Annotated in this window: 107 protein-coding genes, 2 tRNA genes and 1 pseudogene (1 of these 110 running past the window's edge); 35 read left to right on the top strand and 75 right to left on the bottom strand. The window is 53.6% G+C overall.

Annotation, left to right across the window (positions count from 1 at the left end):
* Together scpA and malZ are read right to left on the bottom strand one after the other, a co-directional pair.
* Positions 1–914, bottom strand: partial view of a methylmalonyl-CoA mutase gene (gene scpA / locus CHU32_RS07340; protein ID WP_103674863.1) — the start only. Its footprint begins 1,231 nt before the window's first position; 914 of the gene's 2,145 nt are visible here — the first part of the coding sequence; the start codon lies at positions 912–914; its stop codon lies beyond the left edge, outside the window.
* A gap of 206 nt (positions 915–1,120) precedes the next feature.
* Positions 1,121–2,938 carry a maltodextrin glucosidase gene (gene malZ / locus CHU32_RS07335; protein WP_103674862.1) on the bottom strand — a complete coding sequence of 606 codons (1,818 nt, stop codon included), beginning with the start codon at positions 2,936–2,938 and terminating at the stop codon, positions 1,121–1,123.
* A 193-nt stretch (positions 2,939–3,131) separates the two neighbouring features.
* On the opposite strand from malZ, the gene CHU32_RS07330 reads away from it, so the two are divergent.
* Entirely contained in the window at positions 3,132–4,070 is a 939-nt protein-coding gene (locus CHU32_RS07330) for a 2-hydroxyacid dehydrogenase (RefSeq protein WP_103674861.1), read from the top strand.
* Between the two features lie 107 nt (positions 4,071–4,177).
* Here CHU32_RS07330 and proY read toward each other — a convergent pair whose 3' ends face one another.
* The 4 genes from proY to phoB all read right to left on the bottom strand — a co-directional run bounded on the left by proY (position 4,178) and on the right by phoB (position 9,346).
* A complete protein-coding gene (proY, locus tag CHU32_RS07325) occupies positions 4,178–5,533 on the bottom strand; it encodes a proline-specific permease ProY (protein WP_103675051.1) in 1,356 nt (451 codons plus the stop codon).
* A gap of 82 nt (positions 5,534–5,615) precedes the next feature.
* Positions 5,616–6,935: a branched-chain amino acid transporter carrier protein BrnQ gene (gene brnQ / locus CHU32_RS07320; RefSeq protein WP_103674860.1), complete on the bottom strand. Its 1,320-nt coding sequence runs from the start codon at positions 6,933–6,935 to the stop codon at positions 5,616–5,618.
* A gap of 410 nt (positions 6,936–7,345) precedes the next feature.
* Positions 7,346–8,635, bottom strand: a complete 1,290-nt coding sequence (phoR, locus tag CHU32_RS07315) for a phosphate regulon sensor histidine kinase PhoR (RefSeq protein WP_103674859.1) — start codon at positions 8,633–8,635, stop codon at positions 7,346–7,348.
* A gap of 21 nt (positions 8,636–8,656) precedes the next feature.
* Positions 8,657–9,346 (bottom strand): phosphate response regulator transcription factor PhoB, encoded by a 690-nt coding sequence (phoB, locus tag CHU32_RS07310; RefSeq protein WP_103674858.1) that lies wholly within the window; start codon positions 9,344–9,346, stop codon positions 8,657–8,659.
* Positions 9,347–9,523: 177 nt separating this feature from the next.
* Here phoB and sbcD point away from each other — a divergent pair, with 177 nt between their 5' ends.
* Together sbcD and sbcC are read left to right on the top strand one after the other, a co-directional pair.
* Complete coding sequence (sbcD, locus tag CHU32_RS07300) at positions 9,524–10,726, top strand: exonuclease subunit SbcD (protein ID WP_103674856.1); 1,203 nt, start codon at positions 9,524–9,526, stop codon at positions 10,724–10,726.
* Entirely contained in the window at positions 10,723–13,866 is a 3,144-nt protein-coding gene (sbcC, locus tag CHU32_RS07295) for an exonuclease subunit SbcC (protein WP_103674855.1), read from the top strand. Before sbcD ends, sbcC begins: the two co-directional genes overlap by 4 nt.
* A 359-nt stretch (positions 13,867–14,225) precedes the next feature.
* Here sbcC and mak read toward each other — a convergent pair whose 3' ends face one another.
* Positions 14,226–15,134 (bottom strand): fructokinase, encoded by a 909-nt coding sequence (gene mak / locus CHU32_RS07290; RefSeq protein ID WP_103674854.1) that lies wholly within the window; start codon positions 15,132–15,134, stop codon positions 14,226–14,228.
* Between the two features lie 125 nt (positions 15,135–15,259).
* Between mak and rdgC the strand changes: the two genes are divergently transcribed.
* The gene (gene rdgC / locus CHU32_RS07285; protein WP_103675050.1) at positions 15,260–16,171 is read left to right on the top strand and encodes a recombination-associated protein RdgC; all 912 of its coding nucleotides are present in this window, start codon (positions 15,260–15,262) and stop codon (positions 16,169–16,171) included.
* A gap of 34 nt (positions 16,172–16,205) precedes the next feature.
* On the opposite strand, the gene ppnP is transcribed toward rdgC, so the two are convergent.
* The 5 genes from ppnP to CHU32_RS07260 all read right to left on the bottom strand — a co-directional run bounded on the left by ppnP (position 16,206) and on the right by CHU32_RS07260 (position 18,902).
* The gene (ppnP, locus tag CHU32_RS07280; protein WP_103674853.1) at positions 16,206–16,490 is read right to left on the bottom strand and encodes a pyrimidine/purine nucleoside phosphorylase; all 285 of its coding nucleotides are present in this window, start codon (positions 16,488–16,490) and stop codon (positions 16,206–16,208) included.
* Between the two features lie 75 nt (positions 16,491–16,565).
* Positions 16,566–17,243: an AroM family protein gene (locus CHU32_RS07275; protein ID WP_103674852.1), complete on the bottom strand. Its 678-nt coding sequence runs from the start codon at positions 17,241–17,243 to the stop codon at positions 16,566–16,568.
* Between the two features lie 252 nt (positions 17,244–17,495).
* A complete protein-coding gene (locus tag CHU32_RS07270) occupies positions 17,496–17,687 on the bottom strand; it encodes a YaiA family protein (RefSeq protein ID WP_103674851.1) in 192 nt (63 codons plus the stop codon).
* 28 nt (positions 17,688–17,715) lie between these two features.
* Positions 17,716–18,258 (bottom strand): shikimate kinase AroL, encoded by a 543-nt coding sequence (gene aroL, locus CHU32_RS07265; protein WP_103674850.1) that lies wholly within the window; start codon positions 18,256–18,258, stop codon positions 17,716–17,718.
* Between the two features lie 194 nt (positions 18,259–18,452).
* Positions 18,453–18,902, bottom strand: a complete 450-nt coding sequence (locus tag CHU32_RS07260) for a YaiI/YqxD family protein (protein ID WP_103674849.1) — start codon at positions 18,900–18,902, stop codon at positions 18,453–18,455.
* Between the two features lie 120 nt (positions 18,903–19,022).
* Between CHU32_RS07260 and proC the strand changes: the two genes are divergently transcribed.
* Complete coding sequence (gene proC, locus CHU32_RS07255) at positions 19,023–19,832, top strand: pyrroline-5-carboxylate reductase (protein ID WP_103674848.1); 810 nt, start codon at positions 19,023–19,025, stop codon at positions 19,830–19,832.
* A gap of 37 nt (positions 19,833–19,869) precedes the next feature.
* Here the strand turns inward: proC and psiF are convergent, their stop codons facing one another.
* From psiF to CHU32_RS07235, 4 genes are all read right to left on the bottom strand, one after another.
* Positions 19,870–20,187: a phosphate starvation-inducible protein PsiF gene (gene psiF, locus CHU32_RS07250; RefSeq protein ID WP_103674847.1), complete on the bottom strand. Its 318-nt coding sequence runs from the start codon at positions 20,185–20,187 to the stop codon at positions 19,870–19,872.
* A 221-nt stretch (positions 20,188–20,408) separates the two neighbouring features.
* Positions 20,409–20,669 carry an anti-adapter protein IraP gene (iraP, locus tag CHU32_RS07245; protein WP_103674846.1) on the bottom strand — a complete coding sequence of 87 codons (261 nt, stop codon included), beginning with the start codon at positions 20,667–20,669 and terminating at the stop codon, positions 20,409–20,411.
* A gap of 212 nt (positions 20,670–20,881) precedes the next feature.
* Positions 20,882–22,087: a multidrug efflux MFS transporter gene (locus CHU32_RS07240; RefSeq protein WP_103674845.1), complete on the bottom strand. Its 1,206-nt coding sequence runs from the start codon at positions 22,085–22,087 to the stop codon at positions 20,882–20,884.
* Between the two features lie 105 nt (positions 22,088–22,192).
* Positions 22,193–22,876 (bottom strand): extensin-like domain-containing protein, encoded by a 684-nt coding sequence (locus CHU32_RS07235; protein ID WP_103674844.1) that lies wholly within the window; start codon positions 22,874–22,876, stop codon positions 22,193–22,195.
* 97 nt (positions 22,877–22,973) lie between these two features.
* Between CHU32_RS07235 and ddlA the strand changes: the two genes are divergently transcribed.
* Entirely contained in the window at positions 22,974–24,068 is a 1,095-nt protein-coding gene (ddlA, locus tag CHU32_RS07230) for a D-alanine--D-alanine ligase (RefSeq protein ID WP_103674843.1), read from the top strand.
* Positions 24,069–24,123: 55 nt separating this feature from the next.
* On the opposite strand, the gene CHU32_RS07225 is transcribed toward ddlA, so the two are convergent.
* On the bottom strand, positions 24,124–24,342 hold the full coding sequence (locus CHU32_RS07225) for a DUF2754 domain-containing protein (RefSeq protein WP_103674842.1): 219 nt from the start codon (positions 24,340–24,342) through the stop codon (positions 24,124–24,126).
* A 250-nt stretch (positions 24,343–24,592) separates the two neighbouring features.
* Between CHU32_RS07225 and CHU32_RS07220 the strand changes: the two genes are divergently transcribed.
* Positions 24,593–24,895, top strand: a complete 303-nt coding sequence (locus CHU32_RS07220; protein WP_103674841.1) for a DUF2755 family protein — start codon at positions 24,593–24,595, stop codon at positions 24,893–24,895.
* On the opposite strand, the gene CHU32_RS07215 is transcribed toward CHU32_RS07220, so the two are convergent.
* Both CHU32_RS07215 and sbmA read right to left on the bottom strand, forming a co-directional pair.
* Positions 24,892–25,989: a DUF1615 domain-containing protein gene (locus CHU32_RS07215; protein ID WP_103674840.1), complete on the bottom strand. Its 1,098-nt coding sequence runs from the start codon at positions 25,987–25,989 to the stop codon at positions 24,892–24,894. The two genes, CHU32_RS07220 and CHU32_RS07215, sit on opposite strands and share 4 nt — an antisense overlap.
* Before the next feature lie 19 nt (positions 25,990–26,008).
* The gene (gene sbmA / locus CHU32_RS07210) at positions 26,009–27,229 is read right to left on the bottom strand and encodes a peptide antibiotic transporter SbmA (protein WP_103674839.1); all 1,221 of its coding nucleotides are present in this window, start codon (positions 27,227–27,229) and stop codon (positions 26,009–26,011) included.
* Positions 27,230–27,551: 322 nt separating this feature from the next.
* On the opposite strand from sbmA, the gene ampH reads away from it, so the two are divergent.
* Complete coding sequence (ampH, locus tag CHU32_RS07205) at positions 27,552–28,709, top strand: D-alanyl-D-alanine-carboxypeptidase/endopeptidase AmpH (RefSeq protein WP_103674838.1); 1,158 nt, start codon at positions 27,552–27,554, stop codon at positions 28,707–28,709.
* A 3-nt stretch (positions 28,710–28,712) separates the two neighbouring features.
* Here the strand turns inward: ampH and CHU32_RS07200 are convergent, their stop codons facing one another.
* Together CHU32_RS07200 and CHU32_RS07195 are read right to left on the bottom strand one after the other, a co-directional pair.
* Positions 28,713–29,339 (bottom strand): helix-turn-helix domain-containing protein, encoded by a 627-nt coding sequence (locus CHU32_RS07200; protein ID WP_103675049.1) that lies wholly within the window; start codon positions 29,337–29,339, stop codon positions 28,713–28,715.
* Between the two features lie 94 nt (positions 29,340–29,433).
* Positions 29,434–32,451, bottom strand: coding sequence for an autotransporter outer membrane beta-barrel domain-containing protein (locus CHU32_RS07195; protein ID WP_103674837.1), 3,018 nt, complete (start codon positions 32,449–32,451; stop codon positions 29,434–29,436).
* A 572-nt stretch (positions 32,452–33,023) separates the two neighbouring features.
* Here CHU32_RS07195 and hemB point away from each other — a divergent pair.
* Positions 33,024–33,995, top strand: a complete 972-nt coding sequence (gene hemB / locus CHU32_RS07190) for a porphobilinogen synthase (RefSeq protein WP_103674836.1) — start codon at positions 33,024–33,026, stop codon at positions 33,993–33,995.
* A 224-nt stretch (positions 33,996–34,219) separates the two neighbouring features.
* On the opposite strand, the gene CHU32_RS07185 is transcribed toward hemB, so the two are convergent.
* From CHU32_RS07185 to CHU32_RS07175, 3 genes are read right to left on the bottom strand one after another with little or no spacing between them, the layout of a single operon-like run.
* Positions 34,220–35,032, bottom strand: a complete 813-nt coding sequence (locus CHU32_RS07185; protein WP_103674835.1) for a MetQ/NlpA family ABC transporter substrate-binding protein — start codon at positions 35,030–35,032, stop codon at positions 34,220–34,222.
* A gap of 20 nt (positions 35,033–35,052) precedes the next feature.
* Entirely contained in the window at positions 35,053–35,721 is a 669-nt protein-coding gene (locus tag CHU32_RS07180) for a methionine ABC transporter permease (protein ID WP_103674834.1), read from the bottom strand.
* Complete coding sequence (locus CHU32_RS07175) at positions 35,714–36,736, bottom strand: methionine ABC transporter ATP-binding protein (RefSeq protein WP_103674833.1); 1,023 nt, start codon at positions 36,734–36,736, stop codon at positions 35,714–35,716. The genes CHU32_RS07180 and CHU32_RS07175 overlap by 8 nt, the downstream gene beginning before the upstream one ends.
* A gap of 427 nt (positions 36,737–37,163) precedes the next feature.
* Here CHU32_RS07175 and CHU32_RS07170 point away from each other — a divergent pair, with 427 nt between their 5' ends.
* From CHU32_RS07170 to CHU32_RS07135, 8 genes are all read left to right on the top strand, one after another.
* The gene (locus CHU32_RS07170; protein WP_103674832.1) at positions 37,164–38,531 is read left to right on the top strand and encodes a pyridoxal-phosphate dependent enzyme; all 1,368 of its coding nucleotides are present in this window, start codon (positions 37,164–37,166) and stop codon (positions 38,529–38,531) included.
* Positions 38,532–38,543: 12 nt separating this feature from the next.
* On the top strand, positions 38,544–39,689 hold the full coding sequence (locus CHU32_RS07165; RefSeq protein WP_103674831.1) for a trans-sulfuration enzyme family protein: 1,146 nt from the start codon (positions 38,544–38,546) through the stop codon (positions 39,687–39,689).
* A 145-nt stretch (positions 39,690–39,834) separates the two neighbouring features.
* On the top strand, positions 39,835–40,653 hold the full coding sequence (locus CHU32_RS07160; protein ID WP_103674830.1) for an ABC transporter substrate-binding protein: 819 nt from the start codon (positions 39,835–39,837) through the stop codon (positions 40,651–40,653).
* A 1-nt stretch (position 40,654) separates the two neighbouring features.
* Positions 40,655–41,473, top strand: coding sequence for an amino acid ABC transporter ATP-binding protein (locus tag CHU32_RS07155; protein WP_103674829.1), 819 nt, complete (start codon positions 40,655–40,657; stop codon positions 41,471–41,473).
* Positions 41,470–42,222, top strand: a complete 753-nt coding sequence (locus tag CHU32_RS07150) for an amino acid ABC transporter permease (protein WP_103674828.1) — start codon at positions 41,470–41,472, stop codon at positions 42,220–42,222. Before CHU32_RS07155 ends, CHU32_RS07150 begins: the two co-directional genes overlap by 4 nt.
* On the top strand, positions 42,222–42,926 hold the full coding sequence (locus CHU32_RS07145) for an amino acid ABC transporter permease (RefSeq protein ID WP_103674827.1): 705 nt from the start codon (positions 42,222–42,224) through the stop codon (positions 42,924–42,926). Before CHU32_RS07150 ends, CHU32_RS07145 begins: the two co-directional genes overlap by 1 nt.
* A gap of 87 nt (positions 42,927–43,013) precedes the next feature.
* Complete coding sequence (locus CHU32_RS07140; RefSeq protein ID WP_103674826.1) at positions 43,014–43,262, top strand: glycine zipper domain-containing protein; 249 nt, start codon at positions 43,014–43,016, stop codon at positions 43,260–43,262.
* Positions 43,263–43,459: 197 nt separating this feature from the next.
* Complete coding sequence (locus CHU32_RS07135) at positions 43,460–44,752, top strand: glycoside hydrolase family 28 protein (protein ID WP_103674825.1); 1,293 nt, start codon at positions 43,460–43,462, stop codon at positions 44,750–44,752.
* Between the two features lie 31 nt (positions 44,753–44,783).
* Here the strand turns inward: CHU32_RS07135 and zinT are convergent, their stop codons facing one another.
* The gene (gene zinT, locus CHU32_RS07130) at positions 44,784–45,434 is read right to left on the bottom strand and encodes a metal-binding protein ZinT (RefSeq protein ID WP_103674824.1); all 651 of its coding nucleotides are present in this window, start codon (positions 45,432–45,434) and stop codon (positions 44,784–44,786) included.
* Between the two features lie 342 nt (positions 45,435–45,776).
* On the opposite strand from zinT, the gene CHU32_RS07125 reads away from it, so the two are divergent.
* Genes CHU32_RS07125 through CHU32_RS07105 form a run of 5 tightly spaced genes read left to right on the top strand, consistent with a single transcriptional unit; the run spans position 45,777 to position 50,595 of the window.
* Positions 45,777–47,018, top strand: a complete 1,242-nt coding sequence (locus tag CHU32_RS07125; protein ID WP_103675048.1) for an MFS transporter — start codon at positions 45,777–45,779, stop codon at positions 47,016–47,018.
* A gap of 17 nt (positions 47,019–47,035) precedes the next feature.
* Complete coding sequence (locus CHU32_RS07120; protein ID WP_103750817.1) at positions 47,036–48,199, top strand: mandelate racemase/muconate lactonizing enzyme family protein; 1,164 nt, start codon at positions 47,036–47,038, stop codon at positions 48,197–48,199.
* Positions 48,193–49,089: a dihydrodipicolinate synthase family protein gene (locus CHU32_RS07115; RefSeq protein WP_103674822.1), complete on the top strand. Its 897-nt coding sequence runs from the start codon at positions 48,193–48,195 to the stop codon at positions 49,087–49,089. The genes CHU32_RS07120 and CHU32_RS07115 overlap by 7 nt, the downstream gene beginning before the upstream one ends.
* A complete protein-coding gene (locus CHU32_RS07110; RefSeq protein WP_103674821.1) occupies positions 49,086–49,979 on the top strand; it encodes a 2-dehydro-3-deoxygalactonokinase in 894 nt (297 codons plus the stop codon). Before CHU32_RS07115 ends, CHU32_RS07110 begins: the two co-directional genes overlap by 4 nt.
* Positions 49,969–50,595: a beta/alpha barrel domain-containing protein gene (locus CHU32_RS07105; protein ID WP_103674820.1), complete on the top strand. Its 627-nt coding sequence runs from the start codon at positions 49,969–49,971 to the stop codon at positions 50,593–50,595. Before CHU32_RS07110 ends, CHU32_RS07105 begins: the two co-directional genes overlap by 11 nt.
* Here CHU32_RS07105 and CHU32_RS07100 read toward each other — a convergent pair.
* A complete protein-coding gene (locus CHU32_RS07100) occupies positions 50,542–51,234 on the bottom strand; it encodes a helix-turn-helix domain-containing protein (RefSeq protein WP_103674819.1) in 693 nt (230 codons plus the stop codon). The two genes, CHU32_RS07105 and CHU32_RS07100, sit on opposite strands and share 54 nt — an antisense overlap.
* A gap of 156 nt (positions 51,235–51,390) precedes the next feature.
* Here CHU32_RS07100 and CHU32_RS07095 point away from each other — a divergent pair, with 156 nt between their 5' ends.
* On the top strand, positions 51,391–51,939 hold the full coding sequence (locus CHU32_RS07095; protein WP_103674818.1) for a sterol desaturase family protein: 549 nt from the start codon (positions 51,391–51,393) through the stop codon (positions 51,937–51,939).
* Here CHU32_RS07095 and crtB read toward each other — a convergent pair.
* The 11 genes from crtB to CHU32_RS07040 form a co-directional block, all read right to left on the bottom strand.
* A complete protein-coding gene (crtB, locus tag CHU32_RS07090; RefSeq protein ID WP_103674817.1) occupies positions 51,875–52,807 on the bottom strand; it encodes a 15-cis-phytoene synthase CrtB in 933 nt (310 codons plus the stop codon). The genes CHU32_RS07095 and crtB overlap by 65 nt on opposite strands.
* Complete coding sequence (locus CHU32_RS07085; RefSeq protein ID WP_103750816.1) at positions 52,804–54,282, bottom strand: phytoene desaturase; 1,479 nt, start codon at positions 54,280–54,282, stop codon at positions 52,804–52,806. Before CHU32_RS07085 ends, crtB begins: the two co-directional genes overlap by 4 nt.
* Entirely contained in the window at positions 54,275–55,450 is a 1,176-nt protein-coding gene (gene crtY / locus CHU32_RS07080; protein WP_103674815.1) for a lycopene beta-cyclase CrtY, read from the bottom strand. The genes CHU32_RS07085 and crtY overlap by 8 nt, the downstream gene beginning before the upstream one ends.
* Positions 55,429–56,718, bottom strand: a complete 1,290-nt coding sequence (locus tag CHU32_RS07075) for a glycosyltransferase (protein ID WP_103674814.1) — start codon at positions 56,716–56,718, stop codon at positions 55,429–55,431. The genes crtY and CHU32_RS07075 overlap by 22 nt, the downstream gene beginning before the upstream one ends.
* Positions 56,718–57,743 (bottom strand): type 2 isopentenyl-diphosphate Delta-isomerase, encoded by a 1,026-nt coding sequence (gene fni / locus CHU32_RS07070; protein ID WP_103674813.1) that lies wholly within the window; start codon positions 57,741–57,743, stop codon positions 56,718–56,720. The genes CHU32_RS07075 and fni overlap by 1 nt, the downstream gene beginning before the upstream one ends.
* Positions 57,743–58,654 (bottom strand): polyprenyl synthetase family protein, encoded by a 912-nt coding sequence (locus CHU32_RS07065; RefSeq protein WP_103674812.1) that lies wholly within the window; start codon positions 58,652–58,654, stop codon positions 57,743–57,745. Before CHU32_RS07065 ends, fni begins: the two co-directional genes overlap by 1 nt.
* Positions 58,655–59,041: 387 nt before the next feature.
* Entirely contained in the window at positions 59,042–60,205 is a 1,164-nt protein-coding gene (locus CHU32_RS07060; protein ID WP_103674811.1) for an alpha-hydroxy acid oxidase, read from the bottom strand.
* Positions 60,206–60,266: 61 nt separating this feature from the next.
* Positions 60,267–61,517, bottom strand: a complete 1,251-nt coding sequence (locus CHU32_RS07055; protein WP_103674810.1) for a flavin-containing monooxygenase — start codon at positions 61,515–61,517, stop codon at positions 60,267–60,269.
* A 98-nt stretch (positions 61,518–61,615) separates the two neighbouring features.
* Entirely contained in the window at positions 61,616–62,434 is an 819-nt protein-coding gene (locus CHU32_RS07050; protein WP_103674809.1) for an ABC transporter permease, read from the bottom strand.
* Between the two features lies 1 nt (position 62,435).
* Positions 62,436–63,290: an ABC transporter permease gene (locus CHU32_RS07045; protein WP_103674808.1), complete on the bottom strand. Its 855-nt coding sequence runs from the start codon at positions 63,288–63,290 to the stop codon at positions 62,436–62,438.
* A 65-nt stretch (positions 63,291–63,355) separates the two neighbouring features.
* Complete coding sequence (locus CHU32_RS07040; protein ID WP_103674807.1) at positions 63,356–64,387, bottom strand: polyamine ABC transporter substrate-binding protein; 1,032 nt, start codon at positions 64,385–64,387, stop codon at positions 63,356–63,358.
* Between the two features lie 342 nt (positions 64,388–64,729).
* Here CHU32_RS07040 and CHU32_RS07035 point away from each other — a divergent pair, with 342 nt between their 5' ends.
* Positions 64,730–65,692, top strand: a complete 963-nt coding sequence (locus CHU32_RS07035) for a LysR substrate-binding domain-containing protein (RefSeq protein ID WP_103674806.1) — start codon at positions 64,730–64,732, stop codon at positions 65,690–65,692.
* Between the two features lie 12 nt (positions 65,693–65,704).
* Here CHU32_RS07035 and CHU32_RS07030 read toward each other — a convergent pair whose 3' ends face one another.
* From CHU32_RS07030 to CHU32_RS06990, 9 genes are all read right to left on the bottom strand, one after another.
* A complete protein-coding gene (locus CHU32_RS07030; RefSeq protein WP_245880192.1) occupies positions 65,705–66,634 on the bottom strand; it encodes a 2-hydroxyacid dehydrogenase in 930 nt (309 codons plus the stop codon).
* Positions 66,631–67,080, bottom strand: coding sequence for a type II 3-dehydroquinate dehydratase (locus CHU32_RS07025; protein ID WP_103674805.1), 450 nt, complete (start codon positions 67,078–67,080; stop codon positions 66,631–66,633). Before CHU32_RS07025 ends, CHU32_RS07030 begins: the two co-directional genes overlap by 4 nt.
* A gap of 12 nt (positions 67,081–67,092) precedes the next feature.
* Positions 67,093–67,707, bottom strand: a complete 615-nt coding sequence (locus CHU32_RS07020) for a glutathione S-transferase (RefSeq protein WP_103674804.1) — start codon at positions 67,705–67,707, stop codon at positions 67,093–67,095.
* Positions 67,704–68,699, bottom strand: coding sequence for an NAD(P)H-quinone oxidoreductase (locus tag CHU32_RS07015; RefSeq protein ID WP_103674803.1), 996 nt, complete (start codon positions 68,697–68,699; stop codon positions 67,704–67,706). The genes CHU32_RS07020 and CHU32_RS07015 overlap by 4 nt, the downstream gene beginning before the upstream one ends.
* 6 nt (positions 68,700–68,705) lie before the next feature.
* A complete protein-coding gene (locus tag CHU32_RS07010) occupies positions 68,706–69,854 on the bottom strand; it encodes an ABC transporter ATP-binding protein (RefSeq protein WP_103674802.1) in 1,149 nt (382 codons plus the stop codon).
* Between the two features lie 180 nt (positions 69,855–70,034).
* Complete coding sequence (argE, locus tag CHU32_RS07005; RefSeq protein WP_245880191.1) at positions 70,035–71,216, bottom strand: acetylornithine deacetylase; 1,182 nt, start codon at positions 71,214–71,216, stop codon at positions 70,035–70,037.
* On the bottom strand, positions 71,209–71,883 hold the full coding sequence (locus CHU32_RS07000; RefSeq protein WP_103674801.1) for a DUF1028 domain-containing protein: 675 nt from the start codon (positions 71,881–71,883) through the stop codon (positions 71,209–71,211). The genes argE and CHU32_RS07000 overlap by 8 nt, the downstream gene beginning before the upstream one ends.
* 3 nt (positions 71,884–71,886) lie before the next feature.
* A complete protein-coding gene (locus CHU32_RS06995; protein WP_103674800.1) occupies positions 71,887–72,321 on the bottom strand; it encodes a RidA family protein in 435 nt (144 codons plus the stop codon).
* A gap of 252 nt (positions 72,322–72,573) precedes the next feature.
* Complete coding sequence (locus CHU32_RS06990) at positions 72,574–73,494, bottom strand: LysR family transcriptional regulator (protein WP_103674799.1); 921 nt, start codon at positions 73,492–73,494, stop codon at positions 72,574–72,576.
* Positions 73,495–73,649: 155 nt separating this feature from the next.
* Here CHU32_RS06990 and CHU32_RS06985 point away from each other — a divergent pair, with 155 nt between their 5' ends.
* Complete coding sequence (locus CHU32_RS06985; protein ID WP_218113705.1) at positions 73,650–75,161, top strand: sulfatase-like hydrolase/transferase; 1,512 nt, start codon at positions 73,650–73,652, stop codon at positions 75,159–75,161.
* Positions 75,162–75,183: 22 nt separating this feature from the next.
* Positions 75,184–76,527, top strand: coding sequence for an MFS transporter (locus CHU32_RS06980; RefSeq protein ID WP_218113704.1), 1,344 nt, complete (start codon positions 75,184–75,186; stop codon positions 76,525–76,527).
* A 102-nt stretch (positions 76,528–76,629) separates the two neighbouring features.
* On the opposite strand, the gene CHU32_RS06975 is transcribed toward CHU32_RS06980, so the two are convergent.
* The 3 genes from CHU32_RS06975 to proB form a co-directional block, all read right to left on the bottom strand.
* Positions 76,630–76,705: transfer RNA gene (locus CHU32_RS06975), tRNA-Thr, on the bottom strand.
* 117 nt (positions 76,706–76,822) lie between these two features.
* A complete protein-coding gene (gene proA, locus CHU32_RS06970) occupies positions 76,823–78,073 on the bottom strand; it encodes a glutamate-5-semialdehyde dehydrogenase (protein ID WP_103674797.1) in 1,251 nt (416 codons plus the stop codon).
* A gap of 10 nt (positions 78,074–78,083) precedes the next feature.
* Entirely contained in the window at positions 78,084–79,187 is a 1,104-nt protein-coding gene (gene proB / locus CHU32_RS06965) for a glutamate 5-kinase (RefSeq protein WP_103674796.1), read from the bottom strand.
* A 290-nt stretch (positions 79,188–79,477) separates the two neighbouring features.
* Between proB and phoE the strand changes: the two genes are divergently transcribed.
* Positions 79,478–80,545 (top strand): phosphoporin PhoE, encoded by a 1,068-nt coding sequence (gene phoE / locus CHU32_RS06960; protein WP_103675044.1) that lies wholly within the window; start codon positions 79,478–79,480, stop codon positions 80,543–80,545.
* A 71-nt stretch (positions 80,546–80,616) separates the two neighbouring features.
* Here phoE and crl read toward each other — a convergent pair whose 3' ends face one another.
* The 3 genes from crl to gpt form a co-directional block, all read right to left on the bottom strand.
* Positions 80,617–81,009 carry a sigma factor-binding protein Crl gene (gene crl, locus CHU32_RS06955; protein WP_103674795.1) on the bottom strand — a complete coding sequence of 131 codons (393 nt, stop codon included), beginning with the start codon at positions 81,007–81,009 and terminating at the stop codon, positions 80,617–80,619.
* Positions 81,010–81,066: 57 nt separating this feature from the next.
* Entirely contained in the window at positions 81,067–82,311 is a 1,245-nt protein-coding gene (frsA, locus tag CHU32_RS06950) for an esterase FrsA (RefSeq protein ID WP_103674794.1), read from the bottom strand.
* Between the two features lie 100 nt (positions 82,312–82,411).
* Positions 82,412–82,870, bottom strand: a complete 459-nt coding sequence (gene gpt, locus CHU32_RS06945) for a xanthine phosphoribosyltransferase (RefSeq protein WP_103674793.1) — start codon at positions 82,868–82,870, stop codon at positions 82,412–82,414.
* 256 nt (positions 82,871–83,126) lie between these two features.
* Between gpt and pepD the strand changes: the two genes are divergently transcribed.
* A complete protein-coding gene (gene pepD / locus CHU32_RS06940) occupies positions 83,127–84,584 on the top strand; it encodes a cytosol nonspecific dipeptidase (protein ID WP_103674792.1) in 1,458 nt (485 codons plus the stop codon).
* A gap of 50 nt (positions 84,585–84,634) precedes the next feature.
* Here pepD and CHU32_RS06935 read toward each other — a convergent pair whose 3' ends face one another.
* The 4 genes from CHU32_RS06935 to dinB all read right to left on the bottom strand — a co-directional run bounded on the left by CHU32_RS06935 (position 84,635) and on the right by dinB (position 88,267).
* Complete coding sequence (locus CHU32_RS06935) at positions 84,635–85,156, bottom strand: metal-dependent hydrolase (protein WP_103674791.1); 522 nt, start codon at positions 85,154–85,156, stop codon at positions 84,635–84,637.
* 92 nt (positions 85,157–85,248) lie between these two features.
* Entirely contained in the window at positions 85,249–85,860 is a 612-nt protein-coding gene (prfH, locus tag CHU32_RS06930) for a peptide chain release factor H (RefSeq protein ID WP_103674790.1), read from the bottom strand.
* Complete coding sequence (locus tag CHU32_RS06925) at positions 85,857–86,996, bottom strand: RNA ligase RtcB family protein (protein WP_103674789.1); 1,140 nt, start codon at positions 86,994–86,996, stop codon at positions 85,857–85,859. Before CHU32_RS06925 ends, prfH begins: the two co-directional genes overlap by 4 nt.
* Before the next feature lie 215 nt (positions 86,997–87,211).
* The gene (gene dinB, locus CHU32_RS06920; RefSeq protein ID WP_103674788.1) at positions 87,212–88,267 is read right to left on the bottom strand and encodes a DNA polymerase IV; all 1,056 of its coding nucleotides are present in this window, start codon (positions 88,265–88,267) and stop codon (positions 87,212–87,214) included.
* Positions 88,268–88,538: 271 nt separating this feature from the next.
* Between dinB and dpaA the strand changes: the two genes are divergently transcribed.
* Positions 88,539–89,270 carry a peptidoglycan meso-diaminopimelic acid protein amidase gene (gene dpaA / locus CHU32_RS06915; RefSeq protein ID WP_103674787.1) on the top strand — a complete coding sequence of 244 codons (732 nt, stop codon included), beginning with the start codon at positions 88,539–88,541 and terminating at the stop codon, positions 89,268–89,270.
* Here the strand turns inward: dpaA and CHU32_RS06910 are convergent.
* Positions 89,241–90,008, bottom strand: a complete 768-nt coding sequence (locus CHU32_RS06910; RefSeq protein WP_103674786.1) for a class II glutamine amidotransferase — start codon at positions 90,006–90,008, stop codon at positions 89,241–89,243. The two genes, dpaA and CHU32_RS06910, sit on opposite strands and share 30 nt — an antisense overlap.
* Before the next feature lie 38 nt (positions 90,009–90,046).
* Complete coding sequence (lpcA, locus tag CHU32_RS06905) at positions 90,047–90,628, bottom strand: D-sedoheptulose 7-phosphate isomerase (RefSeq protein WP_103674785.1); 582 nt, start codon at positions 90,626–90,628, stop codon at positions 90,047–90,049.
* A gap of 239 nt (positions 90,629–90,867) precedes the next feature.
* On the opposite strand from lpcA, the gene fadE reads away from it, so the two are divergent.
* Together fadE and CHU32_RS06895 are read left to right on the top strand one after the other, a co-directional pair.
* The gene (gene fadE / locus CHU32_RS06900; protein ID WP_103674784.1) at positions 90,868–93,315 is read left to right on the top strand and encodes an acyl-CoA dehydrogenase FadE; all 2,448 of its coding nucleotides are present in this window, start codon (positions 90,868–90,870) and stop codon (positions 93,313–93,315) included.
* Positions 93,316–93,408: 93 nt separating this feature from the next.
* Entirely contained in the window at positions 93,409–94,179 is a 771-nt protein-coding gene (locus CHU32_RS06895; protein ID WP_103674783.1) for an amidohydrolase, read from the top strand.
* A 120-nt stretch (positions 94,180–94,299) separates the two neighbouring features.
* Here the strand turns inward: CHU32_RS06895 and CHU32_RS06890 are convergent, their stop codons facing one another.
* From CHU32_RS06890 to dnaQ, 9 genes are all read right to left on the bottom strand, one after another.
* Positions 94,300–95,901 (bottom strand): gamma-glutamyltransferase family protein, encoded by a 1,602-nt coding sequence (locus CHU32_RS06890; protein WP_103674782.1) that lies wholly within the window; start codon positions 95,899–95,901, stop codon positions 94,300–94,302.
* A 9-nt stretch (positions 95,902–95,910) separates the two neighbouring features.
* Entirely contained in the window at positions 95,911–96,786 is an 876-nt protein-coding gene (locus CHU32_RS06885) for an ABC transporter permease (protein WP_103674781.1), read from the bottom strand.
* Positions 96,787–96,788: 2 nt separating this feature from the next.
* Complete coding sequence (locus CHU32_RS06880; RefSeq protein WP_103674780.1) at positions 96,789–97,730, bottom strand: ABC transporter permease; 942 nt, start codon at positions 97,728–97,730, stop codon at positions 96,789–96,791.
* 18 nt (positions 97,731–97,748) lie between these two features.
* Positions 97,749–99,263: an ABC transporter substrate-binding protein gene (locus CHU32_RS06875; RefSeq protein ID WP_176691626.1), complete on the bottom strand. Its 1,515-nt coding sequence runs from the start codon at positions 99,261–99,263 to the stop codon at positions 97,749–97,751.
* A gap of 2 nt (positions 99,264–99,265) precedes the next feature.
* A complete protein-coding gene (locus CHU32_RS06870) occupies positions 99,266–100,348 on the bottom strand; it encodes an ABC transporter ATP-binding protein (protein WP_103674779.1) in 1,083 nt (360 codons plus the stop codon).
* Positions 100,345–101,358, bottom strand: a complete 1,014-nt coding sequence (locus CHU32_RS06865; protein ID WP_103674778.1) for an ABC transporter ATP-binding protein — start codon at positions 101,356–101,358, stop codon at positions 100,345–100,347. The genes CHU32_RS06870 and CHU32_RS06865 overlap by 4 nt, the downstream gene beginning before the upstream one ends.
* Positions 101,355–102,074: a FadR/GntR family transcriptional regulator gene (locus tag CHU32_RS06860; RefSeq protein WP_103674777.1), complete on the bottom strand. Its 720-nt coding sequence runs from the start codon at positions 102,072–102,074 to the stop codon at positions 101,355–101,357. Before CHU32_RS06860 ends, CHU32_RS06865 begins: the two co-directional genes overlap by 4 nt.
* A gap of 375 nt (positions 102,075–102,449) precedes the next feature.
* A tRNA-Asp gene (locus CHU32_RS06855) sits at positions 102,450–102,526 on the bottom strand.
* Between the two features lie 130 nt (positions 102,527–102,656).
* Entirely contained in the window at positions 102,657–103,385 is a 729-nt protein-coding gene (gene dnaQ / locus CHU32_RS06850; RefSeq protein WP_103750815.1) for a DNA polymerase III subunit epsilon, read from the bottom strand.
* On the opposite strand from dnaQ, the pseudogene rnhA reads away from it, so the two are divergent.
* Positions 103,339–103,906, top strand: a pseudogene (rnhA, locus tag CHU32_RS06845) (ribonuclease HI). The gene dnaQ and the pseudogene rnhA sit on opposite strands and share 47 nt — an antisense overlap.
* A 2-nt stretch (positions 103,907–103,908) precedes the next feature.
* Here the strand turns inward: rnhA and CHU32_RS06840 are convergent.
* Positions 103,909–104,625, bottom strand: coding sequence for a class I SAM-dependent methyltransferase (locus tag CHU32_RS06840; protein WP_103674774.1), 717 nt, complete (start codon positions 104,623–104,625; stop codon positions 103,909–103,911).
* 32 nt (positions 104,626–104,657) lie between these two features.
* Here CHU32_RS06840 and gloB point away from each other — a divergent pair, with 32 nt between their 5' ends.
* Entirely contained in the window at positions 104,658–105,413 is a 756-nt protein-coding gene (gene gloB, locus CHU32_RS06835) for a hydroxyacylglutathione hydrolase (protein WP_103674773.1), read from the top strand.
* Positions 105,414–105,483: 70 nt separating this feature from the next.
* Positions 105,484–106,851: a murein transglycosylase D gene (gene mltD, locus CHU32_RS06830; RefSeq protein WP_103674772.1), complete on the top strand. Its 1,368-nt coding sequence runs from the start codon at positions 105,484–105,486 to the stop codon at positions 106,849–106,851.
* Between the two features lie 45 nt (positions 106,852–106,896).
* Here the strand turns inward: mltD and CHU32_RS06825 are convergent, their stop codons facing one another.
* Positions 106,897–107,667 (bottom strand): class I SAM-dependent methyltransferase, encoded by a 771-nt coding sequence (locus CHU32_RS06825; protein WP_103675042.1) that lies wholly within the window; start codon positions 107,665–107,667, stop codon positions 106,897–106,899.
* A gap of 74 nt (positions 107,668–107,741) precedes the next feature.
* Positions 107,742–108,542, bottom strand: coding sequence for an endonuclease/exonuclease/phosphatase family protein (locus CHU32_RS06820; protein WP_103675041.1), 801 nt, complete (start codon positions 108,540–108,542; stop codon positions 107,742–107,744).
* A gap of 230 nt (positions 108,543–108,772) precedes the next feature.
* On the opposite strand from CHU32_RS06820, the gene yafC reads away from it, so the two are divergent.
* Positions 108,773–109,657, top strand: a complete 885-nt coding sequence (gene yafC, locus CHU32_RS06815; RefSeq protein ID WP_103674771.1) for a DNA-binding transcriptional regulator YafC — start codon at positions 108,773–108,775, stop codon at positions 109,655–109,657.
* Positions 109,658–109,911: 254 nt separating this feature from the next.
* On the opposite strand, the gene CHU32_RS06810 is transcribed toward yafC, so the two are convergent.
* From CHU32_RS06810 to CHU32_RS06790, 5 genes are all read right to left on the bottom strand, one after another.
* Positions 109,912–110,529: a hypothetical protein gene (locus CHU32_RS06810; protein ID WP_176691625.1), complete on the bottom strand. Its 618-nt coding sequence runs from the start codon at positions 110,527–110,529 to the stop codon at positions 109,912–109,914.
* 557 nt (positions 110,530–111,086) lie between these two features.
* On the bottom strand, positions 111,087–113,273 hold the full coding sequence (locus CHU32_RS06805; RefSeq protein ID WP_103674770.1) for a T6SS phospholipase effector Tle1-like catalytic domain-containing protein: 2,187 nt from the start codon (positions 113,271–113,273) through the stop codon (positions 111,087–111,089).
* Complete coding sequence (tli1a, locus tag CHU32_RS06800; protein ID WP_103674769.1) at positions 113,258–113,767, bottom strand: Tli1a family immunity protein; 510 nt, start codon at positions 113,765–113,767, stop codon at positions 113,258–113,260. Before tli1a ends, CHU32_RS06805 begins: the two co-directional genes overlap by 16 nt.
* 339 nt (positions 113,768–114,106) lie before the next feature.
* A complete protein-coding gene (gene tla1, locus CHU32_RS06795) occupies positions 114,107–114,862 on the bottom strand; it encodes a toxin Tle1 chaperone Tla1 (RefSeq protein WP_103675040.1) in 756 nt (251 codons plus the stop codon).
* 10 nt (positions 114,863–114,872) lie between these two features.
* Positions 114,873–115,343 (bottom strand): hypothetical protein (locus CHU32_RS06790; RefSeq protein ID WP_103750814.1); only part of this gene is annotated, 471 nt, incomplete at its 5' end.

The raw sequence follows: 115,343 nt of genomic DNA, 5'->3' as shown, positions 1-115,343 counted from the left end.
CCAAAGCCGCTTACTGCTTCGCTCCACAGATAACGCGCGGCGCGCAGCATCGCGACATTCATAAACAGATCCATGCCGATGCCGAAGAAGAACGACAGCCGCGGGGCGAAGTCATCAATTTTCAGTCCGGCAGACAGTGCAGCCTTGATGTACTCAATGCCGTCGGCCAGCGTAAATGCCACCTGCTGTACGCAGTTAGCACCCGCTTCGCCCATGTGATAGCCGCTGATGCTGATGGTATTAAAGCGCGGCATATTGCCTGAACACCACGCGATGATGTCGGCAATAATGCGCATGGAAGGCTTCGGCGGGTAAATGTAGGTATTGCGGCACAGGTACTCTTTCAGAATATCATTCTGAATCGTCCCGGTAAGCTGTTCCGGCGTCACCCCCTGTTCTTCGGCGGCAACGATATAAAATGCCATCACCGGCAGCACCGCGCCGTTCATGGTCATCGAAACCGACATCTTATCCAGCGGGATCTGATCGAAGAGCACCTTCATATCTTCAACGGTATCGATCGCCACGCCCGCTTTGCCGACGTCGCCGGCCACGCGTGGGTTATCGGAATCGTAGCCACGGTGGGTGGCGAGATCGAAGGCAACAGACAACCCTTTTTGCCCGGCGGCGAGGTTGCGGCGGTAAAAGGCGTTAGACTCTTTGGCGGTAGAGAAACCGGCGTACTGGCGGATGGTCCACGGCTGCGCGGTATACATGGTGGCGCGCGGCCCGCGTACATAAGGCGGCAGGCCGGGAAGCGTACCGGTCACTTCCAGATTCTCGAGATCGGCTTCGGTATACAGCGGCTTGATATTGATCCCTTCCGCCGTCTGTCTTTCCAGCGACTCAACGGTTTTTTCCCGTCGGCTGAGTTCCTTGTTGGCAAGTTTTTGCCACTCCTGCAAGTCTGACATTTTTTGCTCCGTATTACGCAATTAAAAGGGATATTGCCGATACGGTGAGCTTTTTAGCGAACCTTGTCGCCAGCAAAAAATAGCCAATCATGCGTCGTTTTTTGCCGCCTGAAATGTCTTGATTTGTGATGTATTTCAAAGACATTATCAACTGATAGGGTGACCGGATAACGCGCGACCGCTACCCGGCAAGGTGATAAAACGCGTTAGTTCCCCATCCACACCGACGCAGAAACCGCAGGCAGCGTCAGTACCTCTTTCTCAAACGTCCCTTTCCCCTCTTTCAGGTGCCATGCTTTAACGTGGAGTAACGGCGGATCACCGACCACCACTTCACAGGACTCGCCCCGGTTAATCGCCACCAGCACACGCTGCTGCTTTAGCACACGAACAAATACCACCACATTATCTTCGGCATAAATCACCTGACAGCCGCCGTGACGCAGTGCCTGGCTGCGATGACGTAGTTTTGCCATCCGCTGATAAAGCGCCAGCAGTTCAGTGTCCTGTTGACGTTTATCCCACGGGAACGGCTTGCGGCAGAAAGGATCGTTCGCGCCGTCCAGCCCGACTTCATCGCCGTAATAAATACACGGCACGCCAGGCCAGGTAAACAGCCAGACCACCGCCAGCGGCAGGCGCGCCACATCCTTACCTAATAATGTCTTAAAGCGCGACGTATCGTGGCTATCAAGCTGGTTAAACATCCGCAATTGCTGCTGGTGGGAAAGCGACGCCCGGTAATTATCCATCCAGGCGACACAGGTGCGGGCGTCAATATTTTGTGGATCGTACGAGAGATCGGTATTCGCCAGAAATGCCCACAGTGGTTTGGTAAAGCCCATGTAGTTCATCGCCGCGTCTTCAGCATCCATTTGCAGCCACTGACGGGCATCGGCAAAGTGCTCGCCGAAGACATACGCGTCAGGACGCGCTGCTTTCGCCGCCCGGGTAATACCGGAAACGTGATGCAGATTATTACGTGCGCCACCGTTCTCACCGAGCATATGCACCACATCCAGCCGCCAGCCATCCATATGCCATGGTGCTTTCAGCCAGTGGCGCACGATACTGTCTTCACCCGCGTAAATTTCATCAACCAGCGTCTGTGACTGAAAATCCAGTTTCGGCAGGCTGGCGTAACCTAACCAGTCCAGCGCATGCCCGTCCGCAGAAAAGCTGTACCAGTCGCGCCAGGGAGACTCAGGATTATGGCAGGCTCCACCAGTACCCCGGTTATGGCGATCAAACCAGGCATGCGAATCGCCGCTATGATTAAATACGCCATCAAGGATCAACCGCATCCCCTGTTCCAGCGTATTCTGCCGCAAACGCAGCAGCGCGCCGTTGCCGCCGAACTGCGGATCGACCTGGCGATAATCTTCGGTATCGTATTTATGCACGCTGGGCGCGGAAAAGATCGGGTTCAGATACAGCGCGGTGACGCCCAGCGTTTTCAGGTATGGCAACTTGTCGCTGATACCATCAAGATCGCCGCCGTAAAAGGTTGATCCTCCCGCTTCTGCGGTAACCGGCTCATCCCATTCACGCAGCACAATCTCCCGCCCGGCGGCATGATGATAATAGACATTATCCTGATGGATCGGTTGGCGTTTCCCGCGCGCAAAGCGATCGGGAAAAATCTGGTAAAAGACCTGATCCGCCACCCAGTCCGGGCCGTTATCCGGCAAATCCAGGGCAAAACGTTCCAGCTTCGCTGGCGGAAAACGGCTGAACCCCTGTGGCGTGAACCACAGTTGCCGATCCTCCCACAGCAGCTTAAAGCTGTAGCGGCGGCGCGGTTGCCCCTCATTCAGATTGATATCCGCGCGCCAGGCTACTACTCCCGGCTGGGGAGCACGAGCAGAACGACGCATGGAGAGGGAAATTTCTTCGTTATCCAGCTCGGTACGCAGTACAACGCGGGCGGGTAAGTTTTCGCCGCGCAGCCACAGCGTCACCGTGAGCCGATCCTGTCGCTGCGCGATAAACGGCGCAACGGGAAGATGCCAGGCAGTTAACATCGTTAGTCCTCTTTGCATAAAAACACGTCACCATGACACAGGGAGCGCGGCCTCCCCTCCTCTTTTCATTTTTTTTCCGGGGAGGACGACGGGGGCGCAGAATTTACCGGCGCAAATTCGTGCCGATGCACGACGTTTCAGAATAAGACAATTTTTATACTGGGGACTACCGTGGAGCATAAAAGGATACGCCATGAGCAGTAAACCCGAGATTCTGGTGGTTTCTGAAATCCCTCAGCCGATGATCGACACACTTGAATGCCATTTTGCCGTGCATAAATTCTGGCTTCAGGAGGGCGACGCATTCCTGAATGCGCACGGCGGCCGCATTCGCGGGGCGCTGGTTCGGGCAGCGAAGGGAATTAGCACAGCGTTGGTCAATAAGCTCCCTGCGCTGGAAGCCGTCAGCAGCTTTGGCGTCGGTCTCGATGCGCTCAACCTGCCGTTGCTGCGCGAGCGCCATATTCACGTGAGTAATACACCAGATGTGCTGAATGAATGCGTCGCCGATACCGCTCTGGCGCTGATGCTGGCCGTGACGCGTAAGATTTGCCTCGCTGACCGCTTTGCGCGTGCCGGAAAATGGCAGCTGGAGGCGTTTCCCGGCGCGTGGAAAATGAGCGGCAAACGCTGCGGAATTGTCGGGATGGGGAGTATCGGGCATGAGGTTGCAAAGCGTGCGACGGCGTTCAATATGCCGATTCATTACTTTAGCCGACGCAAGAACGGTCAGGCCGACTGGCAGCATCATGACGCGTTAATTGAGCTGGCGAAGGCGGTGGATTTTCTGGTACTGACGTTGCCTGGCGGCGAAGCCACACAGCATATTATCAACCGTGAGGTGTTAGAGGCGCTGGGGCCGGAAGGGATTGTGATTAATATTGCGCGCGGTAGCGTGCTGGACACGGACGCACTGGTAACGTTGCTGCAAGAAGGTAAACTGCGCGGTGCCGGACTGGACGTTTTCGAGCAGGAGCCGCAGATCCCCGCTGCGCTGTGCGCCCTCGATAACGTGGTGTTACTGCCGCATATCGGCAGCAATACCGCCGAAACCCGCCAGGCGATGGCCGATTTGACCATCACTAATCTGGTGCATTATTTCCAGCATGGCAGCATGATCACGCCAGCGTAAAGACTGCGGCGTTACGCGATGTAATGCCGGGCGGCGGCTGCGCCTTGCCCGGCCTACAAAGCGTCACCGCGTCTGGCAGGTTTACGGATGGCTAAAACAGCAAGCCATCACGCTTTCGCGCGGCGTTTAAACATCCAGCCAATCAGTAGCAGTACTATCCAGCCGAAGCCGACGTACAGCGAAATACGGGTATCCGGATGATAGCCGATCAGTGCGATAATAAAGACGAGGAAAATCAGGCCGATAATCGTTGTGACCACCCCACCAGGCACTTTAAACTTCAGTGCTTTTATCTCTTGCGGCGACAGGCGACGACGGAAGGCGACCTGCGACAGCAGGATCATAATCCACACCCATACCGTCGCGAACGTCGCCAGCGAGGCAATCACCAGGAAGACGTTCTCCGGAATGATGTAGTTAAGATAGACCGCCAGCAGCAGCGCAAACGTCATTACCACCACCGTCACCCACGGAATACCGCGCCGTGAGGTTTTGGCGAAGAACTTCGGTGCGCTACCCTGCTCCGCCATGCCGTGCAGCATACGGCCAACGCCGAATACATCGCTGTTAATCGCGGAGAGCGACGCGGTCAGCACGACAAAGTTCAGGATGCTGGCCGCAAAGGTGATGCCCAGATGCTGAAACGTCAGCACAAAGGGGCTGCCGTTGGTGCCGACCAGGTTCCACGGATAAATAGACATGATGACAAACAGCGTGCCGACGTAAAACACCAGAATACGCATCGGCACGGAGTTGATCGCCCGGGGAATGGATTTTTCCGGGTCTTTCGCTTCACCGGCAGTGATCCCGATGATTTCAATACCACCGTAGGCGAACATCACCATCTGCAATGACATGACCATCCCCAGCCAGCCGTTGCTGAAGAAGCCGCCGTTGCTCCACAAATTATGGATGCCGGTCGGCTGGCCGCCGTTGCCGATGCCCCAGATAATGATGCCCACGCCTGCGACGATCATGATGATAATTGTGGCAACTTTAAAGAAGGAGAACCAGAACTCCAGCTCGCCAAATACCTTTACGCTCATCAGGTTGATTGCACAGATGATCATCACCACGCTCAGCACCCAAATCCAGTGCGGCACGTGCGGGAACCAGACCCCCATATAAATGCCGAATGCCGTAACGTCAGCAATGGCGACGATGAGGATTTCGAAACAGTAGGTCCAGCCGGTGATATAGCCCGCCAGCGGGCCGAGGTTATCCTGAGCATAGCGTGAAAATGAACTGGCAGACGGGTTATGAACCGACATCTCCCCCAACGCACGCATAATGATATACGCGGCGACGCCGCCAATAATATAAGCCAGCAGAACGCTGGGACCGGCCATTTTTATAGCATCTGCCGAGCCATAAAAAAGGCCGGTGCCAATTGCCGACCCGAGTGCCATAAAGCGAATGTGACGGGTGCTCAGGCCCCGCTTCAGCTTGTTAGTACTTTCCATCGTTTCAAATGCCATTCAACACAAAAAAATAAAAAACCACGAAGCCCTGAGCTTCGTGGTTAAACGAACCGCCGCGCAGTGATTAATGCGCGCTGGAAGTTACCTGACGTCCAACAATGCGATCGTAGATAACGGCCAGAACAATCATTACTGCCGTTGGCATCAGCCAGGCCAGCCCCTGCTCGGACAGCGGTAAACGCCCGGTCCAGTCAGGAAGGATATGGCTCAGCGCTGAGGCTTTAATGCCGTCAAGGATACCAAAAATCAGGCTGATAAACATGGCGGGCGCAATCACGCGCGACGAATTATGCCACCATGAGCGGGTAAAGCTTAACACAACGAGTGCGATACACGGCGGATAGATGGCGGTTAATACCGGCACCGAGATTTGAATCAGCTGGCTCAGCCCCAGGTTGGAGACCGCCATAGAGAAACCGCCGAGGATAAAGACCAGCGTGCGATATGAGAGCGGCAGATATTGCGCAAAGAATTCCGCACACGCACAGGTCAGGCCCACCGCGGTTACCAGGCAGGCGAGGAAAATCAGCGCCGCCAGCATTAAGCTACCCGCCCCGCCGAAGGTGTGCTGAACATACGCATGCAGGATAGCGGCACCGTTGGCAGACTGATCGACCAGCGTCGCGCTGTCAGACCCCAGACGGAACAGCGCCAGATACAGTAGCGTCAGGCCAATACCGGCCATCAGCCCCGCCCAGACAGTGTAGCGGGTCAACAGGCGTGCTTCGGTCACACCGCGAGAACGGGCGGCATTGACAATAACAATCCCGAAAACCATCGCTCCCAGGGTATCCATCGTCAAATAACCATTCACGAAACCATTAGAGAACGAAGCCGTCTGGTAAGCCTCAATCGCATGGCTAATCGGACCGGCCGGCCAGACCAGCGCCGCGACGGAAAGCACAGTCAGGGCGATAATTTTCATCGGCGCGAGAAAGTTACCTACCGTATCCAGCAGTTTGCCGGGATAGAGCGAAACGACAATCACCAGTGCAAAATAGACGAGGCTGTAAATTAACGTCGGCATCGCGCCGTCACCGGTGAGCGGGGCAATCCCGACCTCAAAGGACACGGTCGCAGTACGTGGGGTGGCAAACAGCGGGCCGACCGCCAGATAACACACCGTCGCCAGTAGCACGCCCGCCGTTTTACCCATCGGGGTACTGAGACTGTCAATGCCACCGCCAACTTTCGCCAGCGCCACTACCGTCAGCACAGGCAGGCCAACCGCCGTGATCAAAAAGCCAATCGCCGCCGTCCAGACATGTTCGCCGGCCTGTAAACCGACCATTGGTGGAAAAATGATATTGCCTGCGCCGACAAACAGCGCAAAGGTCATAAAGCCCAGAGCCATAATGTCGCGAGATTTTAACTGATGGGTCATAAATATTTACTGCCTGTGGATGTGGTGTTGTAAATGAATTGTTGCTTTCCATGCGGAACGATAAAGCAGCAATTGCATATCTTTCCAGCGGGATATGCTCCCCAACTGACGTGATGAAGTATAGTTTTTCGATTTATCACGCAAAGGCAGTGAGTCTGACAGCCTCTGGGGCGCAATTTAAACGCTTATAACGTTTTAAAGCAAGGTGGGATCGTAAAACCAGATGATTATACTAATTCATAAAAGACAGGCAGCATGACGAACTATATATAAGAAAAACACATGGCCGATCATTCGAACAAAAAAGCAGCAGGCACGAGGATGTGGTGCTCGTTTCGCTGGAGTGCAAAGTAAACAAACCAGCTTGCGCTGGTCTGTGGAAAGTTACGCTTACGGGTACGGTTAAGGTGTTAATTTCTGGCAATGAATCTTTCCGGAAGTAGAAAGCTAAACCGGGTGCCCTCTCCCGGCTTGCTCTCTATATTCAGCCGGCTGTCGTGATGATTCAGCGCGTGTTTCACGATGGCCAGCCCCAGGCCACTCCCTCCGGTCTGCCGGGATCGCGCCTTATCGACACGATAAAAACGCTCTGTCAGACGCGGAATGTGCTCGGCTGCGATCCCCGGACCGTCATCTTCAATGGTAAATAGCGCACCATGCGCAGCCCGCTGCCAGCTTACCGTAATGGTGGTGCCAGCCGGGGTATGGCTTACCGCGTTGTACACAAGGTTGGAAATAGCGCTGCGTAACTGTTCTTCATTACCCAACACTTTCAGCGCATCATCTACGGTAAAATGCAGCGTATGCCGATCGTGGCTGAGGGTTTGCGCCTCCCGCTCCACCACCCGTAACATCATTGGCACATCAATTTTTTCGTTAAGCGCCAGCGCGGGTGCCGCCTCTATTTTTGAAAGCGTAAGTAACTGTTTGACCAGCGATTCCATACGCTGCGTTTGCTCACGCATGGTATGCAGCGCTTTCTCACGCGGTGCACCCTCCAGCGTCTGCTCCTGCATCATCTCCAGATAACCCTGCAACACGGTTAACGGCGTGCGCAGTTCATGGCTGACGTTGGCAAAGAAATTGCGTCTCGCGCCCTCCAGCTGGTGCATTTGAGTAGTATCGCGCGCCACCATCAGGCGCTGATTCTCACTGTAAGGCATGACGCGAAATTCAAGATGACGGCCATTATTCAGAACCAGATTCAGCGGCCTGCTGAAATCACGATTCTTCAGATAGAGGGTAAATTCAGGGTAGCGCAGCAGGTTTAGAATGTTTTGTCCGTTATCGTCCGGCCAGCGCAGTCCCAGCACCTGCTGGGCCAGGCCGTTACACCAGAATATGGTGCCCTCTTCCGTGGTCAGTACCACCGCATCCGGCAAAGACTCTGCTCCGCTGCGAAAGCGTTTGATCAGATTGCCCAGCTCACGCCGACGCTTTTTATTACGCAACTGCATTTGATGCAGTCCATAAAGCAGCGGCTCCCAGCTCCCGTGTCCTGGCGGCGGGGTCATGCTGCGATCCACCCACAACCACCAGGAAAGCCGCAGTAAATTAAGGAAATGCCAGATCAGTAACCCGGTTACCGCCACCAGTAAAAACCACGGCAGATAGCCAAATATTGCCCCCAAAATCAGCGCGGGCAAACAGCAGATAATCAGTTCAAAAACCAGCCTTTTCCATGACAGACGTTCCAGCACGCGTCACACTCCTGTCAGATATCAGAAACGGGTCGAGAATCGATAACCCGTGCCGCGAACGGTTTGCACCATGCGATCGTGTCCGCTCTGCTCCAGTGCTTTGCGCAGGCGGCGGATATGTACATCCACCGTTCTGTCCTCAACGTAGACGTTAGTTCCCCAGACATGGTTTAGCAGTTGCTCGCGACTATAGACACGTTCCGGATGGGTCATAAAAAAGTGCAGCAGCTTAAATTCCGTCGGCCCCATATCCAGTGGACTTTCGCCGGTCATGACGCGATGCGACGAAGGATCGAGGCTCAATCCCTGCATCTCAATGACCTCATCAACCGCCATCGGCGAGATACGGCGCATCACCGCTTTAATACGCGCTACCAGTTCCTTCGGCGAGAACGGTTTGGTGATGTAATCATCCGCGCCGGTTTCAAGCCCACGAACGCGATCTTCTTCTTCGCCACGGGCGGTCAGCATGACCACCGGAATTTCGCGGGTTAATGCTTCACGTTTAATATGTTTAATAAACTGAATGCCGGAACCGCCGGGAAGCATCCAGTCCAGCAGAATCAGGTCAGGCCAGGGTTCGTTGAGCTGATTCACCGCACTGTCATAATCTTCCGCTTCTACAGGCTGAAAGCCGTTTTGTTCGAGAACAAAGCACACCATTTCACGGATTGGAGCTTCATCTTCCACGACCAGAATACGTCTCGCCATTTTTTACCCTGTTTATCATCATTATGGATAGCGACGTCATTATGCGTCAGATTTATGACAGATTTATGAAAAAGATAATCGTGTGACGATCGCGTAAACACGATGTGACAGCGTAGCTTCGCCCTGCCTGCTTCAGAGGGTATAATCCGCTTTACGCTTTTTTGCCACGGAACCGACATGCGCATCATTCATACCTCAGACTGGCATCTCGGCCAGAATTTCTACAGTAAAAGCCGTGCCGCCGAGCATAACGCTTTTCTTGACTGGCTTCTGGACACCGCCCAGACGCAGAAGGTCGATGTTATTATCGTGGCAGGCGACATTTTTGATACCGGCTCACCGCCAAGCTACGCCCGCGAATTATATTACCGCTTTGTGGTCGATTTACAGCAGACTGGCTGCCATCTGGTGGTACTGGCTGGCAACCATGATTCGGTCGCCACCCTCAACGAATCACGCGAGATTCTGGCTTTTCTGAATACGACCGTTATTGCCAGCGCGGGCAGCGCCCCCCATCTTTTGCTGCAGCGTGACGGTACACCGGGAGCGGTATTTTGCCCGGTGCCATTCCTGCGCCCGCGCGATATGGTGCTTAGCCAGGCCGGACAATCCGGTAGCCAGAAACAACAGCGCCTGCTGACTGCCATTACCGACTATTATCAACAACAGTATCAGATGGCCTGCGAACTGCGCGGCGACGAGCCGCTGCCGATTATTGCCAGCGGGCACCTGACCACCGTCGGGGCCAGTAAAAGCGATGCCGTACGCGACATCTATATCGGTACGCTGGATGCCTTCCCGGCGCAAAACTTCCCGCCTGCGGATTACATCGCGCTGGGCCATATTCACCGGGCGCAAAAAATTAACGGCAGCGAACATATCCGCTATTGCGGCTCGCCTGTTGCCCTTAGTTTTGATGAAACGGGTAAAAAGAAAAGCATCAATTTAGTCACGTTTGAGAACGGAAAACTTGCTGAGGTAACACCGCTTGAGGTCCCTGTCACGCAACCACTGGCGGTGATCAAAGGGGATTTTGCCAGCATCAGTGAACACGTGATGCAGTGGCGTGATGCGCCAGCGACGCCAAAAGTGTGGCTGGACATTGAAATCACCAGTGGTGAATACCTGCATGACATTCAGCGCCGCATTCAGGCCCTGACCGAAGATTTGCCGGTGGAGGTGCTTTTAGTCCGACGCAGCCGCGAGCACCGGCAGCGGGTGCTGGAAGGCGAGGTCCGTGAAACACTAAATGAGCTTAGCGTCGAAGACGTATTCGAACGCCGGCTGGCTCAGGAAGATTTCGACGAGACGCAGCAAAAACGGCTATTTACTCTTTTCGGTCAAACGCTGGAAACCCTGTCCGGGGAGGATAACGCATGAAAATTATCAGCCTGCGCCTGAAAAACCTCAACTCCCTGAAAGGCGAATGGAAAATCGACTTCACAGCAGAACCTTTCGCCAGTAACGGACTGTTTGCCATCACCGGGCCTACCGGCGCGGGTAAAACGACCTTGCTGGATGCGATCTGCCTGGCGCTGTATCACGAAACGCCGCGCCTCAGCACCCTGTCACAATCACAGAATGATTTAATGACCCGCGATACCGCCGACTGTCTGGCCGAAGTCGAGTTTGAGGTTAAAGGCGAAGCATACCGCGCTTTCTGGAGCCAGAACCGCGCGCGTAATCAGCCGGATGGTAATCTTCAGGCTCCGCGTGTCGAACTGGCTCGCTGTGTCGACGGCAAGATCCTCGCCGATAAAGTGAAAGATAAGCTGGAACTGACCGCCGCCCTGACCGGGCTGGACTACGGGCGGTTTACCCGCTCAATGCTACTTTCTCAGGGGCAGTTTGCCGCCTTTTTGAATGCAAAACCGAAAGAACGTGCTGAACTGCTGGAAGAACTTACCGGCACGGAGATCTACGGCCACATCTCAGCGATGGTATTTGAAAAGCACAAAGTCGCCCGCAGCGAACTGGATACCTTGCAGGCCCAGGCGGCAGGCGTTTCCCTGCTGAGTGCGGAGCAGTTACAGCAACTTGAACAAGGTTTGCAGGTACTTACTGACCAGGAGCAACAGCATTTACGCCTGCAAACGCAGACGCAACATCATCTTAACTGGCAAGTTCGCGAGCAGGAACTGGAGGCGGAATATCAGCGTTCGCAAACCGCACTCGCCCAGGCGCAGCAGGCGCTGACGCAGGCACAACCCCAACTGGCGGCACTGATGCTGGCCCAGCCGGCTGAGCAACTGCGTCCGCTGTGGAACCGCTGTCAGGATACGATAAGCGCAGTCGAGCAAACGCAGCGACAGACACAGGAAGTAAATACTCGCTTACAAAACGCGTTAACCCGACGCGACCAGCTGCGCGCCAGCGCTGAGCATCAGCATACCGCCCTGCTAACCACGCAGAAAACGTTGACCGACTGGCTTCAGGAGCACGAACGTTACGGAGTATGGAATAACGAACTGGCGGGCTGGCGACATGCCTTTACCCAGCAAACCCGCGATAACGCCCAACTGCGACAAAGGGAGCAGCAGCTGGGCGTCTATCAGCGCGAACTGGCGGCGCTTGCGACCGTCACTATCGCCCTGACGCCAACTGAAGTCGGTGAGGCGCTGGTACGCCACTCACAGCAGCGCCCGCATCGCCAACGGCTGAGCGCATTGCATATCCGGCTCGCGGACTTACGCCAGCGTGTGCATCAACTTCGCGGGGCGGTTCAGGCGACGCAGACAGAACAAACCGCGCTAAATGAAACCATTGTTCGTCTGCGCCTGCGCTATAAAGAGAAAAATCAGCAGTACCTGGATGTACAGACGATCTGTCAGCAGGAAGTGCGCATAAAAGACCTGGAAAGCCATCGGGTGCTATTGCAATCCGGGCAACCCTGCCCACTCTGCGGCTCCACTACGCATCCTGCGGTCGAACAATACCGCACTCTCGAACCCAGCATTAATCAGGCGCGGCGCGATGCGCTGGAAAAAGAAGTCAGAGCAATGGCCGATGAGGGAGGTAAACTTCGCGGCCAGGCAGAGGCACTGCAACGTCAGCACCAGCGCGACGAAAACGAGCTCCAGACGCTGACCCGGGAGGAGCAAGCGCTTACCCGTGAATGGCAGACGATTGGCCAGGCACTGCACATCACCCTACAACCCCAGGATGATATTTCCCCCTGGCAGGATGAGCAGGATCGCTATGAAGAACAGCTTCATCTGCTCAGCCAGCGACAGCGTCTGGAGAGACAGATTGCAGAGCTGAACCAGCTGATCGAAGAGTTCCGGCAACAACTTTTCGATCAGCGTGCCACCCTGACTAAGGCCCTGCAGGCGTTGACGCTCGTCTGGCCTGAGGAAGGTGAAGAAGCCGCCTGGCTGGCGGCCCGCGAAGAAGAAGCCGGAGCATGGCAAATGCGCCAGGCAGAGCTGGCGTCACTTCAGGACGCTCTGGCGCAACTCGTTCCTTTACTGGACACATTACCTGCAACAGCAACGTCAGAAGTCGTCACGCCGGTATCGCTGGAGGGCTGGCGCAGTACTCACGATGACTGCGTAAAACTGGAGAGCCAGTGGCAGACGCTGCAACAGCAGGAGAAGCTTGAGACATCGCGCTGGCAGGAGGCCCAGGCGCAATTTGATGCGGCGCTCAGCGCCAGCCAGTTTGCCGATCGTCAGGCGTTTCTGGCCGCCTTACTTGATGAACCTGCGCGTCGCCGGCTGGAATCCCTGAAGCAAACTCTGGAAAGCCAGTTACAGCAAAGCCAGACCCTGGCTGAACAAGCGCAGCAACAGCGCAAACTACATCAACAGCAGAGACCGCAGGATCTCTCATCTGAGCAAAGTAGCGAACAAACACGCCAGGCGCTGGAACAGCTCCACCAGCGGCTGCGCGAGTTGGGATCGCGTCAGGGTGAAATTCGCCAGCAGTTAAAACAGGATGCAGATAACCGTCAGCACCAGCAGGCACTGATGCAAAAGATGGCGCAGGCGGCACGTGAAGTGGATGACTGGAGTTTGCTTAATGGCCTGATAGGCTCGCGCGAAGGGGATAAATTCCGTAAATTCGCGCAAGGGCTTACGCTTGATAACCTTGTCTGGCTGGCCAATAAACAGCTTAACCGTCTTCATGGCCGTTATCTGCTCAAACGCAAGGTCAGCGAGGCGCTGGAGCTGGAGGTGGTTGATACCTGGCAGGCGGATGCAGTACGCGACACACGTACCCTTTCCGGCGGTGAAAGCTTTCTGGTCAGCCTCGCGCTGGCACTGGCATTATCAGACCTGGTGAGTCATAAGACGCGCATTGATTCTCTCTTTCTCGATGAAGGATTCGGCACGCTGGACAGTGAAACGCTGGATGCCGCGCTGGACGCACTGGATGCCTTAAATGCGACCGGCAAAACCATTGGCGTTATCAGCCACGTCGAGGCAATGAAAGAACGGATACCGGTGCAGATTAAAGTAAAAAAAGTCAACGGACTGGGGTATAGCAAGCTCGATAAACGCTTCGCCGTAGAGCAATAATGATTAGCGTCACGCCGGGTGCGGGGCGTTGATACGGCAGATTACACCTGCCCGGCGGCGCTGGCGCTTGCACGGGCCTACGGGGTGGTAAGACGCGGGTTATCGTGGCGAACTTTTGCCCGGCGGCGCTGGCGCTTGCATGGGACTGCGGGATGGTAAGACGCGGGTTATCGTGGAGAACTTTTGCCCGGCGGCGCTGGCGCTTGCACGGGCCGACGGGATGGTAAGACGCGGGTTATTGTGATGAACGTCTGCCCGGCGGCGCTGGGGGACGGGGTGGACACGACGCTGTGGGTAGGCCGGGTAAGCGCAGCGCCACCCGGCATCACAGGCAGAGAGCAAAACGATTCCCGCGGCGGTTAACCCTGCGGCCAAAGCCAGGCGGCACCACGCACGCCGCTGGAATCGCCGTGTGCGGCCTTGCGGACGGGCGTTTCACACTCACCACCAAATACCCAATTTTTAATCAGTTGCGGTACCGTTTTATACAGCCTGTCGACATTGCTCATCCCGCCACCCAGCACGATAACGTCCGGATCGAGAACGTTGATAACGTGACTCAGCGATTTTGCCAGCCGTAATTCATAACGACCGAGTGCCAGCTCTGCCAGCGGGTCCTGTTCATCCACGAGGCGCATGATCTCATTGCCTTTTAACGAGCGGCCGCTTAAGCGCTGGTAATCGGTGGCAAAGCCGGTACCGGAAATAAAGGTTTCAATACAGCCCTGTTTTCCGCAATAACAGGGAACCTCAGCCCGGTAGCGCAATTCGTCGTCGTCCATCCATGGCAGAGGATTATGCCCCCACTCGCCAGCTGTACCGTTGCCACCGATATGGGCACGCCCATTTAACGCAACACCCGCCCCGCAGCCGGTCCCGACAATCACTGCAAAGACGGTTTGCGCCCCGGCTGCCGCCCCGTCCACCGCTTCGGAAACGGCCAGGCAGTTAGCATCATTGGCAATCCGCACATCGCGCTCAAGCCGCGCGCTCAGATCTTTATCAAAGGGCTGCCCATTAAGCCAGGTGGAGTTGGCGTTTTTCACCACCCGACTAAAGGGCGAAATCGAGCCTGGAATGCCGATGCCCACGCTACCCTGCTCGCCGGTATTTTTCTCTGCCAGCGCCACCAGCGTTGCAATAGTTTCTATCGTCTGTGCGTAATCATTGGCAGGGGTCGGCAGACGATGACGGTACAGCTGCTGGCCGTCATCACCCAGCGCGATTACCTCGGTTTTGGTTCCCCCTAAATCAATCCCTATCCGCATACTTTTATCCTCAATAAGTTTCAATACCGAAAGCGTAAAACCACCGGTCCGGATTAGCAATGCAACTCAGACGACAATTCGTTATCATGCCGGCTGGGTTTAACGATAACGCCGTGGAAATTATCATGCTGTGGTTCAAAAATTTAATGGTTTACCGTCTTAGCCGCGACATTTCGCTACGCGTCGAAGAGATGGAAAAGCAACTAGCCGAACTGGCTTTTACCCCTTGCGGGAGCCAGGATATGGCCAAAACCGGCTGGGTGCCGCCGATGAGTTCACAGAGCGATGCATTTACCCACGAAGCAAACGGTCAGATCATTATCTGCGCGCGCAAAGAAGAGAAGATCCTGCCGTCGCCGGTGATCAAACAGGCGCTGGAAGCCAAAATCTTGAAGCTAGAAGCTGATCAGGGCCGCAAGCTGAAAAAAACGGAAAAAGACTCCCTGAAGGATGAAGTCCTGCATTCATTGCTGCCGCGTGCATTCAGCCGTTTTAACCAGACGATGATGTGGATCGACACCGTTAATGAGCTGATCATGGTGGACTGCGCCAGTGCAAAAAAAGCAGAAGATACGCTGGCGCTGCTGCGTAAAAGCCTTGGCTCGTTGCCAGTCGTCCCGCTGACGCTGGAAAATCCGATCGAGCTGACGCTGACCGAATGGGTCCGCTCCGGCACCGTGGCACAGGGTTTTCAACTGCTGGATGAAGCCGAGCTGAAAGCGATGCTGGAAGATGGCGGCGTGATCCGGGCCAAAAAACAGGATTTGGTGAGTGATGAGATTGCCGTGCATATCGAAGCAGGCAAAGTGGTCACTAAACTGGCACTCGACTGGCAACAGCGGATTCAGTTTATGATCTGTGATGACGGCTCGCTCAAACGACTGAAATTTGCTGATGAGCTGCGCGATCAGAATGATGACATAGAACGTGAGAACGTCGCTCAGCGCTTTGACGCTGACTTTACGCTGATGACCGGCGAACTGGCCGCGCTGATAAAAAATCTCGTGGAAGGGTTAGGCGGCGAAGCCCAGCGTTAATCGCATCTCCCCCCGCAATAAGGGGGAGTCTGCATTACAGGTAACGACACAGGTAGGATGTCGGTTCTGCCACCTGTAAATGAAATTCGCTGTGTCCAGGCACGTTAAACAATTGCCCGGCAGTGTAGACTTTCCATTGCGTTTCACCGGGCAGAAGCACGTTTAATGCGCCGCTTACTACCGTCATCTCTTCCGGCTCAGCAGTACCAAACGTATATTCTCCTTCGGCCATCACGCCGACGCTGGCCCGGCCCGTACTGCTGCTGGTAAAACCAATAGATTTCACTTTCCCGGAAAAGTATTCGTTACTCTTGAGCATAGCCACCCCTTTTAAGCGATTGATGATGAACCACTATAGGGGGCAAACTTCGCTTCTGTCACGCAAATTTAACATTCACACCAACAGTTCTGATGCCAGTCGGGCAATCAAAACATTGGAAAGGAGCACCGGTACGTCCAGCGCTTTTTGCAGGAGATCGCGGTGGTGTTGATAAAATCCCAGGCAGTCGAGCATTAAAACATCTGCTCCACGCTCAATAAGTTCACGTCCCGCCGCGACCAGCTCTTCCTCAGAGGAATAGAGCGGATGTGCCAGCGCATACAAGGGCGGGTTTTCCAGCACCTGCCATTTTATTTTTTGCGCGGCAATCAGCTCTTCCATCGGTACAATAACGCCAACCTGATGTCCGTCCACAATAGAGGCGACCAGCGGCGGGATAATCCGCAGCGGCTCTAACAGGATTGTATTTTGCGCTTTCATACCGATAATTTGTGCGGTACTCATCAGGATGATGACATCATAGCCCTGCGTATCGAGGACATCGATGACCGCCTGGAGATCGCGCTCAACCTTCGAACGCGACACTTCAGCGGGTTGCAGATCGCTGAGCATGGTCAGGAGTACGTCGTCTCCCGGCTCAACGGCATAATCTTCCATAACATCTTCACGCGACATTTTGCCCAGCAGGCTGATATGGGTGATTTGGTCTTCCCTGATATGTTCGGTCAGGAGCGGCAATACTTCACGAATGGGAACTACGCCAATCGTTAACATCGCCAGAGTCGCACTCATGTCTTTCACCTTATTCACTACCTTTACTACAAACCTATACAGCCCTGCTGCACGCGTAATGCGATGGATAAACGCTCAACGACGAAGCCGCAGATGAGCGTTTAAAGTGCATGTAAGTTCCAGAATAATTCTGGAATATACCAATAAATTTGATACTAATCTTTTGTTAACATTTTCAACAGGTGAAAAATGTGATTCCTGATGGGTTAATCGCGCTTTAGGAATATATTCAGGCTTCGCCGTCTACCTGATTCAGGTTTTATCCGGGTCTTCATAGCGCCGTTTGGCGTCCAGCGCTTCCTGTTCAGTATTGTGCTCACTGATCAAGGCATCTGGTTCAGGATGATCGGCCCGCAGTTGATACCAGGTCACTTTCGGATGATCGGCCCCTTTTTCAACCGCGACGATGCGGGCTTTACGCGGATAGGGTGGGTTCGTTGGCATAGATATTCCTCATTATTCGTCAGCAGAACTATGAGTATAGACGTAGCGCGCCCGATGCGGGCTGGCTTAGCGCCGCCTGGACGTCGGCAATGATGCGCTCAAGAGGTTGCGCGGCATCGACGATATAATGTGCGGTCTCACAGTACAGAGGCTCGCGTTCCGCCAGCACTTCACGGATCTCTTCTTCAGGGGGTTTAGCCGTTAATGCCGGCCGCTGTCCCGCTTGCGGGAAAGCATCAAGACGCGCGGCAAGTACTCCGGCGGGTGCGCGTAGATAGATGACCAGCCCCGCCTCACGCATGAAACGACGATTGGCTTCTGCCAGCACCATGCCGCCGCCCGTAGCGACGACTGTTGAAGTAGCCGACACCGCTTGCAGCGCCTGCGTTTCACGCGCACGGAATCCCTCCCACCCCTCTTTCGCCACAATCTCTGCGACGTTCATTTGCGCCCGTTCCTGAAGCCAGTGATCGGTATCAACAAAATGCCAGTTTTGCTCTTGTGCCAACGCCTGACCAACGGTGGTTTTACCGCAGCCGCGTGGGCCAATGAAGAAAACGGGTTGCGTCATAAAATGGAATTCTCCCGGATACTGCGAGGCAATGAAAAGTTGCATTAAAGAACAACATACTATCAAACTAGTACGAAAAAATATGTAAATTTTTAGTTACAATGTGTGCCTGCTCCGCAGAGAACGGTGGGGCGCGTGTGACTGATGGTAGCAAAGGTGTAAAGATATTATTGCACACTTATTGCCTCTTACTGTTATTTTGTTCTCTGAAGCAGCCATTTATCCAGCTCAGCGGCAAAATGCTGGCGATCGCGTTGGGACAGACTATCGGGCCCGCCGGTTTGAATACCACTGGCGCGCAGGGTGTCCATAAAATCACGCATCGTCAATCGTTCACGGATCGTCGCCTCCGTGTAACGCTCACCGCGCGGGTTTAATGCTGCCGCGCCTTTTGCCAGAACTTCAGCGGCCAGAGGAATATCAGCGGTGATCACTAAATCGCCCGTCGCACAAAGGCGAACAATTTCGTTATCTGCTACATCAAAACCACTTTCGACACGCAGGGTACGAATGACGCGGGAGGGTGGCGTACGCAGCGTCTGGTTGGCTACCAACGTGAGCGTGGTCTGCGTGCGTTCGGCGGCACGAAACAAGATTTCTTTTATCACTTTCGGACAAGCGTCCGCATCAACCCAAATGGCCATTCTCACTCCTGATTGCTTTCTTGTCATGGCAACCTGCAGACAACGCGCAGGAAGCTTTAGCCCTGAAGAATAATCCGCGTTAAGCTTATCGCCCAGATAAATTACACGCGGAGAAAGGTGATGGAAAAAAAAATTGGATTTATCGGCTGCGGGAATATGGGTAAAGCGATCCTCGGAGGTCTTATCGCCAGCGGCCAGGTACAGCCAGAAAAAGTGTGGGTCTATACCCCCTCGCCGGATAAAGTCGCCGCACTGCACGAGGAGTACGGTGTTAACGGTGCAAAAAGCGCTCAGGAAGTCGCACAGGCTACGGATATCGTTTTCAGTGCGGTAAAACCTGCCATCACGGTTAAAACGCTTAATGATATCGCTTCCAGCTTTAATAAAGATTCAGTTGTGATTTCCATCGCTGCAGGCGTGACGCTGGCACAACTGGCTGGCGCGTTGGGCCACGATCGCAAAATTATTCGCGCCATGCCAAATACGCCGTCACTGGTTAATGCCGGGATGACCTCGCTGACGGCAAATGCCCTGGTCAGCGACGCAGAAATCCAGGAAGCACTGGCGATTTTCCGCAGCTTCGGTGAAGCTGAAGTCGTTGCCGAATCCATTATTCATCCGGTGGTCGGGGTGAGCGGCTCGGCCCCGGCCTATGTATTTATGTTTATCGAGGCAATGGCTGATGCGGCGGTCCAGGGGGGAATGCCGCGCGCGCAGGCGTACAAATTTGCTGCCCAGGCGGTGATGGGATCGGCAAAAATGGTGCTGGAAACCGGTAAGCATCCTGGTGAACTGAAAGATATGGTGTGCTCGCCAGGCGGGACCACCATTGAAGCGGTGCGTGTGCTGGAAGAGCGCGGTTTCCGCGCAGCCGTGATCGAAGCGATGGTAAGTTGTATGGCCAAATCAGAACAGCTTAGCCGCGCCTGATACATTGCAGGTGAGGCCTCTGCCTCACCTGTTAACTTCACGCCTGTTTTTTCAGGCAGCCACTCATAAACTTGCTGCGATCTTCACCCTTCAGCGACTGCTGCGTGGCCTGAGAGCTGCAATCACGCATTTTAAGTTGCTGTGGCGTTAGCCCTTTTTCATCTTTTGCGTTTGCGCTTTTCAGGCACTCGCGCATAAAACTTTTACGCTCGTCGCCTTTCAGCGTTTTCGCCGTCGCCTGTTGATTACAGGTTGCCATCCGCTGTTGTTGAGGCGTTAGCGTCTTTTCCGCTGCGCCTACCGTTGAAAGGATAACCATGCCAAAGACCAGGGTAACCAGAAATATTATTTTCATTATGTCGTCCTTCAGTAAGATACTCACCCTAAGTCTGGTCGGTGGTGCTAAAAAAACCAGCCGGCAATGCAAATTTTGTTGTCGGGACATGTGTTCAGGAAAAAGAAGACGTTAACAGTGGGATGCCCACTGATATTGTTTGCGGATAACATAAATAAAAAAAGGGTATAACGCTGAAATGACAAAACGATGACAGCGTCATCGTTTTGTCTATATCCGGATTACGACCTGGGATGCCTTAACAGCTTTTTTATATAAGCCCTCAAAAGCTCGCTGTCGCCGTCGGGAACCGGTGAATCAGGGCTGGCACCGTCCATTGCCGCCTCAATACTCTGGATAAGTTTTTGTTGATCGTCTTGCGCCATATGGCGGACCAGCGAAGTAACAACAATTTCCAGCGCTTCAATCTGCGCCACCAATTCCTTTGACTCTTCTTCCTTTTCCCCCAGTTTGACCAGCAATTCCGCAATAAGATTTTTCATAACGCGACATCCTTAAGAATCCGGTTAAACCTGCCATTACGCAGTGCTAATAAATACATGAGAATGCAGGTTATTTCAAGCCAGCAACCGCACTTTGCGCAGCCTGCTGGAATACCTCACAGCCCCGATAAAAAGCACTATCCACATTTTATTATTCAACTTTTTATTCTTAGGTTTAATTAACAATGCAGTATATTTAAGCCACATTAAAATTAAACGCGTGCTTCTCTCTGACGGCTACGGCGCAGCATTACGAGCAGTTGCCAGAGATTAATCAATACCACAATTGCTGTGGCAATAAACACCCAACGGAATCCGGCGATAGCGGATACAGAAGCCCCCATTAACGGCCCAGCCACATTTCCCAGGTACATAAACGACTGGTTATAGCCAAAAATACGCCCGGTGACCTGATCGCTGCAATATTTTAACAGCAGTGTTTGCACTGCTGGCAGCATTGCGCCATCGGCAAAACCGAGCATAAATCGCAGAACCCCCAGTTGAAATGGCGAGGTAACAAACGACATCGCAAAAAACATCACTACTGCACAGCCTAACGTGGCAATCAGGATGCGGGCGGTGCCAATACGATCGCCAAGCTTGCCCAGTCTGGGCGCGGAGACCAGGGCAGACACGCCGGGCACTGCGGCGATCATGCCGCTGAGAAAGGCAATATTATTGCTATCAGGACTCATGGATTTAATAAACAGCGCCAGAATTGGCCCGATGGAGCCATTGCAGAGCTGAATCACCATGGTCGTGACAAAGAGGCTTATCACCAGTCCCGGATAAGGCAGCGTGGCAAAGACCGCTTTCCCGCTTAACCTGTCGGCTTTATTAACCGTTGGCCTGACACCTTCTTTAATCAGAAAAAGCGTCACCAGAAAACTCACGGTAAGCAAGACGGCAGTAATAAAGAAAACCGCACGCAGGCCGACGTGATCCGCCAGAAAACCGCCGAGTAGCGGCCCGCCAATCACCCCACTGATTTGCGCCGTTGACAGCGTACTCAATGCCCAGCCGCTGCGTTCACGCGGTACCTGAGACGCGACCAGCGCCATGGCATTAGGAATATAACCGGACGTCAGGCCCATTACCGCGCGCAGAAAAAAAAGCTGCCAGACATTCGTGGCAAAGGCCTGCAGTAAAATGGCAATGGCCATTCCCAGCGATGCGCGCAGCAGCATCAGTTTGCGTCCTTTACGGTCGGCAAGACTTCCCCACATAGGTGAGACAATGGCTGACACCAGAAAAGTGACGCTGAAGGTCAAACCAGACCATAATGAGAGTGCCTCGTGCGAGGTGACGCCTAACTGTGAGACATAAAGCGGCAGGAAGGGCAAAATTTGACTGATTGCCAGCCCGGTAAAAAAACAGCCGAACCAGACAGAAATAAGATTAACCTTCCAGGATTCCATAAGCGTATATCGTAATTAAGTTTTTACTCACCAACCGATAGTTTAACAATAATGTCTGTTGTGGTCGGAGCCAGAGGTGCGTTTTGCTAAAGTTTATGCGCCTGCTCAACGGCATAAACCATAGCCACGCATACCCAGATGAAAATGATTGGCATGGGCGGCATTATATTCTGGTCCCAAACCGTTGCCATAATAAAGACAGCTGCTGGAAAGAAGAGCACGTAAAAAAGGTTGTGTTTGCGCATTGGGCCAGCCTTTCAATACCGTTACCCTTTTACCATTCGCAAATCGGAAGCCACTTACATCCAGCGCCTCTGCGGTAGCATGCTCACTCAGACGGGCGTTTTCGCGATGATAAATATTACGACAGGCATAACTGCCAAAATGATCGATCTGCCGTAGCGGGCTACCGATAAGCTGCTGCGCAAGCGGCTTCGCCTGCTGTTCGACAAACAGTGCACTGCTCAGCGCCAGCGGGCAACTGGCGAGAAAACTGCTGCTTAACTTGATATCGCCAAAATCGCGCACTCTGACAACGTTATATAATGGGCAAGTACCGGCGCTGTCCGCGACGGCCTGGCTACTAATTAGCCGGCGCGCATTCGCCTGCGCTAACAATGACCGGCACGCCTCGTCAGTAAGACGCCGCAATTTAAACTGCGTGATACGCCCAGGCGGGTCAGTAAGCTGAAGAGGGGCAAAGGGATTATACCACGAGGGCAAAGAGTGGTATCCCCACCAGGCACCAGCGGCAAGTAATGCAAAAATGAGCAAGCCTTTTCCTTTCACTGCACCTCCTTTGTCGATTTACATAAGATTATGGCAGAAGGCACCATTTTGACGTGATATGTTATGGTTTTCAGGTTTACCAGGGATCAGCGTTAAGATGGCTAAGTTACGGGTAGGTATCGTTTTTGGTGGCAAATCGGCAGAGCATGAAGTCTCATTGCAATCGGCGAAGAATATCGTTGAAGCGATTGATAAATCGCGCTTTGAGGTGGTGCTTTTGGGAATTGATAAGCAAGGCGGCTGGCATATCAACGATGAGAACCACTACCTGCTTAACGCTCACGATCCGGCACATATTGCGCTGGCTCCCTCCCCGACTACCCTTGCGCATATTCCCGGTAAACTGACGGAACAATTTATTGATGCCGGCAATGGGCAGGTATCCCCCCGCATTGACGTGATCTTCCCGATTGTGCACGGCACGCTGGGAGAAGATGGCTCATTGCAGGGTTTGCTGCGTATAGCCAATTTGCCTTTTGTCGGCTCAGACGTACTGAGTTCAGCCGCCTGTATGGATAAAGACATTACTAAGCGCCTGTTGCGTGATGCCGGGCTTGCCGTTGCGCCGTTTGTCACCTTAACCCGGGGCAATCGTCATACTATGACCTTTGCCGACATTGAAGCTCGCTTTGGATTGCCGCTGTTTGTGAAGCCCGCAAATCAGGGATCGTCGGTTGGCGTCAGCAAAGTGGTTAATGAAGAACAATATCAGCAGGCTGTGGCGCTGGCATTTGAGTTCGATCATAAAGTCATTGTCGAACAAGGCATTAACGGGCGCGAAATCGAATGTGCCATTCTGGGAAATGATTATCCCGAGGCCAGTACCTGCGGTGAAATCGTACTTAATAGCGAGTTTTACGCGTACGATACCAAATATATTGACGATGCCGGCGCGCAGGTTGTGGTTCCTGCGGCCATAGATGCCACAGTGAATGACCACATCCGCGCCGTCGCCGTGCAGGCATATCAAACGCTGGGATGTAGCGGCATGGCTCGGGTGGATGTTTTCCTGACGCAGGACAATAAGGTGGTTATTAACGAAATCAACACCCTGCCTGGCTTTACCAATATCAGTATGTATCCCAAATTATGGCAGGCGAGCGGCGTCGGCTATTCTGCGCTGATCACCCGCCTGATTGAACTGGCGCTGGAGCGTCATCGCGCCAGTAGCCAGTTAAAAACGACAATGTGACATACGGGCAGACATCAGCCTTATTGATACTTCAGCCCGGTACGCCGACCCAGGCTCACTCTTGTTTTTCCGCCGCCTCTTCCTGCGGGCGGCGGCGAATAATCAATCCGGCGAGCCAAAAGCTTATCACCCAGGTGACCAGGCCAACGGCATAAGATTGCCAGCCCTTTGCCTCAAATCCCAGCAGACCCACCACACCATTCAAAATAAAGATCAGGCCAATCGCAAACGCGTAATAGTGCCAGTCACGACGGATTTTTACAGGCAGCTTCATGACAACTCCGACAGAAGAAAAACGCATCCTCGCATATTTTCATTCGGGCGTCTGTGGTGGATGCGGAAATTCTGAAAAGCGACATAGGTTAAATTTAAGTTACCAATTTGTGACATAACACTAACTTATGAAACCAGGAGAATTCCAGCGCTGAATTTACCATGAATCTGATATTGACAACGGCAATGACCTGTCAAACTAAGCATCAGTACGGGCATGAAGTCTGAAAGAATAGGTCCGGGAGGTTAGTATGACAGAATTCACCTTTTCCAAACCCATGTTGCGTGGGAAAAAGAAAGATCGGTCCACTCCAGGGAATATTGCTTACGCGCTTTTCGTATTGCTTTGCTTTTGGGTGGGCGCACAAATCCTTAATCTTGTTGTGCATGCACCGGGAGTTTATGAGCAACTAATGCAAATACAGGATACCGGACGGCCGCATGTCGAAATGGGCCTGGCGGTAGGTACTCTTTTTGGGCTGGTACCTTTCCTTGTAGGGTGCATGATTCTGGGCGTTGTGGCGCTGTTGTTGCGGTGGCGTCATTATGTTTAATTTTGCGCCATACATTTAGCCCGTCGATCGTCAACGCGTTTCGCGAACCAGGCTGTCGTGAGATTGCGCGTGATCTTCGGGCTTTCCAGTTGAATGCCAGGTAACAACGCCTTCGGCAAGGTTTTCCCGCTTTTTCTTTCCGCCAGTTTAAATACGTCACTATAAAGATCGGTTTTCTCGAACGAGAGTGAATCCCCTTGTTCCAGCTGACTGCGGATTTCGCTATCACTCATCTTAAGTTGCCCCGCCAGTTTTCTTACCGCCAGCTCCGTTGTTCCCGCTTCACGGCTGTTGTAACGGATCAAATCTCCGTCAAGCGCCAGCTTCACCCCACTGGCTTTGCTGACTGCATTCTGGAACGCGGCGTTACGGCTGGCGTACCAGCCAGCATTAAAGTCGGCGAAACGGTAAAGTGGCCCGGAATAACTGGCGGGATAATTTAACAGGTGATATGTGCCAAACCACAAGCCACCACGCAGGGTAAAGACCTCCTGACGCACGGTGCCTTCCATTTTCCATGGATAACCACGCGTATGTTGCTGGGCAAAGGCAATACTGACCTGCATAGGCCCGCCGGTATGCACAGGATTGAACGAGCCAAAAAGCTGCTGGCCAAGCGGTACGGTATCGATTAAATCATCGAAGATAGCGCTGAGCTGCTTTTCGGTCTTAACCGCATCCAGTCTATCGCTGTAGCTCTTGCCGTTAGGGGATTTTATCTTCAGTGCGGTATGCACCAATAACGCCGGGATATGCACTTTCGCCGCCCGACGTTCGATCTCTTGCCAGGCTATTTTATTCAGGCCAGGCACGGCAGGATCGGCCTGATAATTTGATTCCTGCTGCGCCACGGCCAGCACCGAGCAGACATTTTCCTCCGTCGGGGCCAGTTTTTGGCTTTCAAACGTACGGGCAATGATTTGTGCCCATTCGTCACGATTCTTTACACTGGCCGGCATTTTCTTGCGCACCAGGCTCTCGACATCAATGGCCTTCTCGCCTTTTTTCAGCGGCGTTTTTTCTGTGCTACAGCCAGCCAGAATCAGTGCAGCCAGGAGGGTTATCGCAGCAGAGCGGGAGTAAGGTGCGGTCATGATTCAGGCTTCCCTGTGGTTAAAAATAGGTATTAACAGCCTCCCCCACTGCTGGTTGATCCAGTTCGCGTTCAAAGCTGCGCAGGCGCTTATAAATCGACATTAGCTCTACCAGAGTAGGCCATGACGTGATGAGATACTGAAAGGATTCACGTACCTGACCAAAGACATCCAGGATCTGACGCATCAGACCCAGCGTTACTGTACCGGTAACGATGGACGGAAACAGCAGGAACAAACCGAAAACATTGTCCACCTGCAGATACAAAATGCGTGCAATGTTGAAATACATATAGTGAAAATAGAGACGAAAGTAGTTTTGCCGCACCGCGGTGAACAACTCACGAAGCGTTGGCGGCGTGGCGCGTGTCGGGTCGTCTTCACCATATACCAGCTCTTTACGATAGGCGGCCTCTACACGCTGGTTTTTAAACTCAAGCCCCGGCAGTTTAATCCCTACTACCGCCAGCAGAACGGTACCTAAAAGCGCCCACGCAATGCCCGCGATCACCAGTCCATAGTGCAGATGTCCAATTACCGGCAGTTCAGGCACGTGTGCTGACAATGTCACGAGTACGGGTAAAAACGCAATTAATGTCACGATGGCATTTAAAAAACTAACGCCCATATCTTCAAGCGTGGATGAAAAACGCATCGTATCCTCCTGTACACGCTGAGCCGCACCTTCAATATGTCTCAGTTGCGGCCAGTGGTGCGTATAGTATTCGTTCATCGCTGTACGCCAGCGGAAGACATAGTGGCTAATAAAGAAATTGTTCAGTACGCCAATCACTACCGCGATAAGGGCGATGCCAAGAAAGGTCAGAATGCCGTGATAGAACTGTTCGATATTGACCGAATTCGGCTTGCTCAGCGCTTTCTGGATCAGATCGTAAAAAGGCCCGTACCAGGCATTAACGGCTACACCTACCTCGACTAAAAACCAGGTGACGAAGATAATCAGCGCCGTTCCCCAAATAGACCAGCGCTGCCAGCGATGCGGGCTGTAATACCGCCAGAACAGGGCAAAAAGCCCGACGCAGAGAGCATAGAAGGCATAAAATACCAGATAGCCGGGAGACCAGAATCGCGCGGCGCTAATCGGTGCATCGCCGGAGGCAGAAAAGAAACGCAGCAGCCAGGCCCCGCCTGCGGTTTGCCAGAAAAGCACGGCAGCCAGTGCCCAAAAAAATGCCGAGAGAAAAAACGGCCCCGGTTTTGGGAAAAAAGATTTGAACATGTATGCTCCCGAATGGATCTTTCGAGCGTGGTTCAAGGGATATGAATCACGGTAAAAACGGCGGCTCAGCGGCCGCAGAATGAGACCTGAAGCGTAAGGCTTAGTTCTCTGACGAATCGTGAGGAATTGTATCGACGGGTTACAACTGACATGCGCGCCTGACTGGCGTTTTTGCCGCAGGCACGGCTCTCTTTATAAAAAAATGCGCTATTTTTCTGCGGGTCATTTTTTTCCTTTCCCGGTCCGTCCGAAAGAGGCTTTGCAACGGCGAATTAAGTAGTATAAATAGGCATAGTTTTTAATTTATTGATGGATCTTCTCGTTGAAACGTTGCCTTTTCCTGTTAGCCGCGCTGTATGCGGCCACGTTGCCGGTCGCCCATGCCGCGCAGACCTCTCCTGATCCTGTTTTTGCCTCCGATATTGTCGACCGTTACGCTAATCATATTTTCTATGGCAGCGGCGCAACGGGAATGGCGCTGGTGGTGATTGATGGCAATCAGCGGGTGTTTCGCAGTTTTGGTGAAACGCGTCCGGGCAACAATGTCCGCCCACAGCTGGACTCCGTGATCCGTATCGCCTCACTGAGCAAGCTGATGACCAGTGAGATGCTGGTCAAGCTGCTCGATCAGGGGGTAGTGAAACTCAACGATCCACTCAGTAAATATGCGCCGCCGGGTGCCAGGGTGCCTGGCTATAAGGGCACCCCGATAACGCTGGTTAATCTGGCGACGCATACCAGCGCACTGCCCCGTGAGCAGCCTGGCGGCGCGGCACATCGTCCGGTATTTGTCTGGCCCACCCGGGAACAGCGCTGGAGCTGGCTTTCCACCGCCACGCTAAAAACGGCACCCGGCTCACAGGCATCCTACTCTAACCTGGGGTTTGATTTGCTGGCCGACGCGCTGGCAAATGCCGCGGGAAAACCTTACGCACAGCTTTTTGAACAGCAGATCACCCGCCCACTTGGCATGAAAGACACGACTTTCACTCCGTCGCCGGACCAGTGTAAGCGTCTGATGGTGGCGGAGAAAGGTGCCAGCCCGTGTAATAACACTCTGGCGGCGATTGGCAGTGGTGGCGTCTATTCAACGCCCGACGATATGATGCGCTGGATGCAACAGTTCCTCTCATCCGATTTTTATACCCGTAATAGTCAGGCAGACAGAATGCAGACGCTGATTTATCAGCGCAGCCAGCTTACGCGGGTGACGGGTATGGATGTGCCGGGCAAAGCCGATGCACTGGGGCTGGGTTGGGTATATATGGCCCCCAAAGACGGCAGACCGGGGATTATCCAGAAAACAGGTGGCGGTGGCGGATTCATCACCTATATGGCAATGATCCCTCAGCATAATATTGGTGCGTTTGTGGTCGTTACTCGCTCACCGCTGACCCGGTTTGTGAATATGAGCGATGGCATAAACGATCTGATAAGCGAGCTGAGCGGTAACAAGCCGCTAATTGTGCCCGCTTCTTAACCGTTAATAGTCATAAGGCAGGCGGTTAACATTGACCAGTTTGCCTTTATGCATTTGTATGTAGCTTCCGCGACGCAGGGCTGAAAGTACCTCAGCAATGACGGAGCGGGAGACGCGGGTACGTCGTTGGATGTAGTTGATGACCCCTATCCGCGAGCGCAAAGTCTCATCCCATTGCGCCATGGTTAACAGTGTCGAGCGGATCTGGTTATAGTTACTGGTGCCGACAAGGTGCATATCGCGCTTTTCCAGCATCCGGTGTTGCCAGGTGAGCCAGTAAAAGGCTTCTCGCCATATCCCTTCTTTTTCCAGAATCGAGAGCGTTTCTGATGCAGGCAAGTAATAGCCGCTGCATTCGCTTTCCGCTTGCAGGACATAATCACTGGCGTTTTCGATCGCGTCAGCCGACAGGCCAACAATGAAAGGTGCGCTGGCAAAGCCCAGCAAAATATCGTTGTATTTACGGCTTAACGAAATAATTCCCCTTTGAAAAACAATCGTATAGTTGTGTGTTTGCTCGTCAGAAAAAGGAAATGGTTCACCTTCGTGACATGTGAAACGAGTGCCGTGTAAAGACAGGTGTTTATCAAGCACACTAAATTCGTTAAGCGGTTTACATGGGGTTGTCATTTCTAAGCCTTCCTTGCGAAAAATGCCCGTCATATCCATGACAGGCATTGAGACAAAAGTTAAAACAGGGGAGTTGCCTCCCCTTACTTCGGGATTACCAGGTGTATTTAACACCAGCGCTTGCTGCCCAATCCTGGTCAACATCGCCGCCGCCAACATAGGTAACACCGGTGTTAGCACTGAAGTTTTTGGTGAAGCTGAACTGGCTGCCCACACCAACACGTACCGCAGAACCTTTAACGCCGTTATCAATGTTATCACCATTGAAGTCGGAATCGTTATCAGAGTCGTCGTATACGTAAGCCAGTTTGAAGTACGGCGTCATCGCCTGGTCACCGTAGTTGAAGGTATAACCGGCATCCACACCCGCTTCATAACGCAGGCTGTCGTAATCCTGACCACCGACGTTAGCGTCGTTGCTCAGACGATAGCTGTCACCAGACTGGAACAGGCCATTGATGCTAGCGTACGGAGTTACGTAACCAGCGTCGTTAACTTTCCAGTCATAACCCAGTTTCAGGCCAAAGCCCCATGCATCAGCAGTGGTGTTACCATCAACATACGCACCGTTGCTCATGTTAGCAGTCAGGTCGTTGTCGAAACGGCTGTAGCTCAGGTTGCCATCAACAAAGATGTCGTTTGCGAAGCGAGCTGAAGAGTAGATGTAGGCAGACTGGCTGTCCTGATCTACCTGACCCGTACGGTCGCTCATATCGCCTTTAGCAAGGGCAGCTGCCGCACCAACGATCCACTTAGCGTTGTTACCATCAATTTTGGTATCAATACCGACCATGATGCCGTTAACGTCTTGATCGTAGTTGATCGTGTCGTTGTCAGCACTGAAGCTACCACCGAAGTAGCTCACCCATGCGCCACCGTTGTCGTCAAAGCCATGACGAGCGCTGGTCAGACGGGTAGACAGAGTATCCTGTTGCAGGTTCCAGATGTTGGTGTTTGCAGAAGGAATGCTCAGAGCCATGTTCGCATAGTCGGTCAGTTCCATCTGCTGCAGAACAACGGTGTTGCCCTGTTGCTGTGCCTGATAGGTGTAAGCACCCAGGTCAGCTTTGTTAGCAGCGCTGAAGGTAGCATTGGTGTTGATATCATCAACATAGATGATTTCTTTACCTTTGTAGTCAGCGATAGAGCCAGCACCGGTGGCGTCGTCGATACGAACTTTGTAGTTACCGGTTGCGGCTACAACGTTGTCGTTAGCATCGCTATAAACGTCATCGGTACCATCAACTTCATCTGCATAATCTGTTGTCAGATTACCGTTACCATTTACCGTCAGGTGGCCATCGGAGTTCATCGCGATAGTACCGTAACCGTAGTTAGCCTGAGTTTTATCGTTAGTACGATTGTTGACCAAGTCAGCGTTCAGCACATAGTCATTGCTATGGATGTTGAATACACCTGAGTTAACATAATCACTGCTATGAGCAACGTCGCCACTGGTCAGATTCAGAGTGTCAGTATCAAAGACGCTTGAAGCGCCGGTATTGCTTGTCTGAACATCCAGTACGCCACCGTTGGTTACGGTGATATGGTTGGCATACAGAGCTTCCTGATTTCCACTCCATGAAGCAGAAACTTCATCAGACAGTGTTACAGTACTATAAGAATCAATGGTCAGGTTATCCGTGCTTACGGCACCACCTTCACTGATATTCATTGCAGAACCGTCTTTCAGTACAATGCTATCAGAGGTCAGTGTAGAAGTATCTGCAACATTGACCTGAGAACCGCTGTTGATTGCCAAGGTATCAATCAGCGAATCTTTGGTGGTGTCCCACTCTGAACCGTTGTTCAGCACAACGTCAAAGATACCACTCTGGAAGGTTTCAGCGTTGTTGATACGACCCCATGCATCACGATTATAATCATATTCTGCATCAGGGTCTAAACTGTTGGGAGCAACATCAACGATGTTATTAGATGTTAACTCCTTAGTATTAGCGTATGCCGCACCTACCCATTTGCTATGGTTCAGCGTCAAGGTTAGATGATCAACGTTCTGGTCATCATCAGCCCAGCCACCATTGGTCCAGGTATCCGTAGTGCCGTCTACTAAATGTTTTTCAGGGTAGAAATTATTATTCCAGGTACTCTGGAAGTAAACGTCACCCAGCAATTCGGAATTGGTGAATGTTGCAGTGTTTACCATGCGATAATCAGAAGCGCTACTATCGATGAATGATAATGCAATATCATTCGGATTATGATTATCGCCACTATAATCACTTGGCTCATCAGAATTACCAAAATGATATTCTGCGCTGCCATTTTCATCCCATGATACTGAACCAGAAGTCACAGTGGAATCAACAACATTAATGTTATTATCCCAGGAATGAGATTCAGTTGTATAGGCGTCGTTAGTAGTATTGCCCTGAGCCAGACTAATGCCAGCAATATGAGAATTATTTGAAACATTGATGTTGCTTTCTACATCAAGGTTCACTGCAAGGCCAATACCAACTCCGCCATTCTCAAACAATTCTGCATACTGGTAACCTTCACCAGCTGTGGTATAGAATGTTTCATATTTTGTTTTTGTGACATCACCGTCTTGATAGGTATCAGTGAAGTACAACCCTTCATAATCATCATCAACGATAGAGTTAGAAATGTTCAAAGTGAACACATCGCCATCATGCCAGTTCTGATCAATTACTCTATTAGTGTTGTCGGTATTGTACTCGGAATACTGATAAACCCAAGAACCATCACTGCTAGTCCCCATAGGTAACATTGAAGTGATTGAGCCATGAATCACTGAATTAGCGATATTCAGCTCATTGGCATTACCATTTGTACCATCAGTATAATCGTGGTTCAGGTAATAGGTAGAGATTGTGCCGTTAACGGTATCACCGTTAAAGTTCTGATCAAAATCGCCACTCGCATTGTTGTAATAAACAAAGCCATCATAGGTAACATAGTTACCATCAGAACCCATGGCATCCATATTGGACCAGTCAAGCTCGGTCGTAGGATTATCGTGATACCCCCAGGTATCATAAGTCGCCGCATTTGCCTGAGAAGCGATCGCCAAAGTGCAGGCCAATGCTAATTGAGATACTACCAGTTTCTTTTTCCAGGTTTGCATTTGTCATCCCTCCTCAGGGACGTAATCTAGTTGGTCCATCAATTATTAATGCAATCAAAATCAGTAATGTTACATTGCAGCCCGAATTATGCGGTTTTAGCGGTAGAAGGTTCAATTAATCTTTGCCAAAAGTCCGAAAACAGACATTTAATATTTTAAAATCATTAAATAACCCTTTAAGATTTTCTAAAGTCATTAATAAAATACTTTAAAAACAATAACTTGAACAACGTTATAATTAAGCCGTTAATCATAATCGACATAAATAAATGATTGCTATTCATAAACCAAATAATAGGAAAGCGACTATTGATCACGCCAAAGAGAGAGATTTCTCATTGCCACTGGTGGTATCAAAACTCCGGGAAATCGCTCCTGCACTGTCATCAAATTATTTATATAAAAATATCATCTAAATAGGAATCAACATTCACCATAAATATGTAAAAAGGTTTTTACTGCTATATTTATGTCTGATAACCCCCCTTTTGCAGTTAATCGCAACTTTAGTAAAACACAATAGTGATAATTCAGGTACAATAACATTATATTTCACAAACATCAGGCATATCATGACCGATTTAATCACTCGCCCCCGTCGCCTGCGCAAGTCTCCGGCGTTGCGCGCCATGTTTGAAGAGACAACACTAAGTTTGAACGACCTGGTGTTGCCGATCTTTGTTGAAGAAGAACTTGATGAGTACAAAGCCATTGAGGCGATGCCGGGCGTGATGCGCATTCCCGAGAAACACCTGGCACGCGAAATTGAACGTATCGCTAATGCGGGTATTCGCTCGGTAATGACCTTTGGGATTTCCCACCACACCGACGCGACCGGCAGTGATGCCTGGAAAGAAGATGGGCTGGTGGCACGCATGTCGCGCATCTGCAAACAGGCAGTGCCGGAAATGATTGTGATGTCTGACACCTGTTTTTGCGAATATACCTCGCACGGTCACTGCGGCGTACTTTGCGAGCACGGCGTGGATAACGACGCCACCCTTGCTAATCTTGGCAAGCAGGCGGTGGTAGCAGCTGCTGCAGGTGCAGACTTTATTGCCCCGTCCGCGGCAATGGACGGCCAGGTTCAGGCCATTCGTCAGGCGCTGGATGCCGCCGGGTTCTTTGATACCGCGATCATGTCCTATTCCACCAAATTCGCGTCTTCTTTTTATGGCCCGTTCCGTGAAGCCGCCGGAACCGCATTGAAAGGCGACCGTAAAACTTACCAGATGAATCCGATGAACCGTCGGGAGGCGATTCGCGAGTCGCTGCTCGACGAATCTCAGGGCGCAGATTGTCTGATGGTTAAACCCGCAGGGGCCTATCTGGATATTTTGCGCGATATCCGCGAGCGCACCGATTTACCTCTGGGTGCTTATCAGGTCAGCGGCGAATACGCGATGATTAAGTTTGCGGCGCAGGCGGGTGCCATCGACGAGCAGAAAGTAGTGCTGGAAAGTCTGGGGGCGATCAAACGAGCCGGTGCGGATTTGATTTTCAGCTATTTCGCGCTGGATTTGGCAGAAAAGAAAATATTGTAACGCCGGAGTGCCTTGCCTGGCGGCGCTTCGCTTGCACAGGCCTACAGCTGGTGGACGGAAAAGGGATAAGTCACGCCGGTGGGTGACCTTGCCTGGCGGCGCTTCGCTTGCACAAGCCTACAGCAGGCGGGCGGAAAAGGAATAAGTCATGCAGGTGGGAAGCGTTGCCTTACGTGAACGCTGATAAACCGCCATCCGCTTTTACAGCGGATGGCGTCGCGCAATCAGTTATTAACCGGGATCACCGCACCTTTATATTTGGTACGTATCCAGTCCTGAATCTCTTTTGAGTGCAGTACCTTCACCAACTCAACGATATCTTTTTTCTTCTCGTCGCCGCGGTGTACGGTAATGATGTTGGCATACGGGTTGTTCTCACCGCTTTCTACTGCAATAGGATCGTGAACCGGGTCCAGACCGGCGTCGATGGCGTAGTTAGCGTTAATCACTACCGCATCGCCTTCGTCATTGTTATACATCTGCGGCAGCAGCGCGGCTTCTACGTTCGGCTGGAACTGCAATTTTTTCGGGTTTTCTACGATGTCGCTGATGCGCGCGTTAACTTTATCCACGCCCGGCTTCAGTTTGATCACACCTTCTTTTTCGAAAATAGACAGAATACGCCCTTCTTCAGACACTGCATCACGCATGATGACTTTTGCGCCCTGCGGCAGGTCTTTCAGCGATTTGTATTTTTTAGAGTAGATACCGATAGGCTCAATGTGGATCGCGCCAGCGCTGACGAAATCAAACGTCTTATCACCCGCATGGTCTTTCAGCACGCTATTCAGATAAGGAATGTGCTGGAAGTAGTTAGCATCAATGTCGCCGCTGGCCAGCGCAGTGTTTGGCAGAATGTAGTCCTGGAACGGTTTGATTTCCAGATCGATACCCTCTTTCGCGAGGATCGGTTTAGCCTGCTCCAGAATTTCTGCATGCGGCACGTTGGATGCGCCGACGGTGAGGATATCCGCCCAGGAGGCGAAACTCATGGCACTTAAGGTTGCTGCGGCGATCAGTGTCAGTGTTTTTGTCATGATGTTGGTTTCCGTAATTATTAGCGTTTGTCTAACAGAGAGGTAATAACGTCGCCGCAGAACTGGATGATGAAGACGACGATCAAAATAGTCACCGTCGCCACCAGCGTGACGTCGCTATGGTTGCGCTGGAATCCTTCCAGATAAGCAAGATTCCCTAATCCGCCTGCGCCAATCACGCCTGCCATCGCGCTGTAGCTGACCAGCGCAATCAGTGTCACCGTAATGCCTGACACCAGTGCAGGAGAGGACTCCGGCAGTAAAACCCGAAAAATCAACGTGCTCAGTCGCGCGCCCATTGAGCGGGTAGCTTCAATAACGCCTTTATCCACTTCCCGCAGGGCTATCTCGACCAGCCGCGCGTAAAACGGAGCCGCGCCCACAATCAGTGCCGGCAGCGCCGCATTGGCACCGAGAATGGTGCCCACGATCGTTTTGGTAAACGGGATCAGCAGAACGATTAAGATAATGAACGGAATGGAGCGGAACACGTTCACGATAATGGAAATCACGCTATACAGAATCCGGTTCTGAAACAGCCCGCCGCGGGCGGTCAGAAACAGTGCCAGCCCAAGAATAATCCCCAACACAAAGGTCGCGATCCCGGAGAGCGCCGTCATATACAGCGTTTCCTGGGTTGCCGCCCACAGTTGTTCCCATTTCAGATGGGGTAACAGTTGATCAAGCATGTTTAATCACCTCGCATTCAATACCGCCGTTGCGCAAATCCGCGAGGATATTGTTCAGTTGACCCTGGTTTGCAATAACGTGAAGCCATAATTGCCCAAAAACGCCGTGGGCGGTCTGCGACATTTTGCCGTGCAGAATATTAAACGGCAGGCCATAGCGCAGCGTCAGTTCGCCAACGACCGGCTGATGGGTGTTTAAGCCAGTAAAAGTGAGTTTGATCACTGCGCCGTCCAGATCGCGGGTCAAATCCGGGTTAAAGGCTTCCTCTTCTTTATACTGGCTTACCTGACGCACAAACTGGCGGGTGATCGGCTGTTGCGGGCGGGTAAAGACGTCCAGCACTTCGCCCTCTTCCACCACTTTGCCGTTTTCCATCACCGCCACGCGGTCACAAATTTTTCTGACCACATGCATTTCGTGGGTGATCAGCACAATGGTCAGCTTAAAACGGCGGTTAATATCCAGCAGCAGATCGAGGATCTGGTCGGTGGTCTGCGGGTCCAGCGCCGACGTGGCTTCATCACACAGCAGCACATCCGGGCTATTGGCCAGCGCACGGGCGATGCCGACACGCTGCTTTTGCCCGCCGCTGAGCTGAGAAGGATAAGCCTCTTCCCGGCCAGTAAGCCCGACCAGTTCGATCAGTTCCGCAACGCGGGCTCGAATTTGCGCTTTAGGTGCACCAGCAATTTGCATCGAAAAAGCAATGTTTTCCCGCACGGTGCGCGACCACAGCAAATTAAAGTGCTGGAACACCATGCTGATCTTCAGGCGCGCCTGACGCAAAGCCTCGCCTTTCGCTGAGGAGATCTCATGACCATTAATGGTCACACTCCCCGAAGTGGGTTTTTCCAGCCCGTTGAGCAGGCGGATTAGCGTACTTTTCCCCGCGCCACTGTAACCAATAATGCCGTAAATCTGCCCTTGTTCGATGGTTAAATCCACGCTGTCCACAGCGACGACGGGCGTCTTACCGTGATCAAAAATCTTCGAAATATTCCTGAGTAAAATCATCTTATAAGGTTACCCGATGCTTCTTATCTGTTGCGTAGTTGTGATGCGAACGGCAGTTTAGCAGTATGGACGTCCATATGATAGTAATCAGTGTAAATTATGTTTTAAACAAACTGATTGATATTAGTTATAACAAAAAACGCTATAGCACGATTTCTACGGCTCCGCTGGCTAAGAGAGAATTCGGCAAAGCATATGCGCGTCCTGAATAACATCTGCGTAGACGAAGAAACGGATGCTGCTGCGAAGCGCATTCTTCCGTTGTGGTTAGCCATCCATCCGTAAACACTCCCACACGGCTTTGCTTCCTGATGGCTAAAGCGTTGTTTATATTACTTTTGTGCATAAAACACAGAGAATAATTCTTTAGCCGAGGTTTTTGACGCATCTACTATTCCGCCATGTTCATAGTCTCTGGTGGAATACAATGACCGTTTTTCATTCTGTCACCGATTTAATCGGTAATACGCCCCTACTCCAGCTACATAAGCTGGATAGCGGACCATGCGAACTGTTTCTAAAGCTGGAAAATCAGAACCCCGGCGGCTCCATTAAAGATCGCGTGGCGTTGTCGATGGTTGCCGAAGCGGAGAGAAAAGGCCTACTTAAACCCGGCGGCACCATTATCGAAGCGACCGCAGGCAACACCGGCCTCGGTCTGGCACTGATTGCTGCGCAGAAAGGTTATTCGCTGGTACTGGTGGTCCCGGACAAAATGAGCCGCGAAAAAATCTTTCATCTGCGCGCGCTGGGCGCACAGGTTTTGCTCACCCGTTCTGATGTCGGTAAAGGGCACCCGGCCTATTACCAGGATTACGCCCGCCAGCTGGCGGATGATACTCCTGGCGCGTTTTATATCGATCAGTTTAACAATGCTGCCAATCCGCTGGCCCATGCCACCACTACCGCGCCGGAACTGTATGATCAGCTTGACGGGCGTATTGACGCCATCGTAGTCGGCGTGGGTTCCGGTGGTACCCTCGGCGGGCTTCAGGCGTGGTTCGCCGAACATTCTCCGCACACGGAATTTGTGCTGGCTGACCCGGCCGGGTCTATTCTTGCCGATCAGGTAGAAAATGGTCGTTATAAGGACGCTGGCTCCTGGCTGGTCGAAGGCATTGGTGAGGATTTTATTCCCCCACTCTCTCATCTGGAGGGAGTTAAGCAGGCGTGGCGGGTAACCGATGGCGAAGCGTTTACCACTGTTCGCGACTTACTCAAAATAGAGGGCGTACTGGCCGGCTCCTCTACCGGTACGCTGCTGACCGCTGCGCTGCGCTATTGTCAGTCTCAAGCTACGCCAAAGCGCGTTGTAACTTTTGCCTGTGATAGCGGCAATAAATATCTCTCCAAAATGTTCAATGACGACTGGATGCGCCAGCAGGGGCTCCTCTCTCGTCCACAGGTAGGCGATCTTAGCGATTTTATCGCCCTGCGCCACGATGAAGGTGCCACCGTCACCGCCACGCCGGACGATACGCTGGCTACCGTTCTTGCCCGTATGCGTCTGTACGATATCTCCCAGCTTCCGGTACTGGATAACAACGCGGTGGTCGGAATTATTGATGAATGGGATTTAATCAGTCATGTCGAAGGCGACAGAAAGCGTTTTGCCCTGCCAGTGCAGGAAGCAATGACCCGCGAGGTTGAAATCATCGATCGCCATGCGCCGGAAAGTGCCCTGAAGTCTATTTTCGATCGCGGTCTGGTCGCAATTGTTGTCGATAACCATCGTTTTATGGGTCTGGTGACCCGTAGCGATGTCTTAACTACCTGGCGTAATCGCCTGTCGTAATAGGGATCTGATATGAAAAACCTTGCCACACTGAGTGTTCACAGCGGCGCATTTAATGACCAGCATGGTGCGGTCATGCCGCCGATTTATGCCACTTCAACCTTTGCTCAGCCTGCGCCCGGGCAGCATACCGGCTACGAATACTCGCGCAGCGGCAACCCAACCCGCGACGCGCTGGAGGCTTCTATTGCCGAGCTGGAAGGCGGTAGCCGCGGCTATGCCTTTGCCTCCGGGCTGGCGGGTATCGCGACCGTACTCGAACTGCTTGATAAAGAGAGTCACATTGTGGCGGTGGACGATGTCTACGGCGGCACATATCGCCTGATCGAAAACGTGCGCCGCCGCAGCGCAGGATTGCAGGTAAGCTGGGTGAAACCAGACGATCTGCAGGCGATCGAAGCCGCGATCCGCCCGGAAACCCGAATGATCTGGGTGGAAACGCCGACCAATCCCCTGCTGAAACTGGCCGATCTGGAAGCGATTGCCGCCATCGCCAAACGCCATCATCTGATTAGCGTGGCGGACAATACTTTTGCCTCACCGATTCTACAACGTCCGCTGGAGCAGGGTTTTGATATCGTGGTCCATTCTGCAACCAAATATCTCAACGGCCATTCCGATGTGGTCGCCGGACTGGTAGTGGTTGGCGATAATCCTGAACTGGCCAAACAGCTCGGCTACCTGCAAAACGCCATCGGCGGCGTGCTCGATCCGTTCAGTAGCTTCCTGACGCTGCGTGGCATCCGCACGCTGGCGCTGCGTATTGAGCGTCATAGCAGCAATGCGCTAACGCTGGCCCGCTGGCTTGAGCAGCAGCCCCAGATTGAAAAAGTCTGGTATCCGGGTCTGGAATCGCATCCGCATTTCGCACTGGCACGCAGGCAGATGTCACAGGCAGGTGGGATGATCTCCATTGTGGTGAAAGGCGATGAACAGCTCGCGGCAGCCATTATCAAGAAACTTAAGCTTTTTACTCTGGCCGAAAGCCTGGGCGGTGTGGAAAGCCTGGTCAGCCAGCCTTTCAGTATGACCCATGCCTCAATCCCCCTTGAGCAACGGCTGGCTAACGGCATTACGCCGCAACTGATTCGCCTGTCTGTAGGTATTGAAGACCCGCAGGATTTGATCGCCGATCTGCGCCAGGCGCTGACGCAATAAATCACTCATTCAATTTACCTGTTGATAACAACGCTTTTACTTATAGTTTTTCTGATATAGATAAGAACTTTTTCTTCTTTGTCGGCGGTGAAACATTGTGGGAGCGTAGCGCTACAAAACAAAAACAGGGCAGGCAGAGGAATCTATGGCACATCAACTACACACATTTAAAACACTGGCGCTGACCATCGGGCTGCTGACACTGGGCACAGCCGCGCATGCCGATCAACTGGCAGATATCAAAGCCGCAGGCGTGGTCAAAGTGGCCACCTTTGACGCAAATCCACCATTTGGTTCAGTGGACCCGAAAAGCCATGAGATCGTAGGCTATGACGTGGACTTTGCCAAAGCGCTGGCAAAATCGCTTGGCGTGAAGCTTGAACTGGTGGCGACCAACCCGGCGAACCGGATTCCGTTGCTGCAATCCGGCAAAGCGGATTTGATTGTCGCCGATATCACGATTACCCCGGAACGCGCGCAGGTGGTGGATTTCTCGACGCCGTACTTTGTCACCGGACAGCAATTCCTGGTCCCGGCAACATCGCCGGATAAACTGGACGAGTACAGCCGCGCACGTATCGGCGCAGTAAAAGGCACTACCGGCGAACAAGCGCTGCACCAGCGTTACCCGCAGGCTCGCGTGCTGGCGTATGACGACATTCCGCTGGCGCTGACCGCCCTGCGTAATGGCAACGTTCAGGCAATTACTCAGGACAGTACCATCCTTGCGGGCCTGCTGGCCGAAGCACCAGACAAAGCGAAGTTTAAGATCCTGCCGGATCTGCTGAGTAAAGAAGAGATCGGCGTAGGGGTGAAAAAAGGCGAAACGGCGCTGCTGAAAGCGGTGAACGATGAGCTGGTCAATCTGGAGAAAAACGGCGAGGCCGCCAAAATTTACGACACCTGGTTTGGTCCTTCCACCAAAACGCCACAGCCACGTTCTTTTACTATCGAAGCAAAGTAATATGTTGTCAGGTTTACGTTCCCAATCCGCAGCCGGGTCTGCGGATTTTTCGCGTCTGGAAAATGCCAGCGTTGAATTTCGCGATGTGGTGAAAGCCTTTGGCGATCATCGCGTATTAAACGGTATTAATTTAACGATCAATCCCGGCGAAGTGGTGGCGATCCTCGGCCCTTCCGGCTCCGGGAAATCCACGCTGATCCGTCTGATCAATCAGCTCGAGTCATTAAGCGGCGGCGATATTCTGATCGACAACAAATCCACGCGTCAGCTACAGGGGCGCGCGCTGCGCCAGCTTCGCAGCCGGGTAGGGTTTGTGTTCCAGCAATTTAATCTGTATGCCCATCTTAACGCGGTACAGAACATCACCCTGGCGCTGGAGGCGGTCCACGGCTGGAAGAAAGCCGAGGCCAGCACGCGCGCGCTGGAACTGCTGCATCAGGTCGGACTGGCGGATAAAGCGCAGCATATGCCCTCACAGCTTTCCGGTGGCCAGCAACAGCGCGTGGCCATCGCCCGCGCCCTCGCCTCTTCGCCACAAATTATTCTGTTTGATGAACCGACATCAGCGCTGGACCCGGAGATGATAGGCGAAGTGCTGTACGTCATGAAAAGCCTCGCGCACAGTGGCATTACCATGATTGTCGTCACCCATGAAATGCAGTTTGCCAGGGAGATTGCCGACCGGGTCGTGTTTATTGATGGCGGTGAAATTTGTGAGGTCGCCCCACCCGCAGAATTCTTTACCCGGCCACGCCATCCTCGCGCGCGGCGCTTCCTGCAAAAAGTGCTCGATCCGCTGCATCAGGAGCGCCCGGAGTGACTCAACTACTGGACTGGCAGGGGGTACTGACCGGGCAGCCTCTGCAGTGGATCATTTCCGGTTTTCTTACCACGTTATGGGTGACGGTGGCTGGCATCCTGCTGGCGACATTATTAGCGATTCTTTTTCTGGCCCTGCGGCTGGCGGGTGGACGCATTGGTCGCGCACTGGTGGCTGCGTGGGTTTCGTTGTTTCGTAATACGCCACTGCTGGTGCAACTCTTGTTCTGGTATTTCGCCGCCTGGAATCTGTTGCCGCTGGCGTTTCGCGACGTCATCAATGCCGATCATCGCTGGTCAATTCTGCCGGGCGACGTCTGGTGGCTGACACCAGAGTTTATCTGTTCTGCATGGGGGCTGGGGGTGTTTACCTCCGCGTTTTTGATTGAAGAGATCGAATCTGGCCTGCGCGCGGTAGCCAGCGGCCAGCGTGAAGCGGCGCTGGCGCAGGGGTTTTCCACGTGGCGACTTTTCCGGCTGATCCTGCTGCCGCAAGGGCTGGCTAATGCCTGGCAGCCCATTATCGGACAATACCTGAACCTGATGAAACTCTCTTCGCTGGCAAGCGGAATTGGCTTTGCCGAGCTGACCTATCAGGTGCGGCAGATTGAAAGCTATAACGCTCACGCGCTGGAAGCCTTTGCCGTCGGTACGGTGCTGTATCTGGTGACCGGGTTGGTTGCCGGGGCGATCTTTGTCCGTCTTGGGCCAAAGCATGCGCGCGCGGCAGTAAAAAGAAGGAATGCCTGATGCTGGCAAACATTACCGTAATTACGGATAACCTCGATTATTTGCTGTGGGGGCGACTGGCTGACGGCCAGCCTGGCGGCGTGGTACTGACCCTGCTGATGGCGCTGGGCGCTGGGTTGCTCGCCCTGCCAGGCGGTATCGCGCTGGCCTGTGCCGCCTGGCGTTATCCGGGAGTGGTGCGGCGAGTACTGTTCTTATGGGCCGAGTTGATTCGCGGCATTCCGCTGATTTTCGTCATATTCTGGCTGTGGTATCTGCTGCCGATGCTGACGGGTAGCGACTTGCCTGGCGCATTAACCGTCACGCTGGCACTGGCATGGTTTACCGCCGCCTCGGTGATGCACTCGGTACTTGCCGGGCTGGAGGCGCTGCCGGCCGGGCAGTATGAGGCGGCGCAAACGCAGGGTTTTACGCCGGGCCAGACATTAAGACTGATTTTATTGCCGCAGGTATTACACAACGTTCAGCCTTCGCTGGTCGGCATTTTTATCAGCCTGCTGAAAGATACCTCGCTGGCATTTATCGTCAACGTGCCGGAACTGACCACTGTGGCAGGACAGGTTAATAATCGGGTGCAAATCTACCCCACCGCGATTTTTATCTTCACTGGCGTGGTGTATTACCTGCTGTGCAGCGGACTGGGCCTGCTGGCAAAACGCTGGCAACCATGCAATGCGCCGGGAGCATCCCTTCCCCTGCAATAAACGAGGCGATGAGAATTTTCCGGACTTGCCACACGGCGTCTGAAGGGCACCTATACTTACATTACACACGTACCTAAGGAGCCTGACATGTTTGAGAAAGCAGAAAACAAAGTAAATGAAGCCGCGGGTAAAGCTCAGGAAGTATTTGGTCGCGCAACGGATAGCCACGATGACACTATTAAAGGTGCGACGCGCAAATACGCATCGCAGGCAGGCTATGCGGTACGTGACGCGGCAGATACTGTTCGTGACCAGGTTTCGTCTAACCCACTGGGCGGACTGGCTATTGCGGGTGCCGTTGGCGTGGTGCTGGGCTTCCTGCTCGCACGTAAATAATTTACGCATAACGTTTCTACAGGGACTGCCTCAGGGTGGTCCTTTTTTTGCCGGACTACTCCCTCTCAGGCGGATGGCTCACGCTGCCTGCGCCAACGATTTTTTGCCAGTCTTTCCCTATCCATGTCCATCAGATAAAGGTTTTTTCGCCAGTAATTCGCTAAAACGGTATTTATTTATCGGCTCACAGGACGCGTATGGCGCAGTTTACGCTTGATAACAGCAGCACGTTTTCTGACGGGCAGTATCCCGTCACCGATCTCATTCAGCGCATGATAGAAGAGGCGCAACCCGGCGATACGCTCGTTATTCCTGCCGGTCGTTTTTTAACCGGTGCTTTATTTCTCAAGAGCGGATTATCACTTTATCTTTCGCAAGGCGCAGTACTGTTGGGTAGTCAGCAACTCATTGATTATCCATTGATTGAAACCCGCGTTGCTGGCATTGATATGATCTGGCCTGCCGGAATAATTAACGTCAATCACTGCCAGGATGTGCAAATTTACGGCCCCGGGACAATTGATGGGCAGGGTACTGTCTGGTGGCATCGCTTCTGGGGTGCGGACCAGCAAAGCGGTATGCTGGCAGACTACAGCGCCCGGGGGCTGCGCTGGGTAGTGGATTATGACTGCCAGCGGCCGCGCAATATCGTGGTTTATCACAGTAAAAATATTACCATTAACGAGATAACCAGCCGCGAATCCGGATTCTGGAATCTCCACCTGTGTTATTCGTCGCATATTGCCGTGACCGGCGTACAGATTGCCAATTCTGCCGGTCCCAGCACCGACGGTATTGATATTGATTCGTGCGAGCAGGTGCGGGTGGAAAAGTGCGTAGTGTCCTGCAATGATGACAATATCTGTATAAAAGCCGGTCGGGGCAAAGAAGCTGCGGAGCGCGGTATTGTCGCGCGCGATATTATCATTCGCCACTGCCAGCTTAATAAAGGCTCCGGTATTACGCTGGGTAGCGAAACTTCCGGCGGCATTGAGCGGGTGCTGATTGAACATAATCGCTTTAACGGTACTGGCGTCGGCTTTCGGATAAAATCGGCGCGCAATCGTGGCGGGTTTATCCGCGATATTACGGTGCGTCACCTGACGCTCACCGACGTCACTTTCCCGGTGATGATCCAGCTAAACTGGTTTCCTCAATACAGCTACGGTGACAAAGGTCATCTGGCGGACAAACCGCGGCACTGGCAGAAACTGGCGCAGGGCGTTGACGGCGAGGCAGGTTTAACGCGGGTATCACGTCTGACGCTGGAGCATATTTCCGCCTGCCGTTCAGACGAGGCAGTTTTCTCACGTGCGTTCTTTATTGAGGGTTATCCGCAGCGGCCCATTGAGGCGCTCACGCTGTCATCCATTACCATTGCCGCGACTGAGTTTGGTAAAATTTCGGGCGTTAACTCCCTGGTATTTAACCATGTACAGGTCAGCGCGCCCACGGCGACATGCGACAATAATGATAGCTACGAGCGCTAACCCTGTGCCCACAGGCACAGGGTTTTCGATATTAGTGGTGCAGCATCTCGTCAACCACCTGCTCATTGGTTAACTGGTACGGGTAGTATGTCGGCCAGTTATCCATCTCTTTCAGCAAGGCCTCCTGAGAGGTATTGCCCATAAAGATATGATAGTGAGCCGACTGGCGCGGTGCGATCGTATGATCGCTGAACTGAACGTACTTTGGCGCACCACTGTTGGTATCTTTACACTCAAACAGATAACGCACGCCTTTCTTACCGGAGGTATAGGTCAGGATCTTATGCCCGGCATAGTCGTACTTGCAGGAGCTAACGTTGTCGCCGACGTGAAATTCCATCACACCGTTTTCAATACCGATGGTCTGTACATCAGTCTTATAGCCCTTGCGGTAATACTCTTTGATCTCATCAACGCTCTTGCTCTTGTCTTTCTCCGCTTTCTTTTTAAAAACCGGGTCCAGTTCGCCGCTCACCAGCAGCGGATAGACCGACTGCCACACGCCTTCCCAGTCGGACAAGTTGCGATCTTTCACGTCTTTATCATCAAAAACGCCTTCTGCCGCTTTCTGCTCCATTTCACTTAATGGTTTACCGTGTGAATGGTGTGCATGGGAGAGTGCCTGGCCGCTGAACAGCAGCGCGCCAAGTGTAATCGCCAGAGTTTTATAATGAACCGCCAAAATAGACCCCTCGAGGTAATGTTGATATTTATTGTTACAATATAACATAACGCAAAATGACGCAATAATTGTTACCACTTGTGGGTAAAAACAATCTATCGGGTGAATGTTTCACTATATGAAGCATTTTAACCCGCCAATCTTTGATAAGCCTCACGCAACCCGCCACCGCATTCGCCAGCATGAAAGCAATCCCTACACTCAGCGTACTGATAACAACAAACATCACACCGACGGCTACCCTGCTTACCGGGAGGTAACATGCAACAAACAGGCATTCACTACGCCGGAGACGATGCTGCCGGGCAGCAGAAGGTCCCGGCCAGACGCACCGCAAAGATCATGATGTCAGCGGGCGTCGGCCATTTTATTGAATGGTTCGACTTCGGCCTTTACGGCACGCTGGCCGCCATCATCGCCAGTAACTTTTTCGTCAGCAGCGATCCGGCGGTGGCGTTATTAAAATCCTTCGCCGTCTTTGGCTCAGGCTTCCTGATGCGTCCGCTGGGCGGACTGTTCTTCGGCTCGATGGGCGACCGGCTGGGACGGCGCAAAGTGCTGGTGACCGTGATCGTCATTACCTCGATCTCCACCTTCGTCATGGGCATTCTGCCCACCTGGCAGCAGGTCGGTATTCTCGCGCCCATCCTGCTGGTGCTGACACGCCTGGTACAGGGTTTCGCCGCGGGCGGCGAAAGCTCGGGCGTGATCACCTATCTGGCAGAAAGCGCCTCGCCGAAGCGGCGGGCCACTTTGACCTGCTGGAGCGAGAACTTCAGTTTTATGGCGTTTGTCTGCGGTTCCGGGCTGGTGCTTTTCCTGACGCATATGCTGGGAGAAGCGGCGATGAACGACTGGGGCTGGCGAATACCGTTCCTGCTGGCGGCTCCACTGGGCCTTGGTGGATTGTATATGCGGCGCAATATGGAAGACTCAGCAGAATTTCATAAGCTGAAAGCCAGCGGCAAACTGGAAAAATCGCCGCTGCGCAAAACGCTCTCGACCTCCATGCGCGCGCTGCTGTTCTGTACCGGTTTTGTGGTGGTCAAAGCGGTAAGCAGTTGGGTGCTGCAATCCTTTATGCCGGGCTATTTGTCCACACATCTGCACTACAGCCGGACCGATTCTTATCTCATTACTACCCTGGGATTGCTGAGCGTGGCGATCTGCATGCCGCTCACCGGCTATCTTTCTGACCGCTGGGGACGACGCCCGCTGATGCTGATGGGCTGCGGCGGGTTTATTCTTCTGACCTGGCCGGCGATGCTGGTGATGAGCCAGGGCTCGGTGGTTAACGCCATTGCCGCCATGAGTATGCTCGGCGTTTTCGTTGCCATGTTTAACGGTGGGTGCGGCGCGGCGATGGTCGAACTATTCCCGACCGCGATCCGCTACGGCGGCATTGCGATTGCCTATAACCTGACGGTCGCGGTATTTGGTGGCGTCACGCCGTTGGCCTCAGCAAGCCTGATTTCCTGGAGTGGCGATCCTCTCTCTCCGGCGTGGTACGTGATGATCACCGCGCTCATCTCTTTCATTGCCGTGTGGTTCGCTAAAGAAACCGCCGGAAAAATTCTTGATTAACGTGACCGGGAGTTGTGATGAAAATCAGCCATGTTGAATGCTTTCCTCTCAGGATCACACCAGAACAGGTGTATTTGGGCGGCAAGACGAATGAAGAAAAAACGGACTATTACTACCGTCCTGAATACCGCTGCGTTTATTCGCGCAAGATGGAAACCTGCCTTGTCAAAATCACCACCGACGAGGGTCATGTTGGCTGGGGGGAAGCGCTGGCACCAGTAGTACCGCAGGTAATTGCTGAATTAATTACCCACCTGTTCGCGCCGCTTCTGAAGGGGCAGTCGCCCTTCTCCAGCGCGGTGCTGAATTCGAGGATGTATGACGCCATGCGCGATCGCGGACACATTACCGGGTATCACATTGACGCCCTTGCGGCAGTGGATATCGCGTTGTGGGATCTCAAAGGCAAAATCCTCAATCAGCCGGTATATCAATTGTTGGGCGGCGCGTACCGCAACAACGTTCCATGCTATGTGTCTGGCCTGCCGGAACCCGACCTCGCCGCCCGCTGCGCGCTGGCAAAACGCTGGCAGGAAAAAGGCTTTACAGCGGTGAAACTGGCGCTGGGCTATGGCGTAAAAGAGGACATTATCAACGTCCGCGCCATCCGCGAGACGCTGGGTGAGGAGGCGGACATATTTCTCGACGCCCACTGGAATTACAGCGTCGCTCAGGCAGCGGATCTGGCCAACGCGCTACATCCGCTCGGGCTGGGCTTCCTCGAAGCGCCGCTGCTGCCGGAAGATATTGCCGGGCACCGCGAGCTGCGCGCCAAAAGCCCGGTTCCCGTCGCCCTCGGTGAAACGGAGCGCACCCGCTACCAGGTTAGGCCGTGTATTGAACAGCGCGCTGCCGACATCCTCCAGCCAGACGTGGGCCGTACCGGTATCAGCGAGCTGATGCATATTGCCGCGCTGGCGGAAACGTGGAATTTACAGGTCGCGCCGCATTTGAGCGTGGGATTAGGCCCGTGCATCGCCGCCTCGATCCACGTGGCGGCCGCCATTCCCAATCTTTTTATGCTGGAGTACCAGCCGCCGGTTTTTGCCATCGCCAATCAGTTGCTTAACACGCCACTGGTCTGCGAGCAGGGACATTATCAGCTGCCGCAGACGGCCGGGCTGGGGATCGATATAAACGAAGATCGCGTTCGCGAATCGCTAATGGAGACAACATGTTAAAAGGTAATGTGCCCATTCTGGCAACGGCATTTGATGACAATGGCGACGTGGATTTCGCCTCAATGGAACGACTGGTGACATTTTTGCTCGCTCAGGGCGTGGACGGGCTGGCACTGTTTGGCAATGCCTCCGAAGGCTATGCCCTGACCGGTGATGAGAAAGAGGCGCTGTTTGCCTGCGTGAAGCGTCTGACCGGCGATTTGCCGCTGGTCGCCGCGGCAGGTGGAGCCTCTTCTGCGGTGGCGATTGACGATATTCAGCGCGTCCGGCGCTGGGGCGCGCAGGTGGCGATGGTTAACCCGCCGTCGGTGGTCAAACCCGGGCCGGAAGAAATTTATCATTTCTGGCGCGATATCTGTCATGCCTGCGATATCGACATTATGATCCAGGATGCACCGCTGATGACCGGCGTCACTCTGCCCGTCCCCACGCTGGTAAAATTGTGCCAGGATTTTCCGTCCATCAAATACATTAAAGTTGAACAACCGCCGACCACGCTAAAAATCACCGCCCTGAAAAAGGCGCTCGGCGACAGCGTCGGCCTGTTTGGTGGCCTCAATGCCGGATTCCTGTATGAAGAGTTACGTCGGGGTATTATCGGCACCATGCCTGCCTGTGAATTTCCTGATGTCATTAACGCCCTATTACGCACCTGGCAGCGCGATCGCCGTGAGGCTCAGGCGTTGTTTTATCGCTATCTGCCCTTTCTGCGCTACGGCGTTCAGCCCGGCATCGGCGTGGCAGTGCATAAAACGGTGCTGCATCAGGCCGGGATATTTACCACCGACGTGGTGCGCGAACCAGCAAAACGCATTGACGAGGTGACGCGGGAAGAGTTGCGCGATCTGACCAATACCCTGCCGCTGGCGGCGCTGGAGGGGAGCCGATGAATTACATCGCCGTTGACTGGGGAACCAGCAATTTTCGCGCCATGCGCGTGCGCGATGGTGAGGTTACCCGCATCGTGCAGGACACCTGCGGCGTGGGCAAGTGCCAGCGTGAACGCCTTCCGGCGATCCTGCGTGAGCAATTACTTCGGCTTGGCGAGGCGTGGGATGAACATTTACCCGTGCTGCTGTGCGGCATGATCGGCAGCAATATCGGCATCGCCGACGCCGGATACCAGGAGCTGCCGCTCAGCTTTCGGGCATTAACCGGCAAAGGCCAGCCGCTGGAAGGCATTCTGCCCAACCCGCTGACGCTGCGCCCCGGCATCTGCGATCGCAGAAATAACGAAATTTGCCGGGGCGAGGAGATGCAACTGGCAGGCGCGCTTACCCTGAGTGACAGCACCACCTTCGCCGCCGTCGGCACCCACAGCAAATGGATGACGGTAGATCGCCAGCAGCAGCGCGTTGACAGTCTGCAAACGCTGATGACCGGCGAACTTTATCACCTGGTGCTGAATCATTCGGTGGTGGGTAAAGGCCTGCCCGCGCAGATGGCCTCCCCCGCCGCTTTTCTCGACGGCGTGGCGACGGCGCAGGCCATCGCCCGTCAGGAGAAAGCCCTGGTCAGCGAATTGTTCCGCTGCCGTGGCCGGTATATTCTCGGCGAACTGGAATCCTCTGCTGCCGGTTCGTGGCTTTCCGGCTTGCTCATTGGGCATGAAATTCTGACAGGCCATCCACGTAACGCCCCGGTGTGCTTTATTGGCAGCCCTGAGCTACTGAGCCACTATCGCAAGGCTTGTGAGGCGCTCAATCTCGCCTGCATGACGCTTGAGGCGGAAACCGCGCTGGTGGCCGGACTCAATGAGGTATTTCGCCATGACCACTGAACGCATCGTGGCGATTTTACGGGGCATCACGCCGCAGGAGTGCGTGGAGCAGGTCGCCTGCCTGCGGGATCATGGCATCACCACGGTGGAAATTACCACCAACTCCCCCGACTGGGCGATCAGCCTGCAACGCGTGCGCTCCGCCTTTGGCGACAGCGTGCAATCCGGCGCAGGAACCGTGTTAACACCCGCGCACGTAGATACCTGCGCTGCGGCAGGCGCGACCTTTATTCTGACGCCGAATCTTGACCCGCGCGTGGTCGATGCCGCTCAGCGTCGCGGTCTGCGCGTTTGCGCGGGCGTCTTTACCGCCAGTGAAATTTTCACCGCCTGTGAACTGGGTGTCGACGTCCTCAAAATCTTTCCCGCCGCCGCGCTGCCACCAGACTTTCCGCAGTTAATAAAAGGTCCGCTCTCTGCCCCGGCCCTGTTCTCTGCAGTAGGCGGGGTGAATAGTGGTAATGCGGCAGTCTACTTACGTCATTATGACAGTGTCGGGATTGGCTCATCGCTTTATCGCCCCGGCCAGCACGTTTCTGTTACCGCAGCGCGCTGTGCGGCATTACTGAACGACGGGGAAGGATTCCCCGCTGATTTTGCGGGCGGCAGAGACTAAAAACTGGCGCAGACTCTCGATATTCAACCGGTCGCCCTGAATATTGGACAGTGCAATGGCCGCCTGCATTCCTGGAATAATACAGGCCAGCCGATAATCATCAGGGCCATACGCTTTGCCAAAGACCTGATGATGTCTGGCCTCATCAATATCTTTTTTCAGCAGACGGTAGTCATGGATGCCGAGGCGTTCAATAATTTCTTCATCACTCATGGTAGAGAGCAATTTAATACCAATCACCGAATCCCGTACCGGGAAAGATTCGTAATTACCAATCGCGCGGGCAATGCTTTTTCCGCCGCGCGTATGCAGTAAATACACCACTTCCTTACCGCTTAACACACCGATCACGATAGACACTGAATGACTTCCGGTTTCTTCCAGCATCTCCAGTACCGCGGTGTAAAACGCCGAGTTATGAATTGCGCTGGCAGAAAGACGGTGTATGCCCATCCCGAGGCTGTATTTGCGTTTAGCATTTTGCTGCACCATTTCCAGCACCAGCAGGGTTTGCATCAGGCGAGTGACCTTCGCCGGGTCCAGATCCAGCATCCGGCCAATTTCCCGGATGCCGTAGGGGCGGGAGCCGGTGGCCAGCAGATTCAGACAGCGAAAAGCATCGTAAACGGTACTGTTCATAGGGCTCGCTTGTTAAGGAATTAACGGAAAACGTTGTCGTTATCATAACCTGTCAGACCAGCATTGTTAGCCGCAACAACAGGCAATAAGTCACGTTTTCCACAAAGACAGCTACTATTACGCATGTCGTTGGGAATGGCTTTAAGAGGAATGCCGATGCTCGTGCTGTGGAACATTTTAATCGTGCTGGCAACCGTTGCGGCGATGGAAATCATCGCCACGCTGGCGCATAAATATATTATGCACGGCTGGGGTTGGGGGTGGCATCTTTCTCATCATGAGCCGCGCACCGGCTGGTTTGAAGTTAACGATTTATATGCCGTGGTATTTGCCGTGCTGGCGATTGTACTGATTGCCGTGGGCACCGGCGGTGTCTGGCCGTTACAGTGGATCGGCGCAGGGATGACGCTGTACGGCGCGCTTTACTTTATGGTGCATGACGGCCTGGTACATCAGCGCTGGCCGTTTCGCTATGTCCCGCGCCGGGGTTACCTGAAACGGCTGTATATGGCGCATCGCCTGCATCATGCGGTGCGGGGTAAAGAAGACTGTGTGTCGTTCGGATTTCTTTATGCGCCGCCGGTTGAAAAATTACAGGCGACGCTGCGCCGCCGCAAACAAAAAATGCATGACGAGGCGCTTACCGCGCGGGACGCTGCCACAGACCAGCCGGACGCGGCGGTGAAGACGCCACGCGAGAACTGACTACCATGCCAGCGCCTTTCAGCAGCAGTGCCAGCTTTTCCGGCCGTGAAGTGCCCTGCCGGGTGTCCCAGGCACGAGCGCCTGCCGCCCTCACTTTAACGCCAATTTCACGATAGACCCCGTGCGCTGAAGCAATGGCCCAGGCTGAGCGCAACGGCAGCCCGGCGAGTCCCGCCCGGGCGGAGGCGTAATAAGGCTCGGCCTCTGCAACGAGCCGCTGCGCCACGCGGGCCAGCTTTTCACGCTGCTCAGGAGCGCCAGGCTGGTCGGGATCAATACCCTCAGCCGCCAGCCAGTCGGCCGGGAGATAACAGCGCCCTGCTTGCGCATCTTCCACAATGTCGCGGGCAATATTGGTCAACTGAAACGCCAGCCCTAAATCACAGGCCCGGTCCAGCACTGCCTCATCGCGCACGCCCATCACCCGCGCCATCATCAGCCCGACCACGCCCGCCACGTGATAGCAATAGCGCAGGGTATCCGCCAGCGTGTCATAGCGGGTTTCCCGCACATCCATCGCAAACCCTTCCAGATGATCAAAAGCCAGCCGCGGCGGGATTGCATGACGGATGGCCACCTCCTGAAAAGCGGCAAACGCAGGCTCGCTCATCGGCGCGCCGGAAAACGCGCGCTGCGTCTGCGTTTCCAGCATATTCAGCCGCTGTGATGCGCTAACGCCATCCTGTTCATGGGATGCAAACCCCAGCGTCTGACCATCAATCACATCATCGCAATAGCGGCACCATGCATAGAGCATGAGTGCGCTACGACGGGTAGAGGCATCAAACAGTTTCGCGGCGGTGGCAAAACTTTTTGAGCCTGCTGCCATGGTTTCAGTCGCATGGTCCATCAGGTTACTGTTGCTCATAACAGTGCCTCCAGCATCAGACCAGCCGTTGCTTTCGCCGAACCAATAACGCCGGGGATACCTGCGCCGGGATGCGTACCCGCCCCGACAAGATAAAGGTTTGGGATGTGGCTGTCGCGGTTATGCGGACGGAACCAGGCACTCTGTTGCAGGATCGGCTCAACCGAAAACGCCGACCCCAGATGCGCGCCAAGCTGGTCGCGAAAATCAAAGGGCGTAAACATGCGCTGTGTAACCAGTTGCTCACGCAGGCCCGGCATATAATGCTGTTCAAGGTAGGCAAAAATACGATCGCGCAGGCGCGGCCCTTCAACTGTCCAGTCGAGATTAGCCGTGCCCAAATGCGGCACGGGAGCCAGTACGTAATAGCTGCCGCATCCCGGCGGCGCAAGGGACGGATCGGTCACACAAGGCGCATGCAGATAAAGGGAAAAGTCTTCCGCCAGCGTCTCTTTAGTAAAAATATCCTCAATTAATTCTTTGTAGCGCGGACCAAAACAGACAGTGTGATGCGCCAGTTGGCTGTGATGGTGGTTCAGGCCAAAATAGAGCACAAACAGCGAGTTGCTCATACGTTTACGTTTCAAAGACCTTGTCCGCGCCGCGCCAACGGGGTGGTGCCCCAACCATTTTTCATAGGTATGCACCACATCGGCGTTAGAGGCGACCGCCAGGGTTTCGATGCGTCGGCCATCCTCAAGCTCAACAGCCTTTATCCGTGAACCGTCCACCTCCAGACGGGTGACTTGCGCGTTCAGCTCCAGCGTGCCGCCCAGATCCTGAAACAGTCTGACCAGCCCCTCGACCAGCGCGCCAGTGCCGCCACGGGCAAACCAGACGCCCCATTCCCGCTCCAGCGCATGAATGAGTGAATAAATTGACGAGGTCGCAAACGGGTTGCCGCCCACCAGCAGGGTATGAAACGAAAACGCCTGGCGCAGTTGTTCATTCTTGATGAATTTCGACACCATACCGTAAACGCTACGCCAGGCCTGTAGCTGTGCCAGTTTAGGCCCGGCGCGCAGCATATCGCGAAACGATAAAAACGGTACCGCCCCGAGCTTAAGATATCCTTCTTCAAAAACGGCACGCGAATAAGCATGAAAACGGCGGTAGCCTTCGACATCTTCAGGGTTAAAACGTCGTATCTGCGCTTCCAGCCGCTCCTGATGGTTATCATAATCAAACACCTCGCCGGTTTCCCAGCACAGGCGATAAAACGGTGTAACCGGCAGCAGGTCGACATAATCTGCCATACGCTTGCCGGCAAGCGTAAAAAGCGCTTCAATCGCACTCGGATCGGTGATCACCGTGGGGCCAGCGTCAAATGTAAATCCCTCGTCCTGATAAACATAGGCGCGCCCGCCCGGCTTATCGCGCTGTTCAAGTAGCAGCACGGGGACGCCGCTGGCCTGAAGACGAATGGCCAGGGCGAGACCGCCGAAACCAGCACCAATGACTACTGTTTTACTCATCGTGGAACGCTCGCAGCCGGGAAGAAAGTTTGAGCGCGGCCCGCACGGCTTCCCCCACCGGTACCGGTGGTTTTCCCGTCAGGATACGCGCCATGTCAGCCAGCCTGAGCTGGCCGGCGTAAAATCGGGCGATGAGCCCATCGTCTAAGCGGTAGAAACGCTGCATGACCTGCCAGCGCCGGTCAGGTCGCCCGGCGAGAAACAGCATGCGGTTGAGCAGGCGAAAAAAACGCTGTCTGCGCCACTGGTAACGCGCCGTCTGCTCAATCAAATGAAATAACGCGGTGGCGCTGAGATCCGGTTGTCCGGCAATGCGCTCGGCAAGCTGGGCCGCCTGCGGCAGGGAATAGCCGGTTGTGGCATGAAACAGCCCTGCCCGCAGACCGCTACAGGGCTGTGCCGTATGCGCATGCCAGAACGCACGGATATCTCCGGCAAGCGTAATGGGCAAATTACCCTGCTCTTCCCGCACCAGTTGCGCCAGCCGCCATCCCTGCCGCTGGGCGTAATGCTGAATATGTGTCGCAGCCCGGGCGGTATCCAGGCTGGCGCGATCGATATAATGGGTATCTTCAATTAACAGTTCAGTGGGTGAGACAGGCAGCGTGTAGACAAACCGATAACCCGCGCTCTGATCGACTGTTGCATCCATTAAAATAGGGCGCGTCAGACCGTGCGGCTGGCTGAGCTGCCACTGCTGGCCTAAAAAAGCCTGACAGCCGGCGACCAGGTGCTTACCAGGACGATAACCACGGCCGTCGATCACCGCCGTCGCGGCAAACGTTCGCCCGTCGTCCAGCGTGACCGTTTCCGGCGTCAGGCTGAGCGCAGAAACCCCGGTCAATAGCTGCTCGCCCAGCGCGTCGGTGATGACGTCGGCAAAACGCTCTGACGTCACGCTAACGTAGTCACCGGGCAGGGTGCGGTTGAGCGCCGGAAAACGGACGTCATAGCCCGACCAACGGTAGGCGACCAGCGGGGCCAGCCAGCGATGCTGTTCAGGCGAGAGATCCTGCTGATGAAACGACCAGGTATGGTTGCCGCCAGGCTGCGCGCCCGCCTCCAGCATGAGCAGCCGTAATTCAGGCCGTAGCTGGCGCAGCCGCAGGGCAATTAACCCGTTTGCCAGCCCACCGCCGACGAGGATCAGATCCCACTGTTGCTGCATTGCACCCTCCCTGTCAGCACTGGCTGCCGGGTGGTCAGGGCCTGCTCGACGATTTGCGCGGCCCGCAGCGCACCACCCGCCTGATGCAACGCGGGCTGCATGGCAGTCAGTCGCTGACGGTAGATCGGGTTATTCAGTAACTCATCGAGATGTCCGCAGAGCGTAGGGTGACTGGCGTAGCGTGAAGCGCGGCGACCGATCCCGCTGTACACTACGCGCGCAGCCACGCCCGGCTGGTCAAACCCGAGCGGAATGGCAAGCACTGGCGTCACACTGGCTATCGCATCCATTACGGTGTTCAGCCCGCCGTGCGTGATCACGGCCTGCGCCTGACGTAGTATTGCAGGCTGATCCGTGAAGTCGACGGTGCTGGTCCCTTCGTCATTCAGTCGCGCGATCCGCCCCGGGCTCAGCCCGCCGCAGTGGGCAATCAGTAACCGCACGCCACGTTGACGACACGCGCGGGCGATGGTACGAAATAAGCGGTAGCGATGACCCTGTAGTGTGCCAAGTGACGCGAAGACCAGCGGCTTACCGTCCTGCACGTCCACAGGCATGGAAATCATTTGCTCAGGGGAACGTAGCGGCCCCACCGCATGAAAACACGCGGGTAACTGGCGAGGAAAATCAAAACCCGCAATTGTCTGGCTAATTTGCGCCAGCGATGAGAGACAGTCGTGTAATCCGCGGCGTTCACCCAGCCCAAAGGCGGCGGCATAGCGCGTAATGACGTTATTATGCTGACGCATGAGGAGATCATATACCCGCCTGCTGGAGCGATAGATTTTTTTGCTGCGCGCATCGCTGGCATAGTTAAACGGCATCACGGGCAGGGGAATGGTTTCATCACGGTTGACGGGCAGCGCACAGGCGACGGAGACAAACGGCATACCCAGGCTGTCCGCGACCAGTCCCCCGGCGGCTTCCATCTCATCGGCAATCACCCCATCAGCGCCGATGTTCTCCAGCGCCGCGGGAAGCTCGCGGCACAGCATTGAGGTCGTTTGCGCCAGATCGTTAATCAGATGAAAAATACCTGCACCTGCGGGCCGGGCAGCCAGTGCTAACGTGCGCGCCAGACTTCCTGGAGGGTGACTCTGTTGACCCACGGTGTAAAACGCAATGCGTTCGTCGCGCAGTAATGCGCAGGCGTCCGCCTGATGAATAAAGGTAATGCGGTGCCCGCGCGCTATCATCTGCTGGGCTAACGCCTCCAGCGCCCGGACATGACTATAAAAAGGTGGGGCCACGACCGCAAAATGGCCCATTACACGTGCACCATCGTTGCCTGACGAAGCTGTTCCACGCTGCCGCTGCCAGTGCAAAAGCAGGCGATACGTAGCTGATCGATAATAATCTGAAAGTGTTCAACAACAGATTCAACAGAAGATGTTGCGCTTGTCAGCACACCTGCCGCCTGACTTACCAGGCTGGCTCCCAGGCGTAGCGCTTTTGCCACATCAATACCGTCCGCAATCCCGCCTGAGGCGATGAGTTGCGCCTGCGGTAGTGCCTGATGCAGCGCAAGCAGCGCCTGCGCTGTAGGAATGCCCCAGTCAGAGAAAGCCATCGCCACCGCACGGTCGTGCAGCGTCTTCGCGCGCTCCCCCTCTACGGCCGCCCAACTGGTGCCGCCAGCGCCGGCAACATCCAGCATGGCGACACCGGCTTGCATCAGTTGACGCGCAACCGGAACAGACAATCCGGCCCCGACTTCTTTGATGATAATCGGGACCGGCAGGGCTTTTACGGTGCGCTCAATCGCATTAAGCACGCCACACCAGTCCCGGTCACCGTTACGTTGTAAAGCTTCCTGTAACGGATTGAGGTGTATGATCAGCGCGTCGGCATCAATCATGTCAACCGCCCGGCGGGCATAGTCGAGACCTTTACGAGAGGCAATCTGCGCCGCGCCCAGATTTGCCAGTAGTACAATGTCTGGTGCGAACTGGCGTAGCTCGCGGGTCAGCCCGCTATTAATGTCGCTTTCCAGTGCTACCCGCTGCGATCCCACCCCCATCGCCAGCCCCAGGAGTTGCGCCGCTTCTGCCAGGTGACGGTTGATCGCCGCTGCCCTGCTGGCTCCGCCGGTCATCGATCCGATAAGCAACGGTGCATTGAGCGTTTTGCCAAACAGTGAGCTGCGAAGATCAATGTCATCCAGACACATTTCGGGCATCGCGCAATGGTCAAAGCGCCACCGCTCAAACCCCGTCGAGCATTTTTTCACCTGTGCCGTCGGGTTTAAAACAATGTCCAGATGATCGTTTTTACGTTGAATCAAATCCTTCATCAGCACTCCGGTAAAGACCAGTCCAGACCAAACATCGTCTTTTGTTTATCAAACCAGACCCGCATAAACCGCCGTGTAGACTGACCCTGGTTGCAGGCGATTGCCAGATGTTCATCGGCGCTGCGTAAATGTTCGCATAGCCGCTGATGTACGGCATCAACGCCCAGCATTTCTACCAGCGTTGATTTGCCGCTATCCTGATTAATATCTTTACCGGTGCCGCTCACCCCATCACTTAAATCGTCCATCAGTTGAAAAACCAGCCCCAGGTCCTGCGCAAAGCAGCGCAGACGCTGACGTGCGTGCACAGACGCATCGGCAACGATCGCCGCCATTTGTAACGTAGCATCAAATAAACGGCTGGTTTTGAGGTCGTTGGTCAATAAAATGGCTTCGGCACTACGCGCCTGACGCCCTTCCACAAGATCGCGATATTGCCCCTGGACCAGGCCCTGCATCCCTACCGCAGTGGAAAGCTCGGTGACCACCTGCGTTTTAAACGCGTGCGGCAGCGACTGCGCTTCTGCCACCACGCCGAAGGCCCGGCTAAGCAGCCCGATTGCCGCAAGGATAGCGACGCTTTCACCATACTGCCGATGGATCGTGGGCATTCCGCGACGCTGCATGGCATTATCCATGCAAGGAATATCATCCAGCATCAATGAAGCGGCATGGATCATTTCCACCGCACACGCCAGATCGAGAAGGCCGGGCTTATCAGGATCACACCCTAAATCTTTAGCGGTGAGCAGCAGCAAAAGTGGGCGTATTCGCTTTCCCGCCGCCAGTGTGCCTTCTCGCATCGCCTCACCGACCCGATCCTGCTGATTGCCGACGGGTAATAACTGCTCCAGACGTTGTTGCAACGCAACGCGCAACGCCTGCATCTCTTGTTCGTAATCTACATTCATTTCTGCGGCTACTTACTTATCGACAGGTTACTGGAGGACACGTTTAGCGCATCACAGCGTCTGCTGTACTGGCCGGGACAACATTGTGTTCAAAGCCGCATAACCGCGTACTCTGCTTTCCAGATGGTGTCTGCAAAGCGTAGCGCAACATTGTGGAATTTTCTTTGGTGGGGCAATAACGGACAGAATACACGGGAAAATGGACGCGGTGTTTACTCGTTATATGACAAGTCTGTCCCCGACAGATAAACAGAAAAGAGCGAAAACCTCACGGCCTCGTCAGACAGGCAAATCATGAAAGGGGATGCTGCTCATGGGATGGGCTGAACCGGCTGTCAGTGCTACCGGTTTAAAATGAGTCAGGCCCGGCAGTGTTTCACTGCCGGGTCAAATCACGCCGTTAAACATTGTCGGGCTGCGACGCAGGATACCTGCGTCAACCGAAGCAACGCTGGTCCTGCCACAAAATGCCATCGATAAATCGAATTCATTACGGATGATATTGAGCGCCAGGGTCACGCCTTCCTCGCCCAGCGCCCCCAGTCCATACAAAATGCTGCGCCCGATATAGGTTCCCTTCGCCCCCAGCGCAATTGCCTTCAGTACATCCTGCCCACAACGAATACCGCCATCGAAATGAACTTCAATTTGCCTGCCGACTGCCGCGACAATCTCCGGCAACAGAGTAATGGATGACGACACGCCATCCAGCTGACGCCCGCCATGATTGGAGACAATCAGCGCATCCGCACCTGCCGCGACTGCCAGACGCGCATCTTCCACATCCATAATGCCCTTAACGATCAACGTACCGCCCCAGCGCCGTTTAATCCACTCGATATCCTGCCAGGAGAGGCCAGGATCAAATTGCTGCGCTGTCCACTCCACCATGGCATTGATATTATCAACACCGCTGGCATGCCCAATAATATTGCCAAAGTTACGATGCCGGGTGGCGAGCATAGTGCGGCACCAGCGCGGTTTAGTGGCAATGTTAAGCAGATTACGCAGCGTCATTTTTGGCGGCGTCGACAGGCCGTTTTTGATGTCTTTATGGCGTTGACCAAATACCTGGAGATCCATCGTCACGACCAGCGCTTTACAGTTCGCGGCTTTCGCGCGATCGATAAGACTGGCGACAAACTGACGATCGCGCATGACGTAGAGCTGGAACCAGAACGGATGATAATCCGTCGCCTGCGCCACGGTTTCAAGCGAACAAATACTCATGGTAGAAAGCGTAAAGGGGATGCCGAATTTTTTCGCCGCACGAGCCGCAAGGATTTCACCGTCTGGATGGATCATGCCGGTTAATCCGGTGGGCGCGATCGCCACGGGCATCGTCACGTGTTGTCCCGCCATCACGCTAGCCGTACTGCGCGCGGTAATATCCACCGCCACGCGCTGGCGGAATTCAAGGCGACGTAAATCGGCTTCATTAGCGCGATAGCTATATTCGCTCCAGGAGCCGGCATCCACATAGTCATAAAACATTTTTGGCACCCGCTTACGCGCCAGTTGCCGTAACTCTTCAATACAGGTAATGGTCATATCAGTTATCCAGTAACAGAGGGCACAATAACGATGATTTAGCCATGCCGGTAATGAAAAATCAGGGCTTCAGGTAATCGGTATAGGCGTTCTGCAAAACAATATGATCGGCAATATATTTCGCATCATGCCATACGCCATAAATAAAGGATGATGCACGATTGACAAGATTTGGCAGGCCGAGAAAATAAATACCGCGTTCAGCGGAAATACCGCGCTTATGGAACGGCAGACCTTTTTCGTCGAAAGCATCAACCTGTAACCAGCTAAAATCAAATTTAAAACCGGTCGCCCAGATAATAGTGGTAATACCTGCCGCGGCGATATCTAGTCGCATCAGCGGATTGCGCAGACATTCAGGGTCCGGCAATAGCTCCCACGCCTGAGGCTCCGGCGGCAAATCCAGCCCGTTGCGTTCAATGTAAGCATCCGCATCGCGCAGCACGTCAAAGTAAGCTTTATCGCCCGCAGCGATATTTTCAGCCAGCCCGTCGGCAAAGCTCAGCACACCGTTATCCCAGCTTTTGGTGATGCCGACCAGCGTAATGCCCATATGCGCCAGGCGGCGGAAATCCACGGTTTTCCCCCCTTCATAACCGCTCACTGCAAAGGCCACGTGCTCTTTCTTCGGCTTAATTTTCACCTCATCCCACAGACCGAGCGCGCCAAGCCACCAGCAATAATCACGGTTGCGGTAAGCGCGCGGCGGACGATAATGTTCGCCCACCGACAGATACACCTCCCGGCCCGATTTACGCAGCTCTTCGGCTATTTGCGTCCCCGACGCGCCCGCCCCTACCACCAGCACGCCGCCTGCGGGCAACTGCTGGGGATTTTTGTAGACAGAAGAGTGGATCTGTTGCACCCCGGCGTCTGGCGGCACGATCTGCGGAAATGACGGTTTCTGGAACGGGCCGGTCGCGGCCACCACATTATCGGCTTCAAATTCACCGGCAGAAGTGACGACTTTGAACCCGCTGCGCCCTGCCAGACGTGTCACCTGCTGCACCTCAACGCCGGTGCGTACCGGCGCATTAAGCATTTTTGCATAGTCTTCGAAATACTGCGCCATGCGTTCTTTTGGCGGGAAGGCTTCCTGAGAAATATTGTCAAATTTCAGCGACGGAAAACGGTCGTGCCAGGCTGGGCCATTTGCCACCAGTGAATCCCAGCGTTCAGAGCGCCAGCGCTCCGCAATACGGCTGCGCTCCAGGACAACATGGGGCACGCCCATCAGCGCCAGATGTTCACTCATGGCAATACCGGCCTGACCTGCGCCGACAATAACGGTATTTATTTTTTCTACTGACATGTTGAACCCCTAAATATAAGCGCCGCACTATTTTCATCAGGTGGCGTATTAATGATAATCAGGCTTATTAAATGCAAAATACATTGATGCACTAGTTATTAATGTCTGGCTTCGACATTTAATATTTTACCGAGACCTAAAAATTTATTGGCAATCACTAACATTGTTGCGGTAACAGCAATATAGATAACCGACAAGGCTGCCAGCGTCGGATCGGCAAATTCACGCACGTAGTTATACATCGCTACCGGTAAGGTCTGTGTTGCCTGGGTCGTAATAAACAACGAGGCGGTAAATTCATTAAAGGAGAGGATCGCGGCAAACAGCCAGCCGCCAAACAGGCCCGGTAAAATTAGCGGCACGGTGATGGTCCATACTACGCGCAGTGGCGAGGCACCGAGGCTTGCCGCCGCCAGTTCAATACGCTGTTCAAGGTTTTTTAGCGACACATACACGCTGCGCAGCACAAACGGCAGTACCAGCACGATGTGGCAGAAAATCACCAGCGGATAACCGCGCCCGAGGTTGAGCTGCGACACCAGCATCAGCAGCCCCAGACCAATAGTGAAGTGCGGGATAAACAGCGGCGACAGCAGAATGCCTTCCAGCACCTGTTTACACGGGAAGGAATAGCGTTCAATGGCAATCGCCAGCGTGGCACCGATGATCACCGCCAGCGACGATGCCCAGGCAGTGACAATCAGCCCGGAAAAGAAACCGTGGCGAAAATCATCGTAACTTACCGCCCGCTCAAACCAGCGCAGCGACCAGCCTTTCGGCGGAAAGAACAGCACGGAGGTACTGCTGAACGAGGAGATAAATACCACAATCGTCGGCAGCATCACAAAGATCAGAATAGCGGCGACCAGCAGGCGGCCCGCCAGCGTCGTCAGTTTATCGCTCATCGAACGGGTCATATCAGTGCTCCCCCATCGCGTTCAGGAATCGGGTCATACGTTTCAGCGCCAGCAGCAGCAAAACGGTCAGGATCAACCCGGCGATGCTCAGCGCGGCGGCAAACGGGAAGTTCATCGACGAGAAACCCAGTTGATAAACCATGGTTGCTACGGTGCTGACGCGCCCGCCGCCAATCAGTTGCGGCGTGGCGAAAGCGCTAAAGGTCCAGGCAAAAGCAGTCGTCAGACTGGCGATAATGCCGGGAATGGACAGCGGGATCGTCACGGTCAGCAAGGTGCGAACCGGGCCTGCGCCAAGGCTGGCGGCGGCTTTCTCATAATCCGGGTTGATGTGCGACAAGGCGGTCGCCAGCATCAGTACCATGATTGGCATGGTGACGTGTACCAGCGCCAGCACCACACCGGTCTGGGTAAACATAAATTGAACCGGCGTTGAGATGATGCCGGTTGCCAGCAGCAAACTGTTCAGAAAGCCGCTGTTACCCAGCACGATAATCCATGAATAGGTGCGCACCACTTCACCGAGAAACAATGGCGTAATGGCGATGATCAAAATCGTGGATTTGATCCACGTCGTGCGGGTACGCACCAGCGCATACGCCAGTGGGTAGCTCATCAACAGGCCAAAGATAGCGGTTTTGGCGCTCAGCATGACCGTGTTAATAAAAGCATCGGCGTAGATGCTTTTGAACAGTCCAGCGAAGTTCGCCAGCGTCAATCCGCCTACGTCGAGCGAGCCGGGAACATAGGCGCGCACGCTAAACTGCATGACTGCGAACATCGCGACAACCAGTCCAGTGGCGGTCAGGATGGCGGGAACAATGAACCAGGGTAAAAATGTCGGTTTTCTCGTCATAGACGTTGCTGCCTGAATAAGAAGTTGCCGGTAGAACCAGGGCGACCCGCAAGCCGCCCGGAAGATCAATGAGACATGATGTTTTCAGAGAACCACTGACGCCACTCCGCGGTTTTCTCGGCACGCAGTTGCGGATCGGTATTGATGGTGGCGTTCCACTGCTCAGGCGTGGTCAGCATACCCGGCAGTTTCGCCAGTTCAGGATCGATATGGGCGTTGGTGACCGTTGGACTACCGTGATAAATCTTCGCCACCTGCTCCTGAATTTCAGGCTTCAGGGCGATATTCATAAACTTATACGCAAGATCGGCGTGCTTAGTGCCTTTGTTGATCCCGAGGGTATCAACGCCCAAAATCGCGCCCTCTTTCGGTATCACCAGTTTGACGTCTACCCCTTCGGCCATCATGTTGTAAGCGTTCATCGATAGCATGACCTGTACCGGCGTTTCGCCTGTGGAGATCAGTTGCTGGCTGTTAGCATCGTCGGTATAGAAGGATTTGATATTCGGGATCAGCGCTTTCATCTTCGCCTGCCCCTGCTGCCAGTGTGCCGCATCGCTGCCGGAGAGTTTGGCGGAAACCGCGATGATATGGCTCGGGTCCCAGTCCGGCAGCGCCAGCGTCCCTTTCAGCTCCGGCTTCCACAGATCGTTCCAGCTCTCAAAGGTCGTGCCTTTTGGCACCAGGTCCGGACGATAGCCGATAGTGTAAACGTAGCCCCATACGCCGAGGTGATAGGGGCTGACTTTGGCCTGCTGCACCAGATTCGCGGCATTCGGCAGTTTGCTCATATCGAGTTTTTCAAACAGGCCAGAGTTAGCATACAGATAGCCCACATGCGCCGTGGTAAAGGTCACGTCGGTTTCAGGTGAGCCGCCTGCCAGCTTCGCTTTGTTGAGACGATCGATGGTGCCGCCGGTGACAAACTGCACTTCTACGCCGGTTTCTTTGGTGAACTCTTTGGCAATGGTCTCATCAATCAGATCTTTAAAACCGCCGCCCCAGGTGCTGACAATCAGCTTGTCAGCCGCCATCGCATTTCCGGCGCTCAGTACGCTGGTAGTCAACAACGTTAAGGCACAAATCTTACGCAACATATTCTCATCCCCATGTATGAAATGGCTGTTGTAGCAATCTGAAACCCGGCGCGCCCGGACGGTGCAAACGGTGTTCCCTGGTGTGAAATCGATAATGCCGTGGTCAGGTGATGGCGTAAAACAGCCTTTTCCTCGTCCTTGCATCAGGATTTCTGATGCTAAAAAAGCGCGGCTTTGCAACGGATTTTCTAAACCCGTAGTGAGGCGCGCGCGAAGAGTAACCGCACTCCTGGCAGGGGATTATGCTGTTATTTGGCTTTTGGCATGATAAATGCAGGTTTATCTGCACTATTAGAATGACTGGCGCGACATGATTGCGTCAGCGATCTCAGGAGAACCTGCATGCTCAGTCGCATTACCCAGCGTCAGCTGGAATATTTTGTCGCCTCCGGCGAGGCGGGCAGCATTATTGGCGCAGCGGAACGTATCCATGTTTCCTCGCCGTCGATTTCTGCTGCCATCACCCATATTGAATCTGAACTGGGCGTGCAGCTTTTTGTACGTCATCACGCTCAGGGCGTATCGCTGACCGCCATCGGTCATCAGGTTCTGAAAGAGGCAAAGCTCATTCTGGAGCAGATGTTGAACCTTTATACTATTGCCTCGGAATCGATGAACAATGTGCGCGGCCCGCTGCGCGTGGGCTGCCTGGATACGCTGGCCCCGATGCTGACGCCTGAACTGGTGTTCGGCTATGGCCGCGCGTTTCCCGGCGTGCGCATTACGCTGGTGGAAGGCAATCATGAACAGTTGCTGAAACAGTTGCGCACCGCCGATATCGACATCGCCCTGACCTACGATTTAGTCCCGGCCAGTGATATCGCCTTTACCTCGCTGGCGCAGCTGCCGCCGTATGTGATGGTGGGGGAACATCACCCGCTGGCGACGCACCCGGCGGTGTCAATTCAGGAGCTGGCGGCAATGCCGATGGTGTTGCTGGATATGCCGTGGAGCCGGGAGTATTTTCTTGGGCTGTTTAGCGAGGCGGGCGTCACGCCGAATGTGGTGATGCGTTCCGGCAATATGGAAGTGGTGCGGGCGATGGTGGCAAACGGCGTGGGGTTCGGCATTGCCAACGTGCGCCCGAAAGCGCATTTGTCGCAGGATGGCAAACGTCTGATCCGCGTGCGGCTGGCGGGCGTCAACCGGCCAATGCAGCTCGGTTACGCGACCGTGGCCCATACGCAGCACTCGATGGTGGTAAACGCCTTCGCCGAGCGCTGCCGCATGTTTATCTCCGACCAGTATATTCCCGGCATGGCCGCACCGAGCTATTTCGATCCGCAGGTCGTGCGGGTGGCGTAACGCAGACGCATGTTAATAGCCTCGCGCCGGAAATACCTGGTTGGTGACGGATTCACCGCGTGCGGCGCGCCGGATGTTTTCAGCGACCTGCTGTGCGGCACTGGCCGGCAGGGCTACCGATGCCAGATGTGGGGTGATCAGTACGTTGTCCATCTGCCACAGCGGATCGTGCGGCGGCAGCGGTTCGCGGTCAAAGACGTCCAGCGTCGCTTCAGCAATCTGCCCTGAACGCAACGCCGCCGTCAGCGCCGCCTGATCGACAATCGCCCCACGCGACACATTAATGAACGCGGCACCCGGTGGGAGGTGCGCCAGCCGCTCTGCGCTGAGCAAGCCGCTCGTCTGCGGCGTGAGCGGCAGCATCACCACCAGAATGTCGCTCTGGCTGAGAAAATCATCCAACGATCCCTGTCCGCTGGTACAGCGAATACCGGCTATGTCTTTTTGCGAACGCGACCAGCCGCGCACGTCAAAGCCCTGCCGCGCCAGTTCCCGCGCCGCATACGAACCCAGTTCTCCCAGTCCCAGCACCCCGACACGGATGCTGGAAGTCGCACGTGGATGCAGATAATGCCAGCGCTGTTCACGCTGCGCGCGCTCAAAGGCCGGGATATCCCGCGCGTAACGCAGCACGGCAAACAGTACATAACTGGCCATCATCCGGGCCATATCCGGATCGGACAGGCGAATAATCGGGATATCCGGCAGATCGTCGCGCCCTACCAGTGAATCGACGCCCGCACCAAGATTCACCAGTAGTTTGAGATGCCGGTAAGGCGCAAAGAAACCCTGTGGCGGTTTCCATGCCAGCGCATAGTGCACGTCATCAGGATTTTGCACCGTTTCGGCGCGGCAAATCGTCACGCCAGGCAGATGCGGTGCAAGTAAGGCTGACCATTCGTCGAAACTGTCGAATTCGCTGTAAAACACTAATGTACTCATACGGCGCGGCTTTCCAGCAGGTTGACCACCGCATCGATCGCCAGTTCGTAGCCGATCACGCCCAGCCCGGCGATCACCCCGGTTGCGGCTTTCGATACCATAGAGTGATGACGAAACGGCTCGCGTTTCCAGATGTTGCTCATATGCGTTTCAATGATTGGACCATCAAACATCAGCAATGCATCAAGAATAGGCACTGAACTGTAGGTCAGGCCCGCTGCGTTGATGATTACCCCCGCTGCATTCTGACGTGCTTCCTGGAGCCAGTCGACCAGTACGCCTTCGTGATTGCTCTGGCGAAACTGCAACATCATCCCGTGCGATTCAGCGCGTTGCCGACAGCGCTCGCCAATGCTGGCGAAACTGTCGCTGCCGTAGGTACCGTTTTTATCCAGCCCGTATAAATTGGCGTTCGGCCCATTGAGAAAATAGATCTGCTGTGACATACATCCTCCTGATTAAACGTGTGGACGGGTCGCGACCATGGCCGGATGCGCATCGAAGACGGCGAACCAGGCGGCAGTCAGCGGATGGCTGGCGCGCCAGTCGAGTTCGGCAAAGCGGAAGTCGAGATAGCCGAGCGCACAGCCGATGGCAATGAGGCCGATATCATTGGGCCGATGGCTAAAATCGCTGACCTGGCGTTCAATGTCCGCCAGCGCAGCGGCGACTTTTTTCAGTTGCGCGTCCGCCCAGTCCGGCCACTGCTTTTCAGGCGGACGGGTGCTGAACTCGTAACGCGCCAGCAGAGCCGCATCAATTACCCCATCGCCCAGCGCCTGCCGTGCCAGACTTTGCCAGCGCGCCTCTCCCTGTTGCGGGAATAAATCACCCTGCGCACGCGCGTTGAGGTATTCGCAAATCACCCGGCTGTCGTAAAGACAGATGCCGCTTTCGGTGCGCAGCGCCGGTACTTTTGCCAGCGGATTAAACGCGGCGATACGTTCGTCGCGCACAACTGGATGGGCGGCGGAATCCAGCCGCTCGATTTCATCAGCCAGCCCGAGCACGGTCGCGCAGACCATGACTTTGCGCACATACGCGGAGGTGGAAGCAAAAAAGAGCGGCATCATGACGCCACCTGTAGCAGCACTTTGCCGATGTTGGCGTTGGCTTCCAGGAGACGATGCGCATCTGCGGCTTGCGCTAACGGTAGCGTTTGGTAGAGGATCGGCGCGATTTTACCGGCGGCGATCAGCGGCAAAAGATGTTTGTTGATGCACTGCGCCAGTCGCGTTTTCTCGCTTGCGCTTTTCGGACGTAGGGTAGAAGAGGTCAGGCTTAGTCCCTTGCGCATCACCAGTTGCAGATCGAGTTCAATCTTCGCCCCCTGCATAAAGGAAAGACTGACATGCCGCCCTCCCGGCGCTAATACGCTCAGGTTACGCGCCACGTAATCGCCCCCGACGTTATCCAGCACCACATCCACGCCGCGTCCCTGGGTTTCGTCAGCAATCACTGCAACAAAATCTTCGCTGTGACGGTTGATGGCGCGCCAGACGCCGAGCTGGCGCAACGCCACCACCTTCTCTGAGCCGCCCGCCGTCGCCACCACCCGCGCCCCACACGCCTGCGCGCATTGAATGGCAAAGGTTCCGACGCCGCTGGCCGCACCGTGGATCAGGACGGTTTCGCCCGGCTGCAAACGCCCCAGTTCAAACAGGTTATGCCACACGGTAAATGCCGCTTCCGGCACGCCCGCCGCCTGCGCGAGCGGCAGAGTTTCCGGCACGGTTAAACAGAGATCGGCGCGTGCCACGCAGTAGTCGGCATAACCACCGCCGTTGAGCAGTGCCATTACCGGGGTGCCCAGCGCAGGAGAGTCAACCCCCGCGCCCAGCGCCGCCACGGTGCCGGACACTTCCAGCCCCAGCACATCGGTGATTCCCGGCGGCAAAGGCATACCGTTGCGTTGCAGGATGTCGGGACGGTTCACACCGGCGCTGGCAACGCGGATCAGTACCTCACCCGCACCAGGCTGCGGCACCTTGCGCTGCACAAGTTCTAACACTTCAGCGCCGCCCGGCTGGCGCGCAATAATCGCATTCATCATTTCAGGTATCATCGGCGCTTACTCCTGTTTCGCGGCGCTAAACGCGCACACGCCTTCGTCATCCACTTTGACGCCGACCAGGCTGCCGACGGGCCAACGCGCCAGCGAATGCAGGCCGGACTGGCGGGCAAACAGCGAGGCGCTGCCAAGCGCAGGAACATCAAGATGCACATCGACATGATCCCCCTGAAAAACATGGGCGATCACCGTGGCGCTGAGCAGCGAGTGCGGATTAAGCGGTGCTAACTGAATATTTTCCGGACGCACGTAGACGTCAAGCCGCTCGCCAGGCATGGCCTGTACGCGTTCCGCCGGCAGACGCAGCACATTGCCGCCCAATTCCAGTATCGCCGCGCCGTCGCGTCCGGCGTAGCGCCCTGGCAGGATGTTCACATCGCCCACAAAGCCCGCGACAAACGGGTCCTGCGGATGACGATAAATGGCATCCGGCGTACCGATCTGCCGGACATGGCCTGCCGACATCACCACGACGCGATCGCTCATGCTGAGCGCTTCCCCCTGATCGTGGGTTACGAACACGGTAGTGACGCCAAGCTTGCGCTGGATGGCTTTCAACTCAACCTGCATCGACAAGCGCAGGTTTTTATCCAGCGCGGAGAAGGGTTCATCCAGCAGCAGCACTTTGGGCCGGATCACCAGCGCACGCGCCAGCGCCACGCGCTGTTGCTGACCACCCGACAGTTCGCGTGGCTTGCGGTGGCCGTAACCAGCAAGCTTCACCAGCGCCAGCGCCTGCTCAACGCGTTCGGCGATTTCGGCCTTTGGCACGCCGCGCATCCGCAGCCCGTAGCCCACATTTTTCTCGACCGTCATATGCGGGAACAGGGCGTAGTTCTGAAATACAATGCCGATTTCACGCTGCCAGGGCGGGATATCCGTCACCAGATCGCCATCAATGAAGATCTCGCCGCCGTCCGCTTCAGCGAAACCCGCCATCAGATTCAGCAGCGTGGTCTTGCCGCAGCCTGAGGGGCCGAGCAGGGTAATAAACTCCCCTTCCGCAATCGTCAGGGAAATTTTGTGTAAGGCGATGGCGTCGCCAAAGCGTTTCAATACGCCGTCAAGCCGTACGGCAACGTTCGCGTTGTTCACGACCGGATGCAGCGTTTCGGGCTGCGGGAATGTAGTGACTTCTGCACTTACCATGGGATCTCCAGAGACGGGCTATCAAATGCGTGTCACCAGCATACGGTGTAAGGGCACATCACGCGGTTAGTGCTTCCTGAAGCTGGCGTTTGGAAAAGGTAAAGCAGAGCGAAAAGGTGAAGCCGTGCGGGCGGAGGTCGGCCCGGGGCGCGCCCTCCGGTAATTTCTGTTGCGATCGTTTCATGCTTTTTGACACATCCAGGCAGCAAGTCGGCGCAAAAGGCCATCGCAGGCATCCAACTGTTCGACAGTAATGAACTCATCGGGTTTGTGGCCCTGCACCATACTGCCCGGCCCACATATCACGCTGGGGATGCCTGCCTGATGAAATAATCCACCTTCTGTCCCGAAGGCGACGGTGCTGAAGGCGTCAGAGCCCGTAAGATGCGCAAGCAGTTGCGCAGCGGCGCTGTGTGGCGCGGTGTCCAGGCCGGGATAACCGCTAATGGGAGAAAAGCGGATCGTGGTATCGCGATTGACGGCGTGCATCTGCGGCAGTAGTTCGCGCTGTGCGTAGCGTTCCAGCGCCCGGGCCACCTCCTGCGCGTCATCCTGCGGCAGGGTGCGCACTTCGAAGTCAAACTGACACTCGGCAGGCACGATATTCAGCGCCCGTCCCCCCTGGATCACGCCGGTTTGCACCGTGGTGAAGGGCGGGTCAAAACGCGCATCCTGACGTTGTGGCGCAGCCAGCCGTTGCCCCATTAGGGTAAGATGGTGGATAAGCTTCGCGGCATATTCAATAGCATTCACGCCCTGCGGCGCATAGGCTGAATGGCAGGCCGCGCCCTGCACTTCACAGCGTATGGCAAGCTTGCCCTTGTGGCCAATCACCGGCTTTAATTCAGTGGGTTCACCAATCAGGCAGATAGCGGGCTTTTCCGGGAGACGGGACAGCGCGTCCAGTAAGGTACGTACGCCAAGGCATCCCACTTCCTCGTCATACGAAATCGCCAGGTGTAACGGTTGCGTCAGCGGCTGCGCCAGAAAATGCGGCACCGCCGCCAGTACGCAGGCGATAAAGCCTTTCATGTCCGCCGTGCCGCGGCCGTACAGTTTGCCGTCTCGCCCGGTCAGCGTAAAAGGGGGCATGCTCCAGTTTTGCCCGTCGACCGGCACCACATCGCTGTGGCCGGAGAGCATAACACCGCCGTTCCCTGCCGGGCCAAGCCGTGCATAGAGATTGGCTTTGCTGCGCTCGTCGTTGTGAATAATCTCGCAGTTGACGCCAAGTCCGGCTAAATAGCCCTTAACAAACTCAATCAGCGCCAGGTTAGATTCGCGGCTGGTGGTATCAAACGCCACCAGTTGTTCCAGCAGTTCGCGACTGGTCATCGTCAGCTCTCTCTTGCCGTTATTCATCGCCCGGTACGCCGTAACCCGGCGCGCTGCGAGGATCGAGCGCTCGTGTTATATAGTCCTGCATCTGCGGTTTATAGGCTTGCCAGAGCTGGTGGAGTTCATCAATGGGATCGCCGTCAGTCCAGTCAACGCGTAGATCGACAATCGGCCAGACGGGAGCATCCACAATCGACAGCGCCACCGAATGCAGTGGGCCAGCTTCTCCGCCAGCTCCAAGCCCGGCCTGCATCGCGGCAATAAGCCTGTCAGCAAGATGCCCTGAATGCTGCTCGAAAGCGTTCACCATCTCGGTAATAACCTGCGGACTCGCCAGCATATTGCCCGCCGCCACGCAGTTTTCCCCGGACAGCGCGTTGTGGATGCCCAGCGTCTTTTCGCCACTGTAGAACGCGGTCTGGCCGTCGGTCGTCATTACGGTGACCTGCCGGTACATGGAATAGTCATCCGTCTCCAGCCCGCCCTTCAGCGCGGTTTCGGCACGCTCGCCCTGTTGCAGGCGATCGAGAATACGCGGCCCCAGCGCCGGTAAGGTGATGTTTTGGGTGGATACCGCGCCAACCTCGCTGCGCAGCCAGGGACAACGCGCGCCTACCGCAATACTGGAAGAACTAATTGCAATCCCCATCTGCCCGGTGTGCGCACAACGTCCGATAATCGATAATGTCATGATTTATCCTCCTGCTGGCGGCTGCCATCCGTCCGGGATCACGGCGATCACATCAATTTCCATCAGCCACTGCGGCTGCCCCAGCCCGGAAATCACCAGCCCGGTGGAGATCGGAAACACACCTTTCAGCCATTTGCCAACGACCTGATAAACCGGCTCGCGGTAGCGGGGGTCGATGATATAGGTGGTAGTTTTAACGATATGCGACAGATCGCTGCCCGCCTCTTCCAGCAGTTGTTTAACGTTCTTCATCGCCTGCTCTGCCTGGGCCGCCGGATCGCCAAGCCCCACCAGGTTGCCGTCAAAGTCGGTGCCAATCTGACCACGGACATAAACGGTATTGCCTGCACGAACGGCCTGACAAAGATCGTTATCCAGCGACTGATTGGGGTAGGTTTCTTTGGTATTAAATTTGCGAATGCGGGTATGTGTGCTCATGTCTGCCTGCCAGGATAATGGATTCCCCGCCAGGTATACCTTTTCAGGCGCGACAAACAAAACAGCATAATCTGAGGCGTTAGTTTAGAAAATGCGAAGAGCTGCGGGTATGCGATACCACATGGGTTTCAGAGTAGTACAAACGCGCCTTCAGTCGGTGTTATGACGCTTAACAATGAGAATATCGGCAGACAAGAAGATCTACTATTACGCAAATGAATGCCCATCGGAAGACATGGGGAGCACGCATGCTTATCGCGCCGTTAGTAATTCCTTTTCCCGTTTTATCCTGGCGCTAACTTGCCTGGCGGTATGGACAAAATGACTCACCAGCGTGTTATTTCGGCCATCGCGCCAGGCAACATTTAACAGAGCATGAGGGGAATCAATGCCTGTTATGGGACGGTAGACCACGCCATGATTATTGTTTTGCGCTACCGATAGCGGCAAAAAGGCCAGCCCCATGCCAGCGCCAACGAGGCTCAGCATGGCATGCAGTTGATTGACCTCCTGAACCACTATTGGCGACATACCGTGGCGGGCAAAGATAGCGTCCCAGTTACTGTAGATATACTTTGCTTTCTCTTTTGAGGTAAAAAGAAATTTTTCCTGAATCAGCGCCCGAATATGAACCTCATCTTGCGCAGCCAGTTCGTGTTCTTTATGCATCGCCACGACATAGGGTTCCTGGAGTATGGTCAGCGCGCGCATCCAGTCCATCTCATAAATTGGCCGTAATAAACCAATATCAATACGATCGTTTCGCAGCGCATCAAATTGCTCGGCTGATGTCATTTCATGCAGCACCATTTCAACATCAGGGAAGGATTTACGAAATTGCATCACCACTGGCGAAAGTAAGCTAAATGGAGCGGCATCAACATATGCGACGGCGATTTTTCCAACCTGTCCCCGCGCGGCGCGGCGGGCGGTTTCTGCTGCCCTGGTCATATCAGCGATCACTTTCTGGGCTTCCGGTAAAAAAACATGTCCGCACTCAGACAACCGCACGCTGCGCCGGGTACGTTCAAAAAGCGCCACTCCCAGTTCTTTTTCGAGACGGGCAATTTGCTGGCTCAGCGCCGACTGCGTAATGTGCAATCGGATGGCTGCCCGGCTGAATTGCAGCTCTTCAGCCAGCACCACAAATGACGTTAAATTTTTTTGATCCATAACTGTGACCTGGATGTAATTAAATGATGAATAATTAGCAAATCTAATTTGTAGCTCATTTTTTATTACATATTCTTTTTAATGGCAACGATTCACCAGGGAAAACTTTTTCGTTGCCGGTAATGAAATCCATAACCTATTGAAAGAGTATAAAAATGAGTGAGAACACCCAACAGATGTCGAGCGCGCCAGCCAAACGTCCCCATGTACTGTTTATCACCGTAGATCAGTGGCCAGGGCATTTGTTCGGTTTTGCAGGCAATCCATTTATTGAAACGCCCACTATTGATAACCTGGCGCGATCCGGAGTCAGCTTTCCAAACACCTGGTCTCCCTGCCCAATTTGTATCCCCGCGCGCAGAACAATTATGACTGGCTCCACCTCCAGAAAGCATGGCGATCGGATTTTCCAGCCTGCCCTGCCAATGCCGGATATGCCTACGCTGGCGGGCGTATTTACCCGCGCCGGTTATCAGACGTCTGCAACCGGCAAACTGCATGTTTATCCCACACGCGACCGTATTGGTTTCGAAGAAGCTTTTATTGCCGAGGAAGGTCGTAGCCATCTGGGAGGAGTGGACGATTATGAAATTTTCCTGGCGGAAAATGGCTGTGCCGGTCAGCAGTTTATGCATGGTATGAGTAACAACGAATACAGCTGGCGGACATGGCATCTGGACGAAAAGCTGCATATGACCAACTGGATCACCCAGACGGCTGCGAAAAATATCCGCCGCCGCGATCCGGGCCGCCCGGGATTCTGGTATGTTTCTTATACTCAACCGCATCCACCGATTGTCCCGCTCAGCGCCTACTTCGACCGGTATCGCCAGCGTAATATTGACGGTCCTCGTCAGAGTGAATGGTCACAGGCGAAGGATCTTCCTTATGCACTTGCCATTAATCAACACCTCAAACCGCCTTTGCCGCCAGAGCAATACAACGATATGCGTCGCGCGTTTTATGCGCAGTGTACCCATATCGATCACCAGATCCGCCTGCTGATCGGTTCGCTGCGCGAAGAAGGCATTCTGGATGACACCATCATTGTCTTTACCAGTGACCACGGCGATATGCTTGGCGATCACGGCATGTATGCCAAACGCTATTTTTATCAGGGCTCCGCGCAAGTGCCGATGATTGTCGTGGACAGAGCAAACTCAACGCGTATTCAACCCGGCAGCGTAGATAATCGCCTGGTGGGGTTACAGGATATTATGCCAACCCTGCTGACACTGTGTGATATCGACGTGCCGGAGAGTTGCGACGGTCTTCCTGTAATTGGCGAGCAGCAACGCAGCACCTTCTATGGTGAGAGCCTTGAAGGGCCGCTGGCAAGCCGAATGTTGACCGACGGGCGTTATAAACTGCTCTGGTACCCGGCAGGAAACCACTTCCAGCTGTTTGACTTACTCAACGATCCTGGCGAGCAGCACGATCTTTACCCACAGAAAGCATTACAAGAAGTGAGTACACGCCTGCAAGAAGCCTTGCTGCATGAACTGTACGGCAGCGATTTGGCGTGGATTAAAAACGGTGAATTTGTCGGCTGCGAGGCACCTGAATTTGTGACGCCCGTTAATAGAGGGCTGTCCGGTCAACGCGGTATTCACTTTCCTCCGCTGGCCACCTCGTCCGATCCGGGACAGGTTGTCGGTTTCGGCTAATACAATAAAAAGGTAGAACATTATGTCACAGGAAACCTCTCTTAAGCCTATGGACAAATTACAGACGGACAATGAAGAAACGCAAAAAACATTCACCAAAATTGCGTGGCGATTATTGCCATTTTTAATCTTGTGCTATTTCGCTGCGTTTCTTGATCGGGTTAATGTCGGATTCGCCGCCTTGACCATGCGTGAAGATATTGGTTTATCCGCAACTGCCTTTGGTCTCGGAAGCGGTATCTTTTTTATTAGTTATTTTATATTTGAAGTACCCAGCAATCTGATGTTAGCCAGAGTAGGTGCCCGACGCTGGATCGCCCGTATTATGATCACATGGGGTCTGTTATCGGCCTGCACAGCCTTTGTATGGGATGCAAAATCTTTTCTGGCACTGCGTTTTCTGCTTGGGGCGGCTGAAGCCGGTTTCTATCCGGGAATATTGTATTATCTGACGCAGTGGTTCCCTGACAAACGCCGCGCACAGATTGTCGGCTTTCTTCTGCTCTCCAACCCGCTGGCAACCATTATTGGTGGGCCGGTATCAGGTTTAATTCTGGCGGGCGGAGCGCATAGCGGGCTTGAAGGATGGCAGTGGCTTTTCATTATTGAAGCCTTCCCGGCCATTATTCTCGGCGTTATTGTTTTATTACGCCTGCCGGAAAAAGTGGAAGATGTCAGCTGGCTGACGTCAGAGGAAAAACGGGCCGCACGCAACGCGCTGGATGATGATTTAAGCCAGCGTAAGCGTAAATCCAGCATTGAAGTATCGCGTATCTTTTTTCATCCGCTGGTGCTCAGCCTGGCGCTTATTTTCCTCGGTATTTCAATGACCAATGCTACGGTCAACTTCTGGCTTCCCCAGCTGATTAAAAATGCAGGCTTTTCATTTGTTGCTACCGGCTTCCTTTCCGTGATCCCTTATATCGGTGCCGTCATCGCGTTGCTCTGGTGGGGTAAACGCTCGGATCGTCGCAATGAGCGCGTATTTCATATCGTTGCGCCGCTACTGCTGGCCATTGCCGGTATTACGATTACCGCCTTCAGCAAAGGCGCATTATTGAATGTTATCGGGCTGACGATGGCTTCAACAGGTCTGTTTGCGGTATTACCTGTGTTCTGGACGCTTCCCCCTTTATTTATGGTAGGCTCGGCGGCGGCAGGCGGCATCGCCGTTATCAACTCTATCGGTAATCTTGGCGGCTTTTTTGGCCCTACGGCAATGGGTTATGTCAAAGATCTTACCGACGATTTTGGCATGGGTTTACTGGTCAATATTGTAATGCTGTCCATAAGCCTGATTGTGGTGCTGGTATTCGCGGCGAAAACCGGTTTGCAGAAGGGAAAAATATCCGCCCATAAACGGTAGCAAGCCTGCGATTTAAACGTCGGCAGCTGATACTTAGCTATATAATGGAAAATAAGTATGCAGTGAAAGGGAGCCAGCGTATCTGTAACTCATTGAATTCTGTGGTGCCGATAATAGGAGTCGAACCTACGACCTTCGCATTACGAATGCGCTGCTCTACCAACTGAGCTATATCGGCCCTGAGGAGGGAATGACCTGCCAGCGGCAAATCACGGTGTAGAAGGTTAAAACTAACCGGGCGATGCGTCAATAGTCATATGAATCAACCGACTATTTTTGCGTCACCCGGCTGCATTTAAGCACGAATGGTATCGTCGCCGTAGCCAATCCACTTGTAGGTAGTCAGGGCTTCGAGTCCCATCGGGCCGCGCGCGTGCAGTTTTTGCGTGCTGACCGCGACTTCGGCCCCGAGGCCAAACTGGCCGCCGTCGGTGAAGCGAGTGGAGGCATTAACGTACACGGCAGAGGAATCGACTTCGTTAACGAAACGATCGGCATTACGCAGCGTGCGCGTGAGGATGGCGTCAGAGTGCTGCGTGCCGTGCTGGCGGATATGGGCGATGGCATCATCAATATCAACTACTACGACAACATTGAGATCCAGAGATAAAAACTCGTTGTCCAGCTCTTCTGATTTCAGTGGAACAAGTTTAGCCGGGCCTTTGAGCACCTGCATTACGATTTCATCACCGTGTAACGTGACCCCACATATTGCCATTCTCTGGCTGAGCGCGGGCAAAAAGCGTTCTGCAATCTCCTGATGCACCAGCACTGTTTCAACCGTATTACAGGTGCTCGGGCGTTGGGTTTTGGCATTAACGAGAATGTCGAGAGCCGGGAAAATCTCTGCGGAATCATCAACAAAAATATGGCACACGCCAATGCCGCCAGTGATCACCGGAATAGTGGACTGCTCACGACACAGTTTGTGCAATCCAGCGCCACCGCGCGGGATCAGCATGTCGATATACTTGTCCATGCGCAGCATCTCATTAACCAGCGCACGATCCGGGCTTTCAATCGCCTGCACGGCACCGGCAGGCAAACCACACTCTTCCAGCGCCTGCTGAATCACCTTCACCGTGGCGGCATTGGTGCGCCACGTCTCTTTACCGCCGCGCAGGATAGCGGCGTTACCGGTTTTCAGGCACAGAGAGGCGACATCAACGGTGACGTTCGGACGCGCTTCATAAATAACGCCGATGACGCCCAATGGCACGCGACGACGTTCAAGACGCAGACCGCTGTCCAGCAGTCCGCCATCAATAACCTGACCCACCGGATCGGCCAGCTGGCAAACCTGGCGAACATCGTTGGCTATTGCACTGAGCCGCGCCGGGTTCAGCGCCAGACGATCGAGCATCGCGTCACTGAGACCATTACGGCGCGCTTCCAGCAGATCCTGCTCGTTAGCCGTCAGAATTTGCGGCGCTTCCGCTTCCAGGTAATCAGCAATTTTTTCCAGAACGCGGTTTTTCTCTTTACTGCCGAGCAGCGCCAGCTGGTAAGACGCTGCCTTAGCGGCCTTACCCATTTGTTCCAGCATACTTCGCTCCTTAGCGGGTGATCATATCGTCGCGATGAACCGCCACCGGGCCATATTCATAGCCGAGAATAGCGTCAATCTGTTGAGAGTGGTGACCGGCAATACGGCGCAATGCGTCGCTGTTATAGCGGCTGACGCCGTGAGCAATATCGCGCCCCTCAAGACTACGGATGCGGATCACTTCACCACGGGAAAAGTTTCCTGTCACGCTTTTAATGCCTTTAGGAAGCAATGAGCTACCGCGTTCCAGAATGGCGGAGGTGGCTCCCTCATCAACGGTAATTTCACCTGCGGGCGGCGCACCGAAAATCCAGCGTTTGCGGTTTTCCAGCGGAGATTCCTGAGCATGAAAACGCGTACCGACAGAAATATTCTCCATCACATCGCCGATCACGCCAGGGCGGCTTCCGGCAGCGATGATGGTGTCGATACCTGCGCGGCAGGCAACGTCGGCCGCCTGCAGTTTAGTACCCATACCGCCGGTTCCCAGCCCCGACACGCTGTCACCCGCAATGGCACGCAGAGCGTCATCAATGCTGTAGACATTTTCAATCAGTTCAGCATCGGGGTTGTTGCGCGGATCGGCAGTATAGAGGCCCTGCTGATCGGTGAGCAGTAGCAGTTTATCAGCCCCAGCCAGAATGGCCGCCAGGGCAGAGAGGTTATCGTTGTCGCCGACTTTGATTTCGGTGGTCGCGACGGCGTCATTTTCATTGATGACCGGCACAATGTTGTTGTCGAGCAGCGCACGCAGAGTGTCGCGCGCGTTAAGGAAACGCTCGCGGTCTTCCATGTCGGCGCGGGTCAGCAGCATTTGTCCGATATGAATGCCATAAATGGAAAAAAGCTGCTCCCAGAGCTGGATCAGGCGGCTCTGCCCTACCGCGGCCAGCAGTTGCTTAGAGGCGATAGTGGCCGGAAGCTCCGGATAACCAAGATGCTCGCGTCCGGCAGCGATCGCGCCAGAAGTCACGATAACGATGCGGTGCCCTGCCGCGTGCAGCTGCGCGCACTGGCGCACCAGTTCAACAATATGGGCCCGGTTCAGGCGGCGCGATCCGCCCGTTAACACGCTGGTGCCCAGTTTTACCACCAGCGTCTGGCTGTCACTCATCATTTCCTGCCGTATACATATTAGAAATTGGTATCAGGCAAACGTTGTAACAGGAGTAAGGCCGCTTGCCAACTATGGCAGCATCCGCCATGACATTTTGTTGCGCAGGATCAGCAAGCGTAACGGCAGAGAGTGACAACTTCATTACAATCATAATTAAAGTGAATATTTTAGAAATATTCTGAAACTGTCATAAATCTTTCATCCATAAACGTTAAAACCCTTCATGTTTTCAACGGGGCAGTGGCCCGATGTTTATTAGCGCGTCTTTCAAAGAAGCAGGGTTAAAAATGAAAAAGAGCATTTTGGCATTAGTGGTAATGGGTGTTGCAGCGTCCTCAGCAGTCAATGCAGCTGAAGTTTATAATAAGAACAGCAATAAACTTGATGTCTATGGCAAAGTAAAAGCCATGCATTACTTCACTGATAACGACAGCAAAGATGGTGATCAAACTTACGTTCGTTTTGGTTTTAAAGGTGAAACACAAATTAATGACCAGTTGACCGGTTTTGGCCGCTGGGAAGCAGAATTTGCCGGTAACAAAGAAGAAGGCAACAGCAGCTCACAGAAAACACGTCTGGCCTTCGCGGGTCTGAAATTCAGTCAGTTTGGCTCCATTGATTATGGTCGCAACCTTGGCGCGCTGTACGACGTGGAAGCGTGGACCGATATGTTCCCTGAACTTGGCGGCGACTCTTCCGGTCAGACCGACAACTTTATGACCAAACGTTCCAGCGGGCTGGCTACGTACCGTAATACCGACTTCTTCGGGGCGATTGACGGTCTGGATTTAACCCTCCAGTATCAGGGTAAAAACGAAGGTCGTAGCGACGTCAAAAAACAGAATGGCGATGGGGTTGGTACCTCTCTGACCTATGATTTCGGCGGCAGCGATTTTGCCATCAGCGGTGCGTACACCAACTCTGATCGTACTGACGATCAGCAGAATCTGGCGCTGGCTCCGCGCGGTCACGGCGATAAAGCGGAAGCGTGGGCAACTGGTCTGAAATATGATGCTAATAATATTTATCTGGCAGCAATGTATGCTGAAACACGAAATATGACCCCGATCTCCGGCGGTTTTGCCAATAAAGCACAACACTTTGAAGCTGTCGCACAGTATCAGTTTGACTTTGGTCTTCGTCCGTCTTTGGGCTATGTCCAGTCTAAAGGCAAAGATATTGAAGGTGTGGGTGATGAAGATCTCGTGAAATATATTGACGTCGGTGCAACCTATTATTTCAACAAAAACATGTCGGCATTTACAGAATATAAAATTAACCAGCTGGATGACGATAACAAACTCGGCATTAATAGCGATGATATCGTGGTCGTTGGTCTGACTTATCAGTTCTGATAACGTTAAAGCTTCATACGAAAAAGCCCTGTCGAGACAGGGCTTTTTTTCGTAATCTGTACTCAGGCGGGTTATTGCAACGCTTTGTCGGAAAAACCCTCAGCCGGCTCCAGAGAAAGCTCAAGTGTTGTTAACATCTCACGCGCTCGCTCATGGAACTGGCGCAGGGTATGTTCAAGGCGTTCGCTGACTTCAGGATCTTTAATTTCAGTGGGCTGCCACTTGCCTTCTTTATCAAACAGACCGAAATGGTAGCGGTAGGTAAAGCGTTTTTCCTCGGCATCCATTTCCATCCACCATCCCCAGAACTCGCGCTTTTCAGGTGCCGGTTTGACATTGACGCAAACTGCCAGGCAATCGAAAAAGAAGCGGGTATCTTCACATTGCTCCTCACGGATGTAAGGCCCCAGCGCTGTGAATTTCTTAATCAGTCTGCTTTTCGGGTGTCCACTTGGTAACGTCATTGCTCTCTCCTTTTGTGATGCAACTGTTTTACCAAATCAATAGAAATTAGCAATCTATTAACCAAATCTATGATTAATCCAGGCGGTAATTTCTTTTAGCGCTTTGTCAAAATTGCGATACACCGGGCTAAAGGTGACGGGCAGGAGCTTCCCGTCGGCTGAGGATGAAACGATGAGACGCGACTCCTCCTCCGGGCTGAAGGGATCGTTTTGCCAGTAGCCAGAGAGCATGGGTGTCGGGCAGCGGCGACCCAGCAGCCCCTGCGTTTTGAGTGAGTAGCGGTTGAGTTCAACGCGTAAAGCCTCATCGGAGGCGTCATGCATCCCAAGCCGGCTGGCCAGCACATCAAGATACATTTCCGGTACGCGTCCCTGGCGCAGCGGATCGTTGAGTAAAGCATGCACCACTGGCCCCAGGCAGGCGACAGCTTTAAGACGCGGGGATTCCAGATACGCCAGCCGCACTGCGACGTTTGCGCCGAAACGAAAACCAAAAAGCGCCACCCGGGTGTGATCAATCCAGGGAATGTTCGGCAAGGATTTCAGGACCTGCTGATGCAGCAGGCTGGAATCCTGCGTTAGCTTCCATTTAGAGGAGAAACCGATGGAAGGCATATCCAGCGTCAGCATGGCGATGCCGAGCGGTGCGAAATAGCGCTCAAACAGGCTGTAATAATCAAATTGCAGGGAATCAAGACCGCCGCACATCAGGATCGTGGGGAAAGGCCCTTCCCCTTCCGGCATATGTAAAAAGCCCGTCACCGGCGAGCCACCGGGAATGGCAAATTCCATTTCACGCATCTGCCCTGGCAAGCGCTGGGCCGCCTCTTCATACGCACGGCTGGCCAGTACCTGCGCTTGCTCAGCCAGTGCATCGCCTTTCAGATGGGGATATGCCGCAATACTATAAAGATTAGCGGCGTGCAACCAGTGGCGACCGCAAAGGGCGGCGTCCTGCTCCTGGCTGGCTTTTTGCTGCCAGAGCATCGCCTGTTTCGACCATTCAAAGATCCAGTTCCCGCCACGGTAGCCAACCACCGTATCATAAAGGTTAGGATCGGTGCGTTCGGCGGTGCTCATCACGATGCGTGACTGTACGTCGAGAATTTCACGCGCATCAACACCTCGCGAGATCCACATCAGGCGATTGACCATGCGATACCAGTGAGGGACGTTTTTACCGTCCAGCGTGGATTGCACCAGCGGTGTCTCACCCTGATTAAACCGTCGCACCAGCGTCGAGGTTTCAGGATGTTTAAAACGAGGTTTGAACAGGGTTTCGCTGAGATTCGCCTGGGTCATTGTGCGCCGCCTCCTTGATGTGATCAGTGGGGCTTATTGTACCGCGCCAGAGGCTAAAAAGAACAACGCCCGGTAAACCGGGCGTTGAAAAGAGGGGAAATTAACGGCCTGAGATAGGCGGAACGAAAACGACGCCCATGTCCCACGGTTGTTCAATCCAGGTATCCTGAGGGATATCAACCACATAATCATCTACCAGCGGACGGCCAGCCGGTTTGGCAAAAATAGTGACGAAATGCGCTTTTGGATACATATCGCGGATAGCGACTGCGGTACCACCGGTATCAACCAGATCGTCAATAACGATAAAGCCTTCGCCATCGCCTTCGGCACGTTTGAGGACTTTCAGCTCGCGCTGATTATCGTGGTCATAGCTGGAAATGCAAACGGTATCTACATGACGAATACCCAGTTCACGTGCCAGCAGAGCGCCAGGAACCAGACCCCCACGGCTAACGGCAATAATGCCTTTCCACTGTTCTGACGGCATCAGGCGAGTGGCCAGTTTGCGTGCGTGAATCTGCAACATGTCCCAGGTGACGACGTATTTTTCGCTCATGTGAAGTGTCCCAGCCTGTTTTTACGGCTTAAAAAGTGTTCGAGGGGGAAATAGGTTGCGCGAGATTATAGAGATCTGAAACGCTAAAAACCAGTGTTAAGCGGCATCACGGGGTGTTTTTACGTGCTTAATACTGGTCGTAACCGGATAAAGTGGTATTCTCAAGCTCATCCCGCAAGCCTGACTTGTCGTGTGATCTTTTTTGCTAACCCTTGACCTGCAAGCCCCTTTGCAGAAAGTCGAAAGGAGACTTATCGTGTCTGAACTGTCTCAACTATCTCCGCAGCCGCTGTGGGATATTTTTGCCAAAATTTGTTCCATTCCTCACCCTTCTCACCATGAAGAAGAACTCGCGCAGCACATTATGGGCTGGGCAAAAGAGAAAGGGCTGTTTGTCGATCGCGATGCTGTGGGCAATATCCTGATCCGTAAGCCAGCGACAGCGGGCATGGAAAATCGTAAGCCGGTGGTTTTACAGGCGCATCTGGATATGGTGCCGCAGAAAAACAACGATACGGTACACGACTTCGCTAAAGATCCTATCCAGCCGTACATCGACGGCGAATGGGTGAAAGCACGCGGTACCACGCTGGGCGCGGATAACGGCATCGGTATGGCGTCCGCGCTGGCGGTACTGGCTGACGAAAATGTTGTGCATGGTCCGCTGGAAGTGCTGCTGACGATGACCGAAGAAACCGGCATGGACGGCGCTTTCGGCCTTCAGGCGGGCTGGTTGCAGGCAGACATCCTGATTAACACCGACTCCGAAGAAGAAGGTGAAATCTATATGGGCTGCGCGGGCGGTATTGATTTTAGCTCTAACCTGACGCTGACCCGCGAAGCCATCCCGGCAGGTTTCCAGACGTTTAAACTGACGCTGAAAGGCCTCAAAGGCGGCCACTCCGGCGGCGATATCCATTTAGGTCTGGGCAATGCCAACAAGCTGCTGGCGCGTTTCCTCGCGGCTCATGCGGCGGAACTGGATCTGCGTCTGGTCGATTTTAACGGTGGTACTCTGCGTAATGCTATCCCCCGTGAAGCCTTTGCCACTGTTGCCGTATCTGCTGATAAAACAGAACAGCTGAAGTCGCTGGTGGCAACCTATCTGGATATCCTGAAAAACGAACTGTCGATTAAAGAAAAAAATCTGACCGTGGTGCTGGAACCCGCCACCGCCGAGAAAGGCGCGCTGAATGCGCAGTCTCGTGACAGCTTCGTGCAGTTGCTGAATGCGACGCCGAACGGCGTGATCCGCAACTCTGACGTGGCAAAAGGCGTGGTAGAAACGTCGCTGAACGTTGGCGTGGTAACCATGACGGATGACAACGTTGAAATCCACTGCCTGATCCGTTCGCTTATCGACAGCGGCAAAGATTATGTGGTCAGCATGCTGGAATCGCTGGGCAAACTGGCCGGTGCCAGAACCCAGCCGAAAGGCGGCTACCCTGGCTGGCAGCCGGATGCGAATTCGCCAGTAATGCAGCTGGTGCGTGAAACCTATCAGCGTCTGTTTAATAAGACGCCAAACATCCAGGTGATCCACGCAGGCCTGGAATGCGGTTTGTTCAAGAAACCGTACCCGGACATGGACATGGTGTCTATCGGACCAACCATTACCGGACCGCACTCGCCGGATGAGCAGGTGCATATCGAAAGCGTGGGCCAGTACTGGCACCTGCTGACCGAACTGCTGAAGGCGATTCCGCAGAAGTAATATCAAGATTAACGTCCGTGCCGCAAGGTACGGACGTTTTATGGGGCGCTTTATTCAACGGGCGCTTCGATAAGCGAGGCTTTGCGCCTGCGCCGCCATAGCCAGATAGCCGCAACAACCAGCGCCATTTCCAGCATGAACGACCAGTGTAAAAAGAAATTAAGCCACCACGGGTGATACTGCGCCGGGACGTGCGCCAGCGCAAAGAGCGTATTATCGAATGGCATCAGCCAGCCAATGTCGCCGACCAGACTGTCCAGCAACAAATGCACGATACCGTTAACGCAAAACACCACGCATAACAATACCGGATATTTGTTCTTTACCAGACCTGCCCACAGCAGTAGCAAAGAAAGCGCGGAAAACCATATTAGCGGCCAGTGGGTAGGATACAAATGATGATGGTGCTGACCATGATCCACCAGATAACACCAGATCAGATCAAAATCTGGCGCAATCGCACCTGTCAGCCCGGCCAGAATACATCGGCGTGCAGCATTCTTAGGTAATGGAAGAGGTTTAAATAAACCACAAGTGATTAAATACCCTGCCGGAAGATGACCTATAAACATCGTAATTCCCTTTATGTGTTCATTTGTATGTCTAGCGCAGATGCCGGGGGGCTGCTTCTGATAAAGCACGCGCCCTCCGGCAGGTTTGCAGTTTACTCGCGAAACGCCATTCCTTTAAACGTCCGCACCGGATTACCGCGCTCAATGTGATGATGAAACATCCGCCGCTGCGACTTTAGCTCTGCGCCCTCCTGCTGCTGACGTTGCTCCAGCTTATGCGCTATCAGTAAACAGGCCAGCCGCTTATTGGCATGCTGACTACGCTCCGATTGCACCTTAACGCTAATTCCCGTCGCAATGTGGGTGGCGCGTACCGCCGAGTCGGTTTTATTGACGTGCTGTCCGCCCGGCCCGGAGGAACGCAGGGTTTCAAAGCGAATATCCTCTGCCAACGATTGTTCGGCAGGGGTAAATTGCGCCACGCCAAAAAACCAGTTTTTGCGCCCGTGGTGCGGGCGGTACGGGCTTTCGCAAATCCACTGGATCGTACCGCACCAGCGATCGCTTAATGCTGGTGCGCCCTCGCCCTCCAGCGAGACCAGCACGGATCGCAGCGTGTCCGCTAACCGCCCCGGCTCCGTTTCGAGCACCGCCAGCGAGACCTTTTCCCGGGCCGCTTCTTTCATAAGCTGGTCCAGCGCTTTTTTGACCGCCAGACAACATTCATCCGGCCCCTGGGCAGAAGAGAGTTGCAATAAAATCATGCGTTTTTCTCCCCTGCGGTTTTTAGCGTCAGCACCGGATGCAGGCGGGCAACCGGCGTAATCAGCCCGGCGTTATGCAGGCAATCGACCACGCTTTCTACCGATTTATACGCCTGCGGTGCTTCTTCATAAATCAGCTGGCGATCGCGGCAAATCACCCGGCTGCCCATTTCCGTACGGCTTAACTGGAGCGGAGTAAATTTTGCCGATAGCCGGCCTTTACACTCGGTGCGCATCCATTTGCGCCCCGCACCATGCGCCAGTGAAAACAAGCTTTCTTCGCTGATAATCGGTTTTACCAGCCAGCTGTAGTCGCCGCGCGAACCAGGAATGATCACCAGCCCCTGCCCGTCCGGCGTGGCACCTTTGCGATGTAGCCAGCCCGCTTCACCTGCCACCGTGCATGGCTCCACGAAGTTATGCGCCACATCCAGCACAGGTTCACCGTCAGCTTTGATCTGTTGCAGTATCCGCCGCGCGATCAGTTCACGATTGCAGCGGGCAAATGCCAGCGCATCGTTATGCTCTTCCAGGTAGCGGCGTGCCTCGTCGCTGTTCTCCGGTAAACCATTATGCGAGAACGCCTCAACGTGGCGACGCAGAATGGATTGACCGAGGCCGCGTGAGCCACTGTGCACCAGCAGTAAAAGCTGCGCTTTTTGTAAACCCGAGCGAGCAAAGGTATCAGCATCGGCGATATGATCAATCTGCTGAAGTTCAGCAAAATGGTTACCGCCGCCGATTGATCCCAGCGCGGAACGCCAGGGGTGATTCTGCATGGTGGCAGGAGCGTTGTCTTCCAGCCACTGCGCATCGGCCACGTCAGACAGCTCAGCCAGACGCTTTTCCGTCTTATCAGCATTGTACTTGCGGGTCAGTAAATCGGTTTGCCACAACGCCATGCCACAGCCAATATCGTTGCCTACCAGCGCCGGATAAAAGCGCTCGCGGGAAAAGAATGCCGCACCGATGGGATAGCCACGTCCCGGATGCAAATCAGGCATCCCGACGACGCGCGTCATGCCGGCTAATTTCGCCGTAGTATGTAATTGTTGGATCGCAGAACCTTCGATCCACAGGTCATCGGATGCGACAGAAAATACCGCATCAGATAAAGGACGAATATAATTGCCCATATACCATTCCATATATGAATTAAAAAATCAGGAAGTGGCAGACGAATCCAGGGCAACAGGAAGAAGATTAATCCTGGAAATGTCTGCAAAGTGCGTTCAGGGAATAAATTGTCATGATGAACCTCCTTTGCAGTTATTGAGAATGGAAAAAACGCGAGTATGGTAATACTGAAATTTTACGGATGCAATAATTATTAAATATTAGAATTCTGACTTTACAGACCCAGCACCAGTTGCCGTTCCAGTTGCGGGTCGAGCAGCGTGACATGCAGCCCCACCAGCCGGACGCCGCGCCCGCCCCGGCGCTCATCCCAGGTTTTGCGCGCGGTGGCGATTAAGTCTTCCTTATTAAGCTTCGGCCAGACGTGCTCCTGGGTGGTTAGCTGAAAATCGTTAAATTTAAGTTTTATGCCCTGACGGGCAATAAGCAGATCGGGTTTGACTTTTGCCAGCCGGCTTTCCAGTTCGGGATAAAGACGTTCAATAATGGCTTCGCAGTCGTGCCATTCGTGAATATCCTCTGCCAGCGTGCGCTCAACGCCGACTGACTTACGTAATCGCTCGTTATTAACCGTCCGCTCATCAATGCCCTGGCTGCGCTCCCATAAAACGCGGCCAAATTTCCCAAAGCGTTTTAACAGCAGCGCCAGGTCACTATTTTGCACGTCTTCACAGGTGCGTAGTCCCATATTTTCAAGCTTTGCCGCCGACACTTTACCGACGCCAGGGATTTTGCTCAGCGGCAGCGACTTCACAAAATTCGGTACGTCCTCCGGCGTAATGACATATTGCCCATTGGGTTTATTCAGGTCGGAGGCAATTTTGGCGAGAAATTTAATCGGCGCGATACCCGCGGAGGCGGTGAGATTGAGTTCGTCATAAATATTTTTGCGGATCTGCTGGGCCATTAAAGTGGCGGAGCCGTGGCAATGAACGCTGTCGGTAACGTCAAGATAGGCTTCGTCCAGCGACAGCGGTTCAATCAACGAGGTGTAGCGAGAGAAGATTTCCCGGATATGATCGGATGCTTCCCGATAGGCCTCAAAGCGCCCTGGTAATAACGTTAGATGAGGGCACAGTTTCAACGCCATTGCCGTGGACATCGCGCTACGCACGCCAAATTTCCGCGCCGGGTAGTTGGCGGTACTGATAACGCCACGCCGCTCGCGACTGCCGCCGATGGCCAGCGGGATGTCGCGCAGGGACGGGTTATCCCGCATCTCTACCGCTGCGAAAAAGCAGTCCATATCGACATGTATGATTTTACGCATCCCGGGCCCTCATCACTTACTGGATAAGTATACAGTGACATTGAATAAATTGAGAAGCGTGTTTATTCTTGCACGGGTCATATCAACTACCGTTTCGTTCAAAAGTCCGTAAAAAGATATTTTATTGCAAACTCATTTGTAAACGCTGCATATCAGGCTTGCGAAAAAATACGGTGGTGCTAATGTGAGCGCTCCTAATCCAGATAAGTCTGATTTCGGGTCTCTTTTGCCGTTCTGGCAATGTGGTAACGTTTATCAAGGAACAAGCAGTATGCGCATAATCGCATTTTTTCTTGCGATGCTTCTTATGCCGTGTGTCTCTTTTGCCGGTCTGACCGGTTCAGCAGCACCGGTGAACAAAGAGTACAAGCAGCAGTTGATGGGCTCGCCAGTCTATATCCAGATCTTTAAGGAAGAGCGCACTCTCGACCTTTACGTCAAAATGGGCGAGAAGTACCAGCTTCTTGATAGCTACAGCATCTGCAAATATTCCGGCGGACTGGGGCCAAAGCAGCGCCAGGGCGATTTTAAAAGTCCGGAAGGGTTCTACACCGTACAGCGTAGTCAGCTAAAACCCGATAGCCGCTTTTATAAAGCCATCAATATCGGATTTCCCAACGCTTATGACCGTGCGCACGGCTACGAAGGCAAGTATCTGATGATACACGGTAACTGTGTATCTATCGGTTGCTATGCGATGACCGATTCCGGCATTGATGAGATCTTCCAGTTTGTTACTGGTGCGTTAGTCTTTGGTCAGCCCGTTGTACAGGTCAGCATTTACCCGTTCCGTATGACCGATGCCAATATGCAACGCCATAAATATTCTGCGTATAGCGATTTCTGGAAACAACTGAAGCCGGGATACGATTACTTTGCGCTGACGCAACAGCCGCCGATGGTCTCTGTGGTTGACGGTCGCTACGTGGTCAGCAAACCGTTGAGCCACGAGATTGTGCACCCGCAACTGGCGTCAAACTACTCGCTCACCGAGGCAAAATAGCGCCCACTCGCCTGGCATGATCTTTTGCCAGGTCTCATTACCGGTTAATGGCTGGGTTGCAATGACGGAAACCACATCGTTAGGTGTGGTTTCCCGCTGAAAATCAATTTCCATATCCTGATCGATAAGCGTTGCCAGCCCGAACGGCGCGCGCCGGGTGATCCAGTACAGATTGGTCGAGCAAAACGCCATCACGTAACGCCCATCCGACAGCAGCATATTAAACACCCCTTTCTGCTGCATCTCTGCCGCCAGACTCGCAATGTATTTAAAGACCGCGGGCATATTGCCTGGCGTGCGCGGATAACGCTGGGTAAGTTTATGCAGTAGCCAGCAAAACGCCTTTTCGCTGTCTGTATCTCCCACCGGACGAAACATTCCCGTCTCCAGCGATTTATAGCCGTTCATCTGCCCGTTATGGGCATAAGTCCAGTTGCGCCCCCACAATTCGCGGGTAAAGGGATGGGTGTTTTCCAGCGCCACCTGCCCCCGATTGGCCTGACGAATATGGGCAACAACGGCGCAGGACTTGATGGGGTAGTCCTGCACCAGTTTGGCGATCGGTGAATTAAAGCTCGGTTGCGGATCTTTGAATGTGCGACAGCCCTTACCTTCGTAGAAGGTAATACCCCAGCCGTCTTTATGCGGCCCGGTGCCTCCCCCGCGCTGTACAAGCCCGGTAAAACTAAAGCAGATATCAGTTGGCACATTCGCGCTCATCCCGAGCAATTCACACATAGTTCACCTCATACAACAGCGCGGGTTGCCCCGCAAAATCAGGCTTTAACCATTTCTTTTTCGATAAGCTGGATCAGGATATGAATCACTTTAATGTGGATCTCCTGAATGCGATCGGCATAACCAAAATGCGGCACGCGGATTTCGATGTCCGCCGTTCCCGCCATCTTACCGCCATCTTTCCCGGTCAGGGTAATCACTTTCATTCCCTTCTCACGGGCAGCTTCGATAGCTTTAATGACGTTCGCCGAATTACCGGAAGTGGAAATCCCCAGCAGCACGTCACCTTCACGCCCCACCGCTTCAACGTAACGGGAGAAAATATAATCGTAGCCAAAATCATTGCTGACACAGGAAATGTGGCTGACATCGGAAATCGCAATCGCCGGATAGCCAGGACGATTTTCGCGATAGCGTCCGGTCAGCTCTTCCGCAAAATGCATCGCATCGCAATGAGAACCGCCGTTGCCGCAGGAGAGCACTTTCCCGCCCGCCTTGAAGCTGTCGGCCAGCAGTACCGCCGCGCGCTGGACAGCGTGAATATTGGCTTCATCTTTCAAAAAGTTAGCCAGCGTTTCCGCTGCTTCATTCAGTTCATTACGAATCAGATCCTGGTACATGAGGATATCCTTCAGCTTTTATAAAAATGACAAGATGCAGTGTACCCAATCGCACCACAAGCGGGAAGCAGAAGCCGGTGCGATCGGCCGCGGTTTTGATTTTCCGTGCGCTGAAAAACGGCAACAATGTGAGCGAGGTTGTAATTATATTGTAAATACATTGATAAAAAAAATAACATCCACTACAACCATATCATCACAAGTGGTCAGACCTCCTACAAGCCAGGGAGCTTTTCGTTATGATGATTTTGAGTATTGTTGCAACCATTGTGCTGATCGGCGCACTGTTCTACCACCGGGTAAGCCTGGTATTGAGTAGTCTGATTTTAATCGCATGGACGGCGGCACTCGGCGCTGCTGGCGTCTGGTCGCTGTGGATGCTGCTGCCCGTTGTGCTGCTTCTGCTCCCACTTAACCTGAAGCCCGTGCGCAAATCGATGATCTCCGTTCCGGCATTCCGCAGCTTCCGTAAAGTGATGCCGCCCATGTCGCGCACAGAGAAAGAGGCTATTGACGCCGGGACGACCTGGTGGGAAGGCGATCTGTTCCGCGGTACGCCGGACTGGAAAAAACTGCACAGCTATCCGCAGCCGCATCTGACCGCTGAAGAGCAGGCATTTCTTGATGGTCCGACGGAAGAAGCCTGCCGGATGGCAAATGATTTTGCCATCACCCATGAACTGGCCGATCTGCCGCCTGAATTGTGGGCATTCCTCAAAGAGCACCGTTTCTTTGCGATGATCATCAAAAAAGAGTACGGCGGCCTGGAATTCTCCGCTTATGCGCAGTCGCGCGTTCTGCAAAAACTCTCTGGCGTATCCGGTATTCTGGCCATTACCGTCGGCGTACCGAACTCGTTAGGGCCGGGCGAGCTGTTACAGCATTACGGTACCGAAGAGCAGAAAAACCATTATCTGCCGCGTCTGGCACGCGGCCAGGAAATCCCCTGCTTTGCGCTGACCAGCCCAGAAGCGGGTTCCGATGCTGGTGCCATCCCTGACACCGGCGTTGTCTGTATGGGCGAGTGGCAGGGTGAGCAGGTGCTGGGAATGCGCCTGACCTGGAACAAGCGCTACATTACGCTGGCCCCTATCGCCACCGTGCTGGGCCTGGCCTTTAAATTGACCGATCCGGATAAGCTGCTGGGTGGTGAAGAAAACCCCGGCATTACCTGTGCGCTGATCCCCACGACGACGCCGGGCGTTGAGATTGGTCGTCGTCACTTCCCGCTGAACGTGCCGTTCCAGAACGGGCCAACGCGCGGTCAGGACGTTTTCGTACCGATTGATTACATCATTGGCGGGCCGAAAATGGCCGGTCAGGGCTGGCGCATGCTGGTTGAGTGCCTGTCCGTCGGACGTGGTATTACCCTGCCCTCTAACTCGACGGGCGGCCTGAAATCGGCGGCAATGGCGACTGGTGCCTATGCGCATATTCGTCGTCAGTTCAAAGTCTCCATCGGTAAAATGGAAGGCATTGAAGAGCCGCTGGCACGCATTGCCGGTAACGCCTACGTGATGGATGCAGCAGCATCGCTTATCACCTACGGAATTATGCTGGGTGAGAAACCTGCCGTGCTGTCTGCGATTGTGAAATATCACTGCACTCATCGTGGACAGCGCGCCATCATTGATGCGATGGATATTACTGGCGGTAAAGGCATTATGCTCGGCGAAGGCAACTTCCTGGCGCGGGCCTATCAGGGCGCACCGATTGCCATTACTGTGGAAGGGGCGAATATTCTCACCCGCAGCATGATGATCTTCGGTCAGGGCGCTATCCGCTGCCACCCTTACGTACTGGATGAAATGGCCGCCGCGCAGAATAATGATGCAGACGCGTTTGACACGCTGCTGTTTAAGCATATTGGCCATGTCGGTTCGAACGTTGTACGGAGTTTCTGGCTGGGGCTGACCCGTGGGCTGACCAGCGCGTCACCGGCGCAGGATGCCACCAAACGTTATTACCAGCACATCAACCGTCTGAGTGCCAACCTGGCGTTGCTGTCTGACGTATCGATGGCGGTACTGGGCGGCAGCCTGAAACGTCGCGAGCGTATCTCGGCGCGTCTGGGTGATGTATTAAGCCAGCTCTATCTCGCATCAGCCGTACTGAAACGCTATGACGATGAAGGTCGCCACGAAGCGGATCTGCCGCTGGTACACTGGGGCGTGCAGGATGCGCTCAATCAGGCCGAGATTGCGATGGGCGAACTGCTGCGTAACTTCCCGAATCGGGTTGTTGCCGGACTGCTGGGCGCAGTTCTCTTCCCGACAGGCCGTCACCATGATGCGCCGTCCGACAAGCTGGATCATAAAGTTGCCCTGATCCTGCAAACGCCATGTGCTACCCGTTCGCGCATTGGACGCGGCCAGTATCTGACCCCGGACGAGCATAATCCGGTTGGCCTGCTGGAAGAGGCGCTGCGCGATGTGATGGCAGCCGATCCGATCCACCAGCGTATTTGTAAGGAGCTGGGTAAGAACCTGCCGTTTACCCGTCTGGACGAGCTGGCAAAAAATGCGCTGTCCAAAGGGCTTATCGATCAGGATGAAGCAGCGCTGCTCACCCGGGCTGAAGAAAGCCGTTTACGCAGTATCAACGTGGATGATTTCGAGCCGGATGCGCTGGCAACTAAGCCGGTAAAAAAGCCGCCGGTGACGTTGCGCAAGCCTGAAGCGGCATAAAGTCACCACACTTATCAGCCCCGCCCAGGCGGGGTTTTTTATTTTTTGTGTCATGCTAGAGTGTGAGAATGCTGTAAAACGAGGAGTACGATCGTGCCTGGCCTGAAAATTACCTTACTGCAACAACCGCTGGTCTGGATGGACGGCGCGGCTAACCTGCGACATTTCGATCGTCAACTGGAAGGGATCGTCGGGCGTGATATTATTGTGCTCCCTGAAATGTTTACCACCGGCTTTGCGATGGAAGCCGCTCAACAATCACTATCTCAGGATGACGTCGTGGCGTGGATGGGCGAGAAAGCCCGCCAGACGAATGCGCTGATCGCCGGAAGTGCGGCGCTTCAGAGTGAACGTGGCCCCGTGAACCGTTTTCTGCTGGTCGAACCTGAGGGTGACGTTCATTTCTACGATAAACGTCATCTGTTCCGTATGGCGGATGAACATCGTCATTATGAAGCGGGTAACGAGCGGGTGATCGTTGAATGGCGTGGCTGGCGGATCTTGCCGCTGGTTTGCTACGACCTGCGCTTTCCACTCTGGTCGCGCAACCGTAATGATTACGACCTGGCGCTGTACGTTGCCAACTGGCCTGCGCCACGCTCGCTGCACTGGCAGGCCTTGCTGGTGGCGCGCGCGATTGAGAATCAGGCCTATGTGGCGGGCTGTAACCGCGTAGGCACCGACGGCAATGGCCACCACTATCGCGGTGACAGCCGGGTGATCACGCCGCAGGGGGAAATCCTCGCCACTGCCGAGCCGCATCAGGCAACCCGTATTGATGCTGATTTATCCCTGACGGCGCTGAAGGAGTATCGGGAAAAATTCCCGGCATGGCAGGATGCTGATCCGTTCAGCCTTGAGTGAGTAAAAAATGCCGGGTGGCGGCTTCGCCTTACCCGGCCTACGGTAGCTGAAATCCCCCTCACCCCGGCCCTCTCCCGAAGGGAGAGGGAGAAAAGCGGCATTCGATGTGGCTTGTAAAGGTCAGCTGACCAATGCCTGCCCATCTTTGCGACTTTCGGTCGCCGCCACATAGTGTCCTTCCGGCATCCGGTAAATCACCTGCGCACCGCCGAAGTTATATTCCTGCAACGGATCTTCCACGGTGATGTGATGCCCACGCTCGCGTAGCCCGGCAATCACGTTACGGCTGAATGTCGCTTCGACGGTGACTTCTCTGCCCTGCACCACGCGCCAGCGCGGGGCATCGATGGCCGCCTGCGGGTTCTGGCCGTGTAACATAATGCGCAGCGCCATCTGCATATGCCCCTGCGCCTGCATTGGCCCACCCATCACGCCGAATGACATCAGCGGCTTACCGTTTCCGTCCATCGCAAAGCCCGGAATAATGGTATGGAACGGCCGTTTGCTGCCCGCCAGCGCGTTCGGATGCTTCGGGTCGAGCACAAAACCACAGCCCCGGTTTTGCAGGCTGATGCCGGTTTCTGGCACCACGACGCCGGAACCGAAGCCCATAAAGTTTGACTGAATAAACGACACCATCATGCCGCTGGCGTCAGCGGTGGAGACATAAACCGTTCCGCTTTGCGTCGGCGAACCGTAGGTAAAGTCGGAGGCATTATCAGGATCAATCAGGGCAGCGCGGGATTTCAGATAGGCATCGCTAAGCAGTTCTTTAGCAGCGAATTCCATATGGGATTCCTCCGCGACATAGCGATCGAGATCCGCCAGCGCCAGCTTCATTGCTTCGATGGAAAGGTGCAATGACTGCACAGAGTCCGGATCGTAGCGGCCAATGTCGCATTGCTCCAGAATGCCGAGCGCAATCAACGTGGCGATCCCCTGGCCGTTTGGCGGCAGTTCCTGCACTGACCCGCCGGCAAAATCCCGCGACAGCAGTTCAACCCAGTCGGCGCGGTGGTTCGCCAGATCGTCTGCTGAAAGGTGTGCGCCATGCTGCTCAGCAAAGGCGGCGATCTTCTGTGCCAGCTCGCCGCGGTAGAACGCATCGCCTTTGGTTTGCGCGATGAGCTCAAGGGTTTTTGCCTGCGCCGGATTACGGAAAATTTCACCGATGCGCGGCGCGCGGCCTTGCGGGGCAAAGCAGGCGCTGAAGCCCGGCTGATCTTTCAATTTGTTGTAGCCACGCTGCCACAGATGGCCAATCAGCGGCGATACCGGAAAGCCGTTGCGCGCATACTCAATCGCTGGTTGCGCCAGCGTGGTGAGCGGCAGCGTACCAAAACGTTCTGCCAGCGCCACCCAGCCGGAGACCGCCCCCGGTACCGTTACCGCGTCCCAGCCGATTTCCGGCACGGCAGTTTTACCGGCAAACAGATCGGCGTGCCAGCTGGCAGGCGAACGTCCGGACGCATTCAGGCCGTGCAGTTTCTCCCCATCCCAGATAATCGCAAAGGCGTCGCTGCCGATGCCGCAGCCCGTCGGCTCTACTACCGTCAGCGCCATGGCGGTAGCAACGGCGGCATCAACGGCGTTGCCGCCGAGTTGCAGCATGCGCATCCCCGCCTGCGCCGCCAGCGGCTGTGAGGTCGCCACGGCATTATGGCCCATCATCGGCGGGCGTCGTGACGCGTAACCGGTAGAAAAATCAAGCGCTTTGGTCATCATGACTCCTTAGTCGTGGCGCGGATCGAGCGCGTCGCGCAGCCCGTCGCCGAGTAGATTAAAGCCCTGTACAGCCAGGAAGATGGCGACGCCGGGGAAAACTGACATCCACGGTGCCTGTTCGAGAAATCCTTTCGCCGTATTAAGCATGGAACCCCATGAAGGATTAGGCGGCTGCTGGCCCAGCCCTAAAAAGGAGAGACTGGCTTCAGCAATAATGGCCGAGGCAATGGCCAGCGTGGCCTGTACCAGAATCGGTGACATCACGTTTGGCAATACATATTTCACGATGATCCAGCGATCCGGCAGGCCAATCGCCCGCGCACCGTCGATATACTCTTCATTGCGAATGGCGATCACCTGCCCGCGCGTCAGCCGGGCGAAGATCGGCATTGCCGACAGGCCGATGGCAATCATGGCATTACTCAGGCTTGGCCCGAGAAACGCCCCCAGTGCGATCGCCATGATCAAAAATGGACAGGCCAGTAGCGCCTCAATGAAACGCGAGATAACGCCGTCCCAGATCCCCTGGAAATAGCCCGCCACCAGCCCCAGCGGCACGCCGATGACCACCGCAATGATCACGGACACGCAGCCTGCCATTAATGAGGTACGCGCCCCCCAGATAATGCGTGAAAGGATATCGCGCCCGAGTTCATCAGTGCCGAACCAGTAAAGCTCCGACGGCGGTTTACGTACCGTCAAAAAGTTAGCTTTAACCGGATCAAACGGCGCGATCCACGGGGCCAGCAGAGCGATCAGCACGAAAATGCCGACCACAACCGCGCCAATCATCGCGCTTTTGTTGGCGAGAAATTTCTTCAGCACCCGATTTTGCGTGCGCGGGGTTGTCAGCGCGACGTTTTGCGTTGTAAGTTCCGCCATGTTTAACCTCGCATTTTCGGGTTGATAAGCACGTACAGCACATCGGCCAGCAGGTTGAGCAGCAAGAAGCCAATCGCCACAATCAATACCACGCCCTGCACCACCGCATAGTCGCGGTTGAAGACCGAATCGACGATCATCTTGCCGAAGCCAGGAATAGTGAAGACTTGCTCGGTCAGTACCGCGCCGCCAAGCAACTCACCAAACAGCAGCGTGGTCAGCGTGATCACCGGTACCAGCGCGTTGCGAAAGGCGTGTTTAAGGATCACTGCTTTCGACAGCAGCCCTTTCGCCCGCGCGGTGCGGATGTAATCGGCTTTCAGCACCGCAATCATCGAAGCCCGGGTATGACGCATCAGCGTGGCCGCCAGCCCCGTCCCCAGTACCGATGCCGGGAGCAGCAGCGTGCGCAGGTTTTGCAGCGGATCTTCGCTAAACGGAACGTAGCCCGAGGCGGGTAGCCACTGCAAATTGACCGAGAAGACCAGGATAAGTAAAATTCCCAGCCAGAAGTGCGGTATCGAGATCCCCGAGATCGCCACAAAGTTTGCCCCGTGATCAACCCAGCTATTTTTATTCACCGCCGCAATGATCCCCATGCTAATACCGAACACCAGCGCGATGATCATCGCCAGCAGTGACAACTCAATCGTCACCGGCAGTTTGCTGGCAATAAGCTGCGTGACTGGCTCATGCGTGCGTAAAGAAGAGCCGAGATCACCCTGCAACGCGCGGGTTAACCAGTGGTAATACTGCACCGGTATTGGCGCATCCAAATCCAGCTCTGCGCGAAGCTGGGCGATGACAGCCGGGTCACGTTCCTCTCCGGCCATGGCGATCAGCGGATCGCCGGGCAACAGCTTTTGCAGCCCGAACACCATCATGCTCACCAGCAGTAAGGTGGGGATGGCCAGCAGTAGCCGTTTGCAAATCAGTTCCAGCATGGTTTCTCCTTGCGCCGTTTATTGCGCCAGCGTCAGACCCGCCACGCGCACAATGCCGTCCGGGTAAGGTTTAAAACCCTGCACTTTTTTATTCAGGCCAAAAATGCGCGGTTCAAAATAGAGATAAGCGATCGGCATATCGGTTTGCAGTTGCTTAACGACCTTGTCATACAACGGCTGGCGCACGGCCGGATCGTTGCTCAGGCGCGCCTGGGCCAGCCATTCATCAACCTGCGCATTGCTGTAGCGACCATCGTTGAGGGTGCCTTTACTATTGATAAAGCTGTAGATGCTGCCATCCGGGTCCGGGCGACCGGACCAGCCGGAAAAACTTAACTGATAGTCACCGCTTTGCTGACGATCGAGCAGCGTGGCGAACTCGGTCATTTGCAGGTTGAGCGTAAAGCCAGCCTCGCCGACCATCGCCTGTAGTACCTGGCCGACTTGCTGTGATGTCGGGTTGTTCGGCACCAGCAGATTCACCTTCAGTGGGGTCGTCACCCCGGCGGCCTTCAGCAGCGCCTGCGCTTTTTCCACGTCGCGTGGTGGAACCGGTACTTTGACGTGATAGGGACTGACCGGGGAAAATGCCTGGTTTGAGGGGGTGTATAATCCTTCAAATACCACCTGATTCAGCGCGTCACGGTCGATGGCCAGCGAGAACGCTTCACGCACGCGGGCATCCTTGAACGGATCGTTCGCCGGCACCTTGCCGTTATTGATGTTAAAGGTGATGCCCTGATAGCCAAGGCCGGTCACTTTGGCGAGTGCCAGTTTGCTGTCCGCCTCGACGGTTTTGACATCGCTGGCGGCGATGCCTTCGGTGAGATCCAGATCGCCTGCACGCAGGTTAGCCAGCCGCACTGACGCATCCGGGATCGGCAGATAGATAATTTTGTCGAAGTGATACGCGCTTTTGTTCCAGTAATTGTCGAAACGGCTCAGTACAATGCGGTCCTGCGAGACGCGGCTGTCAAATTTGTACGGACCGGAGCATACAGGATGCGCGGCAAAATCGGGTTTTTTCGCGGCCTCCGGTGCCAGCATCGCCCCGGCGCGGTCGGTAAGCTGCATCAGCAGCGCGGCATCCGGCGTTTTCAGATGCAGGGCAATTTGTGTCGGGCTGGTGACTTCTACCGACTCGATAGAGGAAATTTCACTTTTGCGCAGTGAGCCTTTCAGGGTTAGCGCACGGTCAAGGTTGTATTTGGCTGCCGCAGCGTCGAATTTCTCGCCATCGTGGAAGGTTACGCCTTCGCGCAGATTCATGGTCAGCGTTTTACCGTCGTCACTCCACGCCCAGTCTTTCGCCAGGCCGGGAACAACCTTCAGGTTCTCGTCCACATCCACCAGCCGGTCGCACAGTGAAGCGAAGACAAATCGCCCGTAATAGGTGCGCGCCAGATGCGGGTCAAGCATGTCCGGATCGGCACCCAGACCAATTCGCAGCACATTATCAGCCTGCGCTGGCAGCGCCGCCCCAAGCAACATAACACTTCCCAGTACGGTCAAAAGAGAATTACGCATTGTCATTATCATGAGTTCCTTGCCGGAAGAGAGGAATGGGTTGCCGCCTGCTCAAACAGTGCGCGGCGACGTAAAAAGGCGGCGGAGGGTGGCGCAACCTGGATCACACTGCGATCGCGGTTCAGCTCCTGCCAGCGGTGACAGGCAATTTGTCGTCCGCCACTCAGCACCTGATTGATGGGTTCAATCTGGCGGCATTGATCGGTCACATAGGGGCAACGGGTATGAAAGCGACATCCGTCAGGCGGGCTGGCCGGGTTCGGCAGGTCGCCCTGTAAGAGAGGCGTATCGCGTTTTACTCCCGGCTGCATTTGCGGCGCAGAGGCGATCAACGCCTGCGTGTAGGGATGCAGCGGCGCGTCAAAAATCTCATCAACGGTGGCAAGCTCAACGATTTGTCCGAGGTACATGACTGCCACGCGATCGCTCATATGGCGGATCACCGCCAGACCGTGTGCAACAATAATCATTGTCAGCCCAAGTTGGTGCTTAAGGCTTTCCAGCAAATTAACCACCTGCGCCTGAACGGAAACATCCAGCGCTGAGACTGGCTCATCACCCAGAAGCAGCTTTGGCCCGGATGCCAGCGCCCTGGCAATACCAATGCGCTGCCGTTGTCCGCCGGAGAATTCATGGGGGAAACGATCTGCCCAGGCGGCAGGCAGCCCGACGGTTTTCAGCAACTCAATAACCCGATAGCGGCGGTCAGCTTTGTTCATGTTCTGGTGCAGCCACAGCGGCTCGCCGACAATTTGTTGCACCGTCATACGCGGGTTCAATGAGGCGAAAGGGTCCTGAAAAATGATTTGCAGCTCGCGGCGCAGCTGATTGAGGCGAGTGCCAGTGGCACGGGTAATTTCTTCACCCTGATAAAACACCTGCCCTTCGCTGGCGGCCAGCAGACGCAGCAATAACCGGCCCAGGGTCGATTTACCGGACCCGGACTCGCCGACGATGGCCAACGTTTCACCAGGCATCACCGCCAGTGAAATGCGGTCCACGGCCGTGACATAACGCGCAGGAGCAAACAGTTTTTTCGGCCCCGGGAAACGTTTACTCAGATCGCGGGCTTCAAGGATCGGTATAGTCATGCGATTTCTCCCAGCGCAATATGCTGTTCCAGCGGCGCACGGAAACAGGCGACCTGATGGTTGACGCCCAGCGTTTGTAACGATGGTTTATGCTGATGGCAGCGGGTTTGCGCAAAAGGACAGCGGGTGGCAAAACGGCAGCCCTGCGGCATCGCTTCCGGGAGCGGTACGGAACCGGGAATGGTAGAAAGCTGACCTTTACGCGCGCCGAGAGAGGGAATCGATCCCATCAGGCCGACAGTGTAAGGGTGCTGTGGATCGGCAAAAATAGCCTCGACACTCCCCTGCTCTACCACCTGCCCGGCGTACATGACCGCCACCTGCTGCGCCACTTCTGCGACCACGCCTAAGTCATGGGTGATCATCAGCACGGCGGTGCCGGTCTCTTCTTTCAGGGTGTTGAGCAGGGTGAGGATCTGCGCCTGAATCGTCACGTCCAGCGCGGTCGTCGGTTCATCGGCAATTAACAGTCGCGGGTGGTTAATCAATGCCATGGCGATCATTACGCGCTGGCGCATGCCGCCTGAGAGTTGATGCGGATACGCTTTAAGGCGCATTTCTGCCGCCGGGATCTGCACTTTTTCAAGGATTTGCAGGGCAATGTCCATTGCTTCCTTGCGTCCAACCTTCTGGTGGCGCATCACCGCTTCGCTCAGTTGATCGCCAAGCGTAAACGCCGGATTCAGCGAGGTCATCGGCTCCTGAAATATCATTGCCAGCTCGCGCCCGCGCAGGTCAGCATACTCACGGGGACTCAGTTTGCGCAGGTCGTGACGACGAAAGTGCATATCGCCACTGATAATCTGCGCGCTGGCGGGCAGCAATCCCATTAGCGCCAGCGAGGTAATACTTTTACCGCAGCCGGATTCCCCCACCAGCGCCAGCGTTTCACCTGCTTCAACAGTCAGGGAAATACCATCCAGTACGCTGACCGGCGAACCGGCAAATTTGACGTTGAGGTTTTGCAGGCGCAGTACGGGCGTAGATTCCTTAAATGGGATCGTCGTCATAGCGTGATATCGTCCTCAAGATGAATGGCCTGGATCAGGGCATTTTGCAGGGAGAGCAGATGTTCGCGCATCGCGGCGGCGGCCTCATTGGGCTGGCGCTGAACGATCGCATTAATGATGGTGTGATGATGGGAGTTATAGTGATCGACACGCTCGGGCGTACGTGCCAGTTCACGCAGATGCTGCCAGGCGGGTTCGCGCCGCACGGCGTCGATTGCGTCAAACAGCCCCAGTAGCAGACGATTACCGGCCGCCTCCGCGATAGCCCGGTGAAACGCACTGTCCCACAATTCATTAAGATCGCGGTCATCCGGGCTGACCTTATTGATACGTTCCAGCATGCGCTGCATTAGCGCGAGGTTTTCCCTGGTGGCACGCAGCGCCGCAAGACGGGCCAGGCCGGGTTCAAGTTGCAGGCGAGCTTCCATGATTTCCAGCAGATTGGTTTGTTGTACCAGTCCCTGAAGCGCGAGAGGTTCAACTGGTGCGGCCGGGCCAATAAAGGTGCCTTTTCCCTGTTTACGCCAGATACGCCCTTCTTCCTCCAGCACATCCAGCGCACGCCGGATTTCTCGCCGCCCGACGCCAAGCGTTTCCGCCATCTCACGCTCGGCAGGAAGCGGCACGCCCGGTGTTGACTCATGCTGGTTGATTAGGCCGCGCAGTTGTTCAAGTGCGGTACTGGAATTTGCCAGAAACCGTGACGCTTTTTCCATATTGGTTCGCCTGCTCTCATCATTACTTTGTTTTTATTAACAATAAGTTATTAGTATGGGCATTTACTTATCGCTCTAATGACTAAGCAATTTACGAACCAATAAAACATTGGTTCAGGAATTTTTTGCCATTGATGGTTAAGGCTATGATTACAGGGGTTTTATTTTTACGGAAAGGCCAGAGGTCAGAAAACTACAATGAGGGAAATGATGAAGGACTGCACAATTACAGTGCATTTTTCGCACTGTAATTGTGCAATTGTTAATAAATTGCACTAATTTGTTAAAATATTGTTTGGTAAGAGTAAGTACAAGAAGGATAATGTCTGAAATGACAAAAGCCTGAATCATTTCTGATTCAGGCTTTCTGAATAGTGGCGGAACGGACGGGACTCGAACCCGCGACCCCCTGCGTGACAGGCAGGTATTCTAACCGACTGAACTACCGCTCCGCTGTGTTCCCGTGGGAACGTTGCGAATAGTACGGTGCGCCTTGCGGATCGTCAATGATTTTTCTCGGGTTTTGAATCGTTTGCTGCAAAAATCATCCACAAGGCGATTTTTGCAGCGTTTACCGGGCGCTCAGACGCGCCAGAGGCAACTACCGCCTTTTTTCTGCACCAAATCCAGCCGGGATTCATGGGCGGCTTGCTCCTCATCGCTGGCAGAAATCACCCGCAATTTACTGGCAGCGCGAACACCGCGCTGAATTCCGGTATCAACCTGCTGCTTACTCTCCCCTTCCATGGCAAACGCAATAGACGTTTGACCACCGGTCATCATCAGGTAGACGTCGGCGAGAATTTGGGAGTCGAGCAACGCCCCGTGAAGCGTTCGCTTGCTGTTATCTATCTCATAGCGCGAACACAGCGCATCAAGGCTGTTACGCTTGCCGGGGAACATTCTCCTCGCCAGCGCCAGACTGTCAGTGACTTTGCAAAACGTGTCTGTTTTCGGAATGCCACGGTTTAGCTTGCTGAATTCATAATCCATAAAGCCGATATCAAACGAGGCGTTATGAATCACCAGCTCAGCGCCGCGAATATAATTAAGGAACTCATCCGCGACATCCGCAAAGGTTGGCTTATCAAGCAGAAACTCATCGGCAATACCGTGAACACCGAACGCTTCCGGATCGACCAGTCGGTCTGGTTTCAGATACACATGAAAGTTATTACCGGTCAGACGGCGGTTGATCACCTCAACAGCACCGATCTCAATGATCTTATGGCCTTCATAATGAACGCCAATCTGGTTCATACCGGTGGTTTCGGTATCGAGGACGATCTGTCGTGTAATAGCAGTGCTCATATCGTTCATTTGTGTCAGACTTGTCGTTTTTAATCACAGGAAGTCTACCAGAGATGCTGAAGAAGGTAGAAGTTTTCACCGATGGATCTTGCCTCGGTAATCCCGGACCGGGTGGCTATGGCGCTATTCTACGCTATCAACAGCGTGAAAAAACCTTTAGTGAAGGTTATCGGTTAACCACCAATAATCGTATGGAACTAATGGCCGCGATCGTGGCGCTGGAAGCATTGAAAGAACATTGCGAAGTGATTCTTAGCACTGATAGCCAATATGTCCGGCAGGGTATTACCCAGTGGATACATAACTGGAAAAAACGTGGCTGGAAGACGGCCGAGAAAAAGCCGGTTAAAAATGTTGATCTCTGGAAGCGGCTTGACGCTGCGCTCGGGCAGCATCAAATTCGCTGGGAATGGGTGAAAGGCCATGCCGGACATCCCGAGAACGAACGCTGTGATGAACTGGCGCGTGCTGCGGCATCTCATCCAACTCAGGAAGATGTTGGCTATCAGCCTGATGCCTGATTTCAGGGTTTACGATATTGCCGGGTTGCGCCTACAGCCTGCCTTATCTGCCGTTTTGCTTTACTCTGCTTCATTGGGTTGAGGGTAAGCGGGATAGTTCGTTTACGTGCCACAATCACTTGCAGACAGCCCAGGGCGGGAAGGTGCGTGCTCAATAACTTCCCCCCCTGCCGCGTCCACGGTAAAACCTGACAGCGGCTATAATGCATGACTTCAAAATTAAGCAGCGTTAGCCAGTCCATCTGGCGCATCAGGGTGAACATGCGGCTATTTGAGGGCGGCCTTTTTCGCATAAAGGGTACCAGTTTGCGTAACCCCATCAGGCTCAACGGGTTAAAGCCGGTAATGATAAGCCAGCCATCGTCGATTAATACGCGATCGGCTTCACGAAGCAGTTGGTGAGGGTCCTGGCACCAGGGAAGCGTGTGTGCCAGCAGGCAGGCATCAACCGATTTTTCGGCAAACGGCAAATGTAATGGATTGGCTTTTACCTGCATGGGTTCGCCGCTTAAGGAAACATTTACCTGGTGAGAGATGGCGCAGGCGTCAGTGTTGATTTCTGCGCTTAAATTGCCCACTTTAAGTAAATGGAACCCGTACATTTTCGCCAGCCACGGTTTGAGCTGATGCTCCAGAGCCTCGCGATAGTAGTTTCCCCTCGGCAGTTCACTCCAGCGATGGGGGGATGGCGCTGTCTGGGAAATCCTTGCCGGTTTCATCACACTCTCCCGCTTCGCTTTATGAGGTATTTATGAATCTTAACAGTATTCCCGCGTTTCAGGATAACTACATCTGGACATTAAATGACGATGACAACCGCTGTATCGTGGTTGATCCCGGCGAAGCAGGCCCGGTTCTGGACTTTCTGTCAAAAAATAAGTGGCTGCCTGCGGCGATTTTCCTGACCCATCATCATAACGATCACACGGGTGGTGTAAAAGAAATCGTCCGCCATTACCCGGATATTGTGGTTTATGGGCCAGAAGAGACGCTAAACAAGGGAGCCACTCAGGTCGTCCATGAGGGGGATAAACTTTCTGTTTTGGGCCACGAATTTACTATTATTGCTACCCCGGGACACACCGCTGGTCACGTTTGTTTCTTTAGTTACCCTTATCTTTTTTGTGGCGACACACTGTTTTCTGGTGGCTGCGGACGTCTCTTTGAAGGCACTCCCTCACAAATGTATGAATCTTTACAAAAGATTAATGCATTACCCGCTGATACGGTTATTTGTTGCGCGCATGAGTATACTTTATCAAATATGGAGTTTGCCAAAAGCATCCTTCCGCACGATTCGTTCATAAATGATTATTACCTTAAAGTTAAGGAGTTACGTGCAAAAAAACAGATGACACTTCCGGTTATTCTGAAAAATGAGCGCCAGATAAATTTATTTTTACGAACTGATGACATTGATTTAATTAAAATAATTTCTGAAGAAACAACTTTGCAACAACCTGAGCAGCGTTTTGCCTGGTTGAGGGCAAAGAAAGATAATTTCTGACATTCAGACTTGTGTTTTGCCGGCTTCACCTTTATGATCGGTCGTCTTTTAAGCAACTATTGACACACACATGAAGGCAAAAGCGATATTACTCGCCTCTGTCCTGCTTGTGGGTTGCCAGGCGTCTCAGCATGATGGCAACGTTACACAGCACGCACAGAGCCTTTCTGCGGCTAGTCAAGGGGAAGCAGGTAAGTTTACCAGTCAAGCACGTTGGATGGACGATGGAACATTCACCGGACAGGATCAGGACTTGTGGGCTTTTATCGGCGACGAGCTAAAGATGGGAATTCCGGAAAACAGCCGGATTCGCGATCAGAAACAGAAGTATTTACGAAACAAGAGCTATCTCCACGATGTAACTTTACGGGCAGAGCCGTATATGTACTGGATAGCCGGGCAAGTTAAGAAACGTAACATGCCAATGGAACTAGTATTACTACCCATAGTGGAGAGCGCTTTTAACCCGCACGCAACGTCTGGTGCCAATGCCGCCGGCATCTGGCAGATCATACCGAGCACCGGGCGCAATTACGGTTTGAAACAGACACGCAACTATGATGCGCGTCGTGACGTTGTGGCCTCAACGACGGCCGCTCTGGATATGATGCAGCGTCTTAATCGCATGTTTGACGGCGACTGGTTGTTAACCGTTGCAGCCTATAACAGCGGTGAAGGTCGGGTCATGAAGGCAATCAAAGCGAATAAAGCTCGCGGTTTACCCACGGACTTTTGGTCGCTCTCATTGCCACAGGAAACGAAGATTTACGTGCCTAAAATGCTGGCCCTGAGTGATATCCTCAAGAACAGCAAACGGTATGGTGTTGTCCTGCCGGGCGCAGATGAAAGTCGTGCGCTGGCGCGTGTACGCCTGAATAATCCGGTCGAGATGGCGCAACTGGCTGATATGGCTGGAATCTCAGTGTCCAAGCTGAAGACGTTTAATGCTGGCGTTAAAGGGTCTACCCTCGGTGCCAGCGGTCCTCAGTATGTGATGGTGCCGCAGAAGCATGCCAGACAGCTACGTGAGTCGTTGGCTTCCGGTGAAATCGCGGCTGTGCAGCCGGGTCTACTGGCTGACAATACGCCATTGACCAGTCGCAGCTATAAAGTGCGCTCTGGTGACACGCTTTCAGGCATTGCCTCTCGCCTGGGCGTGACGGCAAAAGATTTGCAGCAGTGGAATAATCTGCGCGGTGCAGGTCTTAAAATTGGTCAAAATCTGACGGTGGGTGCAGGTAGTAGCGCACAGCGTCTGGCCAGTAACGACGACAGCATTACCTATCGCGTGCGTAAAGGTGATTCACTTGCCAGCATCGCCAGACATCACGGCGTCAACATTAAAGATGTGATGCGCTGGAATAGCGATACGGACAATCTTCAGCCAGGCGATCGGTTAACGCTATTCGTTAAAAATAGCACCACGCCAGATTCCTGATAACAGACGAGTAAAAGGCACCGTTTCCCCCGGTGCCTTTTTTATTTATGCCGCTTTGTGGGCTTCAAACATGATGGTGTCACTGGTAAATGAGCCGTCATCCTGTAATTCAAAATAATCCCTCACCTCCTGCGATGCACTTTCCTGATACAGCTGGATGGCCTCGCTCAACGGTTGGGGAGTGCGCATACGTGCAATCCAGGAGGAGAATTCGAGAGGCAGCCGGTCGGTTGTCAGTTTATCAATAATAAACCCGGCCTCACTGGCGAGTGCCAGCCATTCCCCACTGGAATAGTTTCTGACGTGAGAGGTATCGCGCAGCGCTTCGACGGTTTGTAACCAGATATCCCGCACCGGATGACCGGGGGACATAACATCCATAATAATCATTATGCCGCCGGGTTTTAATACCCGTTTAGCTTCCCGCAGCGCCAGCCCCACGTCATGCCAGTGATGGGCAGAATAGCGGCTTATCACTACGTCAAAGTGTTCATTATTAAAAGGTAATTGCTCTGCATAGCCCTGTTGAGTCGTAATATTATTCAGCCCTTTTTCCTTAGCGGCCCTGGCAACAACGTCCAGCATACTGGCAGATAAATCACAGGCGGTGACATTGGCAACCTGGCTGGCCGCAGCAAAACTGGCATGCCCTGCCCCGCAGCCAAGATCCAGTACCACCGCATGCGGGAGCGTAGCCAGACGCTCTGTGAGGCGTTGCAGGTCACGCCCGGAGGCATGGACGGCGCTGGTCAGGTAGGCTCCAGCCTGGGAGCTGAATTGTTTATCAATATGGTCGTGATGTGTAGTGGCTGTCATGATGCGTCCTTTTTTGAGTGAGAAGTAAAGGGCAGCACCATTTTCAGGCCTGCCCAGCGGCAGACCTGACATCCTTATTTATCAGGCTTGCCGGGCGTGAATTCGACGAGTAGCGGATTGTGATCGGAAGCGCGGGTGACCAGTACTGAGGCTTCTTCGACGTTCAAACCGCGATAAAAAACGAAATCCAGAGGTCGGCCAAAGGCACGGCGGCGCTGGTCGTCGGTAAATCGAACCTGTCGCAGAGACATTTCCCGGGAAAACCGATAAAGCGCGTTCATCCGTTGGCGGCTCCAGGCATTAAAATCTCCGGCCATGATCACCGGTCCGCTATGGTGGGCAATTTGATCGCCAATCGGCAGCAGTTGTTTACTGTAGACATCAACGCCAAGGCTAAAATTGACGGCATGGACGTTTACGACCATCAGTAATCTGCCATCCGGTAAGGGGTATACCGTAACAAGCGCGGATTTCGACAATCTTAATAACGGCTCACGCTCGCGTAAAGGGCAGCAATAGACTGGATGCGCAGCGGAAAGGGTCATCACCCCTGACGGGTGCTGAGGCAGCACAAATGCCGGGACCTGATCGGCGGCGAGATAGTTAGAGGTCGCAAACCGGATCAGTTCAGGCGTCGTTTGAGCTTCCTGAAGTAATACAAGGTGAGCATCTTTACCAAAATTTTGCAGAACAGACAGCCATTCTGCGCGCTGCTGCTTAAAGATGTTCCACACTAAAATTCGGATCTTCTCTTCGCCACTCAGCGGTGCGCCTGCGGGCAATGCCTGGCCGATACTCGCAAACGATCCCGGCGGCAAAATTCGCTCCGCAGGCTGCCCGGCGACATAACGCATTGCATAAGTATTTTTTCGCACTTTTGGCATTACACCTCAATTACAGACCCGGTTCGCAAAACGAACAACTCCTATTGTTATAGGGATTTTAGCGCATACTTTCAACGCTAACCGAAAGAAAGGTTAATGAGTTTGGTAAACAAAAGATTCGTCAGAATGCATGACGCCATGTTGATAGCCCACAGAAAGAGGTACTGTTTAAATAACAAAGTTGGTTAAAATAGCCGTTTAGCTTTGCGTTTGAGGCAAAAATGAAAGCAACGTCTGATGAAATCGCCACCTTTGTGGCTGTTGTTGAGAGCGGAAGCTTTAGCCGTGCAGCAGAACAACTTAACCTGGCAAATTCAGCAATTAGCCGGACGGTTAAAAAGCTGGAAGCAAAACTTGGCGTCAGCCTGTTAAACCGTACAACGCGCCAGCTTAGCCTCACTGAAGAGGGAGAGCGCTACTTCAGACGTGTGCAGGTTGTTTTACAGGAAATGACGGCGGCTGAGAATGAAATTATTGAGACGCGTTTTTCGCCTCGGGGATTACTGCGTGTAGATGCCGCCACTCCCGTGCTACTCCATTATTTGATGCCGATGATTAAACCGTTTCGCGAGCGTTATCCGGATATCACCCTTTCACTGGTGTCGTCAGAAACCTTTATCAATTTGATTGAACGCAAAGTAGATGTCGCGATCCGTGCTGGCGTCCTGACCGATTCCAGCCTGCGCGCCCGGCATTTAATGACCAGCTATCGCAAAATTATTGCCTCACCGGATTATATTGAGCGCTATGGAAAACCGCAGACGGTTGACGATCTTAAACAGCATGTATGTCTGGGTTTTACCGAGCCCGCATCGCTCAACACGTGGCCCGTTTACTGCTGCGATGCCCAGCTCTACGAGATTGTATGTGGGCTATCGTCTAATAGCGGTGAAACACTTAAGCAACTTTGTTTAAGCGGCAATGGCATCGCGTGTTTATCCGACTATATGGTTGATAAAGAGATCGAGCGGGGAGATCTGATAGAACTACTGGCAGAAGAGCGTGTTCCTGTTGAAATGCCGCTTAATGCGGTGTATTACAGCGACCGGGCGGTTAGCGCCAGGATCAGGGCGTTTATTGATTTTCTTAGCGAATGGAATGAGTAGAGAATACTATAAGTTCTTGATGAAAAAATATAAAAAAAGCCCTGAGTAAATACTCAGGATTATTAATAAGTGGCGGAACGGATGTCTGTCAAATTCGTGAACTGACTCACTGATAAAACAAACAATGGTTGCCGAGTCACTAGCACGCTCTCCTACTGCGTGACGTATTGCCCAATATTACGCGCCACAAAAGTGTTAAACTGGATCAGCGCAGGTTCTTTTTTGATTCTGGATATGCCAATTCCGATATATCCTCATGGCAAACGGGCAAGCATCCTGTTGAACAGAGAAGCAGCAGGCAGTAAATGAACAAGATGCACTATATTATTTTTTCTGAACTCATCTGATGCTTTCGCCGGAGATATGCGTACGGCGGCAAGAAGCTCCGTCGTGCGAATGAAAATATTATTTTTACCTGGATCGGTATTTCTCATCTGTTCATACAACATTCTGGCCTGATTCAGATTAATTCTGAAAGTCACTTCATTCATCCTGGTCATAAGGGTATCACTACATGCATAAACTGCATTATCACTGTAACTCACACGTAACGACCGTACCAGTTCATATGTCTTACGGCCAAAGTCCCTGATGTAGATAAGTGGATACTGGAGAGCAGTGTTAAAAAGGTAATCCATATGCTGGCCGGTTGTTAAAGTGACCAGCTTTATTTTTTCAGGGAATGCCGCAGGTAACTTACTTATTACTCCCGGAGGCGCAAGCAATGTTGCACTGAGATTATGAACAGCGATTAATGCCCTAACCCCTGACCACATCCCAAATTTCTGACTGGTTTTCGGTTTCTTCAAATTTTCAATACCTAAAATATCAGGCGCTGGTACAAAAAAACTCTGACACTGAGGACAATGCATTACCATCTGTCCATAACTATTTTTAATATGATACCCCCTGATAACCAAACTCTGCCGCAGGACGCTTACAGCATGAACATATTCCCTGTACGCACTCTGGTGCATTCATATAAGGAGAAAGAATGCTGGTCAATGATTTATAAACTATTTCAACTGGATGTTCTGTCATAGATTATTCCAATTTCGCTATATAAATAAAGCTTTCGATTTACGTTATCAGCGTGAAGTACAACTCTTTCGATAACACATTAATGGTTGCAATATAGGACATTTATCATATCGACACCGATAATTCAGAAAGACATCATGATAACAATAATTTAAAACCGTTCCAAACACAGTAAAAGCCGGATATTCAACTGTAAAAGTTAACATATTTTCGAATAACAACGCTCACAATAATAAATAAAAAATACGCCTGCAAAATAGATAGGGTATTTCTTTTAATAAAAAAATAATTTGGTTAGCAGACCGTAAGAACCCACCCATATCTGTCTCCGTCCACTCTGCATCTGTCGGGTTTATAACATCACGCAGCTTTGTTCGTAAACAGACTCTTATTGCGTATTTACGCTCAGTATCTGCGTCTTTCCTGTCTCCAGATCCCGAACCTTATGGATTTCGCCTCTGTCAGCGGTTTTCGGTTCAACGAGATACACAACCCGGCGGGATGTGGATTCTGCGTTAATTACTTTGCCTTGTGCCGAAATCAGTTGCACCTTTTTATTGGCTTTATCACCACAATAGATCATGCGGTAACGGAAATAACCGCCCCAGGGTTCACGCCCACCAACATCACTTTGCATAAACCAGGCACGGGAGTCATGTATTTGATCGTCATAGAGGGCCAGTAGCTCGGCGCGAGGCTGTGTACGAATTCCTGATCCCAGCTTGTCGGTGAAAAATTGCGAATAGAGATAATCCCCATCCTTCCTCATTTCCTGATATTCAGCAGCTTCATCATCACTATTAATCAGATATACCGGATAGTGAGGAATGACATCAAGAAAAATTTGTGTGGTTCTCTCCGAAAAGCTGCCGTTAATATCACGAAACCACCCGAAATAATCGCTCTTAAATTCACGCGCGGCCTCCCGTAACTGATACTTAGAATTAGTTGGATCGAGAATTGGAATCCCCTGATTATGCTCATCCAGGGGCTTACCTTCTTTCAGAATTTTTGCCCGCTCAGCTTCGATACGTTCCATGTCTTCCTCACGTTTATCAGCCTCCTTACCAAGTTCAGACTCATTCAGTTGAGGGGCTTTTTTATAAAAATCTTGTACGATAAAACTACCATGAGCATAACGACCAATACGCCAGGCAGTGATCCAACCCATTTGTTCAATAATAGCCCCTTCAAGTACCTGTGCAAGCTGGTAGGGATTATAACCTTCCTTTTTATCCTTATCTTCCTCAGTGCCTTGCAGGGTACTGTTTAGCAGGGTTTGTCGCCAGATGTTGAAGCGATTTACTAGTTTCACACTAAAATCAAACTCATCTCTTATCTTTCTCTCCATCACCCTTGATGGTGATTTATCTTTAATTAATTCCGTGACACGTGATGGCTGGACGGATAATGGCGCTCCGGCTTCAAAGGCCACGAGATACATATCATGCAGAACAATTTGAGAAAGAATTTCATCAGTACCCTCACAAGATTTTCCCTGATCGCCTGGAGGATAGCCACCACCAACATCAGAATGCATTCCCGGGTAAATAACCTCCCGTGTATTTGGCGGGTAGTTACCGTCTGGCCGACGAATTGAGTCCAGTGGAAAACACAGCCGCTGTTCATGCGCAGCGACGAAATGATAACAGCATTTAATCAAATCAGGATACATGACAGCATCAGGTAGTTGCTGAGTACCGTCAGCCCATCCCATGTGCCCGGCTGCGCCAGGTGCAATGTGAGCAACACCAACAGAAGCAACAGTATCCAGCAGACCTAAAAATTCGATACTTACGGGTAACCCGGCAAGCATCAGTTGCTGTCCTTTACTTTGCGTTCCGGGCGTTCCGGGATCGGGTAACTGAGTCAGCCAGTTTACAAAAGTCCGCGCTTCCGCAGCACCACGGGAAAAACCGTAAATAAATAACTTCACCTTAAGAAGATGCGGTTGGGCCTGCCTAAGTTGCCCCTGTAATTTTTTAAGATACGGATTAATGGCATTACGGCGATTCACCTCACCCGTGATTGGCCAGTGAGCACGCATGTCAGATACAAGCTCTTTTGCAACACTGTCCTTGAGGCGCTTATGCTTTGGATCAATGGTATAGCTCAGGGCATCAACCAAACGTAGTAACCCCCAATTAATCCGATCTTCACCACCAGTAGCAAGTGCCAGACCACTACTGCTGTAATCCATTTCTCCAATCTTTGGAAAAGGAGTGCCCACACCCGGAATATAGTAACAAAAGTATCCATCGTCATCCGCATCATGGTATGTCGCATGATAAAGTTTAGCTATATTAGTTGGGTGAGGTGGAGTCGCCAGGATGGTATCATGATATTCATTATTATTCGTTCCATCGAAAAAAAGGCTAATATGCAGACTCTTGCTACACGTAAAGCCCAGTCTGATTCTATTCTGTTCGCTAAGCGAAGTCTTAAAGTTCTCTTCCTCTCTGATCTGTTTATTATAATTTGCGTTTACCTGTGCTTCAGATAATGATAACCGTCCACCTTCAGGGAACTCTGGCGGTGCAAAACAGGGTGCTGCCAGGCTTATTTCACTGGACATATTTCAGGTTCCTTCATATTTCGTGGCTCTTTAACTGGATAATCAGGAGTACCATAGCCATCACAGACAGTCGTCACTTTAACCTGATGACATGGCAAGAAATGAACGGTTAAACCACAACGTTCCTCTCCATACTGAGGAATATCAACCGTTGCGGAGTAGTGCTGATAATTTGTTTTATACTTTGCATACGCTTTTCTATATTCATCTGTTCCTAATTCAGGCAAAATTGCATACGGGTCAGGGTCTACCTCCCACTCAATATGTGCTTTCAAATCAGGCATCCATTTTTCTGGCAACATAATACAACAGTACCCCCCCCCTAAACCGGGTACGTGATAGCCATTTACTGAGAAACCATTAATGCCTATACCTTTAACGTGATTAATCGCGCGGAGATCCCCGGCAGTATAACCATCATCACCTTTTGCCAGTGAACATCCCGAAATCACCGATGAAACCAGCAACAAACAGCTTGCTATAATTTTGTTCATATTCAAACAACTCCTTAATCAGGGGAAAATCATGATAACGATAATTCAAATTTTTATTTCCGAATTTAGTAATAATTAAACATAAAATTGTAAAATTTAACGCCGCATTGGGTTTTAAACATTCCAAAATGAGCATTAAACAAATAACAACCATTTATTATTTATCCAGAATAATTCAGTATATAAAAATTTTTATTTCCGCATTCTCACCCTGGCTCCTTAATTCATCTGACATGATGCAGACTCCTTCATATTTAACGATATTTTGACCGGGTAATCTGCATGGCAATCAAAAATATACCGATGAGTCCCCTGATGTATTGGTTCATTTCCATCGCATTATTCCTTAAAATCCCGCAACGGACCGAAATATCCCACATCACTGGCTCTCACGGCAGTCTCCAGGCAACGCGCAAAATAGTTTTCCAGACTCATTTCCCGGATCGTTTTTTCCTTCATCAATGCCTCTGCATCGCTGATGCACCCCATCAATCCAACCTGCTCATCGTCAACACAGATCGTTTCAGGTTCATCAGCAAACCTGTGTTCAGGTGAAAATGTCCCGGTTTTCCAGACGATTTCACCATCACGATCTTTCCAGCCCCAGTACAATACAATATCCGTAAATGCCGCCTGCTGTTGATCGGTTAGTACATGCGTGAACAGCGCAGGAAAAACCCGATTATCGTAGTAACGGAGTAGCCCTGTCTGTTCTTCCCACTGAACCTGTGACAGCGCCTGAAGATGATGACTCAGCAAATCGAAATCGAGAGGGGATATAAGTAAAGTGAGACGTGGTGTACCAGCAAAAAACGCCATCAGTTGTTCCAGCCACGCATGATGCCCGCGCAGTGTGAAATGCAGGCGAATCACCATCGGGGAATACTCTATCGATTCCGCTTCTGGTGTCCCATCAAACAGGGCAAACCAGCGGGCGGCGGGTGACAACTGACGCAATGAGTGCTCCAGAGACTGTTCGATTCCAGCCTGCTCCACCAGTATGTCGATATAATCCAGCCCGGTAGCAGAACAACGTGCTTCGGCCTGCTCCAGCCAGACGGAATGATTCGTTATTTGTGGGGATGCCATTTCCATTACCTCTTCTTTATCCACGCGGCGCGAAAGCGGCGGCGGCTTCCTGCGCCTTTTTCAGGCATTCCTTGCACACCGATTTGGCTGGCGCATCTCCATCTTCATTATTGTACTGTTCAGGGATCGTATTGTTATCAGGCTCTGTATTATTATCAGATTCTGTATTATTGTTATCATCTTCCAGCGCTTTCAGCACGCCCGGCTGCATCACGCTCACCGGTGTCCCCGCACTGCCCCCGCCGTTCAGGTTTATTTTCGGCCCCACTATATCCACGCCGCCCGCCTGAATGACCACGAACGATGCCCCCACCTTCAGGCTTATCTGACTGCTGCTCTCCAGTACGATGTCGCCATCCACCTTTATCCCCAGCGCCCCGCTCACCTTCCGCGCCAGGTCCCCCTTCACTTCCAGGCTGTGCGTCCCCCCGACCCGGCTGATATGGTCTCCCGTCGTGCTCTGCTCCTGCTTCCCTTCCACCGTCAC

This window comes from Superficieibacter electus (genome assembly GCF_002915575.1).
GTDB classification, from domain to species: domain Bacteria; phylum Pseudomonadota; class Gammaproteobacteria; order Enterobacterales; family Enterobacteriaceae; genus Superficieibacter; species Superficieibacter electus.
This window is presented reverse-complemented; position numbering and strand designations above follow the sequence as displayed.

What these genes read in the sequence shown, in the direction of transcription:
- frsA (WP_103674794.1), bottom strand. Translation starts at nt 82,311, where the DNA reads ATGACCCAGGCGAATCTCAGCGAAACCCTGTTCAAACCTCGTTTTAAA.
- CHU32_RS07125 (WP_103675048.1), top strand. Translation starts at nt 45,777, where the DNA reads ATGATGTCAGCGGGCGTCGGCCATTTTATTGAATGGTTCGACTTCGGC.
- CHU32_RS06925 (WP_103674789.1), bottom strand. Translation starts at nt 86,996, where the DNA reads ATGGGCAATTATATTCGTCCTTTATCTGATGCGGTATTTTCTGTCGCA.
- CHU32_RS07075 (WP_103674814.1), bottom strand. Translation starts at nt 56,718, where the DNA reads ATGGGCCATTTTGCGGTCGTGGCCCCACCTTTTTATAGTCATGTCCGG.
- gpt (WP_103674793.1), bottom strand. Translation starts at nt 82,870, where the DNA reads ATGAGCGAAAAATACGTCGTCACCTGGGACATGTTGCAGATTCACGCA.
- CHU32_RS07165 (WP_103674831.1), top strand. Translation starts at nt 38,544, where the DNA reads ATGAAAAACCTTGCCACACTGAGTGTTCACAGCGGCGCATTTAATGAC.
- argE (WP_245880191.1), bottom strand. Translation starts at nt 71,216, where the DNA reads ATGAATAACGGCAAGAGAGAGCTGACGATGACCAGTCGCGAACTGCTG.
- proB (WP_103674796.1), bottom strand. Translation starts at nt 79,187, where the DNA reads ATGAGTGACAGCCAGACGCTGGTGGTAAAACTGGGCACCAGCGTGTTA.
- CHU32_RS07135 (WP_103674825.1), top strand. Translation starts at nt 43,460, where the DNA reads ATGGCGCAGTTTACGCTTGATAACAGCAGCACGTTTTCTGACGGGCAG.
- CHU32_RS07225 (WP_103674842.1), bottom strand. Translation starts at nt 24,342, where the DNA reads ATGAAGCTGCCTGTAAAAATCCGTCGTGACTGGCACTATTACGCGTTT.
- dinB (WP_103674788.1), bottom strand. Translation starts at nt 88,267, where the DNA reads ATGCGTAAAATCATACATGTCGATATGGACTGCTTTTTCGCAGCGGTA.
- CHU32_RS06805 (WP_103674770.1), bottom strand. Translation starts at nt 113,273, where the DNA reads ATGTCCAGTGAAATAAGCCTGGCAGCACCCTGTTTTGCACCGCCAGAG.
- CHU32_RS07270 (WP_103674851.1), bottom strand. Translation starts at nt 17,687, where the DNA reads ATGCCAACGAACCCACCCTATCCGCGTAAAGCCCGCATCGTCGCGGTT.
- CHU32_RS06985 (WP_218113705.1), top strand. Translation starts at nt 73,650, where the DNA reads ATGAGTGAGAACACCCAACAGATGTCGAGCGCGCCAGCCAAACGTCCC.
- crl (WP_103674795.1), bottom strand. Translation starts at nt 81,009, where the DNA reads ATGACGTTACCAAGTGGACACCCGAAAAGCAGACTGATTAAGAAATTC.
- CHU32_RS06995 (WP_103674800.1), bottom strand. Translation starts at nt 72,321, where the DNA reads ATGAGCACACATACCCGCATTCGCAAATTTAATACCAAAGAAACCTAC.
- aroL (WP_103674850.1), bottom strand. Translation starts at nt 18,258, where the DNA reads ATGACGCAACCCGTTTTCTTCATTGGCCCACGCGGCTGCGGTAAAACC.
- tli1a (WP_103674769.1), bottom strand. Translation starts at nt 113,767, where the DNA reads ATGAACAAAATTATAGCAAGCTGTTTGTTGCTGGTTTCATCGGTGATT.
- CHU32_RS07100 (WP_103674819.1), bottom strand. Translation starts at nt 51,234, where the DNA reads ATGAACAGTACCGTTTACGATGCTTTTCGCTGTCTGAATCTGCTGGCC.
- CHU32_RS07170 (WP_103674832.1), top strand. Translation starts at nt 37,164, where the DNA reads ATGACCGTTTTTCATTCTGTCACCGATTTAATCGGTAATACGCCCCTA.
- CHU32_RS06885 (WP_103674781.1), bottom strand. Translation starts at nt 96,786, where the DNA reads ATGGCGGAACTTACAACGCAAAACGTCGCGCTGACAACCCCGCGCACG.
- prfH (WP_103674790.1), bottom strand. Translation starts at nt 85,860, where the DNA reads ATGATTTTATTGCAACTCTCTTCTGCCCAGGGGCCGGATGAATGTTGT.
- phoB (WP_103674858.1), bottom strand. Translation starts at nt 9,346, where the DNA reads ATGGCGAGACGTATTCTGGTCGTGGAAGATGAAGCTCCAATCCGTGAA.
- CHU32_RS07035 (WP_103674806.1), top strand. Translation starts at nt 64,730, where the DNA reads ATGCTCAGTCGCATTACCCAGCGTCAGCTGGAATATTTTGTCGCCTCC.
- CHU32_RS07045 (WP_103674808.1), bottom strand. Translation starts at nt 63,290, where the DNA reads ATGACGAGAAAACCGACATTTTTACCCTGGTTCATTGTTCCCGCCATC.
- crtY (WP_103674815.1), bottom strand. Translation starts at nt 55,450, where the DNA reads ATGCAGCAACAGTGGGATCTGATCCTCGTCGGCGGTGGGCTGGCAAAC.
- CHU32_RS07000 (WP_103674801.1), bottom strand. Translation starts at nt 71,883, where the DNA reads ATGACATTATCGATTATCGGACGTTGTGCGCACACCGGGCAGATGGGG.
- CHU32_RS07185 (WP_103674835.1), bottom strand. Translation starts at nt 35,032, where the DNA reads ATGACAAAAACACTGACACTGATCGCCGCAGCAACCTTAAGTGCCATG.
- CHU32_RS07260 (WP_103674849.1), bottom strand. Translation starts at nt 18,902, where the DNA reads ATGGCCATTTGGGTTGATGCGGACGCTTGTCCGAAAGTGATAAAAGAA.
- CHU32_RS06910 (WP_103674786.1), bottom strand. Translation starts at nt 90,008, where the DNA reads ATGTGTGAATTGCTCGGGATGAGCGCGAATGTGCCAACTGATATCTGC.
- hemB (WP_103674836.1), top strand. Translation starts at nt 33,024, where the DNA reads ATGACCGATTTAATCACTCGCCCCCGTCGCCTGCGCAAGTCTCCGGCG.
- dnaQ (WP_103750815.1), bottom strand. Translation starts at nt 103,385, where the DNA reads ATGAGCACTGCTATTACACGACAGATCGTCCTCGATACCGAAACCACC.
- tla1 (WP_103675040.1), bottom strand. Translation starts at nt 114,862, where the DNA reads ATGGAAATGGCATCCCCACAAATAACGAATCATTCCGTCTGGCTGGAG.
- sbcD (WP_103674856.1), top strand. Translation starts at nt 9,524, where the DNA reads ATGCGCATCATTCATACCTCAGACTGGCATCTCGGCCAGAATTTCTAC.
- CHU32_RS07095 (WP_103674818.1), top strand. Translation starts at nt 51,391, where the DNA reads ATGCTCGTGCTGTGGAACATTTTAATCGTGCTGGCAACCGTTGCGGCG.
- fni (WP_103674813.1), bottom strand. Translation starts at nt 57,743, where the DNA reads ATGAAGGATTTGATTCAACGTAAAAACGATCATCTGGACATTGTTTTA.
- CHU32_RS07115 (WP_103674822.1), top strand. Translation starts at nt 48,193, where the DNA reads ATGTTAAAAGGTAATGTGCCCATTCTGGCAACGGCATTTGATGACAAT.
- CHU32_RS06865 (WP_103674778.1), bottom strand. Translation starts at nt 101,358, where the DNA reads ATGACGACGATCCCATTTAAGGAATCTACGCCCGTACTGCGCCTGCAA.
- ddlA (WP_103674843.1), top strand. Translation starts at nt 22,974, where the DNA reads ATGGCTAAGTTACGGGTAGGTATCGTTTTTGGTGGCAAATCGGCAGAG.
- CHU32_RS07040 (WP_103674807.1), bottom strand. Translation starts at nt 64,387, where the DNA reads ATGTTGCGTAAGATTTGTGCCTTAACGTTGTTGACTACCAGCGTACTG.
- CHU32_RS07175 (WP_103674833.1), bottom strand. Translation starts at nt 36,736, where the DNA reads ATGATTTTACTCAGGAATATTTCGAAGATTTTTGATCACGGTAAGACG.
- CHU32_RS07275 (WP_103674852.1), bottom strand. Translation starts at nt 17,243, where the DNA reads ATGAGTGCGACTCTGGCGATGTTAACGATTGGCGTAGTTCCCATTCGT.
- CHU32_RS07050 (WP_103674809.1), bottom strand. Translation starts at nt 62,434, where the DNA reads ATGACCCGTTCGATGAGCGATAAACTGACGACGCTGGCGGGCCGCCTG.
- CHU32_RS07200 (WP_103675049.1), bottom strand. Translation starts at nt 29,339, where the DNA reads ATGACAACCCCATGTAAACCGCTTAACGAATTTAGTGTGCTTGATAAA.
- lpcA (WP_103674785.1), bottom strand. Translation starts at nt 90,628, where the DNA reads ATGTACCAGGATCTGATTCGTAATGAACTGAATGAAGCAGCGGAAACG.
- brnQ (WP_103674860.1), bottom strand. Translation starts at nt 6,935, where the DNA reads ATGACCCATCAGTTAAAATCTCGCGACATTATGGCTCTGGGCTTTATG.
- CHU32_RS06825 (WP_103675042.1), bottom strand. Translation starts at nt 107,667, where the DNA reads ATGACAGCCACTACACATCACGACCATATTGATAAACAATTCAGCTCC.
- CHU32_RS07110 (WP_103674821.1), top strand. Translation starts at nt 49,086, where the DNA reads ATGAATTACATCGCCGTTGACTGGGGAACCAGCAATTTTCGCGCCATG.
- CHU32_RS07195 (WP_103674837.1), bottom strand. Translation starts at nt 32,451, where the DNA reads ATGCAAACCTGGAAAAAGAAACTGGTAGTATCTCAATTAGCATTGGCC.
- CHU32_RS07055 (WP_103674810.1), bottom strand. Translation starts at nt 61,517, where the DNA reads ATGTCAGTAGAAAAAATAAATACCGTTATTGTCGGCGCAGGTCAGGCC.
- CHU32_RS07145 (WP_103674827.1), top strand. Translation starts at nt 42,222, where the DNA reads ATGCTGGCAAACATTACCGTAATTACGGATAACCTCGATTATTTGCTG.
- phoE (WP_103675044.1), top strand. Translation starts at nt 79,478, where the DNA reads ATGAAAAAGAGCATTTTGGCATTAGTGGTAATGGGTGTTGCAGCGTCC.
- CHU32_RS07120 (WP_103750817.1), top strand. Translation starts at nt 47,036, where the DNA reads ATGAAAATCAGCCATGTTGAATGCTTTCCTCTCAGGATCACACCAGAA.
- CHU32_RS06870 (WP_103674779.1), bottom strand. Translation starts at nt 100,348, where the DNA reads ATGACTATACCGATCCTTGAAGCCCGCGATCTGAGTAAACGTTTCCCG.
- CHU32_RS07065 (WP_103674812.1), bottom strand. Translation starts at nt 58,654, where the DNA reads ATGAATGTAGATTACGAACAAGAGATGCAGGCGTTGCGCGTTGCGTTG.
- crtB (WP_103674817.1), bottom strand. Translation starts at nt 52,807, where the DNA reads ATGAGCAACAGTAACCTGATGGACCATGCGACTGAAACCATGGCAGCA.
- sbmA (WP_103674839.1), bottom strand. Translation starts at nt 27,229, where the DNA reads ATGTTCAAATCTTTTTTCCCAAAACCGGGGCCGTTTTTTCTCTCGGCA.
- CHU32_RS06935 (WP_103674791.1), bottom strand. Translation starts at nt 85,156, where the DNA reads ATGTTTATAGGTCATCTTCCGGCAGGGTATTTAATCACTTGTGGTTTA.
- CHU32_RS06890 (WP_103674782.1), bottom strand. Translation starts at nt 95,901, where the DNA reads ATGACCAAAGCGCTTGATTTTTCTACCGGTTACGCGTCACGACGCCCG.
- proY (WP_103675051.1), bottom strand. Translation starts at nt 5,533, where the DNA reads ATGGAAAGTACTAACAAGCTGAAGCGGGGCCTGAGCACCCGTCACATT.
- mak (WP_103674854.1), bottom strand. Translation starts at nt 15,134, where the DNA reads ATGCGGATAGGGATTGATTTAGGGGGAACCAAAACCGAGGTAATCGCG.
- proC (WP_103674848.1), top strand. Translation starts at nt 19,023, where the DNA reads ATGGAAAAAAAAATTGGATTTATCGGCTGCGGGAATATGGGTAAAGCG.
- mltD (WP_103674772.1), top strand. Translation starts at nt 105,484, where the DNA reads ATGAAGGCAAAAGCGATATTACTCGCCTCTGTCCTGCTTGTGGGTTGC.
- proA (WP_103674797.1), bottom strand. Translation starts at nt 78,073, where the DNA reads ATGCTGGAACAAATGGGTAAGGCCGCTAAGGCAGCGTCTTACCAGCTG.
- CHU32_RS07015 (WP_103674803.1), bottom strand. Translation starts at nt 68,699, where the DNA reads ATGATACCTGAAATGATGAATGCGATTATTGCGCGCCAGCCGGGCGGC.
- CHU32_RS07240 (WP_103674845.1), bottom strand. Translation starts at nt 22,087, where the DNA reads ATGGAATCCTGGAAGGTTAATCTTATTTCTGTCTGGTTCGGCTGTTTT.
- ppnP (WP_103674853.1), bottom strand. Translation starts at nt 16,490, where the DNA reads ATGCTCAAGAGTAACGAATACTTTTCCGGGAAAGTGAAATCTATTGGT.
- CHU32_RS07085 (WP_103750816.1), bottom strand. Translation starts at nt 54,282, where the DNA reads ATGAGTAAAACAGTAGTCATTGGTGCTGGTTTCGGCGGTCTCGCCCTG.
- CHU32_RS07105 (WP_103674820.1), top strand. Translation starts at nt 49,969, where the DNA reads ATGACCACTGAACGCATCGTGGCGATTTTACGGGGCATCACGCCGCAG.
- CHU32_RS07160 (WP_103674830.1), top strand. Translation starts at nt 39,835, where the DNA reads ATGGCACATCAACTACACACATTTAAAACACTGGCGCTGACCATCGGG.
- CHU32_RS06875 (WP_176691626.1), bottom strand. Translation starts at nt 99,263, where the DNA reads ATGACAATGCGTAATTCTCTTTTGACCGTACTGGGAAGTGTTATGTTG.
- CHU32_RS06990 (WP_103674799.1), bottom strand. Translation starts at nt 73,494, where the DNA reads ATGGATCAAAAAAATTTAACGTCATTTGTGGTGCTGGCTGAAGAGCTG.
- CHU32_RS07030 (WP_245880192.1), bottom strand. Translation starts at nt 66,634, where the DNA reads ATGAGTACATTAGTGTTTTACAGCGAATTCGACAGTTTCGACGAATGG.
- CHU32_RS07330 (WP_103674861.1), top strand. Translation starts at nt 3,132, where the DNA reads ATGAGCAGTAAACCCGAGATTCTGGTGGTTTCTGAAATCCCTCAGCCG.
- CHU32_RS07025 (WP_103674805.1), bottom strand. Translation starts at nt 67,080, where the DNA reads ATGTCACAGCAGATCTATTTTCTCAATGGGCCGAACGCCAATTTATAC.
- CHU32_RS07220 (WP_103674841.1), top strand. Translation starts at nt 24,593, where the DNA reads ATGACAGAATTCACCTTTTCCAAACCCATGTTGCGTGGGAAAAAGAAA.
- CHU32_RS06860 (WP_103674777.1), bottom strand. Translation starts at nt 102,074, where the DNA reads ATGGAAAAAGCGTCACGGTTTCTGGCAAATTCCAGTACCGCACTTGAA.
- yafC (WP_103674771.1), top strand. Translation starts at nt 108,773, where the DNA reads ATGAAAGCAACGTCTGATGAAATCGCCACCTTTGTGGCTGTTGTTGAG.
- gloB (WP_103674773.1), top strand. Translation starts at nt 104,658, where the DNA reads ATGAATCTTAACAGTATTCCCGCGTTTCAGGATAACTACATCTGGACA.
- CHU32_RS06840 (WP_103674774.1), bottom strand. Translation starts at nt 104,625, where the DNA reads ATGAAACCGGCAAGGATTTCCCAGACAGCGCCATCCCCCCATCGCTGG.
- dpaA (WP_103674787.1), top strand. Translation starts at nt 88,539, where the DNA reads ATGCGCATAATCGCATTTTTTCTTGCGATGCTTCTTATGCCGTGTGTC.
- iraP (WP_103674846.1), bottom strand. Translation starts at nt 20,669, where the DNA reads ATGAAAAATCTTATTGCGGAATTGCTGGTCAAACTGGGGGAAAAGGAA.
- CHU32_RS07020 (WP_103674804.1), bottom strand. Translation starts at nt 67,707, where the DNA reads ATGATGCCGCTCTTTTTTGCTTCCACCTCCGCGTATGTGCGCAAAGTC.
- CHU32_RS07155 (WP_103674829.1), top strand. Translation starts at nt 40,655, where the DNA reads ATGTTGTCAGGTTTACGTTCCCAATCCGCAGCCGGGTCTGCGGATTTT.
- CHU32_RS07010 (WP_103674802.1), bottom strand. Translation starts at nt 69,854, where the DNA reads ATGGTAAGTGCAGAAGTCACTACATTCCCGCAGCCCGAAACGCTGCAT.
- CHU32_RS07060 (WP_103674811.1), bottom strand. Translation starts at nt 60,205, where the DNA reads ATGACCATTACCTGTATTGAAGAGTTACGGCAACTGGCGCGTAAGCGG.
- malZ (WP_103674862.1), bottom strand. Translation starts at nt 2,938, where the DNA reads ATGTTAACTGCCTGGCATCTTCCCGTTGCGCCGTTTATCGCGCAGCGA.
- CHU32_RS06880 (WP_103674780.1), bottom strand. Translation starts at nt 97,730, where the DNA reads ATGCTGGAACTGATTTGCAAACGGCTACTGCTGGCCATCCCCACCTTA.
- CHU32_RS07140 (WP_103674826.1), top strand. Translation starts at nt 43,014, where the DNA reads ATGTTTGAGAAAGCAGAAAACAAAGTAAATGAAGCCGCGGGTAAAGCT.
- CHU32_RS06980 (WP_218113704.1), top strand. Translation starts at nt 75,184, where the DNA reads ATGTCACAGGAAACCTCTCTTAAGCCTATGGACAAATTACAGACGGAC.
- CHU32_RS07180 (WP_103674834.1), bottom strand. Translation starts at nt 35,721, where the DNA reads ATGCTTGATCAACTGTTACCCCATCTGAAATGGGAACAACTGTGGGCG.
- fadE (WP_103674784.1), top strand. Translation starts at nt 90,868, where the DNA reads ATGATGATTTTGAGTATTGTTGCAACCATTGTGCTGATCGGCGCACTG.
- sbcC (WP_103674855.1), top strand. Translation starts at nt 10,723, where the DNA reads ATGAAAATTATCAGCCTGCGCCTGAAAAACCTCAACTCCCTGAAAGGC.
- CHU32_RS07215 (WP_103674840.1), bottom strand. Translation starts at nt 25,989, where the DNA reads ATGACCGCACCTTACTCCCGCTCTGCTGCGATAACCCTCCTGGCTGCA.
- CHU32_RS06810 (WP_176691625.1), bottom strand. Translation starts at nt 110,529, where the DNA reads ATGCATTGTCCTCAGTGTCAGAGTTTTTTTGTACCAGCGCCTGATATT.
- psiF (WP_103674847.1), bottom strand. Translation starts at nt 20,187, where the DNA reads ATGAAAATAATATTTCTGGTTACCCTGGTCTTTGGCATGGTTATCCTT.
- rdgC (WP_103675050.1), top strand. Translation starts at nt 15,260, where the DNA reads ATGCTGTGGTTCAAAAATTTAATGGTTTACCGTCTTAGCCGCGACATT.